This is a genomic window from Streptomyces sp. NPDC058086 (genome assembly GCF_042885015.1).
In the GTDB taxonomy this organism is placed as follows: Bacteria; Actinomycetota; Actinomycetes; order Streptomycetales; family Streptomycetaceae; genus Streptomyces.
In genome coordinates, this window is the sequence record NZ_JBHVST010000004.1 from 169,421 (window position 1) to 267,169 (window position 97,749).

Annotated in this window: 76 protein-coding genes, 1 tRNA gene and 7 pseudogenes (1 of these 84 running past the window's edge); 28 read left to right on the top strand and 56 right to left on the bottom strand. The window is 69.9% G+C overall.

The window, feature by feature from the left end:
• The 7 genes from ACFVWD_RS04840 to ACFVWD_RS04870 all read right to left on the bottom strand — a co-directional run.
• Nucleotides 1–1,480, bottom strand: the 5' portion of a protein-coding gene (locus ACFVWD_RS04840; RefSeq protein ID WP_389593973.1) for a tryptophan 7-halogenase. The gene continues 14 nt to the left of window position 1, outside the view; only the first 1,480 of its 1,494 coding nucleotides appear in the window; its start codon is at nucleotides 1,478–1,480; its stop codon lies off the left edge, out of view.
• Between the two features lie 463 nt (nucleotides 1,481–1,943).
• Nucleotides 1,944–2,927: a ParB/RepB/Spo0J family partition protein gene (locus ACFVWD_RS04845; RefSeq protein ID WP_389593974.1), complete on the bottom strand. Its 984-nt coding sequence runs from the start codon at nucleotides 2,925–2,927 to the stop codon at nucleotides 1,944–1,946.
• A 357-nt stretch (nucleotides 2,928–3,284) separates the two neighbouring features.
• A complete protein-coding gene (gene dpgD, locus ACFVWD_RS04850; RefSeq protein ID WP_389593975.1) occupies nucleotides 3,285–4,070 on the bottom strand; it encodes an enoyl-CoA-hydratase DpgD in 786 nt (261 codons plus the stop codon).
• Nucleotides 4,071–4,289: 219 nt separating this feature from the next.
• On the bottom strand, nucleotides 4,290–4,919 hold the full coding sequence (locus ACFVWD_RS04855) for a GNAT family N-acetyltransferase (protein WP_389593976.1): 630 nt from the start codon (nucleotides 4,917–4,919) through the stop codon (nucleotides 4,290–4,292).
• Between the two features lie 39 nt (nucleotides 4,920–4,958).
• Nucleotides 4,959–5,339: a beta-ketoacyl synthase N-terminal-like domain-containing protein gene (locus ACFVWD_RS04860; protein ID WP_389593977.1), complete on the bottom strand. Its 381-nt coding sequence runs from the start codon at nucleotides 5,337–5,339 to the stop codon at nucleotides 4,959–4,961.
• Between the two features lie 179 nt (nucleotides 5,340–5,518).
• Nucleotides 5,519–6,280, bottom strand: coding sequence for a transcriptional regulator (locus ACFVWD_RS04865; protein WP_389593978.1), 762 nt, complete (start codon nucleotides 6,278–6,280; stop codon nucleotides 5,519–5,521).
• 671 nt (nucleotides 6,281–6,951) lie between these two features.
• Nucleotides 6,952–7,281 carry a deoxyxylulose-5-phosphate synthase gene (locus ACFVWD_RS04870; RefSeq protein ID WP_389593979.1) on the bottom strand — a complete coding sequence of 110 codons (330 nt, stop codon included), beginning with the start codon at nucleotides 7,279–7,281 and terminating at the stop codon, nucleotides 6,952–6,954.
• Between the two features lie 446 nt (nucleotides 7,282–7,727).
• Here ACFVWD_RS04870 and ACFVWD_RS04875 point away from each other — a divergent pair.
• A pseudogene (locus ACFVWD_RS04875) lies at nucleotides 7,728–8,033 on the top strand (FtsX-like permease family protein); the annotation flags it as partial.
• Nucleotides 8,034–8,222: 189 nt separating this feature from the next.
• On the opposite strand, the gene ACFVWD_RS04880 reads toward ACFVWD_RS04875, so the two are convergent.
• The 5 genes from ACFVWD_RS04880 to ACFVWD_RS04900 form a co-directional block, all read right to left on the bottom strand.
• Nucleotides 8,223–8,783 carry a hypothetical protein gene (locus ACFVWD_RS04880; RefSeq protein ID WP_389593980.1) on the bottom strand — a complete coding sequence of 187 codons (561 nt, stop codon included), beginning with the start codon at nucleotides 8,781–8,783 and terminating at the stop codon, nucleotides 8,223–8,225.
• Nucleotides 8,784–8,915: 132 nt separating this feature from the next.
• Nucleotides 8,916–9,827, bottom strand: coding sequence for a M56 family metallopeptidase (locus ACFVWD_RS04885; protein WP_389593981.1), 912 nt, complete (start codon nucleotides 9,825–9,827; stop codon nucleotides 8,916–8,918).
• Entirely contained in the window at nucleotides 9,824–10,192 is a 369-nt protein-coding gene (locus ACFVWD_RS04890) for a BlaI/MecI/CopY family transcriptional regulator (protein ID WP_389593982.1), read from the bottom strand. Before ACFVWD_RS04890 ends, ACFVWD_RS04885 begins: the two co-directional genes overlap by 4 nt.
• Nucleotides 10,193–10,270: 78 nt before the next feature.
• Nucleotides 10,271–10,858 (bottom strand): class I SAM-dependent methyltransferase, encoded by a 588-nt coding sequence (locus ACFVWD_RS04895; protein ID WP_389593983.1) that lies wholly within the window; start codon nucleotides 10,856–10,858, stop codon nucleotides 10,271–10,273.
• A 248-nt stretch (nucleotides 10,859–11,106) separates the two neighbouring features.
• Nucleotides 11,107–11,958, bottom strand: a complete 852-nt coding sequence (locus ACFVWD_RS04900; protein WP_389593984.1) for a helix-turn-helix domain-containing protein — start codon at nucleotides 11,956–11,958, stop codon at nucleotides 11,107–11,109.
• Nucleotides 11,959–12,054: 96 nt separating this feature from the next.
• On the opposite strand from ACFVWD_RS04900, the gene ACFVWD_RS04905 reads away from it, so the two are divergent.
• A complete protein-coding gene (locus ACFVWD_RS04905) occupies nucleotides 12,055–13,503 on the top strand; it encodes an amidase (protein ID WP_389593985.1) in 1,449 nt (482 codons plus the stop codon).
• Between the two features lie 12 nt (nucleotides 13,504–13,515).
• On the opposite strand, the gene ACFVWD_RS04910 is transcribed toward ACFVWD_RS04905, so the two are convergent.
• The 5 genes from ACFVWD_RS04910 to ACFVWD_RS04930 all read right to left on the bottom strand — a co-directional run bounded on the left by ACFVWD_RS04910 (nucleotide 13,516) and on the right by ACFVWD_RS04930 (nucleotide 19,146).
• The gene (locus ACFVWD_RS04910; RefSeq protein WP_389593986.1) at nucleotides 13,516–14,529 is read right to left on the bottom strand and encodes a helix-turn-helix domain-containing protein; all 1,014 of its coding nucleotides are present in this window, start codon (nucleotides 14,527–14,529) and stop codon (nucleotides 13,516–13,518) included.
• A gap of 54 nt (nucleotides 14,530–14,583) precedes the next feature.
• Complete coding sequence (locus tag ACFVWD_RS04915) at nucleotides 14,584–15,228, bottom strand: class I SAM-dependent methyltransferase (RefSeq protein WP_389593987.1); 645 nt, start codon at nucleotides 15,226–15,228, stop codon at nucleotides 14,584–14,586.
• 180 nt (nucleotides 15,229–15,408) lie between these two features.
• Complete coding sequence (locus ACFVWD_RS04920) at nucleotides 15,409–16,647, bottom strand: MFS transporter (protein WP_389593988.1); 1,239 nt, start codon at nucleotides 16,645–16,647, stop codon at nucleotides 15,409–15,411.
• 153 nt (nucleotides 16,648–16,800) lie between these two features.
• The gene (locus tag ACFVWD_RS04925) at nucleotides 16,801–18,192 is read right to left on the bottom strand and encodes an amidohydrolase family protein (RefSeq protein ID WP_389593989.1); all 1,392 of its coding nucleotides are present in this window, start codon (nucleotides 18,190–18,192) and stop codon (nucleotides 16,801–16,803) included.
• Nucleotides 18,193–18,336: 144 nt separating this feature from the next.
• A complete protein-coding gene (locus tag ACFVWD_RS04930) occupies nucleotides 18,337–19,146 on the bottom strand; it encodes an Atu4866 domain-containing protein (RefSeq protein ID WP_389594049.1) in 810 nt (269 codons plus the stop codon).
• Nucleotides 19,147–19,450: 304 nt separating this feature from the next.
• Between ACFVWD_RS04930 and ACFVWD_RS04935 the strand changes: the two genes are divergently transcribed.
• The 3 genes and pseudogenes from ACFVWD_RS04935 to ACFVWD_RS04945 all read left to right on the top strand — a co-directional run.
• Nucleotides 19,451–19,735, top strand: a complete 285-nt coding sequence (locus tag ACFVWD_RS04935; RefSeq protein ID WP_389593990.1) for an Atu4866 domain-containing protein — start codon at nucleotides 19,451–19,453, stop codon at nucleotides 19,733–19,735.
• A 157-nt stretch (nucleotides 19,736–19,892) separates the two neighbouring features.
• Nucleotides 19,893–19,967, top strand: a pseudogene (locus ACFVWD_RS04940) (hypothetical protein); the annotation flags it as partial.
• A 37-nt stretch (nucleotides 19,968–20,004) separates the two neighbouring features.
• Nucleotides 20,005–20,402, top strand: a pseudogene (locus ACFVWD_RS04945) (SDR family oxidoreductase); the annotation flags it as partial.
• Nucleotides 20,403–20,472: 70 nt separating this feature from the next.
• On the opposite strand, the gene ACFVWD_RS04950 reads toward ACFVWD_RS04945, so the two are convergent.
• Both ACFVWD_RS04950 and ACFVWD_RS04955 read right to left on the bottom strand, forming a co-directional pair.
• Nucleotides 20,473–21,348 carry a helix-turn-helix transcriptional regulator gene (locus ACFVWD_RS04950; protein ID WP_389593991.1) on the bottom strand — a complete coding sequence of 292 codons (876 nt, stop codon included), beginning with the start codon at nucleotides 21,346–21,348 and terminating at the stop codon, nucleotides 20,473–20,475.
• Between the two features lie 161 nt (nucleotides 21,349–21,509).
• Nucleotides 21,510–22,355, bottom strand: a pseudogene (locus ACFVWD_RS04955) (helix-turn-helix transcriptional regulator); the annotation flags it as partial.
• A gap of 154 nt (nucleotides 22,356–22,509) precedes the next feature.
• On the opposite strand from ACFVWD_RS04955, the gene ACFVWD_RS04960 reads away from it, so the two are divergent.
• The 5 genes and pseudogenes from ACFVWD_RS04960 (at nucleotide 22,510) to ACFVWD_RS04980 (ending at nucleotide 27,436) form a co-directional block, all read left to right on the top strand.
• Nucleotides 22,510–22,719, top strand: a complete 210-nt coding sequence (locus ACFVWD_RS04960; protein WP_389593992.1) for a hypothetical protein — start codon at nucleotides 22,510–22,512, stop codon at nucleotides 22,717–22,719.
• Nucleotides 22,695–23,290 (top strand): annotated as a pseudogene (locus ACFVWD_RS04965) (SDR family NAD(P)-dependent oxidoreductase); the annotation flags it as partial. The gene ACFVWD_RS04960 and the pseudogene ACFVWD_RS04965, both read left to right, overlap by 25 nt.
• Before the next feature lie 976 nt (nucleotides 23,291–24,266).
• Nucleotides 24,267–25,145 (top strand): annotated as a pseudogene (locus ACFVWD_RS04970) (RNA repair domain-containing protein); the annotation flags it as partial.
• Between the two features lie 648 nt (nucleotides 25,146–25,793).
• Nucleotides 25,794–27,002, top strand: coding sequence for an Ig-like domain-containing protein (locus ACFVWD_RS04975; protein ID WP_389593993.1), 1,209 nt, complete (start codon nucleotides 25,794–25,796; stop codon nucleotides 27,000–27,002).
• 20 nt (nucleotides 27,003–27,022) lie between these two features.
• Entirely contained in the window at nucleotides 27,023–27,436 is a 414-nt protein-coding gene (locus ACFVWD_RS04980; protein ID WP_389593994.1) for a hypothetical protein, read from the top strand.
• Nucleotides 27,437–27,452: 16 nt separating this feature from the next.
• On the opposite strand, the gene ACFVWD_RS04985 is transcribed toward ACFVWD_RS04980, so the two are convergent.
• Together ACFVWD_RS04985 and ACFVWD_RS04990 are read right to left on the bottom strand one after the other, a co-directional pair.
• Nucleotides 27,453–27,537: transfer RNA gene (locus ACFVWD_RS04985), tRNA-Leu, on the bottom strand.
• 208 nt (nucleotides 27,538–27,745) lie between these two features.
• Nucleotides 27,746–28,207, bottom strand: coding sequence for a MarR family winged helix-turn-helix transcriptional regulator (locus ACFVWD_RS04990; protein WP_389593995.1), 462 nt, complete (start codon nucleotides 28,205–28,207; stop codon nucleotides 27,746–27,748).
• A gap of 61 nt (nucleotides 28,208–28,268) precedes the next feature.
• Here ACFVWD_RS04990 and ACFVWD_RS04995 point away from each other — a divergent pair, with 61 nt between their 5' ends.
• Nucleotides 28,269–29,204, top strand: a complete 936-nt coding sequence (locus ACFVWD_RS04995; protein WP_389593996.1) for an LLM class flavin-dependent oxidoreductase — start codon at nucleotides 28,269–28,271, stop codon at nucleotides 29,202–29,204.
• A 23-nt stretch (nucleotides 29,205–29,227) separates the two neighbouring features.
• On the opposite strand, the gene ACFVWD_RS05000 is transcribed toward ACFVWD_RS04995, so the two are convergent.
• From ACFVWD_RS05000 to sucC, 3 genes are all read right to left on the bottom strand, one after another.
• Nucleotides 29,228–30,781: an aldehyde dehydrogenase family protein gene (locus ACFVWD_RS05000; protein WP_389593997.1), complete on the bottom strand. Its 1,554-nt coding sequence runs from the start codon at nucleotides 30,779–30,781 to the stop codon at nucleotides 29,228–29,230.
• A 239-nt stretch (nucleotides 30,782–31,020) separates the two neighbouring features.
• Nucleotides 31,021–31,920 carry a succinate--CoA ligase subunit alpha gene (gene sucD / locus ACFVWD_RS05005; RefSeq protein WP_389593998.1) on the bottom strand — a complete coding sequence of 300 codons (900 nt, stop codon included), beginning with the start codon at nucleotides 31,918–31,920 and terminating at the stop codon, nucleotides 31,021–31,023.
• 14 nt (nucleotides 31,921–31,934) lie between these two features.
• Nucleotides 31,935–33,065, bottom strand: a complete 1,131-nt coding sequence (gene sucC / locus ACFVWD_RS05010; RefSeq protein ID WP_389593999.1) for an ADP-forming succinate--CoA ligase subunit beta — start codon at nucleotides 33,063–33,065, stop codon at nucleotides 31,935–31,937.
• Nucleotides 33,066–33,245: 180 nt separating this feature from the next.
• On the opposite strand from sucC, the gene ACFVWD_RS05015 reads away from it, so the two are divergent.
• The 5 genes from ACFVWD_RS05015 to ACFVWD_RS05035 all read left to right on the top strand — a co-directional run bounded on the left by ACFVWD_RS05015 (nucleotide 33,246) and on the right by ACFVWD_RS05035 (nucleotide 41,285).
• Nucleotides 33,246–34,931: a thiamine pyrophosphate-binding protein gene (locus tag ACFVWD_RS05015; RefSeq protein WP_389594000.1), complete on the top strand. Its 1,686-nt coding sequence runs from the start codon at nucleotides 33,246–33,248 to the stop codon at nucleotides 34,929–34,931.
• A gap of 10 nt (nucleotides 34,932–34,941) precedes the next feature.
• Nucleotides 34,942–36,219 carry a formyl-CoA transferase gene (frc, locus tag ACFVWD_RS05020; RefSeq protein WP_389594001.1) on the top strand — a complete coding sequence of 426 codons (1,278 nt, stop codon included), beginning with the start codon at nucleotides 34,942–34,944 and terminating at the stop codon, nucleotides 36,217–36,219.
• 3 nt (nucleotides 36,220–36,222) lie between these two features.
• Complete coding sequence (locus ACFVWD_RS05025) at nucleotides 36,223–38,367, top strand: acetate--CoA ligase family protein (RefSeq protein ID WP_389594002.1); 2,145 nt, start codon at nucleotides 36,223–36,225, stop codon at nucleotides 38,365–38,367.
• A gap of 124 nt (nucleotides 38,368–38,491) precedes the next feature.
• Complete coding sequence (locus ACFVWD_RS05030) at nucleotides 38,492–39,880, top strand: OFA family MFS transporter (RefSeq protein ID WP_389594003.1); 1,389 nt, start codon at nucleotides 38,492–38,494, stop codon at nucleotides 39,878–39,880.
• Nucleotide 39,881: 1 nt separating this feature from the next.
• Nucleotides 39,882–41,285: an OFA family MFS transporter gene (locus tag ACFVWD_RS05035; RefSeq protein ID WP_389594004.1), complete on the top strand. Its 1,404-nt coding sequence runs from the start codon at nucleotides 39,882–39,884 to the stop codon at nucleotides 41,283–41,285.
• Between the two features lie 120 nt (nucleotides 41,286–41,405).
• On the opposite strand, the gene ACFVWD_RS05040 is transcribed toward ACFVWD_RS05035, so the two are convergent.
• The 20 genes from ACFVWD_RS05040 to ACFVWD_RS05135 all read right to left on the bottom strand — a co-directional run bounded on the left by ACFVWD_RS05040 (nucleotide 41,406) and on the right by ACFVWD_RS05135 (nucleotide 65,110).
• On the bottom strand, nucleotides 41,406–42,572 hold the full coding sequence (locus ACFVWD_RS05040; RefSeq protein ID WP_389594005.1) for a sugar phosphate isomerase/epimerase family protein: 1,167 nt from the start codon (nucleotides 42,570–42,572) through the stop codon (nucleotides 41,406–41,408).
• A 176-nt stretch (nucleotides 42,573–42,748) separates the two neighbouring features.
• A complete protein-coding gene (locus ACFVWD_RS05045; protein WP_389594006.1) occupies nucleotides 42,749–44,149 on the bottom strand; it encodes an alkaline phosphatase family protein in 1,401 nt (466 codons plus the stop codon).
• Nucleotides 44,146–45,315 carry a metabolite traffic protein EboE gene (gene eboE, locus ACFVWD_RS05050; RefSeq protein ID WP_389594007.1) on the bottom strand — a complete coding sequence of 390 codons (1,170 nt, stop codon included), beginning with the start codon at nucleotides 45,313–45,315 and terminating at the stop codon, nucleotides 44,146–44,148. Before eboE ends, ACFVWD_RS05045 begins: the two co-directional genes overlap by 4 nt.
• Before the next feature lie 3 nt (nucleotides 45,316–45,318).
• Nucleotides 45,319–46,167, bottom strand: coding sequence for a TatD family hydrolase (locus tag ACFVWD_RS05055; RefSeq protein WP_389594008.1), 849 nt, complete (start codon nucleotides 46,165–46,167; stop codon nucleotides 45,319–45,321).
• A complete protein-coding gene (locus tag ACFVWD_RS05060; protein ID WP_389594009.1) occupies nucleotides 46,167–46,871 on the bottom strand; it encodes an EboA domain-containing protein in 705 nt (234 codons plus the stop codon). The genes ACFVWD_RS05055 and ACFVWD_RS05060 overlap by 1 nt, the downstream gene beginning before the upstream one ends.
• Nucleotides 46,868–47,818 carry a sugar phosphate isomerase/epimerase family protein gene (locus ACFVWD_RS05065; RefSeq protein ID WP_389594010.1) on the bottom strand — a complete coding sequence of 317 codons (951 nt, stop codon included), beginning with the start codon at nucleotides 47,816–47,818 and terminating at the stop codon, nucleotides 46,868–46,870. The genes ACFVWD_RS05060 and ACFVWD_RS05065 overlap by 4 nt, the downstream gene beginning before the upstream one ends.
• Nucleotides 47,815–48,786, bottom strand: coding sequence for an SCO3242 family prenyltransferase (locus ACFVWD_RS05070; RefSeq protein WP_389594011.1), 972 nt, complete (start codon nucleotides 48,784–48,786; stop codon nucleotides 47,815–47,817). The genes ACFVWD_RS05065 and ACFVWD_RS05070 overlap by 4 nt, the downstream gene beginning before the upstream one ends.
• A complete protein-coding gene (locus tag ACFVWD_RS05075) occupies nucleotides 48,783–49,916 on the bottom strand; it encodes an inositol-3-phosphate synthase (RefSeq protein ID WP_389594050.1) in 1,134 nt (377 codons plus the stop codon). The genes ACFVWD_RS05070 and ACFVWD_RS05075 overlap by 4 nt, the downstream gene beginning before the upstream one ends.
• A 117-nt stretch (nucleotides 49,917–50,033) precedes the next feature.
• Nucleotides 50,034–51,377, bottom strand: a complete 1,344-nt coding sequence (locus ACFVWD_RS05080) for a ThuA domain-containing protein (RefSeq protein WP_389594012.1) — start codon at nucleotides 51,375–51,377, stop codon at nucleotides 50,034–50,036.
• 15 nt (nucleotides 51,378–51,392) lie between these two features.
• Nucleotides 51,393–53,897, bottom strand: coding sequence for a PQQ-dependent sugar dehydrogenase (locus ACFVWD_RS05085; RefSeq protein ID WP_389594013.1), 2,505 nt, complete (start codon nucleotides 53,895–53,897; stop codon nucleotides 51,393–51,395).
• 80 nt (nucleotides 53,898–53,977) lie between these two features.
• Entirely contained in the window at nucleotides 53,978–54,982 is a 1,005-nt protein-coding gene (locus tag ACFVWD_RS05090) for a sugar phosphate isomerase/epimerase family protein (protein ID WP_360263690.1), read from the bottom strand.
• 13 nt (nucleotides 54,983–54,995) lie between these two features.
• The gene (locus ACFVWD_RS05095; protein ID WP_389594014.1) at nucleotides 54,996–56,315 is read right to left on the bottom strand and encodes a Gfo/Idh/MocA family protein; all 1,320 of its coding nucleotides are present in this window, start codon (nucleotides 56,313–56,315) and stop codon (nucleotides 54,996–54,998) included.
• Between the two features lie 52 nt (nucleotides 56,316–56,367).
• The gene (locus ACFVWD_RS05100) at nucleotides 56,368–57,426 is read right to left on the bottom strand and encodes a substrate-binding domain-containing protein (protein WP_389594015.1); all 1,059 of its coding nucleotides are present in this window, start codon (nucleotides 57,424–57,426) and stop codon (nucleotides 56,368–56,370) included.
• A gap of 42 nt (nucleotides 57,427–57,468) precedes the next feature.
• A complete protein-coding gene (locus tag ACFVWD_RS05105; protein WP_389594016.1) occupies nucleotides 57,469–58,491 on the bottom strand; it encodes an ABC transporter permease in 1,023 nt (340 codons plus the stop codon).
• On the bottom strand, nucleotides 58,488–60,005 hold the full coding sequence (locus ACFVWD_RS05110) for a sugar ABC transporter ATP-binding protein (RefSeq protein WP_389594017.1): 1,518 nt from the start codon (nucleotides 60,003–60,005) through the stop codon (nucleotides 58,488–58,490). Before ACFVWD_RS05110 ends, ACFVWD_RS05105 begins: the two co-directional genes overlap by 4 nt.
• Nucleotides 60,006–60,225: 220 nt before the next feature.
• Entirely contained in the window at nucleotides 60,226–61,407 is a 1,182-nt protein-coding gene (locus tag ACFVWD_RS05115; protein WP_101401898.1) for an ROK family transcriptional regulator, read from the bottom strand.
• Between the two features lie 261 nt (nucleotides 61,408–61,668).
• Complete coding sequence (locus tag ACFVWD_RS05120; RefSeq protein ID WP_095851607.1) at nucleotides 61,669–62,343, bottom strand: GntR family transcriptional regulator; 675 nt, start codon at nucleotides 62,341–62,343, stop codon at nucleotides 61,669–61,671.
• 162 nt (nucleotides 62,344–62,505) lie between these two features.
• Nucleotides 62,506–63,453, bottom strand: a complete 948-nt coding sequence (locus ACFVWD_RS05125; RefSeq protein ID WP_389594018.1) for a beta-ketoacyl-ACP synthase III — start codon at nucleotides 63,451–63,453, stop codon at nucleotides 62,506–62,508.
• A gap of 180 nt (nucleotides 63,454–63,633) precedes the next feature.
• Entirely contained in the window at nucleotides 63,634–63,807 is a 174-nt protein-coding gene (locus ACFVWD_RS05130; RefSeq protein ID WP_389594019.1) for a hypothetical protein, read from the bottom strand.
• Nucleotides 63,773–65,110 (bottom strand): OFA family MFS transporter, encoded by a 1,338-nt coding sequence (locus ACFVWD_RS05135; RefSeq protein ID WP_212726411.1) that lies wholly within the window; start codon nucleotides 65,108–65,110, stop codon nucleotides 63,773–63,775. Before ACFVWD_RS05135 ends, ACFVWD_RS05130 begins: the two co-directional genes overlap by 35 nt.
• Nucleotides 65,111–65,342: 232 nt before the next feature.
• Here ACFVWD_RS05135 and ACFVWD_RS05140 point away from each other — a divergent pair, with 232 nt between their 5' ends.
• Genes ACFVWD_RS05140 through fdhD form a run of 5 tightly spaced genes read left to right on the top strand, consistent with a single transcriptional unit; the run spans nucleotide 65,343 to nucleotide 71,789 of the window.
• Nucleotides 65,343–66,314: a 2-dehydropantoate 2-reductase gene (locus tag ACFVWD_RS05140; protein WP_384910206.1), complete on the top strand. Its 972-nt coding sequence runs from the start codon at nucleotides 65,343–65,345 to the stop codon at nucleotides 66,312–66,314.
• On the top strand, nucleotides 66,311–68,230 hold the full coding sequence (locus ACFVWD_RS05145; RefSeq protein ID WP_389594020.1) for a molybdopterin oxidoreductase family protein: 1,920 nt from the start codon (nucleotides 66,311–66,313) through the stop codon (nucleotides 68,228–68,230). The genes ACFVWD_RS05140 and ACFVWD_RS05145 overlap by 4 nt, the downstream gene beginning before the upstream one ends.
• Nucleotides 68,231–68,234: 4 nt before the next feature.
• Complete coding sequence (locus tag ACFVWD_RS05150; RefSeq protein WP_389594021.1) at nucleotides 68,235–70,067, top strand: NAD(P)H-dependent oxidoreductase subunit E; 1,833 nt, start codon at nucleotides 68,235–68,237, stop codon at nucleotides 70,065–70,067.
• Entirely contained in the window at nucleotides 70,064–70,924 is an 861-nt protein-coding gene (locus tag ACFVWD_RS05155) for a 2Fe-2S iron-sulfur cluster-binding protein (protein ID WP_389594022.1), read from the top strand. Before ACFVWD_RS05150 ends, ACFVWD_RS05155 begins: the two co-directional genes overlap by 4 nt.
• 7 nt (nucleotides 70,925–70,931) lie before the next feature.
• On the top strand, nucleotides 70,932–71,789 hold the full coding sequence (fdhD, locus tag ACFVWD_RS05160; RefSeq protein WP_389594023.1) for a formate dehydrogenase accessory sulfurtransferase FdhD: 858 nt from the start codon (nucleotides 70,932–70,934) through the stop codon (nucleotides 71,787–71,789).
• Between the two features lie 91 nt (nucleotides 71,790–71,880).
• Here the strand turns inward: fdhD and ACFVWD_RS05165 are convergent, their stop codons facing one another.
• Nucleotides 71,881–72,717 (bottom strand): LysR family transcriptional regulator, encoded by an 837-nt coding sequence (locus ACFVWD_RS05165; protein WP_389594024.1) that lies wholly within the window; start codon nucleotides 72,715–72,717, stop codon nucleotides 71,881–71,883.
• Nucleotides 72,718–72,866: 149 nt separating this feature from the next.
• On the opposite strand from ACFVWD_RS05165, the gene ACFVWD_RS05170 reads away from it, so the two are divergent.
• Complete coding sequence (locus ACFVWD_RS05170; protein WP_389594025.1) at nucleotides 72,867–73,586, top strand: SDR family oxidoreductase; 720 nt, start codon at nucleotides 72,867–72,869, stop codon at nucleotides 73,584–73,586.
• Nucleotides 73,587–73,617: 31 nt separating this feature from the next.
• On the opposite strand, the gene ACFVWD_RS05175 is transcribed toward ACFVWD_RS05170, so the two are convergent.
• Both ACFVWD_RS05175 and ACFVWD_RS05180 read right to left on the bottom strand, forming a co-directional pair.
• Entirely contained in the window at nucleotides 73,618–74,160 is a 543-nt protein-coding gene (locus tag ACFVWD_RS05175; protein ID WP_389594026.1) for an isochorismatase family protein, read from the bottom strand.
• Between the two features lie 19 nt (nucleotides 74,161–74,179).
• Nucleotides 74,180–74,620, bottom strand: a complete 441-nt coding sequence (locus tag ACFVWD_RS05180) for a MarR family winged helix-turn-helix transcriptional regulator (protein WP_389594027.1) — start codon at nucleotides 74,618–74,620, stop codon at nucleotides 74,180–74,182.
• A gap of 110 nt (nucleotides 74,621–74,730) precedes the next feature.
• Here ACFVWD_RS05180 and ACFVWD_RS05185 point away from each other — a divergent pair, with 110 nt between their 5' ends.
• The 3 genes from ACFVWD_RS05185 to ACFVWD_RS05195 all read left to right on the top strand — a co-directional run bounded on the left by ACFVWD_RS05185 (nucleotide 74,731) and on the right by ACFVWD_RS05195 (nucleotide 78,955).
• A complete protein-coding gene (locus tag ACFVWD_RS05185; RefSeq protein WP_389594028.1) occupies nucleotides 74,731–75,654 on the top strand; it encodes a zinc-binding alcohol dehydrogenase family protein in 924 nt (307 codons plus the stop codon).
• Nucleotides 75,655–75,813: 159 nt separating this feature from the next.
• Nucleotides 75,814–77,703: an exo-alpha-sialidase gene (locus ACFVWD_RS05190; protein WP_389594029.1), complete on the top strand. Its 1,890-nt coding sequence runs from the start codon at nucleotides 75,814–75,816 to the stop codon at nucleotides 77,701–77,703.
• A 10-nt stretch (nucleotides 77,704–77,713) separates the two neighbouring features.
• Complete coding sequence (locus ACFVWD_RS05195) at nucleotides 77,714–78,955, top strand: hypothetical protein (protein WP_389594030.1); 1,242 nt, start codon at nucleotides 77,714–77,716, stop codon at nucleotides 78,953–78,955.
• On the opposite strand, the gene ACFVWD_RS05200 is transcribed toward ACFVWD_RS05195, so the two are convergent.
• A complete protein-coding gene (locus tag ACFVWD_RS05200; protein ID WP_389594051.1) occupies nucleotides 78,888–79,901 on the bottom strand; it encodes a bile acid:sodium symporter family protein in 1,014 nt (337 codons plus the stop codon). The two genes, ACFVWD_RS05195 and ACFVWD_RS05200, sit on opposite strands and share 68 nt — an antisense overlap.
• Before the next feature lie 179 nt (nucleotides 79,902–80,080).
• On the opposite strand from ACFVWD_RS05200, the gene ACFVWD_RS05205 reads away from it, so the two are divergent.
• Nucleotides 80,081–80,974 carry a LysR substrate-binding domain-containing protein gene (locus ACFVWD_RS05205; protein ID WP_389594031.1) on the top strand — a complete coding sequence of 298 codons (894 nt, stop codon included), beginning with the start codon at nucleotides 80,081–80,083 and terminating at the stop codon, nucleotides 80,972–80,974.
• Here the strand turns inward: ACFVWD_RS05205 and ACFVWD_RS05210 are convergent.
• Nucleotides 80,949–81,929 (bottom strand): Lrp/AsnC family transcriptional regulator, encoded by a 981-nt coding sequence (locus ACFVWD_RS05210; protein ID WP_389594032.1) that lies wholly within the window; start codon nucleotides 81,927–81,929, stop codon nucleotides 80,949–80,951. The two genes, ACFVWD_RS05205 and ACFVWD_RS05210, sit on opposite strands and share 26 nt — an antisense overlap.
• A gap of 121 nt (nucleotides 81,930–82,050) precedes the next feature.
• Between ACFVWD_RS05210 and ACFVWD_RS05215 the strand changes: the two genes are divergently transcribed.
• Nucleotides 82,051–83,535: an MFS transporter gene (locus tag ACFVWD_RS05215; protein ID WP_389594033.1), complete on the top strand. Its 1,485-nt coding sequence runs from the start codon at nucleotides 82,051–82,053 to the stop codon at nucleotides 83,533–83,535.
• A 344-nt stretch (nucleotides 83,536–83,879) separates the two neighbouring features.
• Nucleotides 83,880–85,706 (top strand): AMP-dependent synthetase/ligase, encoded by a 1,827-nt coding sequence (locus ACFVWD_RS05220; protein ID WP_389594034.1) that lies wholly within the window; start codon nucleotides 83,880–83,882, stop codon nucleotides 85,704–85,706.
• A 25-nt stretch (nucleotides 85,707–85,731) separates the two neighbouring features.
• Here ACFVWD_RS05220 and ACFVWD_RS05225 read toward each other — a convergent pair whose 3' ends face one another.
• The 7 genes and pseudogenes from ACFVWD_RS05225 to pqqC form a co-directional block, all read right to left on the bottom strand.
• Complete coding sequence (locus tag ACFVWD_RS05225; RefSeq protein ID WP_389594035.1) at nucleotides 85,732–87,759, bottom strand: PQQ-dependent sugar dehydrogenase; 2,028 nt, start codon at nucleotides 87,757–87,759, stop codon at nucleotides 85,732–85,734.
• Nucleotides 87,760–87,771: 12 nt separating this feature from the next.
• The gene (locus ACFVWD_RS05230) at nucleotides 87,772–93,273 is read right to left on the bottom strand and encodes a glycosyl hydrolase family 28 protein (protein WP_389594036.1); all 5,502 of its coding nucleotides are present in this window, start codon (nucleotides 93,271–93,273) and stop codon (nucleotides 87,772–87,774) included.
• Nucleotides 93,274–93,284: 11 nt separating this feature from the next.
• Nucleotides 93,285–94,079, bottom strand: a complete 795-nt coding sequence (locus tag ACFVWD_RS05235) for a Tat pathway signal sequence domain protein (protein WP_389594037.1) — start codon at nucleotides 94,077–94,079, stop codon at nucleotides 93,285–93,287.
• 7 nt (nucleotides 94,080–94,086) lie between these two features.
• A complete protein-coding gene (locus tag ACFVWD_RS05240; RefSeq protein WP_389594038.1) occupies nucleotides 94,087–95,286 on the bottom strand; it encodes a glycoside hydrolase family 105 protein in 1,200 nt (399 codons plus the stop codon).
• Nucleotides 95,283–96,368 carry a pyrroloquinoline quinone biosynthesis protein PqqE gene (gene pqqE / locus ACFVWD_RS05245; protein WP_389594039.1) on the bottom strand — a complete coding sequence of 362 codons (1,086 nt, stop codon included), beginning with the start codon at nucleotides 96,366–96,368 and terminating at the stop codon, nucleotides 95,283–95,285. The genes ACFVWD_RS05240 and pqqE overlap by 4 nt, the downstream gene beginning before the upstream one ends.
• The gene (pqqD, locus tag ACFVWD_RS05250; RefSeq protein WP_389594040.1) at nucleotides 96,365–96,619 is read right to left on the bottom strand and encodes a pyrroloquinoline quinone biosynthesis peptide chaperone PqqD; all 255 of its coding nucleotides are present in this window, start codon (nucleotides 96,617–96,619) and stop codon (nucleotides 96,365–96,367) included. Before pqqD ends, pqqE begins: the two co-directional genes overlap by 4 nt.
• A gap of 308 nt (nucleotides 96,620–96,927) precedes the next feature.
• Nucleotides 96,928–97,638: pseudogene (gene pqqC, locus ACFVWD_RS05255) on the bottom strand (pyrroloquinoline-quinone synthase PqqC); the annotation flags it as partial.
• Nucleotides 97,639–97,749: the final 111 nt, after the last annotated feature.

Here is a 97,749-nt window from a genome sequence, read left to right on the forward strand (position 1 = left end):
GGGCCCAGCGCAGGCCGTCGGGAGAGCCGATCAGGCCGCCCGCGAAGAGCGGGGCCTCGCTCTCGTACTCGCTGCCGAAGGCCGCCTGGGCCTGTACCTCGACGCTCTGGTCCATGAGGTTGCCGATGACCTCGGACTTGTAGAGCGGGAGGGCGTCGTCGCCGCCGTTCGCGCTGACGATGTTGGCGCCGTTGTCCAGCGCTTCGGCGGCCTTCTGCAGTCTCTCCCGCGTCGCGTCGGCACTGACGAAGGCAGTCTCGCCGGAGGCGACGCCGCCGACCAGGTCGAGGAAGCACTCGAGCTCGGAGTCCGAGGTCCGATTGACCTTCTTCGCGGACCAGTAGTACGAGTCGATGTCGGTGTGGGTCTCGTAGAACGAGACCAGGAACTCGTAGAAGACGTGGTACTCGCGGCGGTAGCGCTTCTCGAACTCCTCGAAGCAGGTCTCCTCGTCGAACTCGCCGGCGAAGACGCTGTTGATCGAGCGGGCGGCGAGCAGCGCGCTGTAAGTGGCCAGGTGGACACCGGAGGAGAACACCGGGTCGATGAAACAGGCCGCGTCCCCGATCAGAACCATGCCGGGCTTCCAGAACCGGGTGTTCAGATACGAGTAGTCCTTGCGGACCCGGACCTCGCCGTACGTGCCCTCGGTGACCCTCTTGACGCCGTCCAGCATCTTGGAGATGCGAGGGGCCTTGGCGATCAGCTTCTCCAGCGCCTGGACCTGGTCGCCCTGGACCGCGGAGGCCCTGTCGCGGCTCACGACCGCGCCGACGCTGGTCAGGTTGTCGGCGAGTGGGATGTACCAGAACCAGCCGTCGCTGAAGGCCTCGCAGAAGATGTTGCCGCTGTTCGGTTCGGGAAGACGCTCGCCGCCCTCGAAGTAGCCGAAGAGGGCGATGTTGCGGAAGAAATCGGAGTAGACGCGCTCGCCGCCGACGTGGTTGTTGATCCGGCTGCGGTTGCCGGAGGCGTCGATGACGTAACGGGCGTGCGCGATGCGCTTGATGCCGTGCTCGTCGGTGTACTCCACGCCCGAGACCCGGTCACCGGTCTCCAGGACCTTGGTGACGGCGCACTCCTCGCGGACGTCCACGCCGAGCTTGGCCGCGTGCTTCAGCAGGATGTCGTCGAACTTCATCCGCTCGACCTGGTAGGCCTTGGAGGTCGGGCCGGCCAGCTTGGGCGAGAGGGCGAAGACGAAAGACCAGGGCTCCGGGCTGCTTCCCCAGCGGAAGGTGCCGCCGGCCTTGGGAGTGAAGCCCTGGGCGTCGATCTCGTCGGAGACACCGAGGAGCCCACAGACCCCGTGGACGGTGGCCGGTAGCAACGACTCGCCGATCTGGTAGCGGGGGAACTTCTCCTTCTCGAGCAACAGCACTCGGTGCCCCTGCTTGACGATCAGTCCGGCGGCCGAGGACCCGCCGGGGCCTCCGCCGACCACTACAACGTCGAAGGTCTCTTCAACGGACGTGCTCACGTCGTCCAACTCCCGTCGTCTGGGCATGCATCGATGCCCCCGGTTGCCGGGGTCACGGGACCGGGGTGCGGTGGGAAGAATGCGGCTTTCCTGGTTGGAGGCCGGATGCGGGCGCTCCCCGGAGTGTTGTGCGTGACGCGAGTTCCGGAGCTGCTCCGCCTGCCCTCTGGCTCGTTCCATCGTGTGGCGTGGCCGATCTATGGTCAAGACTTCTTGTCCATTTGCCGGTCAAGGCGCCTTGACCATTGCCTCGACCATGATCGACGGCTCGTGCGTGAGCCACAAGGGTGACGCGAAGACGCCCAAGAGGTGACCGCAGGTGGCTTGTTGAGCACCGCGCGGGCGAGTGCCGAGAAGCGACGGCCCAGGCGTCGGGATTGCCGGAAGGAGGCGCCCCGCAGCCACAGGGCGCCGGACGGGACGATGCCCTGTCGGCGCCCTGTGGCTGCGGCGTGGTTGCGGCCTACTGGTCGCTCTGCTTCACGCGTTTACGCAGCTGATGACTGAACTGCCCCCAGGTGGAAGCCATGTCCCGGGCGAGGTCGGCCATCGTGCCGGCGCAGTGCGGCGGGATGGAGTCTAAGAAGACCTCCAGCTCCTCCGCCTCCACCACGCGAGCCAGCAGCAGCCGCAGCAGGGCACGGCCGGACTCGGTGAACCGGAGAGAGGGATCGGCTGCCAGCGACTTGACGGCGAGCTTGGCCTGACGCGACGCCACAGAGGTTGACGTCGCCGCTGACGGGACGACCGGCCGGGCCTGACCCCGAGGCTCGGTGCCCGGCTCCCGCTCTCCACCCCCGCCGACCGACTCCTGCGGAGCGGCCTGCTCTTCCATCCGACGCCGCGCCTGGTAGGCAGTGCTCACGGACACGCCGGCGATGGCCGCGATCTCGCGCAGCGTGGCGTCCGGGCGCTGGGCGACCACGTCGGCCACCACCTGGCGCCGGCGGGCCGCGTCCATCGGGTGGGCGCGACCGTCGGCGCCGATGCGGGTGTTCGAGTGAGGAATTTCCTCACTCGAACGATGACGGATGGCGCCCACCGTCTTGGGCGACAGCCCGGTCACAGCGGCGACGGCCCGGTCCGAGAGCCGGGCATGAGTACCCATCAGCCGGGCGGCGGCATGCTTGCGCTCCTGCAGGCTGAGCGGCAGACCATGGGTCACGTTCAACCGGACCGACTGGAGGAAGAGCTCACTCTCGTCGCCGTCGAAGAACGTGACCTCGATGGTCTCTTCGCCGCGGGCGATAGCCGCGTTCAGGCGGTGCATCCCGTCGATCACGCGCAGCGTGGCTCGGTGCACGAGCACTGGCGGCAGGGCGGATTCCGCCTCCGCGAGCAGCCGCACATGGGCCTGATCGACTCCGTTGGCGCGGGGTGAGTCGGCGGGCAACAGCGCGCCGACCGGCAGCCGTACGGACTCGCCGCCCAGAGGGCGTTCGACCACTCGGGTCGACTGTCGTGTGGTGCCGACCGGCGCGCGCTTTCGCAAGTCGACTGCCTGATTCGGGACATACTGGTCCATCACTCTTCCCCCTATAAACCACGACAATCCGACCCGCCCCGATTTCCACGGCCCGTGTCAGCGGGGAATCCGCGATCAAGAGGAAGCGGCGAGTCATGATCCCGTCAGTGCATCACCGTGCCATGTTCCTCCCGATTACGCGTAGACCGCATCGCGGAATCGACTTCACAGAAACGGTTGATAGCCTCCGGCTTCACAGAAACGGTTGATAGCCTCCGGCACCCACCAGTGCACTCCCGTCCTGGCAGGAGTGCATGGTGCGCCAGGACCGTCAATCATTCAACTTGCCTGCCATCCCGGTTCACGCTTCTCGATGAAGGCCAGCGGACCCTCTATCGCGTCTTTGCTGTGCATCCGCCGCTCTTCCCAGACATAGCGCGTCACGAAGGCGGCGGGGAGCGGCATTGCGGCGGAGGCGGTGGCAGCCTCCTTGATCGCCCGCACCGAGAGCGGGGCACACCGCAGGATGTCGGCCACCCAGCCCTCCACACAGGCGTCCAGTTCCGCGGCCGGCACCGTTTCGTTGACCAGCCCCAGTTCATGGGCCCGCCGGGCGGTCATCGGGCGCCCGGTCAGCAGATGACCGAGAGCCGTCTTCCACGGCAGCTGCCGAGTGAGGCGGAACACTCCTCCAGCCCCTGCCATCAGGCCGAGCTTGGCCTCGGGCAGGGCGAAGACGGCATCGTCGGAGGCGATCAACAAGTCGCAGGCCAGGGCGAGTTCGAAACCACCACCCATGGCGTAGCCCTGCACCTTGGCCACCACCGGCTTGGACAGTTCGAATCGCTCGGTCAGCCGAGGCCAGCCGGGCCTGCCCCGACTGCCGAAGGTCGCCACGCCCGCGGTGCCCTCCCGCACCCTGGCTGCCAGTTCCTTGAGGTCCTGCCCCACCGAGAAGGCCCTGGTGCCCGCTCCGGACAGCACCGCCACCCACAGTTCGTCGTCGGACTCGAAGTCGTCCCAGACCTCGGCGAGTTCCTCGTGCATACGAAGATCCATCGCGTTGAGGACCTCCGGCCGGTTCATGGTGATTCGGGCGACATGACCGTCTTTCTCGTATATCACTTTGGATTTCTGCGGCATGACGTGACAAAGACCTCACAGTCGACGGGAAGGGAAAGCGGTCGGAAAGTTCCGTGTTTCAAGAATGCCGCCTACACGGTTGCAGCAGGAAAGAACCTGCCGCAACGCACACCGGACCCACAACGGTCCATAAATGATGCAGGTTTCAATATTCCCGCACTCAACAAATACTTCCGGAAGAGGCGGCTTTCCGGGTGCAGATCAAGAAGGCAGACGCACGAATGCCGCCAGCGAGGCGCACGAAGCCCAGCCGAGAAACGTGTAGAGCGCCCGGCCCTCCTCGGTCGCGCTGAGTACCACGGTGCGGGCGCCGGAGGCGAGGGCGGCCTCGGTCAGGGCATGCATCACCAGGGTTCCCAGGCCGCGGCGTTGATGTGCGGGGTAGGTGGCGACCCGGTCGACCACGGCCACCACCCCGTCGACCGCCACGTAGCCGGCGGCCGCGGTCTCACCCTCGGTGGTGCACACCCGGACGTGGGTGACAGCACCGTCGGTGGCGACGGCCGTCTCGTAGCCGTTCGGCACCCGGGCGGTGGACCGGCGCGGGGAGGCGGTCATCAGCAACTCGGTGTCCCGGAACTGCCATTCGGGCCCGAGCAGGGCCGAGGCACGCTCGGGGGCGAGGAAGGTCAGGATCCGGGAAGTCGGTTCAGCGGCCTGCTCGGCGACGGCGAGCAGGTCGTCGTCGCCGGTGCGCAGGAGAACGTACCGGGCTCGCTCCCGCGGCCGCCCCACATCGACGCGCATCCCCCACGGCAGCTCGACCGGCACCGGGCTGCGCCGGGCGACCGCCAGGCCCACCACCCAACTGCGCGTCAGTTCCGGCACCATCCACTTTCTCCCTCCCGAGGCTGTGATCGCTCAAGTACGCTACCGACAACGCACAGCGATCACCTCCTCGCCGACTTCGTCTCCGGCCTGAACACCCGGCCGGTGGGTTTCGTCCGCCGGGACGCGCAGCTCCCGCGTGAGCAGGGCCTGCACGGCGAGATGTACCGCCACGAGGGACGACAAGCAGGCGCTCTGCGCGGTGAGGCTGGGACCGGTCAACCCGAGTTTGTACGCGTCCCGTAGAGCGAGCATCGCGGGATCGTTGCCGAGTGTGACCTGGAGGTCGGCAGATACCTCAGCGCGCGGCACCTGGTCGAAGACACGGATCCACCGATTGTGCAGTTGTCCTCCGCTGTACAGCGCCTCCGCGCGGACCCTGTGCCCCAGTCCTTCCGCAGGACCGGCTTCTGGGCGCCTCATCCCGGGGCGGTGTGAAATCGAAGGCAGAACTCTCACCGGCCACAGCCTCGCCCACGGAGCCCGGCGGACGGCCGCATGATCGCGGGAGGCTTCACACCCTGGGCGGACGGGCCAGGAAACGCTGCGCGCAACCAGCGCACATGGGCTGTCGGGCGGCGGAAGCCGTGCGAGCGCCCTCGTCAGTCCTTGTCGTGCATGCGGGCGCGATCCTGCACCTGCCTGGCAAAGATCTCCCAGCTCCGGGCAACGCGTTGGGCGATTTCGGCCATTGTCTGGGAACAGTGCGGAGGCACCGTACCAACGAAATGTTCCAGGTCTTCCGCCGAGACCGAGCGGGCGATGAGCAGGCGGAGCAGAGAACGCCCGGATTCCGTGAAGCGGAGCGAGGGATCGGCCATCAGCACCTTGATCTCGGACTTAATGGTGTCGCCGGTGGCCGTGCGGCCGGGGGAAGCCGAGGCCGGGGTGCCGACGGCCTCTTCGCGCAGTCGACGCTTGGCCTCGTACGCGGTGCTCACGGCGACGCCGGCGAGCTTCGCGACCTCGCGCACCGAGGCGTCCGGGTGTTCCTCCAGAACCGCTACGACAATCTCGCGTCGCCTACCGGAATCGGCGGGGCGCGCGTGCCCGTCAATTCCCACCCGCATGTTCGGCTGAGGATTTTCCTCAGCCGAACATGCGCGGATGCTCCCCACCGTTTTGGGGGACAGCCCCGCCACCCGGGCCAGAGCCCGGTCGGACAAGTGGGGGTGCGTCCTCAGCAGCCGCCTCGCCGCGCCTTTGCGTTCCCGGAGAGACAGTGGCAACCCGTGTCGGACATTGACACGGACCGCGTGCATGAAGATGTCGGACTCAGCGCCGTCGAAGAACTCCACCGCGATGGTGTCATTGCCACGGAGGACGGCCGCCCGCAGCCGGTGCACACCGTCGACAAGGCGCATGGTGGCCCTGTGGACCAGGACAGGTGGTAATGCATCGCCCGCCTCAGCCAGAAGACGTACGCGCTCGTCGTCAGGTTCCCCGAAACGGGGAGAATCAGCACATCGGATCGAAACGATGGGGACGCGGACGACCTGGTCGGAAGATTCGACTACAGTTGCAGCTTGTCGGGTTTCCACGAAATCCCCTACTCCCATGCGGGTCACGCATGGTGGATAGACATCGAGGTAAGGAGAAATTCGGCGAATAGGGTGCTCAGCCGAAAAACGTGAGAGAGGGACTTGCCGAGTCAATGTTCCAGGAGATCCTGACGGACTCGCTGCAAGAACGGGTATACACACCCGAGAATTACGTACATCGGCTACCCCCCGTAAACATGAGCCGACCCGAAGACGGCTCCATCCTGCCGGTTCGAACAAGCAAGCCACAAGCTTACCTCTTGACCTTGACCTTCTCTTTAGCCGGAGGATCTGGTAATTACGCAGGACCTCTGCGGAAAGCAACCATGGCGACGTCCAGCCATCTCACAAAGCGAACGGTTCTTTCTCACTATGTGACCCCAGCCCCGTCGGTCTGGCCGGACTGGCCTCCTTCGCCCTCTCCTGACCTCAGCACCTTGCCTTCGTTCTCGGCGGAGACGAGCACGACCAGCCGTTCGTCGTGGGAATGTCGGTCACGGCACGTCGGGGCGTACCAGTGCCTTGGCGAAGGGCTCGCCAGTGCGTCGGGCGTACGTCATCCGCTCGCGGACTTCCCGCACAGTGCGCGGACGGTAACCGGCCCCGCCGCAGCAGCTCTTGTGGAAGCGCACGCCCGCATGCAGCAGGACAGAGAGTGTCCTCCAGGCCGCGGTGTCCCTACGCGGGGGCGGGGCGAAGGCCGACCCCGCGTGAATCAGCGGCTCGGCGCAACGAGGGCATATCCGCTGCCTGTTCCTGTCGTAAGGCTGCTTGTACGAGGCCCGACAGGGCAGGCATACGTAGGAGGTCTTCGTATGGGCCATATCACCAGGCTAGGCAACGCCTGCGAGGAACTCGACGGAATTTCGAAGCCGGGATGTCCTCGAAGGTCCGCGCGCGTCCGTCTCCCTCAACCGGCCAACGGGCCTCGGGCGATGTTCGGCCGCTCCGTACCGGACGCACAAGCAGCCGTCGTCTATTGGAGTGCGGTTCGGCGAGGACATCCCGCACACTCCTCGGGTGATCGTGTTGCAGCCCGTCCTTGATACGTACACTCCCGCCGGCTTTGCTCTCTCAGGTCACCGGTGCGGACGCAGCCGCCCGAGCTGCCCTCGACAACCAGCCGCTGCGCCCGGACCGCAACCTCGGCAGCCACCTCAGCCCGCCGCCCACCCTCCTCACCACCATCAACTCGATCACCGGGTTCACCAAGAGCCAGCACGCGCCCACGGCCCAGGAGAAGACACCGGTCAGCGCCGTCCGCATCCGGGTGGCCGGTGCGACGGGCGTCGACTCCGGCTCCTGGGCCGGGGTCAACGCGGTCGCCGCCCGAACCTGCGCGCCGAGGTCACCGTCGGCAGTTCCCCCCGGGCTTCAGACCGTAGCGCTGCCTTCGGGCCTGAGCATCCGATCCCGTCGCACCGAGATCGGCACGCTGCGCTGGGCGGGATGGAGCGCGGCGGAGGTCCTCCGGCTGATCCTCGGCGAGTTTGCGGTGGTCGGCGCCAGCGCCGGCGCGCTGGGCTCTCTCCTCCCGTACGGCTTGGGCGCCTTGCTCGGACTGTCCCACTTCGCGGCGAAGGCGGCCCTAATCCTGCCGGTCGCGAGGGTGGCGCCGACAGCGCGAGCCAAGGGCGCGGCAGCGGACCGCCGTACAGAAGGACCCGGCAGCGGATCGCTGCACGGGAGAACACGGCAGGCGTCCGACGGCTCGCCACGTGTCGGCAACCCCACGGCCGTGCGTCTGGGCTCAGCCCGACCTGGCTCAGCCCGTCATGGTGGACTTCGCCCCGGACGGGGTGACGGCGTACCACGACTTGTCCTTGGCCTGGCCGTTCGTCTGTCCGGCCTGGGTGTCGCCCGTGTATCGGTAGAGCGGCCAGCCGCCGAGGGTGAGCTGCTTCTTGCCGTCGCGGTGGACCGTGCCGAGAAGGCTCTTCTCAACGCCCGTGGTCTGTACGGAGTCCTGCGCTATGACGGGGATCCACGTCTTCGTGCACTCACCGGCGCACGTCCACTTGGACGGATTCGCCTGGTCCTTGTCGTAGCGGTAGAGGGTCATCCCCTTGTCGTCGGTCACCACGCTGCCCATGCCTCCCACCGTCTTGGCCATGAGCATGGTGGTCGCAGCCGTGTTCCCGCTGCCGGAGTCACCGTTGGCGGTCGGTGCGGGGGTCGCGGACTCCGAGGCGGCCGTGGCGACCGGAACGGCGTTGCCGGGGCTCGTACCGGTGGAGGTCTTTTCCGTTGAGCTGCCGCACGCCGCCAGGAGTAGCGCCGAGGCGAGCCCTGCGGCAGAGAGGAGGACGATGCGTTGCTGGATCACGGAGTTTCCCTTCGGCGGTCGTTCTGCTTACTCCCTTAGCACGTTGGGTAACTCCCGCCCGCTCAGCCATCGGCGGCACATGGCGACGCCTTGACCGACGGCGGAGGGCAACTCAGGAAGCCTAGTTGGCGGTCAGCCGACGCCTGGCGGGCAGACGACCAGGAGCGGAAGCAGCGGGACCGCCACGGCCATGACAGCCATGGCAGCCCACAGGGCGGGGTGCGGGGTCTTGCGGGGGCCGAGGACCCGCTTCAGGCGGATCAGGACGGTGTGGTCGGCCGCGCCGAACGCGCCCTTCGGCGTGCGGGCCGCCGCCATCTCGTACATCGCCGTGGCCAGCACCTCACCGGAGTGACCGCGCAGGGCCCGGTCGTCGGCGACCATCTCCAGAAGGAGCGCCGTCTGTTCCCGGGCGTGACGGGCGAGCGGCAGCGGACGGAAGACCGAGTGGAACGCCTCCGTCGCCGCCAGGACCAGGTGATGACGTCCTGAGATATGGGCCTGCTCGTGTTCCAGTACGGCGCCGAGCTGTTCCGGCGTGAGTTCACGGACGGCCGCCTCGCTGATCACGATCCGGGCGTGGCGGCCCGGCAGGCTGTAGGCGGCGGGGACGTCGTACGGCATGACCGTGGCACGCAGCCGTAGTGAGTGGCGGCCCACCAGGTCCACGGCTTCCCGGTGGCGCGCCCGTGCGCGGCGGGCTCGTACGACATGGAAGGACAAGCTCGCGGTGAGGGCGGTCCCGATGGCGGCCGGCAGGGCGATGGCGAGCCGGTCGGCGGAGCCGGGGTCGGGCTCGCCGGCGCCGACATCCATGCCGCAGGAGTGCAGCAGGCCCATGACTCCCGCGTGCAGATGTTCGGTCGACATGGCCAGGTGGTACGCGGCGAGCGCGGCGCCCATCGAGAACGAGACCGTCAGGGCATGCCAGACCGCCGCGGCCAGAGCGGGCGCCCGGTGCGGCCAGCGGGCCCGCAGGAGCAGGTGCGGAGCGACGAAACCCACGACCGCCGTGTAGCCGACCAGGACGGGAGCGGCGTTCACGGCTTCGCCCGTCGGCCCATGTTTCGCAAAGCCCTGCGCAGAGCGGCCACTTCTTCCTCCGACATGTTCTCCACGAAGTGGAGCAGCGCGGCCGAGCGGTCCTTGCTCTCCCCCAGGCCGTCCTCCATGAGCGCGGCGGCGTAGGCCTCACGGCTGCGGACCGGCGCGTACAGCCAGGCGCGCCCCTGCTTGCCCCGCAGCAGCCAGCCCTTCGTGTAGAGGATGTTGGTGACGGTCATCACCGTGGTGTATGCGATGGGGCGGGTCTTGTTGATGTCGTCGACGACCTCGCGCACTGTTGCCGGACGGTCCCACGTCCAGAGGCGATCCATGATCTCCGCCTCCAGATCCCCCAGCCGCCGCACGGCCCGACTCCCTCTCGCCGTCGAGTACGTAGGGCCATAGTAGACGGCTGACCTGTCGCATTTCCGTGGGCAACATGCTCAGCGGCGCTTGACGGCATGCAGAAATGTGATGCCGAGCCACGGGCCGCCGTACCAGTACCCCGGGCCGAGTCCGCGCAGTGTGCCCTGGCCGATGTGCTCGGCGTACTTCCTGGCCATGGGCCAGAAGTCGGCGACGAGCAACTGCCCGCCCGGGCGCAGCACCCGCATGGCCTCGTCCACCGCGCGGTATCGCCCCTCGGGCGACGGGATGTTGTGGATCGCCAGCGCGCTCGTCACGACGTCGAAGGAGCCGTCCGCAAACGGCAACGCGGTCATGTCGGCCGTACGTACTTCCACCCGGTCGGCGACCCCTGCCGCAGCGGCGTTGGCGAGCGTGGCTTCGGGCCGGTTTCCGCTCTGGTCCTTTCCGGACCACAGGTCCACGCCCACGGCGTGTCCCGTCGGCAGCCGCCGGGCCGCCTCGATCAGCACCGCGCCGCGACCGCAGCCCAGGTCCAGCAGCTGCTCGTCACCCTTCAAGTCGGCCCGGTCCAGCTCCTGCCTCCAGATGCGGAGCTTGCCGTGCAGTGTGGTGTGCAGGTAGATGCCGGTGCTGGCAAGCAGTACCGTCCCCGCAGTCACCATCGCGTTCCGTCCTGGCCGCCACCGGCCGGCGGCCACGCAGCAGGCCGCGCCGACGGCGCCGAGTGTCGCAGGGAACGCTGGAGCGTCAACGCCGTACCGCGGCCGCTGAAGGCGCGGCGGTGGGGAGTCATCCCGGTTCTTGGACATACGCGCAGTGTCACAAGCTCGGCTGCCGGGCGGCTTGTAGAAATGTTCCCCCATGGCCAACGCGCCACCGGCCTCGCGCCTGCCGGGTGCAGACCGTCGGGTCAGGACTTGGACAGGTACTCGGGGGCGGCCCACGCGACGTCGTCGACCGCAAGCCATGGCGCAGCCGCGACGGCCGTGGGCGTCACACCGGCGAAGGCCATGACATCCCGATGGAGGTGGGACTGGTCGACGTAGCCGATCTCCGCCGCCACCCGTGCGGCGCTGTGCCCCGCGGCCAGACGGTGGGCCGCGTGATCGAAACGGACAAGCTGAGCAGCGCGCTTGGGGTGGAGACCGATCTGGGCTCGGAACCGGGACCACAGTCGCTTACGGCTCCAGCCGACCTCGGCTGCCAGCCGCTCGACCCGGACCCCTCCCAGGTTCGTCACCATCTGCCGCCACACGAAGGCGACTTCGGGCTCGATCGCTCGGCCTGCCTCGTGTCGTCGAACGAGCGCCGCCTCCGCGATCGCGAACCGGTCGTCCCATGACCTGGCAGCGCGCAGTTGCTCTTGGGTTCGCGCAGCATCGCGGCCCCAGAGGTCATCGAGGGAGACCACCGTCCCGCCCAACTCCGAAGAGACGCCCAGCACGGCGTGCGCGATCACCGGCGACAGCCGCACCTGCAAGCACTCGATGTCACGGCCGCGCCCTCGAACGCCGCTGGGCACGAGTCCGACGACAACACTGCCGCTCTGCTGCCGGCCGTTGCTGTCGTCGACGGTGAACGGCTCGTCGCCGAGGCTGACGGCCACCGTGACAGCCGGGTACGGGATCACGCTCAGGTCGAAGAACTCCGTGGTACGAGCGCTGAATCCGGCCATGCTGACCCCTGGCAGCAGGCCGGGCCGGGACGGGGTGGCGATGTCCCACACCGCCGCAGCGTCATGAGCCGACTCGGCGGATCGCATGTCGTCAAGCTACGCGACATTCGTCCAAGACGGGATATCGGAGACGCGACGACACTGACGGCTTCTGCAAGCACCGCGGACCAGAAGGGACCGATCGTGACGCTCTCGCCGATTGACCCGTTCGACCCGTTCACGCCGGCCGTCGAACTCGCCGCAGCCATACGACGAAAGGAGGTGAGCCCGGTCGAGGTGGCCGACTGCTGTCTCGAGCGGATGGACGAGCTCGACCCCCGGCTGAACGCCTTCTGCCACCGGGCCGACGACGACGTCCGCAAAGCCGCGGCTGCCGCGGCCGATGCGGTGGCGCGGACCGCGTCGGCCGAAGACCTCCCGCCGTTCCTCGGCGTCCCGCTGCCGATCAAGGACCTGCTCGACGTGGCCGGATGGCCCACCACCCATGGGTCCGCCGGTGCCGGGCGGGCGCCGGCCACGGCATCGGACCCGGTCGTGCAACGGTTCGTGGACGCGGGGTTCATCCTGCTCGGCAAGACCACCACGTCCGAGTTCGGTGCCCTGCCCTTCACCGAGAACGAAGCCCTGGGCATCTCGCGCAGCCCGTGGGACCCGGATCGAACGCCGGGCGGATCGTCGAGCGGAGCGGGCGCTGCGGTCGCCGCCGGGATGGCGTCCATCGCCCATGCCGAAGACGGCGGCGGGTCGATCCGCATCCCCGCGTCGTGCAACGGTCTCGTCGGGCTCAAACCCACTCGCAGCCTGGTCACCAACGCGACCGTCAGCGTGGAAGGTCTCGGCACCAGCGGCGTGCTCACTCGCACGGTGGCCGACACCGCGGCCGCCCTCGATGTGCTGGCGCGCCATGATCCGGCCGCGTGGTGGTCACCCCCGACCCCGCACAGGTCCTTCGCCACCGCGATGCAGACGGACCTGCCGACCGGGCTGCGGATCGGTGTGCTCACGGACTCCCCGATCGACGGGATACACGTGCACCCGGCGTGTACTGAAGCCGTCACCGTCACTCTTCGGACGCTCGAATCGGCCGGTCACGACATCGTCGACACTCGCCTACCGCTCCCCCCGACCGACGAGTTGGTGGCGGCGTTCACGACCATCTGGAACGTCGGCGGTAGCGGGATCGTGCTCGCGGACCCGGACCGTGTCGAGCCCCACAATCGTGCCCTGCGTGACGCGGCACGATCGATCGACTCGTGGTCCTACGCGGAAGGGGTGCGGAAGACCCAGCAGTTGTCGCGGCGCATAGTGGAGGGCTTTGTCGCCGGCTTCGACCTCCTGGTCACGCCCACGATGGCGTGCCTCCCGCCGCTCGTCGGTGCCTGGCGGGCAGGCACTGACGCCGATCCCCTGATGGCACTGCGGAACAGCTATCCGATGGGCGTGTTCACGTCGGTGTTCAACGTGACAGGCCAACCGGCGATCTCCGTCCCCGTCCACCACGACGACGCCACCGGCTTGCCCGTCGGCGTCCAGATCGTCGCCGCACCGTGGCGGGAGGACCTCCTGCTCCAGGTGTCTCGCACCCTCGAACTGGCACACCCCTGGACCGATCGCCGCCCGCCCGTCAGCTGAGTGGGGAGGAAGTCAGTCCACAGGGGATCGGCTGAGCATCCGCTCCCGCTCGGAGAGTGCCTGGAGCCGGTATTCCTTGGGGGAGAGCCCGTAGGCGGTGCGGAAGGCGCGGGTGAATTCGGAGGCACGGGGGAAGCCCCAGCGGGCGGCGACCGCGTGGATCGGCGTGGTGCGCAGCGAGGAGTCGGCCAGGTCACGGCGGGCGCTCTCCAGCCGCCGGCGGCGGATCCAGGCCGCGACCGTCTCGCCCTGCGACTGCTCCTGAAAGATCCGGTACAGGTAGCTGCGCGAGATGTGGTGCGCGGCGGCGATCGCGGGCGGCGTCAGCTCCGGGTCGTGGAGGTTCTGCCGGATGAACGCCTGGATGCGTTGTGCTGTGGCCCGCTGGCGGGTCTCCTGCGGAAGGGCGGCCTCTGCGTCCAGTACTTGGGCGAACCAGGCCGACACCAGGTCGAGTACGACCGTACCCAGGCGTGGCGCGTCGGACGGCTGAAGGGTTTCGGCCTGCCGGTCAAGGCCGACGAGGAACTCGGTCAGCAGAGCGCCGGTACCCTCCTGCCCCGACAGCCCCCGGCCCAGCAACTCCCGCACGAGGTGCGGCGGCAGGGGCAGCAACGCCTTGGGGAAGTCCACGCCGACCCCCTTGACGGCACGGCGATCCCGGTCGTCCAGCGGCCGGAGGTCGTACGGCCGCGAGCCGTCGACCATGTGCAGGTCACGCGGGCCGAATGTGTCGGTCCGTCCGGCGTGTTCGAGAGCCAGTCCTCCATCGAGCAACAGCGTCAGGTGGTACAACTCGGGGTCGGACCGTCGCACCATTTTTCCGCTCCGCCGGTAGCGGGTCGGCAGGAACGACGACGGCCATACGGTCACCGGCCCCAGCTCCATCAGCCGGTACTCCGCCCAGTAGTCGGCGGTGTGGGCACTGATCAGGTCGCTCGATCGCGTCCGGCCGACCAGTTCCCGCCAGTACTCGAACCTGTCCTCCGCAGGCACGTCCTCGCTTCGGAACACGGTCCCGATCATTCCGTCTCATCTCCCCTGGCCCCAAGACCGTGGCCACCCATGTCCACACCTGAGCTACTTGGCTGCGCGCATCAGCAGATGACCATGACGGAACTGGCGTTCCTCCTCGCGCGGCGCACGCAGCATCCGGCCGACCTCGACGAACCCGGCTTCACCGGCCAGCCCCGCGAGGTCGTCGATCGGCCATCGGTACGCCGTCACCACTTTGTGGTCGAACGCTGTGACCGGCTCACCCTCCGACTCGAAGAACGCGAGCGAGAGGTAGCCGTCAGGCGCGAGTATCCGCCGGAACTCGGCGAAGTACGAGGGCACCTCCTGCGGTGGGGTGTGGATGACCGAGTAGTAGGACACGATGCCGTTCAGCGTGCCGTCGGCCAGGTCCAGGGCGTCCATGGAGCCGACCTCGAACCGCAGGTCCGGGTATGCCTCGCGGGCGAGATCGATCATCACCGGCGACAGGTCGACGCCGAAGACATCCAGCCCCAGGTCCCGCAGGTGCGCGGTGATGCGTCCCGGGCCGCATCCCAGCTCCGCGACGGGCCCGGCGCCGATGGTCCGTACGAGGTCGGCGAACGCGGCGAGCATCGCGCGATCCAGCGGAAGAACGTCGAGCTCATTACGGAAGAGTTCGGCGTAGCGGACTGCGACGGCGTCGTAAGCGTCCGCTGTCGCACCGAGATGCGAGGAGGGTTCGGTCACAGAGGAGGGTTCAGTCACAAGCGAGGACACTAGCTCGTCGCGCGGGGCCATCTCAGCGAGGGCAGACAGGAGTTGGTAGAAGTCCCTGTTCCATGCGGAGGGGTCACGGGGGGGGCGGCGATACCCAGCCGGCAGCCTTGCTGTGCGGGATCGGGGGTGGGCCGGCGGTCCGGCTCCGGGTCATTGGGTGCGGTGGTGACGGAGGGCCGGCAGGGCCAGGAGGACGCCGAGGACGAGCGTGGCGGCGACGACGCGCAGGATGCCGCCGAAGCCGAGGCCGGTCAGCGCGCCGGTGAGCTGCGGGCCCAGGCTGGCGCCGATGAACATGCTGCATCCGTAGAGGGCGACGGCCGCGCCGCGGGCGTGCGGGGCCGTGGCGTTGATGGTCTCGACGACGGCGGGTGCCGCTGCCGCGACGGCTGCCACGAACAGGAGCAGAGCGATGGCCAGCGGCACGGTGTGACCGCCGAGGAAGGAGCCGGCCGCGACGGTGAGGGCGGCCAGCGCGAAGGCGAGGACCGCGCGCGGGGGTGCCGCCAGGCGCTGGAGCGCACGGGCGAGCACGGGGATGGCGACCAGGGCGGGCAGCGCGCTGGCTCGCAGGGCGAGGATCGCGGAGGAGTTCCCGGCGATGCCGGTCGGCCCGGCGATGGCCACCGCCGTGTAGATGGCGACGAAGGAGGCCATCAGGGCCACGGTCGACAGGTAGAGGGCGACCATGCGCGGCCGGCGCAGTAGTCGCGGCATCGCCGCGAACGCCTGGCTCAGCCCGCCGCCGGTGCCGTGACGGAGGGTGGGCCGCAGGACTCGGCGCACCGGGATCAGGCTCAGGGCCATGAGGGCGGCGCCGAGCCAGAAGACCGCGCGCCAGCCGAGCCCCTCCGCGACGGCCTGGGCGCCGATCTGCAGGAGCACGGCGGCGGCGAACATGCCACTGGTGATGCAGGTCAGAGCCGTGCCGCGACGCTGTGGCGCGATGTGGTGGACGACGTAGGAGAGCGCGGAGGGCGCGAAGGTCGCTGCGGTGAGTCCCTGCAGGCTGCGCAGGGCGATGGCCGTGGGGAGGTTGGGGGCGGCGCTGACCGCCAGGGTGGCTGCCGTGGCGGCCACGAGCCCGGCCGTGATCACGGCGCGCGAACCGTAGCGGTCCGACAGCGGACCGGCCAGCAGAAACCCGGCGGCGTAGGCGAAGCCGAACGCCGTCGCCGTCCAGGTGACCTGCTCTGGTGTGGTGCCGAGCGCGGTGGCCATGGGATGCAGCAGGGCCAGGACGGTGTACATCTGGCCGACCATCAGGACGCCGAGTGCGGTCAGCAGCGCGATAGTCGGGGCGGCGGGCGCCCAGGAGGGCGGCTGGTCCGGGGTGCTGGACGCGGCTGTTGTGTGCCGGGGGGACGTGGTGGAAGTGGGGTGGGACATGGGAACTCCAGAAGGGGGCGTCTGGTCGCCGCCCCGCGTTTTTGCGCGCGGCACGATCGGCCGATGGCACCACCGGGATCGGGTGAGTGCCCCCGGCCGTGGGAGGAACGGCCGGGGACGATGGAGGGGAACGGTCGGATGGCGGGGAGATGCTCAGGCGGCCGGGGTGTTCAGCACGTACGCGCGCGAGGCGTGCACCTCGCTGCGCAGGGCGGGCAGGTTGACGTCGAGGACCTGTCCGTCCCATTTGCGGGGCTCGCCGTTGATGAGGACGGCGGTGATGTTGCGGGCGTCGGAGCCCAGCACGAGGGTGCCGATGGGGTCGTTGAGGGGCATGTTGTTGAGGTCCTCGGCCTGGACGACCAGCAGGTCGGCCTTCTTGCCCGGGGTGAGTGAACCGGTGACGCCGGCCAGGCCGTTGGTGCGGGCGCCCTGGAGGGTGGCGAAGTCGAGGACGTCGTGGGTGGTGATGCGGGAGGGCTGCTGGTCGGTGCCGTAGACGGCGTTGACCGCGCGCATCCGCTGGATGGCGTGCAGGGCCCGCATCTGCGTGAACATGTCGCTGGCGAGGGCGACTTCGACGTCGATGCTCAGGCCGGGGCGGATGCCGACGGACAGGGCCTCGTCGACGGCGGGGATCGCGGTCTCCAGGCCGATCTGTGCGTCGGACGTGGGGGCAAGGGCGACCGTGGTGCCGGTCTCACCCATCGCCTTCCATGCCTCGGAGGTCAGTCCGGTGGAGTGGATGAGGGTGACCTCGGGATTGAGAATGCCGTCCTTGGCCCAGCGCAGGACCGCTTCGGAGGAGGATGTGCCGAAGACGGCGTCCACGCTCACTCCGATGCCCAGGTCCTTTGCCACGCCGGCGAGTTCGGGACCGTAGGCGAGGGCCGGTCCGGCGATCTCGTCGGTGGCCAGGGTCGCCAGGCGCAGGGTGAGCAACTGGTCGTCGCTGCTGAAGTACTGGTCCTTGAGGCGGGTCAGGTCGCCGGGCCACTGCCGGTCCCACGCGCCGAAGTGCGGTCCCATGGAGGCGTGCACGCCGCGGATGCCGGTGTCGAGGAGGGCCTGGATGGCGGCGTCGGAGTGCTCGCGGGTGCGGGAGTTGTGGGAGAAGTCGAGCATGGTCGTGATGCCGCTGTCGATCGCGGTCAGCGCGGCCAGCCGGGTGCCGATGTACATGTCCTGGGGCCGGTAGACCGTGGCATAGCCGGCCAGGGTGGCCATGACGTAGCCGCCGAGGTCGTCGACGTCCGGCATGATCCGGCGCAGCTGGGCCTCCCAGGCGTGGCGGTGGGTGTCGACGAAGCCGGGGGCGAGGATCGTGCCCGTGGCGTCGACGACCACGGCGTCGCCCGCGCTCAGGCCGGGGCCGACCGCGGTGATCGTGTCGCCGTCGACAAGGAGGTCGCCGCGGTCGATGACACCGAGGCCGGGATCCATGGTGACGATGGTCGCGCCGGTGAACAGGATGCGCCGCCGGTCGGCGGGCCGACGCCGGAGCTCTTCGAGCACGGCGGCACTGGTGGTGACGTTGACGTTCATGAGGGGTCTTGTCTCCGAAAGGGTGAGAGGGCCGGGAGGTTAAGGGGGCCGGGAGGTGAAGGGGGCGGGGAGAGTGAGCGGCCGGAAGAGTGGGCCGTACGCCGGGGAAGGCGGAGAGGGCGCAGAGTGAGACCGGAGGGAGGGTCAGCCCAGCTTCATGACGTAACCCGCGTGGTGGAGTTCGTCGCCCTGGAACTCTCCGTAGGCCCAGAAGCCGAGGTCGTCCAGGTAGTCGATGCGGTCGCCGTCGATCCAGTACCGGCCCTGGTAGGCGTGCGGACGGCCGCCCCGGGTCTCGTCGTAGCGGCCGTCGGCGGTGAGCTCCTGGTGCAGGAAGTCGTTCTTGTCGATCCAGACGCCGACGCGCGGGCTGCCGGTCAGGTCGCCGGAGGCCGGGATGCCCGCCTCGGGGGCGGTGGCCCGGCCGGGGGCGTCGGTGCCGGCCCACAGGACGGGCCGACCGGCCGCGACGAGTGCGCCGACCTGCTCCGGCCGGGTCATGAGTGTGGCCACCGCGCTCGGCACATCGGCGGCGAACTCGTCGGGCACCACCAGGAAGTCGGGGGTGTTGCCCGGGGCCAGCGTCGCGACGTACTCCGAGCGGTGACCACGGCCGCCGGCCAGCGCGACGGTGTCCACGACCGCGGGGGCGATGGTCATGCCGGTGCAGTCGACGACGATCGCGTTGTCGTCCTGCGCCGCGGTGACGATGGCGGGGCCGACCCCTACGACCAGGGAGCCGACGAACAGCAGGTCGGCGCCGGTCATGGTCCCGATCAGCGGGTCCATCGTCAGGATACGGGCGTTGGTGAACAGGACGGGACGCCCCTCGTCGTTCGAGAGGATCTCGTCGAGGGCGTTGGGGTTCCAGCTCACGGTGTCGGTGCCGGTGCTGGTGTCGGTGTCGGTGCTGGTGTCGGTGTCGGTGCTGGTGTCGGTGTCGGTGTCGGTCATGCTCATTGCATGCTCCCCAGTGGAGTCGGCGGCTGTTCGGCAGCTACTGCGGCTGCCTGACCACCAGGTTCGTCTCGCGATGGCATCGGAACCAGGCCGCCGTGTCCCCAGGTGTCAGGCACCCACCATCCGTCCAGCCGCGTACGGCGGAGAGGACCTGGGGCGGTCTCGGGCGGCCCGCACCGCTGCCGCACCGCACGAAGAGCCCGGATGCTCGCGATACTGGGTGCGCGGCACCCAGGAAGCCCTCACCTGGGGAGACCGCGGCCTGGTTGTCACCGGCCGCCGGGCGGACCGTAGAGCCATGACCAGCAACGACACGCCCCGCGACCCGCACCCGTACGTCGGCATGTGGGTGACCGCGGACGGCTCCATCCGCCAGGAACTGCTGCCGAACGGCCGCTACGACGAGGCCCGCGGCAACCGTCAGAGCGCCTACACCGGCAGCTACGCCGTCACCGGCAACCACCTCGACTACGTCGACGACACCGGCTTCACCGCGACCGGCGACGTCCGCGACGGCGTTCTCTTCCACGAGCACCTGGTGCTCTACCGCGAGGGCGACGAACGCGCCCGGCGACGAGCCTGACCACGACCGAGATCCACAGTCCGGCCTCTGCACCCTCCGAACCTTGTTCCGCCCTTGACCGGCGGCCGACGCGGTTCGAGCAACGACTCGCCGCGTCGGCTGCTGCCCTGTGAAAGGCGTCTCGGCCATGACGATGTCCATGCCTACGTCCATGTCCATGTCCATCGGCCGGAAAGTCGTGCTGGTGACCGGCGCCAGCAGCGCCATCGGCGCGCCGACCGCCAAGCTGCTCGCCGAGCGAGGTCACCATGTCGTGCTCGGCGCCCGCACACATCCGCGGCGTACTGCACGGCATCGCGACCGCTCTGCCCCTCATGCAGACCCAGCACAGGGCAACTTCATCAATGTCGCCTCGATCGGCGCCCACCAGGTCTCCCCGACGGCAGCCGTCCACAACGCCACCAAGCACGCCGTGTGAGCCATCTCGGAAGGCCTGCGCCAGGAGGTCGGCGGCGACATCCGTGTCACCACCCTCTCCCCGGGCGTGACCGAGTCCCAACTCGCCGAGTCCATCTCCGACCCGGAGGGCCGCGAGCGGATGCGTGCCTACCGCAATGTCGCCATCCCGGCCTCGTCGGTCGCGGCGGCGATCGCGTTCGCCATGGACCAGCCTGCCGGTGTCGACGTCAGCGAGATCATCGTCCGTCCCGCGGCCGGCCAGACCTGAGCCGTTCGCTTACCTCGTCCTCGTCCTCGTCCTCTTCCTCGTCCCCGTCCCCGTGCGCGCCATGTCGAAGTCAGGTGTCGCTGAGAGCCCGGCTGGATACTTCCTGCCGAGTCCCTGCGGATTCCCCACGGTCGGCCCGGGAACGGAGTTCCACGAAGGCGGCCGCGGTGGAACTGGCGGGCTCGGCCTGGTAGACGACCAGTTGCTGATGCGGAGCACCGTTGACCGTGAATGCCGAGAACTGGATCTCCAGAGCACCGACCTCGGGATGTGCGAGGTTCTTCGCCTGCTGGGTCTTGCCCTTCACCTCGTGCCGTGCCCACAGTTCGGCGAATTCCGGGCTCTTCGAGCAGAGCGTGCCGACGACCTCGGTGATCCGCGGGGAATCGAGGTCGTATCCGTAGGCCGCGCGGATTTCGGCGACGCAGGAGTTCGCGGCCTTCTCCCAGTCCCGGTAGAAGCTGCGCCCGGCCGGGTCGAGGAAGACCATGCGGGCCAGGTTGTCGAACCGCTGGAATCCGCTGTGCAGGGCCGCGGCGAGCGCGTTGTGCGCCAGGACGTCCAGGGCAGGTCCCAGAACGAAGGCGGGGGTGTCGGGCCAGCTGTCGAGCAGCCGGAGGAGCTGGGGGCTGATCCTGTCGTGCCCGGCGGAAGTGCTACGGCGTTCCTGAGGTGCCCTGGTGAGTCTGCGCAGGTGGTCGAGTGCCTCGTCGTCGAGGTGGAGGGCGGCGGCGACCGCGTCGATCACCTGCGGCGAGGGGCTGGTCTCGCGGCCCTGTTCCAGGCGCATGTAGTAGTCGGAGCTCACACCCGCGAGCATGGCGACCTCCTCGCGGCGCAGCCCCGGTACCCGCCTGCGGCCGTGCTCCGGCAGACCCACGTCCTGCGGCTTGAGCGCTTCACGCCGTGCTCTGAGGAACTCTCCCAAGGGAGTGCCGTCGCTCATGAACCCCACCTCATCATGATCCGGGTCATGGCGTCATTCTCCTTCGCGTCCGCCCGGATGGGGAGTCGTGATCCTGGCCCTGGCACACCCAGGAAACACCTGGCCAGCTCGTACGCGGTCTCAGTCGGTGCCCATCGTGGTGTCCTGCGCGGGGCCGGGGCCGGGCCGGGGCCGGCGCTCAACGAGCCGAGCAGGGCGAGGGCGTCGGCGGACGTGCTGACCGGTTCGGCCTGGTGGACGATGAGCTGCTGGGTAGGGGCGCTGTTGACGGTGAACGCCTCGTAGTGCAGTTCCAGGTCGCCGACCTGGGCGTGGTGGGAGAGCTTGGCCTCGCGGGTCTTGCCGCGTACGTCGTGGCGGGCTCACAGAACGCGGAAGTCGGCGCTCTTCATGGACAGTTCACCGACGAGCTCCCGCAACCGCGGGTCTTCGGGGTCGATGCCGGCCGCCCGGCGCAGGGTGGCCACACTCGATTCGGCGGCGCGGTCCCAGTCACGGTGGAAGCGGTGCGCGGCGGGGTCCAGGAACGTCATGCGCAGCAGGTTGTCGGAGGGGGTGAAGTCGGCGTACAGGGCGTCTGCGAGCCGGTTGCGGGCCAGGACGTCCAGGGCGTGGCCGAGGACGAAGGCGGGTGTGTCGCTCCAGGTGTCGAGGAGTCGCCGCAGGTGCGGGGCGACGCGTTCGACGCGGGGCGCGCGGCGCGTACGGCGGGCGGTCGGGGTGGCCACCCGGTACAGGTGGGCCACCGCTTCGTCGTCCAGTCGCAGAGCTCGCGCGACGGCTTCGAGTACCTGCTGGGACGGGTGCCGTTCGCGGCCCTGTTCCAGGCGCATGTAGTAGTCGGCGCTCACCCCGGCGAGCGTTGCGACCTCTTCGCGGCGCAGACCGGGCACCCTGCGGCGGCCGGACGTGGGAAGTCTCGAGTCTTCCGGGCGCAGTTGGGCACGCCGTGCGCGGAGGAAACCTCCCAGCGCGTTCTCGGCGACGGGGTCCTTGTCTGTGCCCATATGCCGGGGGTCCATATGCCGGGGTCCATATGTCGAGGCTAGGGCTCCGCGGCGCCTTGTTGCGGGGGCGAAGGGGGCGCGCTTCACCTGGGAGTCCGGCACCCTGGACAATCGCGACCTGGTTGTTTCACCGGCGTCTCACCACGGTGGATGCATGACCTCCGTATCTGCCTCTCGCGCAGTGCACGGGCCCGTCACGGGCAGAGCGCATGCCACCATCCCCACGGTGTTGGTCCTGCTGGTGCTGTGCGCTTCGCACTTGGCCGTCTCCGGCGTCCCCGACCGTGACCAGGGGCTCGCGGGCGCGCTGCTCATCCCGCTCCGCACGCCCACGGCGCACAACACCCCGGCGCGGTCCCGCTGATCGGCGACATCGCCAAGGAGGAGACCGCCGTACAGGCCGTGGATGCCGCGATCAACGCATTCGGCGGCCTGGACATCCTGATCAACAACGCCGGCCGGACCCTCAACAGGCCCGTCACCGAGACCACCGCCGAGGACTGGGACACCATCATGGGCGTCAACGCCCGCGGTTCCTTCTTCTTCGCCCGCGAGGCGTTCCGCGTGATGAAGGAACATGGAGGCGGCGCGATCGTCAGCACCGGCTCCTGCACGAGCACCGTCGCGTTGCCGGAGGGAGCCGCCTCCAGCGCGTCCAAAGGCGCTCTGGCCCAGCTCACCAAGGTCCTCGCGGTGGAGGGCGGCCCGTTGGACATCCGCGCCAACATCGTTGCCGCCGTGTCATCGAGACCGACTTCCTGGACACCTTCCGCCCGGACAGCCGCAGCTACCTGGCCTCCTTCGGCGACGCGCAGCCCCTGGGCCGCGTCGCCCAGCCCGAGGAGATCGCCGAAGTCCTGTGCTTCCTGGCCTCACCGCGCTCCAGCTTCGTCACCGGCGCGGTCGTGGCCGCCGACGGAGGCTTCACCGCCATCCGACATCTGCACCATCTGATACCTGGCCTGCCGCAACGACAAAGCACCCACACCCGGCCAGAAGCCGGAGGTGGGTGCCAGTTCGCCCTGCTGCCCACGAAACGAGCCCATGGGCAATGATGTGTTATGTGTGTCCGAGGGGCGAGTTGACCACTGACGATACGGTCGTGGTCGCGCAAGGGAAGCTGCTTTGACGGAGTGTCAACGCATCCTGAAGAGTGGTGCTCTGACATTGCGTCACATCACTGCTGCCTTCATGGCCCGGGCGGCGTGAGGGGATGGGCGGATGGTCTACGCGATATTCGGGACCCGAGTGGACCTGCTCAGAGCGGTCTGCGACGCCTGCGGATGGACCGAGCGGAGCGGCGCGCGCACGGCCGCCGGCTTCGCGGCAGCCGTCCAGCCGGCAGAGAACCATCTCAGCTCGCATCACCGCGTCCGCTACGTCAAACGCACTGACGGCAGTGGGGCGGTCCCGATGGCGTCGCGCGTGGTCACGATCGGCTTCCGGAGCGTCGGTATGTGGAAGTCCGCCTGTGCCCAATGCGGCGCTGGTGCCTGGTCCGAGAGCGGCCAGCACGTCCACCTCGAGACCGTCCACCGCGTCACCCCAGGCACCCACGCCTTCGGTAAACGCTTTGGGCAGCGCCATGGTCGCTCCTGCGCGCTCCGGAGGCGAGCCCAAGCGGTCACTGGAGCGAGGAAGACCTGAACGCCCCGGGACCCGACCGCCTCATCGCACCGGGAAGGCCCGGGATCTGCCACAGGTGGATCACAACGCGAAGCCCCCGCCTGAGGGATGCCGACGCTGCAACAAAGATCAGCCGGTGGCCGTTCGTCTGTGCGGGCCTCGGCCTACGCCGGCTTCATCACGTACCGCACCCGTTGGGCCGCGTTGCGTGAGGATGGACGGTCTGGAACAGGGTGAGCGGCACCCTGGAGGAGTAGAGGGTGTAACGGCGGTCGAGGAGGCGTGATGCGAACCAGCGACGAGATCTATCACTGGATCCGCTGGGACCCACGATTCGACCCGGCCCGGTTCGTGCTGGTGATCAGTCAGCGCCGGGATGCCTGCAAACGCATCCCACTGCCTTACTTCGTGCCGGGAGGCGACATCCCGTGGCACCGGGTGGTGTTTATCGAGGCGGACGGCGAGGTGGTCTGGGACCGGGCCACGGGGGTGGACCGCATCGACGCGTCGGGCGCCGGTCGGTTGCGGGACCCGCAAGCGGACCTGAGCTTCGACACGAACTCCGACAGGGGCGAGCCCGCCGGCGGCCTCGACGTGTCCCCGACAGCCCGCACGGCGGTGGCCTGGATCCCGCCTGCGGAGCTGTGGCCGCCGATCCAGGACGTCCGCCGGGACTACGATCCGCAGATCCACCGCTGGCCGCCGCACGTCAATGTGCTCTTCGGCTTCGTGCCGGAGTCCGACTTCGAGCGGGCCGCCCCGCCGCTCGCCGCGGCGACGGCCGAGACTCCGGTCTTCACCGCACGGCTGGACGGGGTGCGCACCTTCCGGCACAGGACGTACTTCACCGTGTGGCTCGACCCGGCGGCAGCCGGCAAGGCGCCCTGGGCGGACCTGCACCACGTACTGCAGCAGCGGTTCCCGCGCTGTCGTGGGCCCGCCAAGAACTTCACCCCGCATCTGTCCTTGGGCCGGACCCGGGATCTGCGGCGAGTCAGCACCGACTGCGCCACCCGACTCGACGCCATGACGGCGACAGTCTGGGAACTCGTCCTGCTCTCTCGCAGGGGCCACGGTCCGATGCAGCCACGGGCCACGGTCGCCCTGCGCACGGGCGAGGTCCGCTGGCTGCCCGCACCCGGCCTCGAAGCACCGGGTCCAGAGGAGACGACATGGCTCTCCGAGATCACCGACAGGTGAGGCCGTGGCCGGGTGGGACGAAAAGCCGCCGGGGATTCAGGTCGTCCGGGCAAAGTGTCCGAGCCGCCGCTGACGAGTATGCCGTGCTCGCGTCTCCATCCCACCAGCCCGTGCTCGCCGAGCAGTTGGCGCCGGCGCCGATGGCCACCCCAGTCCCGGCGATCTCCCACCCCGCAGCCAGGAGATCTCCCTGACCTCGATCCCGCAGTCAGGACCCTGACCGCGGACACACCCCAGACAGAAAGGATCACCACCAGCCAGCCCGAAGCCTGCGCCACGACCTCGGTCCGGGGTCCGCTCCGGCGTCGAGGCGGCCTGGCAGCGGGTCAGGCGCCGGTCACGTCGAGGCCCCTCGCTTCCGTGTCGCTGTACGGCCTGCGCCGATCGGCGAGAGCAGATCGACTACGCGCCATCCGGCCGTCGAGCAGAGCCCCGGCGAGACTCTCGCAACAAGTGGCATTCGCCACAATTCACCCCCTTCGGGACGGATGAATGCATAAAAATAGTTCTTTAAAGCCGGTTGCACTCCTCCGGTAACCAGCTCCAGGGATTCAACGACCAGCGTCACGGGAGAAGCGTTTGATCACGGCACGTAAGCGAAGCACCGGGCTGATGGCTACGGCCGGCGTACTCGGCGGCGTACTCGCACTCACGGCCCTCGGCGGTACCAGCAACGCCGCCACCAGCGGCGACGCCGTCGGGAATCAGCCGAAATCGCAGACGCAGGAAAATCAGGCGGGCACCCAGGACGCTTCCGACGCCCGAATAAAGATCACGCCCGGGCAGGGTGCCTACGGCGTCGGAATCAACGGCCCTGCCAAAGTCACGGTCAGCAACGGCACGCTCACCAAGGTGACCATGACCGCCGTCGCGACCGGTGCCGAGATTCCGGGCACCCTGTCCGCGGACGGCACGTCCTGGAAGTCGAACGGCCGGCTGGAGCGGGCCGCCAGATACCAGGTCGCCGCAGAGGCCCAGGACGCCAAGGGCCGGTCCGTCACCGGGAACGCCACGATCACCACGGTCTCCCCGGCCAACGACTTCATCGGGCACCTCTCCCCCGAGGACGGCTCGACCGTCGGCGTGGGCATGCCGGTGACGGTCTCCTTCGGCAAGGCGATCAGCGACAAGGCCGCTGTGGAGTCGGAGATCCAGGTCAGCTCCAGCAGCGGGCAGCGGATCGTCGGCCACTGGTTCAACGACGACCGTCTGGATTTCCGCCCCGAGAACTACTGGAAGCCCGGCTCCACCGTCACCGTCAAGCTCACCCGCCACGGCATCCAGAAGACGGTCACGTTCAAGATCGGCCGGAGCCAGATCAGCACGGTCGACGCCAGGACGAAGCATATGACCGTCGTACGGGACGGCAAGACGATCAAGACCATCCCGATCTCGTCCGGCAGCCCCGAGCACCCGACGTACAACGGTCGGATGGTCATCTCCGAGAAGTTCAGGCAGATCCAGATGAACGGTGCGAGCGTCGGCCTCATGAAGGAGGACGGCAAGCCCGCGTACGACATCAACGACGTACCGCACGCCATGCGCCTGACCGACTCGGGCACGTTCATCCACGGCAACTACTGGGGTGCAGACTCAGTCTTCGGCAAGGTCAACACCAGCCACGGCTGCGTGGGCCTGAAGGACGTCAAGGGCGGCGGCGACGGCAAGCAGCCCGCCGCGTGGTTCTTCGACAACTCGATGATCGGTGACGTCGTGGTTGTCAAGAACTCCGCGGACAAGACCATGCTGGCCCCGGACAACGGCCTCAGCGACTGGAACATGCCGTGGAACGAGTGGGTCGCGGGCAGCACGTCCGGCTGACGCCACGTCACTCCACGCGCATGAACCCGAATCCCTTCCGCCAGGCGGCGGCCGACACCATGTCGGCCGCCGCCTGCGGCGTCAGAGCGCCTGAATGGCCCTCGACCCGGGGAGCCCTTTGGAGCAGTCACAGCGGGCCAGGGTGGACCCGGCTGTCGTCACAGTGGCTCAACGCAGCGCAGCAGGACAAAGTGGCGGCGCAGAAGAAACTCGACGCGCTCCCCACCCTCACCCGGAAGAAGGAATCCCCGCTCGACGCCCAGCAGATCCGAGAGATCACCGACAGTCTTGGAGACATTGCACAGCGCATCCACACAACCGACGCTGACAAGAAAGGCCCACTCTACGAAGCCCTGAGCATCACCATCGGTTACGAACGCGCAAAGAGGACCGCGACCGTAAGGTCGAGGCCCTCATCACCGTATCGTCAGTGATTGTTGTTTGTGATTGTGTCCGAGGGGGGACTTGAACCCCCACGCCCGATAAAGGGCACTAGCACCTCAAGCTAGCGCGTCTGCCATTCCGCCACCCGGACTAGGTGTCTGCCGCCTGGCCGGAGGTGTTCCCCGCGGCGACATGGACAACAATACCAAGGTTTCGGAGTGCCTTTCACCTGCATATCCAGGCTGTGGGAGCGGCTGCGCGAGGCCGAACGAGGGGGCATCAAGCCGCTTACCGCGGGTGATCAGACGGCCACCGAGGGTCCCCCGGACGGGGAGCCGAAGAGCCCCGGACCCGTACCGTCACTCCGCGATCCGACGCTCCTCCACCACCAGGATCTGCAGGGCCCGTACGAACGTGGCCGCCGCTTCCTCGTCCAGCGGGGCGAGGAAGCGGCGCTCCATATCCCGGCGCGCACGCTCGGCCCGGTCGAGGCAGTCCCGGCCCACGGGCGTCAGCTCCACGATGTTCTTGCGCCGGTCCTGCGGACTGCGGCGCCGCTCGACCAGCCCCTGATCCTCCAGGCCATCGATGAGCGCCACCATCGTGGTGCGGTCGACGCCGAGCCGTCCGGCCACCTCGACCTGGGACAACGGGTACTCGGCGGCGAGCACCGCCAGCACGGCGAGCTCATGGCCGTCGATCCCGAAGGGCGCCAGCGCCTCCACGGACGCCCGCGCCAGCCGCTGCTGGGCGTGCTTGAGCAGATAGCCGAGCCGGGACTCAAGGGGCACGGGAGGTACGGAAGAGCGCTCACCGGTCATGCCCAGAACTGTACCCAAAACTGATTGTCAGTACTGCTGATGATTTACTAAGCTGACCGATATGAGCGATCAACGTGTGCGCTTCGGTATCAAGACCACCCCCATGCATGTCTCCTACGACGACATCCGCCGCGTCTGGCAGGAGGCCGACGCCCTGCCCGAGATCGAGGACGCCTGGCTCTGGGACCATCTGCTTCCGCTCCGCGGCCCCAAGGACGGCCAGATCCATGAGAGTTGGACGCTGCTCAGCGCCCTTGCCGCCCAGACCGAGCGGCTGCGGCTCGGGCTCCTCGTCACCAGCAACCGCATCCGCCCGCCCGCCGTCCTCGGGAAGATCGCCTCGACCGTGGACGTGATCTCCGGCGGTCGGCTGGTCATGGGCATCGGTGTCGGCGGCACCCATCAGCCGCCCGGCGCGGGCGGGATCGCCGGCGAGAATCCGGCGATCGCCGAGTACGAGGCGTACGGGCTCTCCCTCGTCCCGCCGGGCGAGGGGGTCGCCCGGCTCGGCGAGACGGTCGAGATCCTGCGCCGGATGTGGACGCAGGACGACCCCTTCGACTTCGAGGGGCGTTACTACCGGCTGCGTGGCACGCGGAACGAGCCCAAGCCGGTGCAGCGGCCCGGGCCACCCCTGCTGATCGGCGGCTGGGGGACTCGACTGCTGCGGCTCGTCGCCGAGCAGGCCGACATCTGGAACGTCCCCGGACCGCCGCACAACGACGTCGAGTTCGTCGCCGAGCGCGGTCGGGTGCTGGACGCGCACTGTGCGGACATCGGACGGGATCCGCGTGAGATCACCCGTTCCGTACAGGTCGTCGTCTCGTACGACGATCCCGCCGCCACCCGTGCCACCGTCGCCGATCTCATCGGCATCGGGGTGAACCATGTCGTGCTCAGTCTGCCCCAGCCCTACCCGACGGGTGTCGCCCGCTGGCTGGTGGACGAGATCATCGAAGGAGTCCGCAGGAGTCCGAGAGAGCGGGCGGCGCCCTGAAGCGGGTACCGCCCACCCTCATCTCACGGAACGAGCTGATACTCGGGGAAGTTGCCCGGCAGCCGCTCCCCCGCCGGCCCCTGCGTGACGGCGCGCACGAGCAGCTCGCCGCCGACGAAGGCGCCGCGCCAGGACGCACCGAGGCCGCCGAAGAGCTCGTCGCGGTCGCCGCGGGAGCGGGGCTTTCCGCGGCCGACCTTGAACGCGCGGATCTGCGGGGCCAGTCGGGTGTACGTCGCCTCGTCGTCCGTGGACAGCGTGGCGACGAGCGCGCCGTTCGATGCGTTCATCGCGGCGAGCAGCTCCGCCTCGGTGTCGACCAGGACGATGGTGTCGACCGGGCCGAAGGGCTCCGCGTGGTGCAGCGGTGAGGACGGCGGCGGGTTCAGGAGCGTGACCGGTTGGACGTACGCCGCCGTGTCCTGGCCGGGCAGGAAGCGTGCGTCGGTCAGCCTGCCGCGGTGCAGCGGGACGGCGCCGCGGTCGATGGCCTCCGCCACCTGGTCGTGCAGTTCCTTCGCCTTGGCCGCGTTGATGACGGGCCCGAAGTCCAGCGCGGGGTAGGGGTCTTCGGGGTGCTCGACGGCCAGTGGGTGACCGACCCGCAGGGTGCGGACGGCGGGGAGGTAGGCGGCGAGGAACTCGTCGAACAGCGAGCGCTGGACGACGAAGCGCGGGTAGGCGGTGCAGCGCTGCTTGCCGTAGTCGAAGAGCTTGGGGATGACGGCCGTCAGTGCGTCCCAGTCCGTGTGGTTCCAGATGCCCCAGGTGTTGAGTCCCTCCTGTTCGAGTACATGCCGCTTGCCGAGGTCGGCGACGGCGGTGGCCACCGCGGCGCCCGTGTCACGGCCGCCGACGAAGGAGACGCAGCCGATCTCGGGCGCGCGGACCAGTGCCTCCGACAGCTCGCCTCCGCTGCCGCTGACGAGGGTGACGGGGATCCCTTCGCGTGCGGCGAGCGCGCCGGCCAGGGTGAGGCAGGCGACGCCGCCGTCGGTCGGGGTCTTGGCGATGACCGCGTTCCCTGCCAATGCCTGTACCAGCATTGCGTGAACGAGCACGCTCATCGGGTAGTTCCAGCTCGCGATGTTGGACACGGGCCCCTCGAGCGGAGCCCGGCCGTCCACCATGGGCTCGATGCCGTCGACGTACCAGCGCACGCCGTCGATCGCCCGGTCCACGTCGGCCTGCGCGAGCCGCCAGGGCTTGCCGATCTCCCAGACGAGGAGGAGGGCGAGCAGCTCGCGATGCTCGGTCAGGGCGTCGAGGGTGGCCGCGACGCGCGCCCGTCGTTCGGCGAGCGGGACGTGGCGCCAGGCCCGGTGCTGGTCGAGTGAGGCCCGTACGGCCTGGTGAGCGGTTGCGGCGTTCAGGCGGGGCGGGCCAGCGATGGGGCTTCCGTCGACCGGACTGGTGGCGGGCAGTGCCCGGCCGTCCGCCCGCCAGGAGGCGTCCCAGAGATTGAGGACGCGGTCCTCCTGGAACGCCTCGGGGGCGACGGCGAGGCAGCGCTGCCAGGCGTCGTCCCAGGACGTACCGGACTTCAGGACGAGGGGGGTGTTGAGGGTGGATGCCATTCGGATGTCTCCGCTCTCGGTGCACAGTCGGGGGCGGGAGGTGCCTGGCTCCTGCCGAGCTGCATGGTGCACGGGCCCGGACGAGGAGTGGTCGCATCCGTGCGGAGGAGGACGGTGGTCGCGTCCGCACGGAGGGAAGGGTTCGTACGCGATGGGTGGTCGCGTACGTACGGAGGAAGGTACTGAGGAGGCTCCGCTCGTGACAGTCACCTCACATCAACTATGAGTGACGTCTCATCTCACCCCTGTGTGGCGACACGCTCCGATGCCAACCGGGTCAGCACCAGCCGGGCCGTCTCGGTCGGTGTGCCGCCCACCCGTACTCCGGCCGCCTCGAGGGCCTCCTTCTTGGCCTGTGCGGTGCCCGACGAGCCGGAGACGATCGCGCCCGCGTGGCCCATCGTCTTGCCCTCGGGCGCGGTGAAACCGGCGATGTAGGCGACGACGGGCTTGGTGACGTGGTCGCGGACGTACGCGGCGGCCCGCTCCTCCGCGTCGCCGCCGATCTCGCCGATGAGGACGACGAGTTCGGTGTCGGGGTCGTCCTGGAAGGCGGCCAGGCAGTCGATGTGTGTGGTGCCGACGACGGGGTCGCCGCCGATGCCCACGCACGTCGAGAACCCGATGTCGCGGAGTTCGTGCATGAGTTGGTACGTCAGTGTGCCCGACTTGGACACCAGGCCGATGCGCCCCGGCTTGGTGATGTCGGCGGGGATGATGCCCGCGTTCGACTGCCCCGGAGTGATCAGGCCCGGGCAGTTGGGGCCGATGACGCGGGTGCCCTTCGTGGCGGCGTACGCATGGAAGGCGACGGAGTCGTGGACGGGGATGCCCTCGGTGATGACGACGGCGAGCCCGATGCCCGCGTCGGCGGCCTCGGCCACCGCGGCCTTGGCGAACGCGGGCGGTACGAACACGACGGTGACGTCGGCGCCGGTCGCCGCCATCCCCTCGCGCACCGAGCCGAAGACGGGCACCGCCCGGTCGTCGAAGTCGACGGTCCGGCCCGCCTTGCGCGGGTTGACCCCGCCGACGACGTCCGTGCCGGCGGCGAGCATCCGCCGGGTGTGCTTCATGCCCTCGCCACCGGTCATGCCCTGGACGAGAACCTTGCTCTCCTTGGTGAGGAAGATGGCCATGTCCTGTTCCTCCTTCAGCCGGCGGTGGCGAGTCGGGCCGCGCGGTGTGCGGCGTCGTCCATGGTGGTGGCCTGCTGGACCAGGGGGTGCGCGCGTCCGTCGAGGATGGCGCGGCCGCGGACGGCGTTGTTGCCGTCGAGGCGGACCACGAGGGGTTTGGTCAACCGCACGGTCTCCAGCGCCCGCACGATGCCGTCGGCGACCGCGTCGCAGGCCGTGATGCCGCCGAAGACGTTGACGAAGACGGATTTCACGGCCGGGTCGGAGAGGATCACGGAGAGGCCGTCGGCCATGATCTGGGCGGAGGCTCCGCCGCCGATGTCGAGGAAGTTGGCGGGGCGTGCGCCGCAGCCCGCGACCACGTCGAGCGTCGACATGACGAGGCCCGCGCCGTTGCCGATGATGCCGACCTCGCCGTCCAGTTTGACGTAGTTGAGGCCCTTGGCCGCGGCAGCCGCCTCGAGGGGGTCGTCGTGCCCTGCCTCCTGCTCACCCCAACGTGCCTGACGGAAGCGGGCGTTGTCGTCGAGGGTGACCTTGCCGTCCAAAGCGAGGATCTGCCCCCGGGCGGTGCGTACGAGGGGGTTCACCTCGACGAGCACGGCGTCCTCTCGGGTCAGCACCCCCCAGAGGCGTACGAGAACGTCGACGGACTCCGGGGGCAGCCCCGCGGCCTCGGCGATCTCGGTCGCCTTCGCCGAGGTGACACCCTCGGCCGGGTCGACGAGGACACGCGCCACCGCCTCCGGGCGGCTCGCGGCCACCTCCTCGATCTCCATGCCGCCCTCGGCCGACGCGATCGCGAGGAAGCGTCCGGCGGCGCGGTCGAGGACGTAACTGACGTAGAACTCGCTCTCGATGTCGACCGGTTGGGCCAGCATCACCTTGCCGACCGTGTGGCCCTTGATGTCCATGCCGAGAATCTGACGCACCGTGAGCTCGGCGGCGGCCGGGTCGGCGGCGAGTTTGACGCCACCCGCCTTGCCGCGTCCACCGGTCTTCACCTGGGCCTTTACGACGACTCGGCCGCCGAGCCGGCGGGCGATCGCGCGTGCTTCCTTGGGCGAGTCCGTGACCTCGGCCCTCGGCACCAAGATGCCGTGTTCCTCGAAGAGTTCCCTTGCCTGGTGCTCGTACAGGTCCATCACCGGCTCCTGACTGCTGTGTCTGTCCGGGGAGCGACCCCCAGACCCCGGGAAAATGCCGCACGCCCCCTGGACACCACCCACCGGATGCGGGATAACAAGCTTCATACAGTATTCGTCGACTGTATGCAATGTACCGCGAGAGCGTTCCAACCCCCTACGAAGGGACAGGACTTCGCCATGCCCGACGACATCAGCCAGGACTCCATCTCCGGTGGGCATCTGGTCGCCAAGGCACTCAAAGCAGAAGGTGTGGAGGTCATCTACACCCTGTGCGGCGGCCACATCATCGACATCTACGACGGCTGCGTCGACGAAGGCATAGAGGTCGTCGACGTCCGTCACGAACAGGTCGCCGCCCACGCCGCCGACGGCTACGCACGCATCACCGGCAAGCCCGGATGCGCCGTCGTCACGGCAGGTCCCGGTACGACCGACGCCGTGACGGGCGTCGCGAACGCCTTCCGCGCCGAGTCCCCGATGCTGCTCATCGGCGGCCAGGGGGCGCACACCCAGCACAAGATGGGGTCCCTGCAGGACCTGCCGCACGTCGACATGATGACGCCGATCACCAAGTTCGCGGCGACGGTGCCGGACACGGCGCGCGCCGCCGACATGGTGTCGATGGCGTTCCGGGAGTGCTTCCACGGCGCGCCCGGCCCCTCCTTCCTGGAGATCCCGCGCGATGTCCTGGACGCCAGGGTGCCGGTGGAGAAGGCCCGGATCCCGGCCGCCGGCCACTACCGGGCCTCGACCCGCTCGGCCGGTGACCCCGAGGCGATCGAGAAGCTCGCCGACCTCCTCGTCCACGCCGAGAAGCCCGCGATCCTGCTGGGCAGCCAGGTGTGGACGACGCGCGGTACCGCGTCCGCCATCGAGCTCGTCCGCACCCTCAACATCCCGGCGTACATGAACGGCGCCGGGCGCGGCACGCTGCCGCCCGGGGACCCGCACCACTTCCAGCTCTCGCGCCGGTACGCCTTCTCCAACGCCGATGTCATCGTCATCGTGGGTACGCCCTTCGACTTCCGCATGGGCTACGGCAAGCGGCTCTCCCCGGACGCGACCGTCGTGCAGATCGACCTCGACTACCGGACCGTCGGCAAGAACCGGGACATCGACCTCGGAATCGTCGGCGACGCGGGTCTGATCCTGAAGTCGGTCACCGAAGCGGCCTCAGGGCGTCTCAACGGCGGCGCGTCCAAGCGCAAGGAGTGGCTGGACGAGCTGCGGGCCGCCGAGCAGACGGCCATCGACAAGCGGCTGCCCAGCCTGAAGTCGGACGCCTCGCCGATCCACCCGTACCGCCTGGTCAGCGAGATCAACGACTTCCTGACCGAGGACTCGATCTACATCGGGGACGGCGGCGACATCGTCACCTTCTCCGGGCAGGTGGTCCAGCCCAAGTCCCCTGGGCACTGGATGGACCCGGGCCCGCTCGGGACGCTCGGCGTCGGCGTCCCGTTCGTGCTCGCGGCCAAGCAGGCACGGCCGGACAAGGAGGTCGTCGCCCTCTTCGGGGACGGCGCCTTCTCCCTCACCGGCTGGGACTTCGAGACCCTCGTCCGCTACAACCTCCCCTTCGTCGGCATCGTCGGCAACAACTCCTCCATGAACCAGATCCGTTACGGCCAGGCCCAGAAGTACGGCCTGGAACGCGAGCGGGTCGGCAACACCCTCGGTGACGTCCACTACGACAAGTTCGCGCAGATGCTGGGCGGTTACGGCGAGGAGGTCCGCGATCCCGCCGACATCGGCCCGGCGCTCCAGCGTGCCCGGGAGTCGGGCAAGCCGTCGCTGATCAACGTCTGGGTCGACCCGGACGCGTACGCCCCCGGAACCATGAACCAGACGATGTACAAGTGAGGTGCCCCCGATGACCCCGATCACCCCGATGACCCCGATGACCCCGATCGCAGGAACGTCGACCAAGGCTCTCGAAGGCGTCCGTGTCCTCGACATGACGCACGTCCAGTCGGGTCCGTCCGCCACGCAGCTGCTGGCCTGGCTGGGCGCGGACGTCGTCAAGCTGGAGGCGCCGACCGGTGACATCACCCGCAAGCAACTGCGCGACCTCCCCGACGTCGACTCCCTCTACTTCACGATGCTCAACTGCAACAAGCGGAGCATCACCCTCAACACCAAGACCGAGCGCGGCAAGGAGATCCTCACCGAACTGATCCGGCGCTCCGACGTCATGGTCGAGAACTTCGGACCGGGCGCGGTCGACCGCATGGGTTTCACCTGGGACCGCATCCAGGAGATCAATCCGCGGATCGTCTATGCCTCCATCAAGGGGTTCGGGGACGGTCCGTACACCAACTTCAAGGCGTACGAGGTCGTCGCGCAGGCCATGGGCGGGTCGATGTCGACCACCGGTTTCGAGGACGGGCCGCCGCTGGCGACGGGAGCCCAGATAGGCGACTCGGGCACGGGCGTGCACGCCGTGGCGGGGATTCTCGCGGCGCTGTACCAGCGGGAGAACACCGGGCGCGGGCAGCGGGTCAACGTGGCCATGCAGCATGCCGTGCTCAACCTCTGCCGGGTGAAGTTGCGCGATCAGCAGCGACTGACACATGGCCCGCTCGCTGAATATCCCAACGACGACTTCGGCGTCGAGGTTCCCCGCTCCGGCAACGCGTCCGGCGGCGGCCAGCCGGGCTGGGCGGTCAAGTGCGCGCCGGGCGGCCCCAACGACTACGTGTACGTCATCGTGCAGCCCGTCGGCTGGAAGCCGATCACCGAGCTCATCGGCCGGCCGGAGCTGGCGGACGACCCCGAGTGGGCGACCCCGGAGGCCCGGCTGCCACAGCTCACCAAGATGTTCCAGCTCATCGAGGAATGGTCGGCCACGCTCCCCAAGTGGGAGGTGCTGGAGAAGCTCAACGCCCACAACATCCCGTGCGGCCCCATCCTGTCCACCAAGGAGATCATCGAGGACGAGTCGCTGGTCGCCAACGAGATGGTCGTGACGGTGCCGCACCCCGAGCGGGGCGAGTTCGTGACCGTGGGCAGCCCACTGAAGCTCTCCGACTCCCCCGTGGACGTGACCAGTTCGCCGCTGCTCGGCGAGCACAACGAAGAGGTCTACATCGGCGAGCTCGGCCTCGGCGACGAGGAGCTGCACCTGCTCAAGTCGAACGGAGTGATCTGAGTGATGGCCGAAGACCGGGTGCTGAGGGTGCGCACACTCCTCGACGCCGTGCGGGCCGAGGGGCGGACCGCGCTCACCGCGCCCGAGGGAAAGGTGATCGCCGACGCGTACGCGATCGCCGTACCGGGCGAGGAACTGGCGACGGACGTCGACGAGGCGGTGGCATACGCGGCGCGCTTCGGCGGGCCCGTCGTGATGAAGATCGTCTCGCCGGACATCCTGCACAAGACCGACGCCGGCGGTGTGATCGTGGGCGTGGAGGGCGCGGCGGACGTACGTGCCGCCTTCCACAAGATCGTCGATAACGCGCGAGCCTACGACCCGCGGGCCCGCATCGAAGGCATCCAGGTCCAGGAACTGCTCCCCCAGGGACAGGAGGTCATCGTCGGCGCGGTGACCGACCCGACGTTCGGGAAGGTCGTCGCCTTCGGGCTCGGCGGGGTGCTGGTGGAGGTCCTGAAGGACGTCACCTTCCGGCTCGCCCCCGTGGACGCCGACGAGGCGCTGTCGATGCTGGACTCGATCAGGGCGGCCGAGATCCTGCGCGGGGTGCGTGGCGCGCCGCCGGTGGACCGGTGGGCGATCGCCGAGCAGATCCGCCGGGTCTCCGAACTCGTCGCGGACTTCCCCGAGATCGCCGAGGTGGACCTCAACCCGGTGATCGCCACTCCGGAGGGCGCGGTCGCCGCGGACATCCGCGTGATCCTCGCGGACTCGGTCCCCAAGGAGCGGCGCAAGTACACGCGCGAGGAGATCCTCACGTCCATGCGGCGGCTGATGGAGCCCTCGTCCGTGGCCGTGATCGGCGCCTCCAACGAGCAGGGCAAGATCGGCAATTCGGTCATGTGCAACCTCGTCGACGGGGGCTTCTCCGGCGAGATCCACCCGGTGAACCCCAAGGCCGATGACATTCAGGGCCGCAAGGCGTACAAGAGTGTCACCGACGTTCCCGGTGAGGTGGATGTGGCGGTCTTCGCGATCCCCGCCAAGTTCGTGGCCTCGGCCCTGGAGGAGGTGGGACGCAAGGGGATCCCCAACGCCGTACTGATCCCCTCCGGGTTCGCGGAGACCGGCGAGCACGAGCTCCAGGACGAGATCGTGGCCATCGCCGAGCGGCACGGCATCCGGCTGCTCGGGCCGAACATCTACGGTTACTACTCGACGTGGCAGGACCTGTGTGCCACGTTCTGCACACCGTACGACGTGAAGGGCGGCGTCGCGCTCACCTCGCAGTCCGGTGGCATAGGAATGGCCATCCTGGGCTTCGCGCGCACTACGAAGACGGGTGTTTCCGCGATCGTCGGGCTCGGCAACAAGTCGGACCTCGACGAGGACGACCTGCTCACCTGGTTCGGTGAGGACCCGCACACCGAGTGCATCGCGATGCATCTGGAGGACCTGAAGGACGGCCGCGCCTTCGTGGCGGCGGCGCGCGCGACGGTCCCCAAGAAGCCGGTCGTCGTCCTGAAGGCGGGGCGTACGGCCGCCGGGGCGAAGGCCGCCGGCTCGCACACGGGCGCGCTCGCGGGCGACGACGCCGTGTACGAGGACATCCTGAAGCAGGCCGGCGTGATCCGGGCTCCCGGGCTGAACGAAATGCTGGAGTACGCGCGCGCGTTGCCAGTGCTTCCCACCCCCAAGGGCGACAACGTCGTCATCATCACGGGCGCGGGCGGCAGTGGTGTGCTCCTGTCCGACGCGGTGACGGACAACGAACTGTCCCTGATGGAGATCCCGCCGGACCTGGACGCGTCCTTCAGGGCCTTCATCCCGCCCTTCGGGGCCGCGGGCAACCCGGTGGACATCACCGGGGGCGAGCCGCCGTCGACGTACGAGGCGACGATCCGGCTGGGCCTGGAGGACCCGCGCATCCACGCCCTCGTCCTCGGCTACTGGCACACCATCGTGACCCCGCCCATGGTCTTCGCCGAGCTCACCGCGCGCGTGGTGGCCGAATTCCGTGAGCGCGGCATCGAGAAGCCCGTGGTGGCGTCGCTCGCGGGTGACGTCGAGGTCGAGGAGGCCTGCCAGTACCTGTACGAGCGGGGGGTCGTGGCGTACCCGTACACGACGGAGAAGCCGGTGGCCGTGCTCGGCGCGAAGTATCGCTGGGCGCGGGCTGCGGGCCTGTTGGGGGGCGGTTCATGAGGTGAACCAGGGCGGGGACGGCCGACGGTGCGCGTCGGCCGCCCCCAGGACCCGTGCGCACACGAAAGGCATTTGGACAGGGGGCGCTGGCCAGAGCTTTCGACGCAAGGGGTGCTGAACCGACATGACAACCACCGACCTATCGACATCCGTCCCCTACAGGGAGGTGACGGATCGCAACGGCCGCCTGTACCGCATCGGTGAGACCGATCGGGACATCATGGGGCGACCACGCTGGACCATGGTGCTCTTCCCCTGGATGGGGATGCTGGGCATCAGCTCCTCGGAGTACGCGTTCACCTCCGCCGAGGACACCCTGCACGACGCCCATCTCTGGGGCAGTGGGCACATCTTCTGGCTGATGGGCGTCTGGATATTCTTCCAGGCCGCCGTCGCCTTCCCGGCCGGGCAACTGCGTGAGAGCGGACGGCTGCCCGCGCGGTACGCCATGATGCTCGGCGCGCTGGGCACGGTCCTGGGGTACCTCTCCCTGGCGTTCGCGCCGCACGTGACCGTCGCGTACATCGGCTTCGGCATGTTCAGCGGCATCGGCGCCGGCCTGGTGTACGCGACCTGCGTGAACATGGTCGGCAAGTGGTATCCGGAGCGCAAGGGCGGCAAGACGGGCCTGGTCAACGGCGGTTTCGCCTACGGCTCGGTGCCCTTCGTCTTCCTGTTCACCTCGTACATGGACCTCGGCAACTACCAGGGCGTCCTGGTGACGGTGGGCCTGGTCTGCTGTGCCGTGGTCGCCTTCGGGGGCTGGTTCTTCAAGGACCCGCCCAAGGGCTGGTGGCCCCCGCACGTGGACCCGCTGAAGGTGTCCGACGACCCGAGGATCCGCCGGGCGCTGGAGAAGAACCCGCCCGCCGTGAAGCAGTACACCCCCAAGGAGGCCGCCCGTACGCCCGTTCTCTGGATGATGTGGTTCTGTCTGCTGTGCACCGCCGGGATCAACATCTTCGGCATCGCCTTCCAGGTGCCGTTCGGCAAGGACATGGGATTCGCGGGCGGGATCGTGGCCACCGCGATGTCCCTGAAGGCGATCGTCAACGGCACGGGTCGCGGCGTGATCGGCTGGATCTCCGACCGCTTCGGACGCCGCAACACTCTGATCATCGTCTGTCTGGTGCTGGGCTCCGCCCAGTTCGGGGTGCTGGTCTCCGGCCAGATGGGCAGCATGCCGTTCTTCCTGTTCTGCTCCATGGTCTCCGGATTCGGCGGCGGGGCGATCTTCCCGCTGTTCGCGGCCATGACGGCGGACTACTTCGGCGAGAACAACAACGCGTCCAACTACGGAATGGTCTACAGCTCGAAGCTGATCTCGGGCCTCGTGGGCTCGGGCATGGGCGCGGTCGTGGTCGGCGCGTGGGACTACCACGGGGCCTTCGTGCTCGCGGGCTCCATCGGCCTCGCCTCCGCCGTGCTGGCGCTGTTCCTCAAATCACCGGACCGGCCGAAGGCCCGGAGCATCGTCCCCAACCCGCAACCGCTCGGCGAGGAGATGGCGTGACATGACGACAGAACCCGTCGCCACCCAGGGCGCGTCGGCCACCGCCGGCGCCTCGAACCGCTCGTACCGCGAAGTCACCGACGCCCGGGGCCGTGTCTACCGGATCGGTGAGACAGACCGCGACATCCTCGGCCACTCCCGCAAGTTCATGGTGTATCTGCCGTGGATCGCCATGATGGCCATCAGCGTCTTCGAATACGCGTACGGCTCGGCCGAGGACACCCTGTCCCACGCCCACGGCTGGACGCAGAGCAACACCTTCTGGATATTGAGCGTCTGGGTTTTCTTCCAAGCCGGCATAGCCTTCCCGGCGGGCTGGCTGCGGGAGCGGGGCACCCTCACGGCCCGCAGGGCCATGTACACCGGCGCGGTCATGTGTGTGATCGGCTTCCTGGCCCTCTCGCACCTGAGCAACGTGCTGCTGGCCATCCTGGGCTTCGGCGTCATCGGCGGCCTCGGCTCCGGCCTGGTCTACGCGACCTGCATCAACATGGTCGGCAAGTGGTTCCCCGAGCGCCGGGGCGCGCGGACCGGGTTCGTCAACGGCGGATTCGCGTACGGCTCCCTGCCGTTCATCTTCATCTTCAACTACGCGTTCGACACCGGGAACTACCACCGTGTCCTGGACCTCATCGGCTGCTACGTGATGATCGTCGTGCTGTCCTGCGCGTTCTTCTTCAAGGACCCGCCGAAGAACTGGTGGCCCGCGGACATCGACCCGCTGACGTACGGCGGCAACAGCAAGACCTCCGCCGCCCTCGCGAAGAACCCTCCCGCGGTGAAGCAGTACACGCCCAAGGAGGCCATCAGGACGGGTGTGCTGCCCCTGATGTGGATCACGCTGGTCATGACGGCGGGCGTGTCGATCTTCGGGATCTCCTTCCAGGTCGACTTCGCCAAGGAGGTGGGCTTCGGTCCGCTGGTGGCGGCGTCCTCGATGGGCATCATGGCCGTCATCAACGGGATCGGCCGGGCGGTGGTGGGCTGGCTGTCCGACACCTGGGGCCGCAAGCTGACCCTGGTGTTCGTCATCGTCGTGCTGGGGCTCGCGCAGTTCGGCGTGATCTGGGCCGGTGACATCAAGAGCGAGTGGCTGTTCCTGTTCTTCGCCTTCCTCTCCGGGTTCGGCGGCGGCGCGTTCTACCCGATGTTCGCGGCCCTGACCCCGGACTACTTCGGCGAGAACTACAACGCCACCAACTATGGCCTGGTGTACAGCGGCAAGCTGGTCAGCGGTCTGTTCGGCGGCGGTCTCGGCTCGATGGTGGTCGCGGCCTGGGGCTATAACGGCGCGTACGCGCTGGCCGGCGGTATCTCGATGCTGGCGGCGGCGATCGCGTTGCTGCTGAAGCAGCCGGGGCGCGACAGCGAGGTGCGCACTCCTCACCCGCAGCCCGCGGGCTGAGAGGTCTCCTGGTCAACGGATCGAAAGGTTTCCTCCCGGCACAGAGCACGGAGCACCGATCGGGCGGCCCTCCCCACGTGGCGCGTTGTGGGGAGGGCCGCCCGGTGCACTGCCGCGAAGCTAGTGACGCCGCTTGCGGAGGGCCGCCAGGTTGTCGTAGCCGATCTTCGCGTGCGTGAGTGACTGCCCGGGGTCCGTGGCACTCGGGGCGTTGTCCTGCTCGACCATCGGGTTGTGGTAGTTCCGGTCACCGACGCGCGAGAAGAACGTGGTGTAGTCGATGACGCCGGTGCCGAACGGCACCATGTCGTAGCCCATGCCGTTCGTCGTGTTGACGACGCCGTCCTTGGCGTGGAAGAGCGGGTAGCGCTTGTTGTTGCGGACGACGAGCCCGGCGGGATCGAACACCTTCTCCCGGGTGGAGCCGTCGTGGGCCGTGTACGTGTGGAACTTGTACTGGGCCACGTGCGCCCAGAAGATGTCCATCTCCAGCCAGACCACCTTCGGGTCGGTGATCTTCAGGAAGTACTCCAGCTTGCGGATGCCGGAGCTGCGGGTCGGGTTGCCCTGGGCGTCCAGCGGGCCCCCGTCGAGCAGGAAGCCGTACGCCGCGTCGTGGTTGTGGGTGTACAGCTTGATGCCCTCGCGGCGGGCGATCTCCCCGAGCGCGTTCCACTTGTCGGCGGCCACGTCCCAGTCGGCGCGGTAGGCACTGCCGGTGGGGTCGCCACCGGTGCCCATGTGCGCCATGCCGAGGATGTTGGCGATCTCCAGGTGCTTCTTGAAGGTGTCCAGGTCGGCCGTGGTGAGGGGCCAGGACGGGGGTATGAAGCCGTGGTTGCCCTGCGCCCGCAGCCCGTACGCGTCGAGCCAGGAACGCAGCAGCTTGGCGCCCTGTACGGACTCCAGGCTCGCGCCGCCGGGAGCGTTGGCGTGCTGGCCGTATCCGGCGAACTCCACCTGCCGGTAGCCGAAGCGCGAGAGCTGCTTGAAGACCTCGCGGAAACCGGAGGGCAGGTCGCTGGCGAGCGGGTCGCGGCCCGTGGCGTCCCGGACGGTGTAGAGGATGATGCCGCGCTTGTTCGCGGGGACGAGGACGTCACCGCCGTGGTCGTGGCCGTGGCCTCTGTCCCGGTCCTGGGCGAGGGCTGGTGAGGCGCCGAGGACGGGTGCGGCGATCGCCGCGGTCGCGACGGCGGTGCAGGTGCTGAGGAAGCGGCGGCGGTTGATGCCGAGAGTGCGGCGCAGGGCGTCGCCGGCGGCGGATTCGTCGTTGAACGCGGTCACGGTTTCTCTCTTTCGGATCGGTGTGCGGCGGTGTCGGGTGCCGGGCGGTCTGCTGCTCGTGCGCAGGTCAGAGGCGTGCGAAGCGCTCGCCGGACGCGTTGTCAGTGGCGCGTGCTTCACTTTCCGTAGTTGCTTGTGACGGGTCGTGACGGGTTGTCGCGGCTCCTACGGCCTCGTCATGCGAGGCCGGCCAGATCGAGCAGCAGGGATTTCACTTCGGTGGCCGCGATGCGGCCGGGAGCGGTGTGGGGGGTGGAGCAGATGAGGAGCGGACCTTCGTCGTCGCTCGTGGGAAGGCGGCCGTGGCTGCCGCGAATAGGTGAGGGGTCCAGCGGCACGACCGCCATGCGGTAGCGCAGGCCGAGCTTCTTGCGTGCCAGTGCCGTGGCCGCCTTCACCTTGACGTAGGGGTCGAGGGGATCCATGAAGAGTTCGACCGGGTCGTAGCCGGGTTTGCGGTGGATCTCGACGAGCTGCGCGAAGTCGGGCGCGCGGGCGTCGTCGAGCCAGTAGTAGTACGTGAACCAGGCGTCCGGCTCCGCGACGGCGACGAGTTCGCCGGAGCGCGGATGGTCGAGGTGATGGGTCTTCTTGCCCTCGTCGTCGAGGAGCCGTTCGACGCCGGGCAGGTCGGCGAGGGCTGCCTTGGTGGCCTCCAGGTCCTCGGGGCGGCGCACGTAGACATGGGCGATCTGGTGGTCGGCGACCGCGAAGGCTCGGGAGGCCATCGGGTCGAGGTACTCCATGCCGTCCTGCGTGTGCACTTCGAGGAGTCCGGCGCGGCGCAGGGCGCGGTTGATGTCGACGGGGCGGTCCGCGCGGGTGATGCCGTACTCGGAGAGCGCGACGACGGTGCGGCCTTCCGCCTTCGCGTCGTCGAGGAGGGGAGCCATGGCCGCGTCGAGGTCCGCGGCCGCCTGGAGGGAGCGCGGGTCGTCGGGGCCGAAGCGCTGGAGGTCGTAGTCGAGGTGAGGGAGGTAGCAGAGGGTCAGGTCCGGCCGACGGGTGCGGTTGATGTGGCGGGTCGCGTCGATGATCCAGCGGCTGGAGACGAGGTCTGCGCCGGGGCCCCAGAAGTGGAACAGGGGGAACGTGCCGAATTTCCGGGTGAGTTCGTCGTGCAGGGCCGGGGGCCGGGTGTAGCAGTCGGGTTCCTTGCGGCCGTCGGCGTAGTAGACGGGACGGGGAGTGACGGTGATGTCGGTGTCGGCGCCCATGGCATACCACCAGCAGATATTGGCGACCGTGTAGCCGGGATGCGCGCGCCGGGCGGCGTCCCACAGCTTGTCGCCGGACACCAGGCCGTTGTGCTGCCGCCACAGCAGTACGTCGCCCAGCTCGCGGAAGTACCAGCCGTTGCCGACGATGCCGTGCTCGGAAGGGTGGGTGCCGGTGAGGAAGGTGGACTGGGCGGCGCAGGTGACGGCGGGCAGGACGGTGCCGAGCGGGGCGCGGAAGCCGGACTGGCCGAGGGCCTTGAGGTGGGGCATGTGGTCGAGGAGACGGGGGGTGAGGCCGACGACGTCAAGGACGAGGAGAGGAGTGGGGCCGGCCGGCTCCTGTGGTGGTGGGGTCACGGCAGCTCCTTGAGGCCGAGGTCCGTCAACAGGTCCCGGGCAAGGGTGAGTTCGGCGGCGATGCCGTCGGTGAGCTGGGCGCGGGCACGGGGGCGCAGCTCCGGCGGGAGGGCCTGCCAGGTGTAGGTCTCGACCTCCAGGTGGTGGGTGAGGGGGTGCGGGCCGCCGACGAGGTGGGTCAGTGCGGCCCGCAGGACGGGGAGTGTGGAGGTGAGGGGTGCGGCGGGGGCCGCGTGCAGCGGGACGTGGAAGTGGGCGCGCCACGGGGAGGCGTCGGGCAGGGCGTCACCGGCGAGGGCCTCGCCGAGGTCGTCGGTGCCGCGCAGGCCCGCGGCGGTGAGGGTGCGGGTCTGGTGCAGGAAGCGGGGTTCGTCGAAGGCGGCGAGGGCCGCGCGGACTTCGGGGAGATGGGGGTGTTCGGCGTGCAGGGCGGCTGAGAGCTGGGATTTGACGATCGGGACGCGCGCCTGTGTGAGCGCGTCCAGGGCGGTGTGCGGGTCTTCGAAGGAGGTGGCGAGATGGCAGGTGTCGACGCAGATGCCGATGCGGTCGTGACCGATCGCGGTGAGTGGGGCGAGGGCGTCGCGGGTGGTCTCGACGGTGCAGCCGGGTTCCGGTTCCAGGCCGATGCGCAGGGAGCGGCCGGTGAGTTCATGGAGGGCGTCGAGGCGTTCGGCGAGCGTGGCCAGCGCGGTGTGCGCCGCCGTCGCCCGCTCCTGGTCGTATGCGGTGCGCCAGGCGAGGGGCAGGGTGGAGATGCTGCCTTCGGTGACGTCGTCGGGCAGGAGCTGGGCGAGGACTCTGGCCAGGTCGGTGGTGTGGGCGAGACGTTCGGGGTCGGCCCAGTCCGGCTGGTAGACGCGGTACTTGACCTCTTCGGCGCCGAAGCCTTCATAGGGGAAGCCGTTGAGGGTGACGACTTCGAGGCCGCGGCGTTCGAGTTCGGTGCGCAGGCCGCGCAGCGCAGAGGGGTCGGTGACGAGGGCGTGGGCGGCGTCCCTGGCCAGCCACAGGCCGATGCCGAGGCGGTCGCGGCCGAGGCGGCGGCGGACGGGTTCGCAGTGGTCGCGGAGTTGGGCGAGGACGCCGTCGAGGGTTTCGGCCGGGTGGACGTTGGTGCAGTAGGCGAGGTGGACGGTGGAGCCGTCGGGGTGGCGGAAGCGCATCGCTCACTCCCCGCCGCGCAGGATGGAGTTGCCTTCGTGGGTGACGTCGAGGGTGGTGACGTCGAGGTTCAGCCGTCCGCTGAGGCCGTAGAAGGCGACGGGGTTGCGCCACAGCACCCGGTCGACGTCGTCGTCGGTGAAACCGGCGGCCAGCAGGGCGTCGGCGACGCGGCGGGTCTTGAGGGGGTCGCTTCTTCCCCAGTCCGCGGCCGAGTTGACCAGCACCCGCTCCGGCCCGTACTCCGCCAGGACGGCGACCATGCGTTCCTCGTCCATCTTGGTGTCGGGATAGACGGAGAAGCCCAGCCAGCAGCCGCTGTCCTTGGCCTCCTTGACGGTGTTCTCGTTGAGGTGGTCGACCAGGACGCGGTCCGGGGACAACGCGGACTCCCGGACGACGTCGAGGGTGCGGCGCAGGCCGGCCTGCTTGTCGCGGTGCGGAGTGTGGACGAGCACGGGGAGCCCGTGGTCGGCGGCGAGCTGCAGCTGGGCGGCGAGGGCGGTGTCCTCGGCGGGGGTCATCGAGTCGTAGCCGATCTCGCCCACGGCCACGACCTGGTCCTTGACGAGATAGCGGGGCAGCTCGTCGAGGACGGGGACGCAGCGGGGGTCGTTCGCCTCCTTGGGGTTGAGGGCGAGCGCGCAGTGGTGGGCGATGCCGTACTGGGCGGCGCGGAAGGGTTCCCAGCCGAGGAGGGAGTCGAAGTAGTCGAGGAAGGAGGCGACCGAGGTGCGGGGCTGGCCGAGCCAGAAGGAGGGCTCGACGAGGGCGCGGACACCGGCGGTGTGCATGGCCTCGTAGTCGTCGGTGGTCCTTGACGTCATGTGGATGTGGGGGTCGAAGATGCGCATCAGGACTCCTTGCCGGATGTGCGGGAGGCGCCGCACGGGCCTGCTGGGGCGGCGGTGGGCTCGGTCAGGGCCAGCACGCGGTGCAGGTCCTCGGGGACGGGACGGTCCGCGGCGGTGCGTTCGCGCGCGTAGTCGCCGAGCATCCGGGCGAGTTCGGCGTCCGCGTGGGCGCGCGGCGCCAGGTCGGCCACGACGTCCACGGGTACGCCGGTGAACAAGCACTTGAGGACGGCGTGCCGCCAGGTGTGGGCGTCCAGGTGGCGGGCGGCGTACGGGCCGAGGGCGGCGGCGACGAGCCGGGTGTCGTTGGTGCGCAGGGCGTCCTCGACGAGGGGCAGCGCGTCGGGGCCGGGCACGAGGTGGGGCAGGGCGCGCAGGACGGCCCGGCGTTCGGCGGCCGTGCCCTGCCGGTAGACGCGGGCGAGTGCGTCCGGGTCGGCGCGGGCGGCGTGCAGGAGGAGCACCCGGACGGCGTCGGCGTACTCGGGGCCGCAGCGGCGGCCCGCCTCTGCGATGCGCAACTCCCATACGGAGATGGGGCCGTGGGTGCCGGGGTGGTCGGCGGCCTCGTCGAGGGCCTGGTCCAGCCAGACGCGGGCGGCCGGGGCGAGGGAGGTGTTCAGGCGGGTGTGCAGGGCGGCGAGGGCGGGTTCGGCCGGGTGGCTCGCCGTGCTGCCGTGGGGTGCGTGCGGGTGGTGGTTCACGGGGTGCTCCCTTCGGCGCCTGCGGGGATCGCCCGGGCCGCGCGGTGGAGGAACGGAAGGGACTGTGCGGCGAAGTGGGGGCCCGCATGGGAGTGGCGGGGCAGTTCGACGACGGTCAGCGCCTGGTAGCCGGTGGCGGCCAGGGCTTCGAGTACGGGCGGGAAGTCGATCTCCCCGTCCCCGAACGGGAGGTGTTCGTGGTGGCCGCGGCGCATGTCCTCGATCTGGACGTGCCGCAGCCAGGGGGCGGCGGCACGGACGCAGTCGACGGGAGACAGGGGTTCCAGGCACTGGCAGTGGCCGATGTCGAGGGTGAGGCCTAGGGCGGGCGGGTCGCCGAGGAGGCGGCGCAGGTGGTGGAAGTCGGCGAGGGTGGCGAGGAGATGGCCGGGTTCGGGTTCGACGGCGAGTGGGATGCCGGCGTGGGTGGCCGCGTCCAGTACGGGGGTGAGTGCCTCGGCGAGGCGCTTCCAGGCGGTGTCCTCGGCTGTGTCGGCTGGGTTGGCCGAGCTGGCCGGGTCGGCCGGGAGTACGCCGCTGAAGCAGTGGACGGCGTGGGCGCCGAGGTCGGCGGCGATCCGGACGGCGCGGATGAGCAGGTCGACGCGGCGGGCCCGGTCGGCCGGGTCCGGGTCGAGGAGCGAGGGGCCGTGCTTGCGGCGCGGGTCGAGGACATAGCGGGCGCCGGTTTCGACGGTGACGCCGAGTCCGAGGGTGTCCAGCCTGCGAGCGACCTTCCGGGTGCGGGCGGCGACGTCCGGGGCCAGGGGGTCCAGGTGCATGTGGTCGAGGGTCAGGCCGACGCCGTCGTAGCCGAGGTCCGCGAGGAGGGCGAGGGCGTCGCCGAGGCGGAGGTCGGCGAGACCGTTGGTGCCGTAGCCGAAGCGGAGGGGGTGGGCGTTCGTGGCGCGGGGCCGGGGGTTCGTGCGGCGGGGGGCCGGGGTCATGTGACGCTCACCTTCCTCGCGAATCTGCGGGCCGCCGGGGCGAGGGCGGCTGTGAGAAGGGCGGAGGCGAGGGCGCCTGAGCGGGCCGCGAGGGCGGCCTGTAGGGGGATCATCGCGCGGATTCCGCCGCCGACCGCTCGTTGGGTGAGCGGGGGTGAGGGGTTGAGGGTGGCGTGGAGGAGGGGGCGGCCCGAGGTGGTGACGAAGGCGGCGGCGAGGGCGGTGCGCAGGGCGTCCGCGGCGGGGGGCCGGGAGGGGGCCTCGCCCGAGGCCCCCGGGGTCCTCGTCAACCGCCAGGCGAGCGTGCCCGTCGTGATGAGCGCGGCGAGCGGTGCGAGCGGCGAACCGCCCCGGGTCTCATCGCGGGACACCGTGGTCACCGCGAGGGTGTGGGTGGCCAGGGTCAGGGCGGCGGGCAGGGCGGGACGGACGCTGCCGCCGGTGGCCGTCGCGCCGAGGAGCAGGTCCAGGCCGCGCGCGGTGGCCATCGCCGTCGGCCCGGCGGGGGTTCGCTTGAGCGCGAGGTCGTACGCCCAGACGCTGGCCGCGAGGGGGGCCGCGACGGCGAGGGCGGGGCGTCCGGCGCTTGCTGCCAGGGCCAGGCCCGTCGCCGTGAGGGCGCCTGCGGCGGCGAGGGCCGCGGCCGGTCGGATGCGTCCGGAGGGCAGCGGGCGGTGTGGGCGTTCGAGGGCGTCCTCGGTCTGGTCGGCCCAGTCGTTGAGGGCCATGCCCGCCTCGTACAGGCAGATGGAGGAGGCGATGGCCAGCAGGGTGCGGAGGTTGGGGCGGGTGCCGGTCGTGGCGGCACCCGCGAGGGCGTCGCCCGGGACGGTGAACAGGGCGGGCAGGCGGAGGAGTTCGGCCCAAGCCCCTGCCCCTGCCCCTGCCCCTGCCGTCGAACTCGCTCGTGGGCTCCGCGGCGGGCTCGTCGTGGTCGGGCGGTCCGGCCTGGGCGAGCGCGGCTTCATCGGGTCTCCCCGGGGAGTGCGCGCAGCCGCCCCGCGAGCCCCGCCAGGGCCGCGTACTGCTCGCCGAGCGCCGCGGGCCCATCGCCCACCGGGTCCTTGAAGTAGAAGCCGAGTTCGCTCAGGGGGCCGGAGAGTTCGGCCTCGTGCGCGCGGGACACCAGGCGTGCGAGGTCGAGGACCAGGGGAGCCGCCAGTGCGGAGTCACAGCCCTGCCAGGTGGTCTGGAGGATCATCCGGGTGCCGAGGAAGCCGTCGAAGGCGATGTGGTCCCAGGCGGTCTTCCAGTCGCCGAGAGCCGGTACGTCGTCGATGTGCACCTCGCCCTGCGGGGCCCCGCCCAGGGTGTCCGCGAGGACCCGTTCCTTGCCGGCGTTCTTGGCCGCGGCGGCGGCCGGGTCGGCGAGGGAGGCGCCGTCACCGCCGCCGAGCAGGTTGGTGCCGGACCAGGCGCGGACCGCCAGCGCGCGCTGCGCGAACATCGGGCCGAGCACCGACCGCAGCAGGGTCTGGCCCGTCTTGCCGTCGCGGCCGGCGTACGGGAGGCCACCGGCGCGTGCCGTCGAGGCCAGCGCCGGGTGGTGCAGGCCGGTGGACGGGGTGAAGTTCACGTAGGGGCAGCCGGCCGCCAGCGCTGCCGCCGCGTACAGCGAACTCGGAGGCAGGGCGGAGCCCACGGGTGCGGGTTCGGTGGAGGCCACGTTCAGCACGACCGCACGGGTCAGGCCCCGTCGCCGTACGAAGTCGCGCAGGTCGGCCGCGAAGGCGTCCACGAGTTCGGAGTCGTCCCGTGTGTCGCCGGGGGCGGGGCCGCCGGGGCGGATCTCCGCGTCGGCGGCCTCCAGTTCGGCCGCGACCGCCGAGGGGAGGCCGGGTGGCAGCACACCACCGGCGGCCAGGGCCTCGGCCCGTTTCGGCAGTGGGCAGTCGACGGTGTCATGGCCGCCGAAGACGAGGGAGGACAGGGTGGGCAGGCCGCACTCGGCGAAGAGGGACGTCTCGGTGACCATGCCCGTCGGGGGGTGCAGGCCGGCGGTGAGGGCCGCGCAGCCCGCGATGACGGTGGTGGCGACGGAGCCGCGGGCTCCGATCAGCCACACCCCCACCCGAGGTTCGGAAAGGGACGCGGGCATGGGGGACATGGGCAGCCTCCTTGTCGTACGTCAGCCACACAGGAGATGAGGAGAGGAGAGAGAAGCGAGGTGGGTGAGACGGCGGGCGGGGGTCCGGCGTCCCCCGCCCGCCGCCGGTCAGTCGCCCTTGGTGGGCAGTTCCTTGATCCGGACGTCGCGGAAGGACACCTGGTCGTCGGCTCCGTGGTTCTGGAGGCCGATGTGTCCGTCGCGCAGGCTTCGTACCGGATCGGTGTTGGTGAAATCGTTGATCTTCACGCCGTTGAGCCAGACGCGGAGGTGCTCGCCCTCCACGCGGATCTCGTACGTGTTCCACTCCCCCGGCGGGTTCAGCGCGCGGTCGCGCTTCTTCAGGTCGGCGGACTGGAAGCTGTACACGGCCCCGGTGGTGCGGTCGGGGGCGTCGGTCGCATCGATCTGGATCTCGTAGCCGTTGTCGACGGCCGACCAGGGGTCGTCGGACTCCGGAAACCCGACGAACACTCCGGAGTTGTCGTCCCCGGCCACCCGCCAGTCCAGCTTCAGCGAGTACGAGCCGAACTCTGAACCGGCGTACCAGAGCATCCCCAGGCCGTCGTGCGACGTCAGCGTGCCGTCGTCGCTCAGCGAGAACGAACCCGGGCCCGCCTGTTTCCACGCCGTCAGCGACCCGGCCGTGCCGTCGAAGAGCGGCCGGTAGCCGTTCTCCGGGCGGCAGTCGGCCTGGGCGGCGCCGATGGCGTACCGGATGCCGCCCAGCAGGTGCTGCCGGAAGGCGGGTTCGGCGTACGACTCCTTGGTGTGGCCGCCCCCGGTGTAGAAGGCGCGGCCGCCCCGGTACTCCTGGCACCAGGCGATCGGATGGTCGCCGCTCATCGTGCCGCCGGTGTACGAGGACTCGTCGAGCGAGGCGAGGACGTGGGCCCGGTCGCGCGGATTCGAGCGGTAGTTGTACCACTCGTCCGTGCGCTCCCAGGATCTCGGGAGCCCCGAGGTCGCCGGGTGGGAGCGGTCCTCGACGGTGACCGTCGCGGGCTGGATCGCGGGGTGCGACTGGAAGTACGCGCCCGCGAGGCCGCCGTAGAAGGCCCAGTCGTACTCGGTGTCGGCGGCCGCGTGGATGCCCACATAGCCGCCGCCCCGCTTGATGTACCGCTCGAAGGCGGCCTGTTGGGTGGTGTCGAGGACGTCACCGGTCGTCGAGAGGAACACGACGGCGTCGTACCGCGCCAGGTTGCGTGCGGTGAAGGCGCCTGCGTCCTCCGTGGCGTCGACCGCGAAGCCGCCCGTGGTCCCGAGCTCCCGTACGGCCGCGATCCCCTCGGGGATCGAGTCGTGCCGGAAGCCCGCGGTCTTCGAGAAGACCAGGACCCGGCTCCTGTCGGCACCGTCCGCGCCCTTCGACGCCGCCGGTCCCGACACGCAGCCGAGGAGCAGGCCGGCAGCGGCACCCACGGTCAGCATGCGTACCGATGTGCGCATGACCGTCACCCCCCGTCAGCTCGTCGTGAAGGTGAAGTCGTCCACGTCGTAGAGCGCTCCGGTGCCGCTTCCCTTGAAGACGAGGTAGAGCGTGGTGGTGCCGCGCGGGGCGTGCGCGAGATCGGCGCTCACGTCCTGGAAGGTGTCCCAGCCGCCCGTCACCGATACGGTCGCCCGGCCCAGCGTGCGGCCGGTCGGGGAGCCCGCGCGGATCTCGAGGGTGCCGCCCGTGCCGGCGGAGGACACGCGTGCCGTGATCTTCTTGGCGTCGCTCAGGGAGTAGGGCGTGAAGGAGATCCAGTCGCCGTTGTCGATGTCGCCGACGGTCTTGCCGCCGTGCGCGGTGGTCTTCGACTGGACGGTGATGCCGGAGGCCTTGCCGTAGTGCTCGGCCTGGCGGTGCTTGGGCTGGAGCACGTTCTGATCGTGGGTGGTCAGCGGGGCCTGGCCGCCGCCTCCGCCGTCGGTGTACTCGGCGTCGAGGACTCCGAAGATGTTGGCGTCCTGGTCGTGGCCGCCGTCGGCACTGGTCTGGAGGGTGCCGGAGCAGCCGTTCGCCGAGGTGAGCGGGTGGCCGTGGCTGTCGTGGCCGAGGATGAAGGTGACCTTCACCTTGGCGCAGTCGATCGCGCGGCCGTCCTCGGGGTCGGTGACCTTCACCTTGAACGGCACGGGGTCACCGAAGCTGAACAGCTGGCCGTCACGCGGTTGTTCGATCACGACCTTGGGTGCGGTGTTGCCGACCACGATCTGCACGCTCGCGCTGCCGGTGCGGCCGGTCGCGTCCTTCGCGGTCACCGTCGCCGTGTAGGTGCCGTTCGCCTTGTACTTGTGGGACGGGTTCGCCGCCGTCGACGTGCCGCCGTCGCCGAAGTCCCAGCTGTAGGTGAGGGCGTCGCCGTCAGCGTCGGACGAACCGGCCGAGGAGAAGCTCACCTTGAGAGCGGCCTGTCCCGAGGTGCGGTCGGCCGCGGCCTGCGCGACGGGCGAGTGGCCGTCGGTAGCGTTCTCGATGCGGTAGAGGCCCGAGTTCTCGTCGCCGCCGAACCAGGCGGTGCCGTAGTCGAGGACGTACAGGGCGCCGTCCGGTCCGAAGGCCATGTCCATCACCTGCGTGCCGGTCCACGGGACGGAGTTGATGGACTGCACCGTGCCGGCGGAATCGCTCGCGATCCGCTTGATCCAGCGGCGGCCAAACTCTCCGGCGAAGAAGTTCCCGTCGTACGCCTGCGGAAACTTCACGGGCGAGTCGAGCGAGGCGTCGTAGTGGTAGACCGGGCCGCCCATCGGGGACTCCGAACCGCTGCCGAACTCCGGGACGGAAGCGCCGTCGTAGGGGATCCAGGCGGGCTGGGCCGGGGGCAGGTCCGTCAGTCCCGTGTTGTGCGGGGAGGTGTTCTTCGGAGCGTTGCAGTCGAAGGCGGCGCCGGAGGTCTTCGTCGCGAAGTCGTAGTCCACGTAGGCGTCGTTCTTGCCCGTGCAGTACGGCCAGCCGAAGTTGCCGGGGCCGGTGACGCGGGCGAACTCGACCTGGCCGCCGGGGCCGCGCGCCGGGTCGGCCGCGCCCGCGTCGGGGCCGTAGTCACCGACGTAGACGATGCCCGTCGCCTTGTCGACGCTGAAGCGGAACGGGTTGCGGAAACCCATCGCGTAGATCTCGGGCCGCGTCTTGTCCGTGCCGGGCGGGAACAGGTTGCCGTCGGGGATGGAGTACGAGCCGTCGGCGTTGACCTTGATGCGCAGGATCTTGCCGCGCAGGTCGTTGGTGTTGCCGGCCGAGCGCTGGGCGTCGAAGACCGGGTTGCGGTCGGGACGCTCGTCGATGGGCGTGAAGCCGTCGGACTGGAAGGGGTTGGAGTCGTCCCCGGTCGACAGGTACAGGTTGCCCGCCGCGTCGAAGTCGATGTCGCCGCCGACGTGGCAGCAGATGCCGCGGGTGGCCTGGACGTCGAGGATCTTCTTCTCACTGGCGGTGTCGAGGGTGCCGTCCGTCTTGAGGACGAAGCGGGAGAGACGGTTGACGCCGTCGAAGGGTGCGAAGTCGGCCGCCGTGCCCGTCTCGGGGGCGTCGCCCGCCGGGGTGTTCAGGGGCGGCGCGTAGTAGAGGTAGATGAAGCGGTTGTCGGCGAAGCCCGGGTCTATGCCGACGCCCTGCAGGCCTTCCTCGTCGTGCGTGTAGACGTCGAGCTTGCCCGCGAGCCTGGTGTTTCCGGCCGCGTCGGTGAGGCGGAGTTCGCCGTCGCGCGAGGTGTGCAGGACCGAGCGGTCGGGGAGCACGGCGAGCGACATGGGCTCGCCGACCTCGGGCTCGCCCTTGGCGAGGGTGACCTGCTGGAAGTCCTCCGCCGCTGCCGTGTTCCCCGGGTCGGCGACGGCTGCGCCGGCCGGGGGTGCGGTGAGGGTGAGCGAGGCGGCCGCGAGCAGCGCGCCGCTCAGCAGGGCGAGCGCTCGGCGGAATGCGGGGCGTCGTCTGTGGGTCTCGGTTCTGTCGGTGCGGGTGGCGCGGTCTTTCCCGTGCACGAATGCCTCCAGAAAGGGGCTGGTTGTACGAGCGGGTGCTTGCGCCGGGGTGCGCCGTCACCCCGGAGACACAGGAGAAGTCAGTCGTTGCCGCCGAACGCCGCGTCGAAGGATGCGGACGGCGGCTCGAAGTCGTACGCCTTGAGACGGGTCAGGGCCTCGGGTGCGCCCTGGAGCCGGTCCATGCCGGCGTCCTCCCACTCGACCGAGATGGGGCCCGTGTAGTCGATGGAGCGGAGCATGCGGAAGACGTCCTCCCAGGGGACGTCGCCGTGCCCGGCCGACACGAAGTCCCAGCCGCGCCGGGGATCGCCCCAGGGCAGGTGCGAGCCGAGACGGCCATTGCGGCCGTCGAGCCGCTTGCGGGCTTCCTTGCAGTCGACGTGGTAGATGCGGTCGCGGAAGTCGTAGAGGAAGCCGACCGGGTCCAGGTCCTGCCACACGAAGTGCGAGGGGTCGAAGTTCAGCCCGAACGCCGGACGGTGGTCGACTGCCTTGAGCGCGAGCTGTGTTGTCCAGTAGTCGTAGGCGATCTCGCTCGGGTGGACCTCGTGCGCGAACCGCACGCCCTGCGCGTCGAAGACGTCCAGGATGGGGTTCCAGCGCGTCGCGAAGTCCTCGTAGCCGCGCGCGATCATCGACTCGGGGGCGGGCGGGAACATCGCGACCAGGTGCCAGATCGCCGAGCCGGTGAAGCCGACGACGGTGTCGACGCCGAAGGCCGCCGCGGCGCGCGCGGTGTCGGCGATCTCGGCGGCGGCCCGCTGTCGCACGCCCTCGGGTTCGCCGTCACCCCAGATCCGGGCGGGCAGGATCGCCTGGTGCCGCTCGTCGATGATGGCGTCGCAGACGGCCTGGCCGACCAGATGGTTGGAGATCGCCCAGCACTTGAGGCCGTACTTGTCGAGAAGCGCGTGCCGGGAGTCGATGTACGAGGGGTCCGCGAGCGCCTTGTCGACCTCGAAGTGGTCGCCCCAGCAGGCGAGTTCGAGGCCGTCGTAGCCGAAGTCACGGGCGAGGCGGCAGACCTCTTCGAGGGGCAGGTCGGCCCACTGGCCGGTGAAGAGTGTGAAGGTGCGCGGCATGTCCGGGGCCTCCTCAGACCGCGATGGGTGTGTAGACGGAGTTCTTCTCGGCGCTCTCCTCCACCGCCGCGAGGACACGCTGTACGCGCAGCCCGTCGGCGAAGGACGGTTCGGGTCGCCGGCCCGCGCCGATGGCCCGCACCAGGTCGCGGGCCTGGTGGGTGAAGGTGTGCTCGTAGCCGAGGCCGTGGCCCGGCGGCCACCAGGCGTCCAGATAGGGGTGGTCGGGCTCGGTGACGAGGATCCGGCGGAAGCCCGCGTGCGTGCCGGGCTCGGTGTGGTCGTGGTACGAGAGTTCGTTGAGCCGTTCCAGGTCGAAGGCGAGCGAGCCGCGCTCGCCGTTGAGTTCGATGCGCAGGGAGTTCTTGCGCCCGGTCGCGAAGCGGGACGCCTCGAAGGAGGCGAGGGCGCCGGAGGCGAAGCGGCCGGTGAACAGGGCGGCGTCGTCGACGGTGACCGTGCCGACGCCCCCCGCTCGCGGGCTCGTCTCCGATACGGCGGACAGTCCGCTCGACACTCCGCCGGGCAGCGGGCGCTCCCTTACGAACGTCTCGGTGAGCGCCGAGACCCCGACGACCGGCTCGCCCGCCAGGTACTGGGCGAGGTCGACGATGTGGGCCCCGAGGTCGCCGAGCGCGCCCGATCCCGCGAGCTCCTTGCGCAGTCGCCAGGTGAGCGGGAACTCCGGGTCCACCAGCCAGTCCTGAAGGTACGTCACCCGCACATGTCGCAGGGCTCCCAGCCGCCCCTCGGCGACCATCTTGCGGGCGAGTGAAGTCGCTGGCACCCGACGGTAGTTGAAGCCGACCATGGACATCTGGCCGCGGGCGAAGGCTGCCTCGGCGGCCTCCGTCATCGCCTCCGCCTCCTCGACCGTGTTCGCGAGGGGCTTCTCGCACAGTACGTGTTTGCCGGCGGCCAGGGCGGCGAGGGCGATCTCGGCATGGCTGTCGCCGGGGGTGCAGATGTCGACGAGGTCGACGTCGTCCCGGGCGATCAGGGCCCGCCAGTCGGTCTCGGCCGCCGCCCAGCCGTGCCGGTCGGCCATGGTCCGCACCGCGCTCGCGTCCCGGCCGCAGACGGCGGCGAGGACCGGGCTGCGCGGCAGGTCGAAGACGCGGCCCACGGTGCGCCAGCCCTGGGAGTGGGCGGCGCCCATGAAGGCGTAACCGACCATGCCCACGCCGAGCGTCGGCTTACCCGCGTTCGCCCCGGTCGCCTCTGCCCCGGCCGCCTCTGCCCCGGGCCCGGAAGCGAGCCCCGCTTCGGCTCCGGGCCCGGCAACGAACCCCGCCTCCACCCCGGCTGCCTCGCCCTGGTGCGGCTGTCCCATACGGATGTCCTCCTCGTCGTCGTGACGCTGTGGGGGGTGTGAGCGGGGCGGATCACCTGAAGCCGGTGGCCATGTACTGGCCGACGTTGTCCTTGTCGACGACGGCCGAGTAGAGCGTGAGCGAGACCGGGATCTCGAACTCGGCGAGCCCTCCGATCCCCTTGCCCTGGCCGAGCGCGCGAGCGAGGTCGATCGCGGAGGCGGCCATGGTCGGCGGGTAGAGGACGGTGGCCTTCAGGACGCTGTTGTCGGCCTGGATGGCCTGGAAGGCGGAGAGCGCGCCCGCGCCGCCGACCATCAGGAAGTCCTCGCGCCCGGCCTGTTTGATGGCGCGCAGGGCGCCCACGCCCTGGTCGTCGTCGTGGTTCCACAGGGCGTCGAACTTCGGCTGGGCCTGGAGGAGTTGGGCCATCTTGGCCTGACCGGACTCGACGGTGAAGTCGGCGGCCTGACGGGCGACCTTCTTGATGTTGGGGTAGTTCTTCAGGGCCGCGTCGAAGCCCTGGGTGCGCTGCTTGGTGAGTTCCAGATTGTCGAGCCCGGCGAGTTCGATGACCTTGGCGTCCTGCTTGTCCTTCAGCTTCTCGCCGATGTAGTGGCCGGCGCTGAGGCCCATGCCGTAGTTGTCGCCGCCGATCCAACAGCGGTACGCCTGCGGGGTGTTGAAGATCCGGTCGAGGTTGACGACCGGAATGCCCGCATGCATCGCCTTCAGGCCGACCTGGGTGAGCGCCTTGCCGTCGGCGGGCAGCACCACGAGGACGTCGACCTTCTTGTTGATCAGCGTCTCGATCTGGCCGATCTGCGCGGCCGTGTCGTTGGAGCCCTCGGTGATCTCCAGCGTCACGTCCGAGTACTTCTTGGCACGGCTCTTGGCGTTGTCGTTGATCGCGTTGAGCCAGCCGTGGTCGGCCTGCGGGCCCGCGAACCCGATGGTGATGTGCTTGCCGGGCTTGTCGTCGGCGGCCGGTTGGCTGTTCGCGGCCGTCTTCTCTTCCTTGGTGTCGTTGCTGGTGCACCCGACCAGGAGGGCGCCGGCCGAGGCGGCGGCGGTCCCGAAGAGGAGTCCTCTGCGGCTCGTGAAGCTGGTGGAGCTCGTGGATTCTGGCATGGCGGTGGGCCCTTCCCGTGTCAGGTGCTGCTTGCTCCCGTGTCAGGTGCTGCTTGCTGCCGTACGCCGCTGGACCAGGACCGCGGCGACGATGATCGCGCCCTTGGCGATCTGCTGGACGTCGCTCTGCAGGTTGTTCAGCGCGAAGATGTTGGTGATCGTCGTGAAGATCAGGACACCGAGCACCGAGCCGGTGATGGTGCCGCGGCCTCCGCTGAGCAGGGTCCCGCCGATGATCGCGGCGGCGATGGCGTCGAGTTCGTACAGGTTGCCGTTGGTGTTCTGGCCGGAGCCGGACAGGATGATCAGCAGGAAGGCGGCGATGCCGCAGCACAGTCCGGAGAGCAGGTAGAGGTACAGCCGCTGGCGCCGTACGTCGATGCCGGCGAGCCGGGCCGCCTCAGCGTTGCCGCCGACGGCGACCGTGCGGCGGCCGAAGGTGGTGCGGTTGAGAATCAGCCAGCCGATGATCGTGACGACGGCGAAGACCAGTACCAGCGGCGGGACGCCGAGGATGTACGAGTCGCGTTCGCCGAGCTTCAGGATCCCGTCGATGGTGACGATCTGGGTCTTGCCGTCGGTGATCTGGAGGGCGAGGCCGCGGGCCGAGGCGAGCATGGCGAGCGTCGCGATGAACGGGACCATCCCGCCGTACGCGATGAGCAGGCCATTGACCAGGCCGCAGCCCACGCCGACGAGTACCGCGGTGAAGAGGATGCCCGCGAAGCCGTACTCCTGGGTGGCGACCGTCGTGGCCCACACCGAGGACAGCGCGACGATCGCGCCGACCGACAGGTCGATGCCGCCGGAGGTGATGACGAAGGTCATACCGACGGTGACGACGCCGATCACCGAGGCCTGGGTGAGGACGAGTTGGAGGTTGCGGGTGTCGAGGAACTCGTCGGGCTTGGTGATGCCGCCGATGACGATCAGGGCGACTAGCACGCCGAGCAGCGAGAGGGTGCGGACGTCGGCGCGGGCCGCGAGGGTCCGCCACGCGGGGAGTTCGCCCATCGGCGGCACCTTGTCGGTGCTGCCCCGGGGCGGGGACACGGGCTGCGTCATGACGCCGGGCTTCCTTCCAGGACGAGGTCGAGTACGCGGTGTTCGTCGAGCTCCCGGGCGGGCGCCGTGTGCACGACGCGGCCCTCCCTGAGCACCAGCACGCGGTCGGCGAGTCCCAGCACCTCGGGCACCTCGCTCGACACGAGCAGTACGGCGAGGCCTTCGTCGGCGAGGCGGCGGATGACCGCGTACAGCTCGGCGCGGGCACCGACGTCGACACCGCGGGTGGGTTCGTCGAGGAGCAGGACGCGGCAGCCGCGCAGCAGCCAGCGGGCCAGGACGGCCTTCTGCTGGTTGCCGCCGGACAGCGTCCGGATCGGGACGGACGGGTTGTCGGGACGCAGCGACAGCTCACGTGTCGCAGCGCGGGCGGCGCCTCGCTCGGCGCTCCGGTCGATCCAACCCCCGTGCGAGAAGCGGGACATGGAGGAAACCGACACATTGCGGGTGACGGACTCCAGCATCAGCAGGCCCTGCGCCTTGCGCTCCTCGGGGGCGAGTCCGAGTCCGGCGCGGACGGCGGCACGTACGCTTCCGGGCCGCAACACCTTTCCGTCGACGCTGACTTGCCCGGCGGTCGACTTGCGGGCCCCGTAGATCGTCTCCAGGATCTCGGAGCGCCCGGAGCCGACGAGCCCGGCCAGGCCGACGATCTCACCGGGGCGCAGTTCGAGGTCGAGGGGCTCGAACTCGCCCGTCCGTGCGAGTCCTTGGACTCTGAGCACCGGCTCGGACGTGGGCGGTCTCGTGGGCCGTTGCGGGAAGACGTACTCGACGTTGCGGCCCGTCATCAGCGCCACCACCTCGCGGGTCGGGGTGGACTTCGCGGGCAGTCCGCCCGCCACCGCGCGGCCGTCCTTCAGTACGGTCACCCGGTCGCCGATGCGGCGGATCTCCTCCAGCCGGTGCGAGATGTAGACGACGGCGACGCCGTCCGCGGTGAGGTCGCCGACGATACGGAAGAGGTTGTCGACCTCGTCGGGGTCGAGGGCGGCGGACGGCTCGTCCATGACGATGAGGCGTACGTCGTGGGAGAGCGCCCGCGCCATGGAGACGATCTGCTGCTGGGCGGCCGACAGCTCACCGACGAGGCGCGCCGGGTCGATCTCCGGATGGCCGAGTCGGCGTAGCAGCTGCGCCGTTGACGCCTTGGCCGCCTTTCCCCGTACGACAAAACCGGCGGCGGTGGGTTCATGGCCGAGGTGGACGTTCTCGGCCACCGACAGGCCCTCCACCAGGTCCAGTTCCTGGTAGATGGTGGCGATGCCGAGGCGCATGGCGGCGATCGGGGAGCGGAGCGTGACGGGTTCGCCGCGCCAGCCGATGGTGCCGCCGTCGGGCTGGTGGGCGCCGGCCAGGACCTTGATGAGGGTGGACTTTCCGGCCCCGTTCTGGCCGAGCAGACAGTGGACCTCGCCGGCCTGGACGTCGAGGTCGACGCCGTCGAGGGCCCGGACTCCGGGGAACGACTTGGTGATGCCGGACATGGTGAGCAGCGGTGGTTCTGGTGCCATGACGGTTCCCCTTGGCGGGCGTGCGGGCCGGTTTCAGGGCGGTGCGTCCGCGGAGCGGGCGTTTTCGGGCAGGGCAGAGCAGGGCGCTGTACAGGTGGGGTGGCTTTGTTGGGTTGACTTTGGTGGGGTGGCTTTGGTGGGGTGACTTTGGCGAAGTGACTTTGGTGAGATGACTTTTGGTTCGGCTCTGGCAGGAGCGCTTCGTGCGGCTCTGGCGGGGTTACGCGGGCGAGAACAAGTGGTCGCTGATGAGCCGGGCCGCGCCGATGACCCCGGCGGTCGGTCCCAACTCCCCCAGCACGATGGGCAGGTTGCCGGTCGCCAGCGGCAGTGACTGGCGGTACACCTGGGTGCGGATCGCGGCGAGCAGCGTGTGGCCGAGGCCGGTGACGCCGCCGCCGATCACCACCAGGCCCGGGTTGAAGAACGAGACGAGGCCGGCGATGACCTGCCCCGTGCGGTTGCCGCCCTCGCGGATCAGCGCGAGGGCGGTGGCGTCGCCCGCGGCGGCCGCGGCGGCGACGTCGACGGCGCTCAGCGTGCCCGCCGCCTCCAGCCGTGCGGCAAGCTCCGCCGAAAGCCCCTGCTGGGCGGCCTCCGTGGCGTCCCGGGCGAGCGCGGCCCCGCTGAAGTGGGCCTCCAGGCAGCCCCGGTTGCCGCAGGCGCACGGACGCCCGTCGGGTACGGCCTGGATGTGCCCGATGTCGCCGGCGCTGCCCGTCGTACCGCGGTAGACCTCACCGCCGACGACGATGCCGCAGCCGATACCCGTGCCGATCTTGACACAGAGGAAGTCGCCCACGGAGCGTGCCACGCCCGCGTGCTGTTCCCCCATGGCCATCAGGTTCACGTCGTTGTCGACCATGACGGGGCAGCCCAGGTCCTGGCTGAGCGCCTCGCGGACCGGGAAGCCGTCCCAGCCGGGCATGATCGGCGGTGCGACCGGAACGCCCTCGGGGAAGCGGACCGGACCCGGGACGCCGATCCCGGCGCCGTCGAATCCCTCCGCGAGCCCCGATGACCTCAACTTGGCTGCCATGGCCAGGACTTGCTCGAAGACGGCGACCGGTCCCTCGCGGACGTCCATGGGCTGGTTGATGTGACCCAGGACCTCCAGCTCGGCGTTGGTGACGGCCACGTCGATCGAGGTGGCCCCGATGTCGATGCCGAGGAAGCGCAGCGCAGGGGCGAGCCGGATGTTGTGGGAGCGGCGGCCGCCGCGGGATGCGGCGAGGCCGTCGGCGACCACGAGTCCGGTCTCCAGGAGCCGTTCCACCTCGACGGCCAGCTTCGACCGGGAGAGGTCGACCTGATCGCCCAGCTGGGCACGGGAGTTGGGGCCGCCGTCGCGCAGCAGGCGCAGCAGTCGCGCCTGGTGCGCGTTCGCGGGTCGTGCCGTCATGCGTCTCACAAGCCCCTCCCCGCCTCAATCGGCCAGTGTCCAACGGGTTTTGGCCACATCACCGTGGCTTGCTTTCGATGGGAACGTAGCAGCGGCTGCCGGGAGTGGGAAGAAGTTGCGCAGAGATTGCCGTCAACTTTCTCCACTGAGTGGACAAAGAGAGACCCGGACGCGGCCGGTCCGGGTCACAGGGGGAGCTCTCGCATGAGGTGGGATACGTCCCAGATGGGCTGCTTCTCGGTGGGCTGCCTTCTCGGTGGGCTACTTCTCGCGCTCGTGGTACGTCTTGCGCGTGTGTTCCGTGTGGGCGCGCATGACCTGGGTGGCGCGGGGTTCGTCACGGGCGGCGATGGCCGCGATGAGGTCGCGGTGTTCGATCCAGGACTGGTGGCCGCGCTGCCGGGCGACCGGGGTGTAGTACCAGCGGACCCGGCGGTCGACCTGGGCGGCCAGCTCGGCGAGGACCGTGTTGCCCGCGAGTTCCATGACCTTCGCGTGGAAACGGGCGTTCATCGCGACCGCGCCGTCCACGTCGTCGGCGGCGACCGCGCGCTCGCCCTCGGCGCACAGTTCCTCGAGTGCGGTGATGCCGGCGGTGCCCGCGTTGGCGGCGGCGAGCCGGGCGGCCTCGGCCTCCAGCAGCGTACGGACCGTGAGGAGCTGGTCGGCCTCCTCCTCGGTCGGCTCGTGCACGAAGGCGCCCTGGGCGGGCCGAAGATCGACCCACCCCTCCGTGTTCAGCCGCTGGAGCGCCTCGCGGACCGGCTGCCGGGAGACGCCGAGATGCCCGGCGAGTTCGCTCTCGACCAGATGCTGGCCCGGCTGGAGGGCGCGGGTCGTGATGAGTTCGAGCAGCGCCTCGTAGACGCGGTCGCGCAGCGGGCCGGGCCGCTCGAGCTTGGGCACCGCCCCCGGCGGCAGTCCTGTCGACAACATCGCGGTCCCCTCCTGCCGAGCCATCCCGTCACCGCCACCGTCACCGTCACCGGAAAGCAGGTGTCAACAGACAGTATCGATTGTCTTTCGTCTACAGTCTACGGCGCACCATGGCCAGGCCCGGGGAGAGTCGGACGCGTCACACCCGGGTGTCCGCGCACGTCAGGGGCAGCGGACGACCTGTCCCGCGTACGAGAGGTTGCCGCCGAAGCCGAAGAGGAGCACCGGGTCGCCGGTGCTGATCTCGCCGCGTTCGACGAGCTTGGAGAAGGCGAGCGGGATGCTGGCGGCGGAGGTGTTCCCGGAGTCGACGACGTCGCGCGCGACGACTGCGTTCACGGCGCCGATCTTCGCGGCGAGGGGTTCGATGATGCGCAGGTTCGCCTGGTGCAGAACGACCGCGGCGAGCTCCTCGGGCGCGAGCCCGGCCCTCTCGCAGGCCTGCCGGGCGATCGCCGGGAGCCGTGTCGTCGCCCAGCGGTAGACGCTCTGCCCCTCCTGCGCGAACCGCGGGGGCGTGCCCTCGATACGTACGGCGTGCCCCATCTCGGGCACCGATCCCCACAGCACCGGCCCGATCCCGGGCTCGGCGCCGGGGGCGGCGGCCTCGACCACCGCGGCCCCCGCCCCGTCCCCGACCAGGACACAGGTCGTACGGTCGCTCCAGTCCGTGACCTCGGACATCTTGTCCGCGCCGATGACGAGGGCGCGGGTCGCCGCCCCCGCGCGCACGGCGTGGTCGGCGGTGGCGAGCGCGTGCGTGAAGCCCGCGCAGACCACGTTGACGTCCATCGCGGCCGGGGAGGGCACGCCGAGGCGGGCGGCGACCCGGGCGGCCATGTTCGGGGAGCGGTCGATCGCCGTGGAGGTCGCGACCAGCACCAGGTCGATGTCGCCCGAGGTCAGACCCGCCGTCGCGAGTGCCTTGGCCGCGGCGTGCGCGGCCAGCTCGTCGACGGGCTCGTCGGGACCGGCGATGTGGCGCGTGCGGATGCCCACCCGGCTCGTGATCCACTCGTCACTGGTGTCGACCAGGCCCGCCAGGTCCTCGTTGGTGAGTACCTTGGCGGGCTGGTAGTGGCCGACGGCCGCGATGCGTGAGCCGTTCATTGGGGGGTCTCCCTCGGTGCCTTGGGTAGGGGGATCCTCCAGTCTGATCAGTGACTCGCGGGTACGACGGCAGGTGTTGCCACAGGAAAGCGGCGTCAGGCTTGTCGGCTTCTGTCAGACCTTCGGACGTCCTCCCAACGTCCGCACGCACGCCCGGCGTCGCAGTCCGTACGCCGGGCGTCACCCCGTGAACAGCTGCTTGGCCTTCAGGACGAGCTCGTACAGGCCGTAACAGAGGGGCGCGCCCACCCACAGCCAGGCGAAGGCGATCAGTGGAATGGAGGTCCCCCCGCTCGAGCGAAGCCGGGAGTGGGGGAGGTCAGGCGGACTGCTGGGGCTGGACGGAGTCGTCATCGGCGGCCTCCCTCGGGGCGGGGATGTGGTGGCGGGCATGGACGGGTCGCACCAGCTCATTGGCGACGAACCCGACGACCAGCAGCCCGATCATGATCAGGAACGAGGTGTCGTAGAGCTGGGCACCGTGCTTGCCCGCCTCCTTCTGGCGGTCCGCGATCCAGTTGACGATCAGCGGCCCGAGGACGCCGGCCGTGGACCAGGCGGTGAGCAGCCGGCCGTGGATGGCGCCGACCTGGTAGGTGCCGAAGAGGTCCTTCAGATAGGCGGGAATCGTCGCGAAGCCGCCGCCGTAGAAGGAGAGGATCACCAGGGCGCAGACGATGAACAGGGGCTTGGAGGAGTCCCCGAACTGCGAGATCAGCAGATACATGATCGCGCCCACGCCGAGGTAGACGCGGTAGATGTTCTTGCGGCCGATCAGGTCGGACGTGGAGGACCAGCCGATCCGGCCCGCCATGTTCGCGGCCGAGAGCAGCGCCACGAAGCCCGCGGCGGCGGAGACCGACACCGGGGTCGAGGTGTCCGCGAAGAAGTCCGTGATCATCGGGGCGGCCTTCTCCAGGATGCCGATGCCCGCGGTCACGTTCATGCAGAGCACGACCCACAGGCACCAGAACTGCGGGGTGCGCACGGCGCTGTTCGCGGACACCTGCACCCCGTCGAGCGGCGCGGGTCCGGCCTTGACCGGCGGTTTGTCGCCGCGCGGCACCCGCACCAGCAGGACGCCGAGCGTCATGAAGACGGCGTACGACAGCCCGTGCACGAGGAAGGCGAGCGCGATGCCGGAGGAGTCGGAACCGAAGGACTTCAGCATCTGCGCGGACCACGGCGAGGCGATGAGCGCACCGCCGCCGAAGCCCATGATCGCGATGCCGGTGGCCATGCCGGGTCGGTCCGGGAACCACTTGATCAGGGTCGACACGGGCGAGATGTAGCCGATGCCGAGGCCGATGCCGCCGACGAAGCCGTAGCCGAACACGATCAGCCAGTACTGCTCGGTGGCGGCGCCGAGCGAAGCGATCAGGAAGCCGGTGGAGAAGCAGACCAGGGCGACGGTCATCGCCCAGCGCGGTCCGTTGCGCTCGACGAGGGTGCCGCCGAACGCGGCGGACAGTCCGAGCATGACGATGCCGAGTTGGAAGGGCAGCGCGCTCTGGGTCCCGCTGAGGCCGAGCGCGGATTCGAGCGGCGGCTTGAAGACGCTCCAGGCGTACGCCTGGCCGATGGAGAGGTGGACGGACAGTGCGGCGGGCGGGACGAGCCAGCGGCTCCAGCCGGGTGGCGCGACGGGGGGACTCATGATCCCGGACGATAGGAAGCGGTTGCCCGGTTGTGAAGCCGTTCGACGCCAACTCGTCGACGGTATGCGGTGAGCGGTATCCATCGCGCGACGAACGGTCGACGGGTCCTGGCGGTTGCCCGTCGAGGTGCTGCGCGAAGCCTTGCCGCCCCAAGTTCCATACTGTAGACAATATTTCGTCGACAGAGTTCGGCAGTTCCTCGGTACCCTCGACCGAACGGAGCGAGCCACAGTGAAAGTCGCCGTTCTCGGCGCCGGTGCGATCGGCGCCTACGTCGGCGCCGCGCTGCACCGCGCCGGCGCCGATGTGCACCTCATCGCCCGTGGACCGCATCTTGCGGCCATGAGGCAGCACGGAGTCCAAGTCCTCAGTCCGCGCGGCGACTTCACCGCGCGCACCCATGCCACCGACGACCCGGCCGAGGTCGGCCCGGTCGACTACGTCCTGCTCGGCCTGAAGGCCAACTCGTACGCGGCGTGCGGGCCGCTGATCGAGCCTCTGCTGCACGACACCACGGCGGTGATCGCCGCCCAGAACGGCATCCCCTGGTGGTACTTCCACCGGCACGGCGGCCCGCACGACGGCCACCGCGTGGAGAGCGTGGACCCGGGCGGCGCGGTCAGTGCGGTGCTCGCGCCCGAACGGGCCATCGGGTGTGTCGTGTACGCCGCGACCGAGCTGGAAGGACCCGGCGTCGTACGGCACTTGGAAGGCACCCGGTTCTCCATCGGCGAGCCCGACCGTTCCCTGTCCGAGCGGTGCACGGCGTTCAGCGAGGCCATGACGGCCGGCGGCCTCAAGTGCCCGGTCGAACGGGATCTGCGCAACGACATCTGGCTCAAGCTGCTCGGCAACATCTCCTTCAACCCGATCAGCGCGCTGGCCCGCGCGACGATGCGGCAGATGTGCCTGCACGGCGGCACCCGAAAGGTCATCGAGATCATGATGACCGAGACGCTCGCGGTCGCCGAGGCGCTCGGCTGCGAGGTGGGCGTCTCCATCGAACGGCGGCTGGCCGGCGCCGAACGCGTCGGCGACCACCGCACCTCCACTCTCCAGGACCTGGAGCGCGGCAAGCCGCTCGAACTGGACGTACTGCTGGCGGCGGTCGTCGAGCTGGCGGACATCACCGGCGTCGAGGTGCCCACTCTGCGCACCGTCCACGCCATCTCGGACCTGCTCGCGCTGAGGAGTGCCGCATGAGGAAACGTGAATCGAAGATCTACGCCCGGCTCACGCACCCCCTGGTCCGTGACTCACGCGACGAGCCCTTCCGGCGGGCCACCTGGGACGAGGCCCTGACCCGCGCGGCGGCGGGACTGGGTGCCGCCCGCGGCGCCTTCGGCCTGTTCTCCTGCGCCCGCGCGACCAACGAGATGAACTACGTGGCCCAGAAGTTCGCCCGGGTCGTGATGGGCACGAACAACGTCGACTCCTGCAACCGCACCTGTCACGCCCCGAGCGTCGCGGGCCTGAGCGCCGCCTTCGGTTCCGGCGGCGGCACCTCCTCGTACGCGGAGGTCGAGGAGACCGACCTCATCGTGATGTGGGGCTCCAACGCCCGCTTCGCACACCCGATCTTCTTCCAGCACGTGCTGAAGGGGATCAGGAACGGGGCCCGGATGTACGCGGTCGATCCGCGCCGTACGTCGACGGCCGAGTGGGCGGAGAGCTGGCTCGGTCTGAACGTCGGCACCGACATCCCGATGGCGCACGCGATCGGCCGCGAGATCATCCACGCGGGCCTCGCCAACCACGCCTTCATCGAGCGGGCGACCAGCGGCTTCGAGGAGTACAAGGCGCTCGTCGAGCCCTGGACGCTGTCGCTCGCCGAGAAGGTGACGGGCGTACCGGCGGCGGCGATAAGGGAGTTGGCGCACGCGTACGCACGGGCCGAGCGCGCCCAGCTGTGCTGGACCCTCGGTATCACCGAGCACCACAACGGCACCGACAACGTCCGCGCGCTGATCAACCTGACCCTGCTGACCGGGCACGTAGGCCGCCACGGCTCCGGGCTCCAGCCCCTGCGCGGGCAGAACAACGTGCAGGGCGGCGGAGACATGGGCGCCATCCCCAACCGCCTCCCCGGATTCCAGGACATCCTCGACCCCGAGGCGCGGCTGAAGTTCGAGGCCGCCTGGGGCACCGTCATCCAGCCGCACTACGGGCTGAACCTGACAGAGATGTTCGAGGCCATGGAGGAGGGCACGCTCAAGGCCGTCTACTGCATCGGCGAGAACCCGGCGCAGTCGGAGGCGGACAGCGAACAGGCGGTACGGCGGCTGGGTGCCCTCGACTTCCTCGTCGTGCAGGACATCTTCCTCACGAAGACGGCCCAGTTGGCGGACGTCGTACTGCCCGCGACCGCCGGCTGGGCGGAGACGGAGGGCACCACCACCAACAGCGAGCGGCGCGTGCAGCGTGTACGCGCCGCGGTGACTCCGCCCGGTGAGGCCCGCGAGGACATCGACATCCTCTGCGACCTCGCCGCGCGCCTCGGGCACGAATGGAAGTACGAGGACGCCGAGGCCGTCTGGAACGAGCTGCGGTCGGTGTCGCCGGACCACTACGGGATGACGTACGAACGTCTGGCGGAGCACCAGGGCATCCAGTGGCCCTGCCCCGACACCGGGCGGCTCGAACCCACCTACCTGCACGGCCGGTTGTGGGCGTCCGACCCCGCCGAGCGCGGGCGGCCCGCACCCTTCGGGCTGGTCCAGCACGACCCGCCCGTCGACCTGACGGACGAGCGGTACCCGATCCGGCTCACCACCGGGCGGCGGCTCGACTCGTACAACACCGGTGTGCAGAGCGGCGGCTTCGCCTCGCCGCTGCGGCGCGGCGAGTACGTCGAGCTCTGCCCGGAGGACGCCGAGCACTACGGGGTCGTGGTGGGCGAGGAGGTCCAGATCTCCTCGCGCCGGGGATCCGTCGTGGCCCCCGTGTGGATCGACACCGCGCTGCGGCCCGGCCTTGCGTTCATGACCATGCACTTTCCCGACGAGGTGGACACCAACCAGCTGACGATCGAGGCGAACTGCCCGATCGCGGGGACGGCGGAGTTCAAGGCGTCGGCCATCCGGATCGAGAAGCTGCCGGTCGCGATTCAAGTGAGGTGATGTGGTGGATCTCCACTTCGGTGACAGCAAGCCGACGGACGAGGAGCGGGCGGCGATCGACGCGCTGCTCGGTCCTCCGGAGTCCTCGTGGGAGGGCGCCGCGCGCGATGAGATGAGGGCCGCCGACCTCAGGTGGGCGCGCGGCGGCCGGGAGGCGCGCGAACGCCGCGACCTGCTGTTGCCGGGGCTGCACGCCGTCAACGACCGGATCGGCTGGATCAGCGAGGGCGCGCTCGACTACCTGTGCCGCAGGCTGACCGTGCCGCCGGCGGAGGCGTACGGGGTCGCGACCTTCTACGCGATGTTCTCGGTGAAGCCGCGCCCCGCGACCGTGCTGCACGTGTGCACGGACCTCGCGTGCGCGGCGGCGGGCGCGGCGGAGCTGTGTGCCGGGGTCGAGGCCCGCCTCGGGCCCGGCAGCGGCGTCGGCGTCGAGCGCAGCCCCTGCCTGGGGTTGTGCGAGCGCGCTCCGGCGGCCCTCGCGGTGAGGGCGGGCGATCCGGTGCGTACGGCCGTGTCGGCGCCCACCACCGTCGCGTGGGCGGCGGAGGCGGCGAGCGCCCCCGACTCGGCGCCCGAGGAGCCGCCCGCGGCCTTCGCGGTGCCCCAGGCGGGCGATCCCTCGCTGGTGCTGCTGAGCCGTGTCGGTGTGGTCGACCCCGCCTCGCTCGACGACTACCGGGCGCACGGCGGGTACGCGGCGCTGCGGCGGGCCTTCGTACTCGGGCCGGCCGGGGTCATCCGCGAGGTCACCGACGCGGGTCTGGTCGGGCGCGGCGGCGCCGCCTTCCCCACCGGCCGCAAATGGCAGGCCACGGCGTCCCAGCCCGACCATCCGCACTACCTGGTGTGCAATGCGGACGAGTCCGAGCCGGGCACCTTCAAGGACCGGGTCGTCATGGAGGGCGACCCGTACGCCCTCGTCGAGGCGATGACGGTGGCGGCGTACGCCGTCGGCGCGCACAAGGGTTACCTCTATCTGCGCGGCGAGTACCCGCGCGCCCTGCACCGCATGAAGCACGCCATCGGGCAGGCACGCGCGCGTGGCCTGCTCGGCGAGGACGTCCTCGGCCAGGGATACGCCTTCGACATCGAGATCCGGCGGGGCGCGGGCGCGTACATCTGCGGCGAGGAGACCGCCCTGTTCAACTCGATCGAGGGGTACAGGGGAGAGCCGCGTTCCAAACCGCCCTTCCCTGTAGAGAAGGGTTTGTTCGGCAAACCCACTGCCGAGAACAACGTCGAGACCCTGGTGAACGTCCTGCCGATCCTGACGAGGGGGGCCGAGGCGTACGCGGCGATCGGCACCCCGGGCTCCACCGGTCCGAAGCTGTACTGCGTGTCGGGCAGCGTGGACCGGCCCGGGATCTACGAACTGCCGTTCGGATCGACCCTGGGCGAGCTGCTGGCACTGGCGGGCGTACGTGAGCGGCTGCGCGCGGTGCTGCTCGGCGGCGCGGCAGGCGGCTTCGTACGGCCCGACGAGCTGGACATCCCGCTCACCTTCGAGGGGACCCGGGCGGCGGGCACGACTCTCGGCTCGGGCGTGGTCATGGCCTTCGACGACACGGTCCCGCTCCCCCGCCTCCTGCTGCGCATCGCCGAGTTCTTCCGCGACGAGTCGTGCGGGCAGTGCGTGCCGTGCCGGGTCGGGACCGTGCGGCAGGAGGAGGCGCTGCACCGGATCGCCGAGCGGACCGGAGCGGCGGCGGCCGACGACGTCGCCCTGCTCAGGGAGGTCGGCCGCGCGATGCGGGACGCCTCGATCTGCGGTCTCGGGCAGACCGCGTGGAACGCCGTGGAATCCGCGATCGACCGCTTGGGGGCCTACGAATGACCGCGATACCGCTGGGAGTGCCGCGTCGGCTCGTCGAGTTCACCCTCGACGGGCAGGAGGTCAGGGTTCCCGAGGGCTCGACGATCCTCGACGCCTGCCGGGCGGCGGGCAAGGACGTCCCCACCCTCTGTCAGGGCGACACGCTCAGCCCCAAGAACGCCTGCCGGGTCTGTGTCGTCGAGCTCGAGGGCGCCCGGACCCTCGTCCCGGCCTGCTCCCGCAAGGCCGAGGCGGGCATGGCGGTACGGACGGGCACCGAGCGCGCCCGCCACAGCCGCAAGATCGTCATCGAGCTGCTCGCCTCCTCGGTCGACTTGTCGACCACCCCGGAAGTGGCCGGGTGGATCAAGGAGTACGAGGCGAAACCGGACCGCTTCGGCCCCGACGCGGCGCGCCTCCACGAGGAACCGAAGATCGACAACGGCCTCTACGTCCGCGACTACGACAAGTGCATCCTCTGCTACAAGTGCGTCGACGCGTGTGGCGACCAGTGGCAGAACACCTTCGCGATCTCGGTCGCGGGGCGCGGTTTCGACGCCCGGATCGCCGTCGAGCACGACGCCCCGCTGACCGACTCGGCGTGCGTGTACTGCGGCAACTGCATCGAGGTGTGCCCGACCGGAGCGCTGTCCTTCAAGTCGGAGTTCGACATGCGCGCGGCGGGTACATGGGACGAGTCGGCGCAGACCGAGACGACGACGGTGTGCGCGTACTGCGGTGTGGGCTGCAACCTCACCCTGCACGTGCAGGACAATGAGATCGTGAAGGTCACCTCCCCGCACGACAACCCGGTGACCCACGGCAATCTCTGCATCAAGGGCCGCTTCGGCTACCAGCACGTACAGAACCGGGACTGATCAGGACATGGGACGAGTCACGGAACGACGCAAGGTGATCCGCATCCGGGACGGGGCCGTCTCCACTCGCCCCGACACGCTCGTCGCCGAGGAGCCACTGGAGATCCGCCTCAACGGGAAACCGCTTGCGATCACCATGCGGACCCCGGGCGACGACTTCGCGCTCGCGGCGGGCTTCCTCGTCAGCGAGGGGGTCTTCGGCCGGGCCGACGAGGTGCAGAACATCGTCTACTGCGCGGGCGCCACCGCCGACGGCTCCAACACCTACAACGTCGTGGACGTCCGGACGGCACCCGGAGTCGTGCTGCCCGACATCACCCTGGAGCGCAACGTCTACACGACCTCGTCCTGCGGCCTGTGCGGCAAGGCGAGCCTGGACGCGGTGCGTACGACGGCCCGCTGGGCCATCGACGACGGCGCCGACGCTCCCCCGGTCCGGCTGGAGCCCGCTCTCCTCGCCGGCCTCCCCGACCGGCTGCGCGAGGCCCAGCGGGTCTTCGACCGGACCGGGGGTCTGCACGCTGCGGCCCTGTTCACGGAGGACGGGGAGATGCTCGACGTACGGGAGGACGTGGGCCGGCACAACGCGGTCGACAAGCTGGTCGGGCGCGCCCTGCAACGCGGCGACCTCCCGCTCTCCCGCACGATCCTGCTGGTGTCGGGCCGGGCCTCCTTCGAGCTGGCGCAGAAGGCGGTCATGGCGGGCATCCCCGTACTGGCGGCGGTCTCGGCACCGTCCTCGCTGGCGGTGGACCTGGCCGTCGAGACCGGGCTGACTTTGGTGGGCTTCCTGCGCGGCCCCTCCATGAACGTGTACGCGGGCGAGCACCGCATCGCCCTGCGGGCCGCGGCCGCCCAGGGCTGACCGGCTCCCCGCGGCACGGCGGCGGGGCCCCGACCGGCGGGGAGCGCCCCCTGCGCCGTAGGGGCCCCGCCTCAGCCCACCGCGACCGGGCTCACGGCTCCTCCGTCCGTGCCGGGTCGGCGAGAGGCGCGAGCGGGGCGAAGGCGGTGATCAGGGGCGAGCGCCGGCTCGCCTCCCAGGCGAGCAGTACCTCGTCCCGCTCCGCGTCCGGCACCGGTACGTAGGTGATGTCCGGACGCGAGTACTGCTCGGCGACGGACTCCGGTACGAGCGTGATGCCGGCCCCGCTCGCCACGGACTCGAACTTCTCCTCGATGGTGCGGATCGGCAGCTCGCCGGGACCGGGGTCGGCGTACCTCAGGCGTGGTTCGTCCGCCAGGTCGGCCAGGGCGAGCTCCGGTTTGCCCGCGAGCCGGTGGTCGGCGGGGAGCATCGCCACGCGCGCCTCGCTGAACAGCGGCAGCAGCGTGAGGCCCTGCTCGCGGATGGGGCGGCGTACGTAGGCGAGGTCGACGGTTCCGTCGAGGATCAGCCGCTCCTGGTCGTCCCATTCGACGCGGCGGGCGAGCGCCTCGACGTCCGGGTGGGCGGCCCCGAAGGCGCGCAGGGCGCGGGTCACGACGACGCCGGCCCGGAAGCCGACGACCAGCCGGCGCGGTCCGCGGGCCGCCCGGCGCACCCGACGCCGGGTGGCATCGGCGGTGGAGAGCAACAGCCCCGCGTCGTCAAGGAGTTGTTGTCCCGCGTCCGTCAACCGCACCCCGTGGCTGTCGCGTTCGAAGAGCACGGCGTCCAGGTCCTTCTCCAGGGACCTGATCTGACGGCTCAGCGCGGGCTGGGCGATGTGCAGCCGCTCCGCCGCGCGACCGAAGTGCAGCAGCTCGGCGACCGCCACGAAGTAGCGGACCTTCCGCAGGTCGAGGTCCATGGCCGCCCCTTCCGTCGTCGCGGTGGCGATGCCTTCAGGGTATCGCCGACGCCGAAACAGGTCTTGGACGACGGGCTCCCCGCGGCAGCAGGCTGGAACACGTCAAGCAAGCACGGAAGAGGAAAACGGAAGAGGGAAGGGGACCGGACATGAGTCTGCGAGGAGAGCGGGTCGTGGTCATCGGCGGCACGGCGGGCATCGGGCTCGCGGTGGCGCAGGCCGCCGCACGGGAGGGGGCGGACGTGGTGGTCGCCTCGCGTCGGCAGGCGGCCGTGGACAGCGCGCTGCGGCGGCTGCCGGGAGGGGCCGAGGGGCATGTGCTCGACGTGACGGACGAGAACGAGGTGCGCGGCTTCTTCGCACGGATCGGGGACTTCGACCACCTGGTGTTCACCGCCGGGGAGTCGCTGCTGCTGGAGGAGCTGGCGAGCGCGGACATCGACCGGGCCCGGCGCTTCCTGGACACCCGGTTCTGGGGCGCGTACGCCGCGGTCAAGTACGGTGCCCCGTCGATCAGGAAGGGTGGTTCCGTCGTGCTCACCACGGGCACCGCGGGCCGGCGTCCGATGCCGGGCACGACCGTGGCGGCCGGCCTGTGCGGGGCGATGGAGTCCCTCACCCGCGCACTGGCACTGGAGCTGGCGCCGATCCGGGTCAACGTGGTCTCCCCCGGTGTCGTCCGCACCGGACTGTGGCGCGAGCTGCCGGAGGCCGACCGCGAGGGCCTGTTCGCGTCCGCCGCGCAGTCGCTGCCGGTCGGGCGAGCCGGGGAGCCCGAGGACGTGGCGGAGGCCTACCTCTACCTGATGCGCGGCCGGTTCAGCACCGGTTCGACCGTCGTCGTGGACGGCGGCACGGTGCTGGTGTGACCGCGCGGAATCCCCTGCCCCGCTCCGCGCCTCAGCCCGCGCTGAAGTGCACCTGCGCGACGGTCACGACCGTGCCCAGGCGTGGGAAGTCGAGGCGGACCGACGCCTGGTGTTCGGGCGCGGTGAGGGCGGCCATCGCGTCCTCGGCGAACACGAGGTCGTAGCCGAGGTCGCCGGCGGCGCGGGCGGTGGACTCGACGCCGAGGTTGGTGGCGATCCCGCCGAACACCAGCGTGGAGATGCCGCGCTCCCGCAGCCGCTCGTCGAGACCGCTGCCCTGGAACCCGCCGATGGTTTGCTTCACGACCTCGAGGTCACCCTCCACCGCGAGCCCGGCGACGAGTCCGCTGCCGGGCGGCTGCTCGGGCAGCCCGGGCCGTTCGCCCCGGACGAGCACGACGAGCGCGCCCGCCTTGCGGAAGGTGGCCGCCAACTCCTCGGCGGCGGCGAGGACTTCGGTGCCCTTGCGGGGTTCCACGGGCAGGCCGACGATGCGCTCCATCAGATCCACGAGCACGAGGGCGGTGCGCGCGGGGTCGAGGGCGAGTCGGGGTTCGGTTTCGGGTGCGGTCATGACGGAACGTTAGCCCTCATCAGCCGTCCGTACCGGAAATCCGGATCAACAAGCCCATGAACTGCTCCCGCTCGGCCGCCGAGAGCGGCGAGAGAAGCGCGTCGTTGGCCTCGCGCGCCGCCTGCTCGCAGCGCGCGAGGAGGCGTGCGCCCTCCTCGGTGATGGACACCGCGTTCTTGCGACGGTCCCTGGGGTCGGGTTCACGCAGGACCAGGCCCGCGTCCTGGAGGTCGTTGAGGACACCGACCAGGTCCTTGGGGTCGAGCTGGATGCTGCGGCCCAGTTCGGCCTGGGCGACGGGACCGAGATCGGAGACGGCGGAAAGCACCACGTGATGCCACATCTTCAGGCCCTCGGCGGCCAGCGCCTCGGCGACGAGGGCACGGCCGCGGGCGGCGGCGCGGCCCAGGAGCCAGCTGGGGAGGGCACGGATGGCGGACAAGGGGGCGGAGGCGGGCATGGGACCAGTCTAGCGAATAACCGTTGGGCTTCCCAATGAATCTCGGATACCGTTGGGGCTCCCAACGAATTGAGGGCTCGCCCCCTCACCCCCTCACCCCTGGAGGTGCGATGCGTCGCGTCCGATACGAGCACACCGGCGGCCCCCTGTTCCTGGAGGACGTCCCCGTACCCGCCGCCGGACCCGGCGAACTGCTGGTGCGCGCCGAGGCGATCGGCGTCACCCTTCCCGTCGTCCGCAAGGTCACCGAGGCCGCGGAGCCGGTCCCGCTCGGCGGTGAGATCGCCGGCGAGGTCGTCGCCGTCGGCGCGGGCGTCACCCGCTTCGCGGCGGGCGACCGCGTCACCGGACTCTGCTTCGGGCACGGGTACGCCGACCACGCCCTGCTGAACGAGACCATGGCCACCCCCGTCCCGGCGGGCGCGAGCGCGGTCGACGCCGTCGCCCTCGTCCGCAGCGGGCTGGTCGCGCTCGGAGCCCTGGAGGCGGCACGCCCCGCACCCGGCGAGGCGGCGCTGATCACCGGCGCGGCGAGCGGGGTCGGCCATCTCGCCGTCCAACTCGCCCGGCTGCGGGGCGCGTCACGTGTCGTCGGGGCCGTGTCCGCGCTCGCTTTCGGCAAGGCGGAGTTCGTGCGGGGGCTCGGCGCGGACGAGGTGATCGCGTACGACTCCGAGGACTGGGGCGAGCCCGTCGACTATGTCCTCGACGCGGTCGGCGGCGATCTGCTCGCCCCGGCCGTCACGGCCCTCGCCCCGGGCGGACGGCTCGTCGCGTACAGCTCGGGCGGCGGGAGCGTGCGGGCGTACGACCTGCTGGTGGGCGCCAAGTCCGTGATCGGCTTCCAGATGGCCCGGATCGCCCGGAACGAGCCGGGGCGGTACGAGCGGTGGCGCGGGGAACTGTGGCGACTGTTCGCGGAGTCAGCCCTGCGGCCCGCCGTGCACGGGGAGTTCGCCCTGGAGGACGCGGCGAAGGCGCACGCGGCGATCGAGTCGCGGCGCAACCTGGGGAAGGTGGTGCTGCGCCCCTGACATGCGCGTTCAGATTTGGCGTGAACACGACCGGCACTCGCTTCTTGTGGGGCCGTTGAAGGCCCAAGTAGCGTCTGTGCACACACATTGGACGTCGGATGTCCGATGTCCGATGTCCCATGTCTAGATCAGCCAGGCGCATGAAGGGCAGGTCGCACCATGTCGGCACGTCTCCGCGCACGTCTGAGATCCACCCTGACCGCCGTCCTCACGGCCGCCGCACTGTGCGTGCTCGCGCTGCCGAACCCCGCGAGGGCCGACGCACCGGACGCGGCGGACGCGCCCGGTGCGTTGTTCGAGCAACAGGTGCTCTTCAGGGCCTCCCAGGATCCCGGCTACGCCTGCTTCCGCATTCCGGCCGTCGTGCGCAGCACCCACGGCACCCTGCTGGCGTTCGCCGAGGGGCGCGTGCACGACTGCGGCGACGCGGGTGACATCGACATCGTCGTCAAGCGGTCGACCGACGGCGGCCGCACCTGGGGGCCGCTCCAGGTCGTCAACGAGGGAGCGGGCGACACCCACGGCAACCCCGCCCCGATCGTGGACCGCGAGACCGGCCGCATCGTGCTGGCGGAGACGTACAACACGGGCCGCACGGACGGGCGCGGTTGCGATGTCCCCTGCGACCGCACCCCGCATCTCCAGTACAGCGACGACGACGGCCTCAGCTGGTCCGCACCGCGCGACCTGAGCTCCGAGATCCTCCCGCCGGACTGGAACTCCTGGTACGCCACCGGTCCCGTGCACGGCATCCAGCTGACCCGTGGCAGGCACGCCGGGCGGCTCGTCTTCGGCGTCAACACCGAGACCTGGAACGGCAGTCGGGTCACCGCCAACAACGCCGCCCTCATCACCAGCGACGACGACGGCGACCACTGGCGGATCGGCGCGAGCGACTCCTGGCCGATCGCGGACGACGGCACCTTCCGCCAGAAGCCGTCCGAGCTGACGCTCACGGAACGCGCCGACGGGGCCGTCCTCGTCAGCGGGCGCGAGCAGGACGGCACCGACCTCGGCCACCGCACCCAGACCGTCAGCCGCGACGGCGGCGACAGCTTCACGGCCCCCTTCCGCGGCCTCCCCGGCCTCTACGCGCCCCAGGTCCAGGGCTCCGTACTCCGCCTCGGCGACCGCATCCTGCTGGCCTGCCCCGGCGACCCCGACCGCCGCAGGACCATGATGATCCGCTCCTCGTACGACGGCGGGCGCACCTGGGACAGCGTGGACCGCGGCACGGTCGTGACCACCGACTGGTCGGGCTACTCCGACCTGGTCCGGATCGGCGACGGAGCCGTGGGGCTGCTGTACGAGGGCGGCGCGGTCGACGCGCGCGACGAGATCCGCTTCGCCCGCTTCACCGAGGGCTGGCTCACCCCGCGCCGCGGCCCCGACCCGACGACCGCCGACCTCGCCCGGCACGCCGAGCCGGCCTCGGTCCTCGGCGGCGTCCAGGAGACGGCGGGCGTGCGCGGTGGCGCGCTGGAGTTCGACGGCGCCGACGACGCCGTACGACTGCCGTATCAGGACCGACTCCCGCTCGGGACGAAGGACTTCACCGCGTCGCTGTGGTTCCGCTACACGGCCACCGACGGGGAGCAGCCGCTGCTGTGGATGGGCGGGATCGGGACGACCCAGCCGCAGGTGTGGATGCGCGCCGAGCCCGCGTCCCACAGGATCACCGCGCTGATCACCACCAGGAACGGAGCCGCGGCCCCGACCTCCGCCTCCGTGCGCACCGCGAGCGCCTACAACGACGGCCAGTGGCACCATCTCGCGCTGCGCAGGAGCGGAGGGCTGCTCACACTCTCCGTCGACGGTACGGCGGTCGGCGCCCCGGACGTGCCCGGATCGGTCAGCCGCAACTCGCCGTTCGGGGTCCATGTCGGGCAACGGATGGACAGCCGGGCGTACTTCACTGGAGCTATCGACGAAGTACGCGTCTACGACCGGGCGTTGAGCGACGACGAACTGTCCGCGCCGCCCTCCCGGGAAGTGACCCGGGACACCGTCCTGTATCTACCCATGGACCAAGTGCGCGGCGGACACTAACGTCCCGTCCGTGCCCGACGACGCACGAGCACGACGACGGACCGGGGCCGGCCTCGGTGTCCTGCTCGCCCTGGTCTGCGCGGCCGTGCTGCTCACCGCCCTCCCCGACCACGACCGGGAGGGCGGCGGCGCGTGCACGGCCCGTACGCTGCGGTCCTGGAGCGCGGACGCGCGGCTCACGGGCGAGTTCGCGCGGTACGGCGACGACGCGAGCCGTGTCGACGACTGGACCGGAGGCGACGGCACGCACTCGGTGCGGCTGCCGGACGGGCGGGTGCTGTGGCTGTTCTCGGACACGTATCTGGGCCAGGTGCACGGGCCGCCGAACCCGGTCGGCGAGTCGTACGCGTGGCGCGACACGAGCGCGCCCCTGGTGCGGAACTCGGCCGTGGTGATGTCGAAGGACGGGCGGCTGGAGACGACGCTGCCGACGCCGGTGTTCCCGGACCCGGGGCCGGGGCGGTGGCGGTGGCCGGTCGCGGCCCGTGTCGAACCCCGCTCCCCCGGCTCGTCGGAGCAGGTCGTCCGCGTCCTGTTGTGGACCCGTACCGCCGGCCAGGCCCCGTGGATCTACGGCGTGCCCACGTCCACCGAGGTCGCCACGCTCTCGCTGCCCGACCTGCGGCTCGAAGGCATCACCACGGTCCTGGACCAGAGTTTCGTGGCGGATCCCTCCCGGCGGGTGCTGTTCGGCACCTCGACGGTCGACGCGGGCGCGTGGACATATGTCTTCGGCGGCGACGACGGGCAGGCCGCCTCGCGGCCCGCCTCGCAGGCGTATGTGGCGCGGGTGCCGCGCGGCCGGCTCGGGCAGCCGGCGGCCTGGGAGTACTGGGACGGCAGCGGATGGGCGGTACGGGTACGGCCGGGGCCGGTGCTCGGCGACGGGCGGCGGACGGGGGTCGGCAGCGCGTTCACGGTGGTGCGCGACGGCGGGACGTACGTCCTGCTCACGATGGCGGCGGGCACCGCGGGCCTGACGACGATCACCTCGTACTGGGCGTGCGCGCCGACCGGCCCCTGGCACGGGCCCACCCGGAGCTTCAGTCCGTCCCTGCCGCAGGGGCAGGTGGCCGCGTACAACCCGCAGGTGCACGCGGCGCTGAGCGACGGCGACCGGCTCGTCCTGAGCTATGACGTGAACTGGCTGGACACGACGGGCGGTGTCTCGGCGCAGGCGAACCTCAGTCGGAACGTGGCGCTGTACCGACCGCGATTCGTGACGCTGCGACTGGGGGAACCGGGGTCGTAGCCGCCTCGGGGTCGTGGGCGCGGCGCTTGGCGATCACCGCGCACACCATCAGCTGCATCTGGTGGAAGAGCATCAGTGGCAGCACCGCGAGCGAGGCGTGCGCGCCGAACAGCACGCTGGCCATGGGAAGCCCCGAGGCGAGGGACTTCTTCGACCCGGCGAACTGGATCGCGATGCGGTCCTCGCGGTGGAAGCCCAGTGCCCTGCCGCCGTACCAGGTGAGGGTCAGCATCACCGCGAGCAGCACGGCCTCGACCGCGAGCAGTCCCGCCAGTCGCACCGCGCTCACCTGGTGCCATATGCCCTGCACCATGCCCTCGCTGAACGCCGTGTAGACGACGAGCAGGATCGAGCCGCGGTCGACGTACCCGAGGACCTTCTTGTGGCGCGTGATGAACCCTCCGATCCAGCGGCGCAGCACCTGCCCGGCGAGGAACGGCACCAGCAGCTGCAGCACGATCTTGACCAGCGAGTCCGCGGAGAAACCGCCGCCGCTGTTGCCCAGCAGTGCCGCGGCGAGCAGCGGGGTGACGACGATGCCCACGAGGGAGGAGAAGGAGCCGGCGCAGATCGCGGCGGGCACGTTGCCGCGGGCCATGGAGGTGAAGGCGATCGACGACTGGATGGTCGAGGGGACGAGCGTGAGGAAGAGCAGACCGGTGTAGAGGTTGTGTGTCAGGAGCACCGGTTCGAGGCCGCGGGCGGCCAGACCGAGCAGCGGGAAGACGACGAAGGTGCAGGCCAGGACGGTGACGTGGAGTCGCCAGTGCTTGAGCCCTTCGACCGCCTCACGGGTGGAGAGCCGGGCCCCGTAGAGGAAGAAGAGGAAGGCGATGGCAGCCGTGGACGCGCCCGACGCGACGTCGGCGCCCGTACCCCGCGCCGGGAGCAGCGCCGCGAGGCCCACTGTCCCGAGCAACAGCAGGATGTACGGGTCGATCGGCATCCAACTCGGCCACTGCAGGCGTTTCACGGTGCTCCACTGCTCAGACGTCGTACGGGGTCGGCCCCGGGCACGGGGGTCCCGGGGCGGGTCGTGCCCTCTCCATCGTCCTCTTCCGGCCCGCGATCGGGAATCCGTCATACCGTTCTGACTGTCATCACGATCCGCGATAACGTGGAGCTGTGTACGACCCCTCCCAACTGCGTACCTTCCTGGCGGTGGCCCAGACCCTGAGCTTCACGCAGGCCGCCCGGCGGCTCGGGCTGCGCCAGTCCACCGTCAGCCAGCACGTACGCCGCCTGGAGGACGCCGTGGGACGGCAACTGTTCTCGCGGGACACGCACTCCGTGGAGCTCACCGAGGACGGCGAGGCGATGCTCGGCTTCGCGCGCCGCATCCTGGCGGTGCACGAGCAGGCGACCGCCTTCTTCACGGGCACCCGTCTGCGCGGCCGGCTGCGTTTCGGCGCCTCCGAGGACTTCGTACTGACCCGGCTCCCGGAGATCCTGGAGGGCTTCCGGTACGACCATCCGGAGGTGGATCTGGAGCTGACGGTCGAGCTGTCCGGCACGCTGCACGAACAGCTCGCGGCGGGCAAGCTGGACCTGGTGCTGGCGAAGCGGCGGCCCGAGGACCCGCGCGGCGAGCTGGTCTGGCACGACCGCCTGGTGTGGATCGGCGCGGAACGCCTGCGGCTCGACCCCGACCGTCCGGTCCCCCTGATCGTCTACCCGCCCCCGGGCATCACCCGCGCCCTCGCCTTCGAAGCCCTGGAGCGCCAGGGCCGTGCGTGGCGCATCGCCTGCACCAGCGGCAGTCTGAACGCCCTCGTCGCGGCGGCCCGCGCGGGCCTCGGCGTGATGGCCCACTCGCGCGGACTGATCCCTCCCGGCCTCGTCCGCGTCCCGGACCGCGCGGGCCTGCCGGAACTGGGCGAGGTCGACTTCGTCCTGGTGCACGGGCAGCGGCGTACGTCCGCGCAGGGTGCGGCTGACGCCCTCGCGACCGCGATCCTGGGCGGCGGGGACCGGCTGCTCCGGGGCGGCGGGGCTAGCGCGTCGGTCTCGCGTACGTGAGTTGCTTGATGCGGCGCAGGAACGGGGTCGTCTCGACGTGCTGGACGCCTTCGAGGGTGCCGAGGCGGCCGCTGAGGTAGGCGTAGAGGCCCGCCGTGTCACGGGCGACGGCGGTGACGACGATGTTGGAGGGGCCGGCCGTCGCCGCGGCGAAGGCGATCTCGTCGTGGGTGGCGAGGGCCTCGCCGACGGAGTGCAGGGCCGCCGGGGCCGTGGTGATCCACAGGACGGCGGCGCAGGCGTAGCCGAGGGTCTCGGAGTGGTACTCGACGTCGACGTACACGGCGCCGGAGGCGAGCAGGGCGGCGAGGCGGCGCTTGACGACGGACTCGGAACGGCCGGTGGCGCGCTGGAGTTCGGGATAGGTGGCGCGTCCGTCGCGTTCGAGCGCGGCGACCAGCGGTTCGTCCTCGGGGTCGATCCGGACGGGGCCCGAGGGGTCGGAGAGCCGCGGCCGCAGCGCGGCGATCTGTTCGTCCGTCAGCGCGTCGAACCTGCTGGTCCAGCCCGTCGGTCCGCCGAAGAAGCGGTTCAGGATCTGGTGGGCGCGGATCTCCATGATGTTCGGGGTGCGCGGCAGCTTGCCGAGCAGCAGGTCGTCGTGGTCCCCGGGGCTGCGCGGCCGGGTCATGCAGACCACCTCGGTGCCGCCCGAGGCCAGTCCGATCCACGCGGTGTCCGGCCGCTTGGCCAGCGCCTCCGCGATCGTCTCCGCGCTGTCGGGCGCGCAGCGCAGCCGCAGCATCCACTGGCTCTGGCCGAGCCGTTCGGCGTCGCGCACCGCGACCACCCGCAGTCCGCCCTCGGCGGAGAGCCTGCGGAAGCGGCGCGCGATGGTCTGGTCGGAGACGCCCAGCACCGCCGCGATCCGGCTGAAGGGCGCGCGGGCGTCCAGTTCCAGCGCGGCCAGCAGTTGCAGATCGAGCCTGTCGAAGGTGTGGGATTCCATCTCCATGGGGGCCGTCCTTGTCGGATTCCGGCGATCCGATGCCCGAGGCCACCGCGATCACCCCTCAGGAGCTCATCGTACGGAGGCATACGCATCCACGGCACGGGGTTCTGGAGGAGTTGAGGACATGCGTACATGGGGGCCGCTCACGGCGGTGTGCCTGGGGACGTTCATGTTGTTGCTGGACGTGACGATCGCGGTCGTCGCGCTGCCGGACATGGCGCGGGCGCTGCACGCGTCGCTGAGTGATCTGCAGTGGGTGATCGACGGGTACGCGCTCGCGCTCGCCGCGCTGCTGCTGGGAGTGGGGGCCGCCGCCGACATTCTGGGACGGCGCCGGGTGCACGTGGCGGGCGTGGTGCTGTTCGCGGTGGCGTCGCTGCTGTGCGGGCTCGCGTCCGGGCCCGGGATGCTGGTGGCCGCGCGTGGGCTGCAGGGGGTGGGCGCGGCGGCGATGTTCGCGACGACCCTGCCGCTGCTCGGCTCGGTCTACCAGGGGCGGCAGCGGTCGACGGCGCTCGGGGTGTGGGGCGCGGTCAGCGGCGGCGCGGCGGCGGTCGGGCCGGTGCTCGGCGGGCTGCTCACCGAGGGGCCGGGCTGGCGGTGGATCTTCTTCGTGAACCTGCCGGTGAGCGTGGCCTCGGTGTGGCTGACGCTGCGGGTGGTGCCGGAGTCGCGCGGACCGCGCGGGATGCGCATCGACTGGGCGGGCACCGTCGCCTTCGCCTGCTTCGCCGGGGCGACCACGTACGGGGTGGTGCGGGCCGGGGCGGACGGCTGGACGTCGGGGGCGGTGACGGGCTCGTTCGGGACGGCGGCGCTGGCGCTGGTCGCGTTCGTCCTCGTCGAGCGGCGGGTCGCCCATCCGCTCCTGGACCTGTCGCTGCTGCGCAAGCCCGCGTTCGTGGGTGTGATGGCGGGCGCGCTCGCCTTCAACGGGGTGGCATTCGGTGTGATCCCGTACCTGTCCATCTGGATGCAGACCGTGCTGGGCATGAGCCCGGTGCGCGGTGGGCTCACCCTGCTCCCGCTGACCGGCGCGACGATGGTGGTCGCGATCCTCGCCGGGAAGCTGCTGCACGGGGTCCCGGCGCGGCTGACGATAGGAGGCGGGCTGCTCCTGGTCGGCTCGGGCGCGTTCTGCCAGGCCGTGCTGGACGCGGGCACGAGTTGGACGGTGCTGGTACCCGGCCTCGTCCTGGTCGGCATCGGCACGGGCTTCGTGTCCCCCGCCATCGCGGGCGCCGCGCTCGCCGCCGTACCGCCGGAGCGGGCGGGCATGGCGGGCGGCGCGGTGAACACGGTCCGCCAGCTGGGGTACGCGCTCGGGGTCGCCGTCTTCGGCACGGTGCTGACCTCCCGCATGCAGGACACGCTCTCGCACGACGCGGCCCACACCCTGGCCGGCGGCGGCGCCGGGGCACTGCGCGGCCCCCTCGCCGAGCACACCCTGCGGGCCGCGTTCGCCTCGGGGCTCGACTCGGCGGCGGTGGCGGCGGGCGTGACGGGGATGGTCGCCGGTGCGCTGGTACTGGTGTTGGTGCGGACGCCGCGCGCTGTGACGGACACGGCCGAGGCACCGGCGAAGCGGGCGACGGCGTCCCGCGCATGACACCGGTGAGGGCCCGGTCATGACACCGGCGGAGCCGGTTCCGGCGCCACCGGGACCGGCTCCGGCGGTAGCCGCACGGCGCGGAATCAGAACATCCGTGTCCGGTATTCGGCGCCCCGTGCCCCGTAGGAGGCTCGTACAGATTCCGTGGAGATTACGGGATCGAAACCTACGGAACCGTAAGGGATTCTGTCCGGCCCTTCCCCATGTGCGGGCATTTTCTCGGCTGACCTGTGCGTATGCCGCACACACCCCCGGCCGCCCCCCGCTCCGGCACCCCTCCCGCCCGACGGCGAGGTGGGGTAGCTTTCACGGCGCTGTGCGAAGCGCCACTAGGAGCGGGATTGCGCGAGTTCACCAACCCTCCGTTGGCGTCGGCGCCGCCGGTGGGCGGCCTGGCCGACGTCGTGTTCGACCATGCCCAGGAGGACCCGCTGCGGGCCGCGTTCGGCCGTAAGGACGAGAACGAACAGTGGCGCGATGTGACGGCCGCCGAGTTCCGTGACGAGGTCCTCGCACTTGCCAAGGGACTGCTCGCCCAGGGAATCCGATTCGGCGACCGGGTCGCGATCATGTCCCGTACCCGCTACGAATGGACACTCTTCGACTACGCGTTGTGGACGATCGGCGCCCACGTCGTCCCCATGTACTCGACGTCCTCGGCCGAGCAGGTCTTCTGGATGCTGCACGACGCGCAGGTGTCGGCCGCGGTGGTCGAGCACGAGGACCACGCGATGACCATCGCCACGGTGATCGACCGGCTTCCCCAGCTGCACAAGCTCTGGCAACTGGACTCGGGCGCGGTGCAGGAGCTCTACGAGGCGGGCGCGGGCATCGACGACGAGGTGGTGCACCGGCACCGGCGCGCCGTCACCCCCGAGTCGATCGCGACGATCATCTACACCTCGGGCACCACGGGCCGCCCCAAGGGCTGCGTCATCTCGCACGCCAACTTCATGGCCGAGGCGAGCACGGTCATCGGGCTCATGGAACCGATCTTCACCTCCAAGCGCGACAACCAGGCGTCCACACTGCTGTTCCTGCCACTCGCGCATGTCTTCGGGCGAATGGTCCAGGTCGCGGGAGTCCTCGGGAAGGTCAAGCTGGGCCATCAGCCGCAGATGCATGCCGCCGTGCTGCTGCCCGACCTGGCAGCGTTCCAGCCGACGTTCATCCTGGCGGTGCCGTACATCTTCGAGAAGGTCTTCAACGCGGCCCGCCGCAAGGCCGAGAAGGACGGAAAGTCCGGAGCCTTCGAGAAGGCCGTGGAGGTCGCGGTCCGCTACGCGGACGCGATCGAGGCGAAGGCGTGGGGGATCGGCGCCGGGCCGTCGGCGAGCCTGCGGATGCAGCACCAGTTCTTCGACAAGGTCGTCTACACCAAGATGCGCGCCGCCATGGGCGGCCGGGTCAGACACGCGGTGTCTGGCGGCTCCGCGATGGACCGTCGGCTCGGGCTGTTCTTCGCCGGCGCGGGCATCCAGATCTACGAGGGATACGGGCTCACCGAGACCACCGCCGCCGCGGTGGTCACCCCGCCCGAGCGGACCCGGTACGGGACGGTCGGCCAGGCCATTCCGGGCACGACCGTGCACATCGCGGACGACGGCGAGATCTGGCTGCACGGCGACAACATCTTCCAGGGCTATCTGAACGACCCCAAGGCCACCGACGCCGCACTGCACGACGGCTGGCTCGCCACCGGCGACCTCGGCACCCTCGATGAGGACGGCTTTCTCACCATCACCGGGCGCAAGAAGGAGATCCTGGTGACCTCCGGCGGCAAGAGCGTCTCGCCGGGCGTCCTGGAGGAGCGTGTCCGCGACCATCCGCTGGTCGCCCAGTGCATCGTGGTCGGCAACGACCGGCCGTACATCGCGGCACTCGTCACCCTCGACTCCGAGGCCGTCGAACACTGGCTCCAGATGCGGGGCAAGACGCGGCTGTCCCCGTCCGACCTGGTGCGCGACCCGGACCTGGAGACCGAGGTGCGGCGGGCGGTGGTCGCCGCGAACACCCTGGTCTCGCAGGCCGAGTCGATCCGTACGTTCCGGATACTGGCGAACCAGTTCACCGAGGAGCACGGGCTGCTGACGCCTTCGCTGAAGTTGAAGCGGAAGGCGATCGAGAACGCGTATGCGACGGAGGTGGAGGCGTTGTACCGGTCATGAGCCCGGTACAACACCTCCGGTCCGGCTAGTTGATGCTCACCTTGAAGATCTTGTCCGAGCCGTCCGCCGCTCCTCCGTTGTTGTCGCAGTTGGTGGTGGAGAGCCACAGCTGGTCCGCGCCGGGCACCTTGGTGACCGTGCGCAGGCGGCCGTAGGTGCCGACGTAGTACGCCGTCGGCGTGCCGACGTTCTCCGTGTCGCCGGTGATGGGGACGCGCCACAGGCGTTCGCCGCGCAGGGACGCCATGTAGACGACGTTGCGGACGATCGCGATGCCGCTGGGTGACGCCTCGGAGACGTTCCAGGTCGCCTTCGGGTTGGTCATCCCGGAGACGCTGCACGTGCCCTCGCAGGTCGGCCAGCCGTAGTTGGCGCCCGGTTTGATGAGGTTGAGTTCGTCCTTGGAGCTGTTGCCGAACTCGGCCTCCCACAGGCGGCCGTTGCGGTCGAAGGCGAGGCCCTGCGGGTTGCGGTGCCCATAGCTGTAGACGTAGTTGCCGAACGGGTTGCCGGGGGCGGCCTTGCCGTCCGTCGTCATCCGCAGGATCTTGCCGTTCAGCGACGTCTTGTCCTGGGCCAGTTCGGGTGTCTGAGCCTCACCGGTGGAGACGTACAGATAGCCGTCGGGGCCGAAGGCGAGGCGTCCGCCGTTGTGGTAGCGGTTCTTCTTGATGCCCTGGAGGAGGATCGTGTAGTTGGTGAGGGAGCTGCCGTCGTAGGTCATGCGCACGACGCGGTTGCCTTCGGAGGCCGTGTGCATGAAGTACACGTAGTGGTTGGTCGCCCACTTCGGGTCGACGGCCACACCCAGCAGTCCGCCCTCGCCGTTCGTGGTGACGGCGTTCGGCACGGTTCCGACCTGGGTCCTCGTGCCGTCCTTGGTGACCTTCCAGACCCGGAAGTCGTCCCGCTCGGTGACCAGCGCCGTCTGTCCGTCGGGCATCCAGTACGTGCCCCACGGGATCGTCCAGCCGCTGGAGACAGTCCCGATGGATGAGGGGACCCCGCCGTCGGTGGCACAGGCCTTGGTCGTGAACGTGACCGTGTTGCTCTGCGGCGACACGTTGCCGGCCGCGTCCCGCGCCACCACGTTCAGCGTGTAGGGGCTGTTGCAGGCGAGTCCGGTGAGCGTGGTCGACGTGCCGGTGACGCTCTTGTAGACCGTCGTGTCGCTGCGCACGTCGTAGCCGACGACCGCCTTGTCGTCGGTCGAGGCGCCCCAACTCAGGTCGGCGCTGGTGGCCGTGACGTTCGAGGAGGTGAGGGTGCCGGGTTCGCCGGGCGGGGTGGTGTCGGAGCTTGGCCGAGTCGTGCAGTCGACGACAGGGCTGGCCTGGGAGGCGTTGCCGGCCGCGTCGCGGGCGATGACGGTGAGGTTGTAGGTGGTGTTCGGACTCAGGCCGGTGAGCACCTTGGAGGTCGCGTCGCCGGCCGCCTCGCCGAGCTTGTTGCCGTGCTCGTAGAGGTCGTACGCGGCCACGCCGACGTTGTCCGTGGAGGCGCCCCAGGAGAGGGTGAGGGCGTCCTCGCCGATGGCCGAGCAGCTCGGCTGGCCGGGTCGCGACGGGGCCTGGGTGTCCGCCGACGCACCGACGCCGACGCGGTCGAGGTTGGGGCCGCCGTTCGCCGTGGTGGCGGTCGCGCGGATCTTGTTGGAACCCGCGTCGAGCTGGACGTTCACACTCTTCGTCGCCCAGGTGTTCCAGTCGGTGGTGGCCGGGAAGGAGACCCCGGAGGCGACGACCGTGCCGTTGACGGAGAGGTCCATCGGGCGGTCGGTGCTCGTGCCGTTGGCGTAGCGCAGGGCCAGCGAGGAGGCGCCGGCCGTGGCCGCGCTCACCGTGAACTCCACGTACGAGCCGGTGATGTTGGTGTAGTCGACGAAGCCGGTGCCCGTGTAGCCGGTGTGGTTGGTGGCGACGGCGCCCTGCGAGATGGTGGCGTCCTCGGCCTGGTAGTCGGTGGCCGCCCGCGCCGTCGTGCCGGTCAGTGCGACGAGCGGCACGGCCAGGACGAGCGAGAGGCACCAGGGCAGCGCTCTGTTGAGTTTCATGGGTTCGTCCCCTCAGCCCGTGTACTGGGCGAAGACCTTGAGGTAGTCGTACGGCTGCTGCGACACGCCGCTGCAGGAGTCACCGTCGGAGCCGGAGCCGCAGGCCCGGTCGCGGTTCACCGACCAGTAGGTGAGACGCCCGATGTGGTGCTGCTGGGCGTAGGCGAGCATGGTCTTGAAGTCGGCGACGCGGACGAGTTCGCCGGAGTCGTCGGTCTTGCCGTTCATGGACGACAGGCCGATGTGCGCGTACGCCGTCGCGTCGCTGTATCCATAAGCCGACTTGACTCGCGCTTTGAGGCCCTCCATGGCCTGGGTGGTGAGCGTGCCCATGTTCGTGGTGCCGCCGCCGAAGTCGAACGGCATGATGCACCAGATGTCGTTCGCCAGGCCCGAGGCGGCACCCCGCTTGATCATGTCAACGCCGGTGGAGTCCGGGCCGCTGGTCGTCGTACCGAACGTGATGATCGTCTTGAGGCCGGAGTTGCCGGCCTTCACGATCTTCAGCGCGTCGATCACGCGTTGCCGGACGGTGGCGTTGCTCCACTCGGTGTTCTCGATGTCGATGTCGATGACCTTGAGGCCGTAGGCGTTGATGACCTTCTGGTAGGCACCCGCGAGCGCCGAGGCGCTGGAACACTTCTCGCCGAGTTTGGCGCCGCTCCAGCCGCCGATGGAGACGACGACGTCACCGCCGGCCGAGCGGATCGCGTTGATCTTCGACTGGTCGTTGCCGCCGGTCAGCGGGCGCGAGCCGTCCCACTTCGGGTTGCAGGAGCCGTCGGAGAGGACGAACGCGAGCGTGAACCACTTCACCCCGGTCGCCGACATGACCGACGTCGGGTTCTGCGGGCTGCCCCAGCCGAGGTACTCGTAGGGCGCCACCGCCATGCCGGGTGAGGCCGCCGCGGCCTTCAGGGCGGTGCTCACCGGCTTCACCCGGATCAGGCGTGTCTCCCCCGGGCGCAGGGTCGCGCTGTACGAGTCGGCGATCGTGCCCTTGTGGGAGCCCGACCACAGGTCCGTGACGTCACCGGAGCCGGTGAAGCCGACCTGGGACCAGTTCACGCTGACCGTGGAGTTGCCGGACGTACCGGTGTTGAAGAGCGCGACGACGTACTGCCCGTCGCTCTCCTTCTTGCTCCAGACCTGCTTGACCCCGCTGCTCACGATCCGCTTCGCGGCGACGCCGTCCTGGTCGACGCCGATGAGCCGGTCGTTGGTCAGCATCGGTTTGTCGACGGAGTCGAGGTTCGTCAGGTCCGTGCCGAGGAGCAGGGGCGCGCCCGCCATCGCCCACAGGGTGAAGTGTGAGCGGCGCTGGTCCGCGGTGAGGCCCGCCTGGTCGCCGTTGCCGATCTCCAGCGAGTCGAGGTCGTTCCAGCCGCCCGGTCCCGCATACGCCTGCCAGTTGGCGGCCGAGGTGAAGCGGGCGGAGACGTGGGACCAGTCGGTCAGCGGATAGCCGCTGCCGTTGGCGCCCGAGCCGCAGTAGCACTCGACGTCGCCCTGGGTGCGCCAGCTGTTCGCCAGGGACTTCCAGGTGGAGGCATTGGCGATCGGCAGGTTGTTGGAGAGGGCGAAGGTGATGGGCCGGCCGGTGGCCCGCAGTGCCTTGTCCCAGGCCTGGACGTCGGGGATGTCGGCACTGCCCACGCCGTCGATCTTCAGGTAGTCGACTCCCCAGGAGGCGAACTGCCTGGCCCATGAGTTCACGAACTCCTGGGCGCCCGGCTTCCCGTAGTCGATGTAGTACATGTTCTTGCAGTTGTAGTTCTTCTCGGTCTTCGTGGTGTCCGCGATGTCGGCCGCGTGGTACGAGGTCCCCTCGATCGGTGTGTTCTTGGTGACGGCGTTCTTGGCGATGCCCGGCGTGACGTAGAAGCCGAACTTCAGTCCCTTGGAGTGGATGTAGTCGGCCAGCGCCTTGATCCCGGAGGGGAATTTGGCGGTGTCGACGCTCCAGCGTCCGTAGGAGTCGACGACGAATCCGTTCGCGTCGCACTTCTGCCAGAAGTCGTCGAGGTTGATGTGGACGAAGCCGTGGTCCTTGAATCCGCTCGCGACGAGCGCGTCTGCCTGGGCCTTGATCTTCGCCTCGGTCGGCCAGCGGCGCACGAAACTCCAGCTGCTCCAGCCCATGGCGGGGCGGAGGGACTGACCGTTGTCCGAGAAGGTACCGAACGAGGGCGGGGACGTGGACCTGGACGTGGCCGCCGGGGTGGCGTACGACGTGCCGATCCAGGCCTCGTCGATCCGCAGCCGCTTGTAGCGGGTGGTGTCGGTGGACGCGGCCCAGGTGGTGTCGACTTCGAGGCGTACGTAACGGGCGTTGGCGGCGGTCAGGTCGATCCCCTGGATGCCGCGCCGACTGGCGAGCTGACCGGTCTTGACCGCGCTGCCCCAGGTGGACCCGTCGTTGCTGAGGAACACCTTGTAGTCCTTGATACGTGCGGACTGCTCGGTGTCGGAGCGCGCGTAGGCGACGGAGTCCTCGCGCTGGTTGAGGCCGATGTACTGGACCTTCTTCGCGCTGCCGAGGTCGAAGGTGAGGTTGACGGGCAGCGTCTTGTTGCTGTCCCAGTAGGTGAGGTAGTCGCCGTCGCCCGCGGCCGCCGCGCCGTGACCGCTCGCCGAGGCGCTCGCGGACATCGTGACGCCGGACGCGATGCCCTGGCGGCCACCCGTGGTGACCTTGAAGACGGTGTCGTACGGGTCCCAGTTCGCCAGGCCGGTCAGGGTGAGCACGCCGCCCGACTGGGACCACGAAACGGCCGCCCCTGTACGGAGGTTGGTGACGGAGGCGATGCGGTAGCCGTTGTCGCGGATGCGCAGGGTGCTGGTGCTGGGCGGGGTCAGTACGTGGATGTAGTGGAGGTCGGGGTCGGTCTTGCTGACCGTGGTGACGCCGTGGGCCCCGTCGTTCCAGAAGCCGGGCTTGAGGCCGCCGTACATGTAGCCGCCGCCCTCGGTGCCGTGCAGCGACTGCCAGATGGGGCCGAGGTAGGAGTTGGCGAAGTTGTTGAAGGCCTCCTGATTCGACGGGAACTTACCGTTGACCTGCGCGGTCTCGGCCATCAGCGCCTTCACGGACGAGCCCGCGTTGGTGATCAGCCGGCCGAGGGTGAGCATCTTGTCGACGGACGGGTTGGAGCCGTCGTACCACCACGCTCCGCTCGACGGCAGCTTGAAGTCGGCCTCGGTGAGGCGGGGCCCAGCCGTGTAGACGGCCTGGGGGTAGTCGTAGGACGGGGTCATGCCCGTCTTCTGCTCATTGCTGATCATGTCCATGATCGGCGTGTCTTCGTTGTTGTTGCTGAGCGTGTAGTTCGGGCGCTTCTGCTGGATCTGCGCGTAGAGGTCGTGGCTCTCCCAGTACGCGTTGTCGTTGTCGATCCAGAAGCCGCCGAGGTCCGGGTAGCGGTCCATGACCTCGAAGAAGTTGTCGTAGCTGAAGCGGCCGAAGCCGTCGCGGGTGGTGAGGTCGACGTCGGTGCCCTTGTAGGCGGAGTACGCGGCCGAGTCGAGCCATTCGTGACCGCCCTCGTCGTGCCACTGGGGGTCGTCGGTCATATAGAGGATGACCTTGAGCCCCTTGGCCTTGGCTGCCGTGATCAGCTCACCGAGGAAGTCCCGCTTGGTGGAGCAACTGCCAGGGATCTTCGAGGGCCAGGGGCGGGCGTAGCCGAGGCGGCTGTGGAAGGTGGCGAGGACGAGGTATTGGGTGTGCAGTTTCTGGGCCTCGTTCACCCAGTAGTCGGGGGTCCAGCCGCCGTTGGTGACGTCGTTCTCCCAGCCGGTGCAACTGGTGTGGGCGGGGGCGGTGCGTTCGCCCCAGTGCAGGAAGAGTCCGCCGACGGAGCCTCGCAGGAAGGCCTGGCGTGGGTTTTCGAGGTCGAGCGGTTTCACACCTGTGTGGGGCTGCTGCACGGCTCTGGTCGTCACCGCCGTGCTCTTGGCTGCCGTACCGCAGTTCTCACCGGAGCCGCTGTTGGAGACCCTCAGCGTGCCGCCCGAGGTGTTGTGGCTGTCTGTCAGGCAGTAGCCGGTGACGTTCTGGAAGCCCATGTCGTGGGGTGAGTTGCTCCCCCGCTGGGCCGTGAACCGGGTGAACCTGATCCCGTTCGCGGCGTTCGCGATGAAGGCCGGGCGTCCGTCGTCGGCCGCGTACTTCACCGAGCTGTCCGTGAAGGTGACGTTGTCGGCGTTGTGGAGGTACCAGCCGTACGCGGGCCGCGTGCCGATGGCCTTCGGGTTGTAGTCGCCCGGGTCGTTGCTCGGCACGGCGGTGGACATGGTGCCGTTGCCGCCGGGAACGGTGATGTTGACGTTGGTGAAGGTGACCCCGTTGATCCGGTGGCCGCTCTCGCCCCACAGCGTCGGACTGAAGGACGGACTCACCCCGGTCGCCGTGATGTTGTCGTACGTGACGTTGCTGATCGAGCCGACGCCGGGACTGTTGCCGCAGCGCTTTCGGGTGCCGATCTTCTGCATGATCGGCGAGTGGACGCCGGTCATGGTGATGTCTCGGTAGTGGACGTCGGAGATCTTCGCGCCGTCCATGGAGACCATGCCGAGCCCGGACTTGTCGGAGCCCTCGATGCGGATCTTGGCGAACTGGTAGTCGGAGAAGTCGCCGCAGGTCTCGGAGCCGAACATCAGGGCGTTGCAGCACACTGCCGACAGATAGGAATCGCTCACCCGCACATGGCCGTTGGGGAGCTTGGCGCCGAGCGCGTAGTCGCTCTTGAAGACGAGGGCGTCGTCGTTGGCCTTGATGTTGGCGTTCGTGACCGTGACGTTGGTCGTGCTGATGATGTTCCAGCCGTCGCGGTCGCTCGCGGTGTCGATGGTCAGGTGGTCCGAGGTGACGTTCGTACAGCCGTTGATGAGGGCCGCGAAGTGGCCGCCCCTGCGGAGGGTGAGTCCGTCGCCGAGGCGCAGGCCGTCGCAGCGGGTCAGCGAGAGGATCTTGTCGGCCTCGCCGGACTTGGGGTTGCCGGTGATGAGGTTGCCGAGGCCGTCGATGACGCCCTCGCCCACGAAGCCGATGTTCTTCAGCTTGTCGCCGTAGATCATCGCGTTGTGGAAGTGGCTGTGCCCGTAGTCCTGGTAGGCGTCGTTGGGGTTGGTCTCGGGCGGGTCGTAGGTGTCCGCGCTGGAGCCCTGGATCGTCGCGCCCTTGTCGACCTGGAGCGTGACATCACTCTTCATGTGGATGGTGTTCTTGGACTTGTACTGGCCGGCCGGGAAGCGGACCGTGCCGCCGCCGGCCGCGTTCGCCGCGGTGACGGCCTTGTTGATGGCGGGGGTGTCGTTGGTGGAGCCGTCGCCCTTGGCTCCGTAGTCGTGGACGTCGAAGACGGCGGCGTGGGGCGCTTTGGCGGATGTGGACGTGGGTGCGGTGGCGGTTCGGGGAGCCGCGAGGGCCCCGGGGTGGGTCAGGCCGAGCACGACGGCGAAGGCGAAGAAGACGCTCGCCGCCCAACTCCGCTTTCTCATAGGGGGTTTCATGGAACGGCTCCTCACACCAGTTGGTAGCCGCGCAGGTTGGTCAGCAGCAGGTAGCAGTCCTGCAGGGACCCGGAGGTGTCGCCGAGGGACCGGTAGATGCCCCACTTGGGACGCACCCGGTCGGCGAGGAAGGTGTCGACGCCGGACTTGGACGCGTCGATGACGGTGGTGGAGCCGTTCTTGAGGATCCAGCGGATGGTGCCCGCGGAGCCGTTGCCGACCTTGATCTGGAAGTCGACGTCGATCCATTTGTTCTGCAGCGGCTCCAGATCGGTGCGGCCAACGAGGATGTCGTCGATCGCGAGCTTCAGCTCGATGGTCTGCACCCCGTTCACCCGCCGCAGCGACTGCACGACAATGGGCGAGGTGCCGGTGCCGGGCTGCTTCATCTGCATGATGTGGGTGAAGGTGGTGGTCGCCTTCAGCGAGCTCGGGATGTACATCGAGTACGTGACCCGCCAGGTCTGGCCCACGGTCCACTTGAGGTAGTCACTGCCGCTGCCGTTACGCAGGCCCGTGACTTCTTGGCGCTGGCGGTCCGTCGAGGTGTCGCGGTCGACCGTGTGCATGTTGAAGCGCCAGTTGTCGCCGGTGGCGAAGATGTGCGGCTGCCCCGCGGGGTGCGAGTCGGCGCGGTCGTCCTCGATCGTCTCGAAGGCGCCGAGCTTGTCGCTGCTCGCCGATGGGGACCACTTCAGCTGCCAGGAGGCGGCGTGGGCGGCGGTGGCCGTCGCCGGGATGCCGACCGCGGCTCCGGCGGCGCCGCCGAGCGCCGCGCCGAGCAGGGTTCTTCTGGTGGTGCTCATGACTGACTCACCTCGTCCTGAGTGGGTGGGCTGTGAGCTGTTCGTTCATGATCAGAAAGGCGCCGAGGCCGTGGAAGTCGTTCGTGGCCAGGTCGCGGGCGATGTAGTACGCGTAGTCGCCGACGTTGGTGCCGATGGAGATGTCGGTGAGATTGGTGCGGCCGTCGGAGCCGACCGAGACCCTGGCGAGGACGCCCTGGTATCCGCGCCCGGCGACGGACGCGTAGTGCGGGTCGAGGTAGCCCTGCTGGGCGCCGCGCGAGAGGGCGTAGGTGAACATGCTGGAGCAGGACGTCTCGGTCCAGTTGTCGCTGCGGGCGCCCTTGTCGATCACCTGGAACCAGCGGCCGGTGGCCGGGTCCTGGTACTTCTCCAGACCTGCGGCCAACCTCCGGAAAATGCCGACCAGTTGGGCTCGTCGCGGATGGTTGACCGGGATCGCGTCGAGTACGTTGACGATCGCCATCGCGTACCAGCCGACCGCCCGGCACCAGTGCTCCGGGGCGAGACCGGTCGCGGGGTCTGCCCAGCTCGCCGTCTTCGACTCGTCGTAGGCGTGCTTCAACAGGCCGTTCGTCACCTGGAGATGGCTGCCGTAGACGTAGAGCTGCTTGGCGGCCTCGTCGTTCGCGTAGGCCGCGTCCCCGAACTCCTTGCCGTACTCGACGAGGAACGGGTTCACCATGTAGACGCCGTCCGACCAGAGTTGGTGGGCCCGGCTGCTGGTGTCGGCGTGCCAGAAGCCTCCGTCGGAGGTGCGTGGGTAGGTGTTCAGACGGTTCCGGATCTTCAGGGCCGCCTTGCGGTAGCGGTCCTGGCCCGTCTCGTGGTGCAGGATCGTCAGCAGCCGGCCCGCCTGCATGCTGTCGAGGCTGTTGAAGCTCTGGCCGATCGAACCGTCGCTCGACACGAAGCGGTCGACATAGCTCTTGATGTAGGCGAGATAGCGGGCGTCGTGCGTGCGCTTGTAGGTGAGGTACTGGCCGTAGAGGTACAGCCCGACCGGGTACGACCAGCCGCCGATCGTGCCCGGGGTGTAGCGGGCCATGGTCGAGTCGATCAGTGCGACGGACCAGTCCTGGGCGGCGACGGGCCTTCCAGCAGGTGCTGGGGGCAGAGGTGCTGGGGGTGCGGTGGCGGCCACCGTGGTCAGGCCGGCGGTGGTGAGCACGCCCGCCATCAGCGCTGCCCGCAGTCGTCGTCTCATGTTCCTCCCTCTCGGTAGGCGTAGGCGGAGTTCCTGAGCGGTGCCTCGTCGACGAGCGCGCGGACGAGGTGGTGGTCGGGTGCGTGGCGGCAGGCCGGGTCGGTGCGGGAGGCGTCGCCGGTGAGCGCGTACGCCTGACAGCGGCAGCCGCCGAAGTCGGTCGTGCGCAGGGCACAGCCGCGACAGGGGTCCGGCATCCAGGCCTCGCCCCGGTAGGCGTTGAAGGCATTCGACTCGCGCCAGATCCAGTCGAGCCGGTGTGCGCGCACGTTCGGCGCGTCGAGTGCGGGGAGTGTCGCGGCGGAGGGGCACGGGAGCGCGGTGCCGTCCGGGGCGACGGTCAGGGAGACTGCTCCCCAGCCACCCATGCAGGGTTTCGCGGTGGCGTCGAGAAGGTCGGGCGCTACCCAGACCAGTTCGAGGCGGCCGGTGAGTTGTTCGCGCCGACGGCGCACCGTGACGCGGGCCCGTTCGGCCTGGTCCCGGGTCGGCAGCAGGGCGGTGCGATTGCGGGCGGCCCAGCCGTAGTACTGCGTGTGGGCGAGCTCGATCCGGTCGGCGCCCCAGGCGAGGGCGAGCGTGATCAGGTCGTCGACGGCGTCGATGTTGGCCCGGTGCAGTACGACGTTCAGGCCGAGTGGCAGCCCTGACGCCCGCACCAGCCTTGCGGCGCGCTCCTTGGCGGTGAACGCGCGGGCCCCCGCGATGAGTTCGGCGGCTCCGGGATCGGTGTGCTGTACGGAGAGCTGGACGCTGCGCAGTCCCGCGTCCAGCAGCTCCGCGAGCCTTCGCTCGTGCAGGCCCACACCGCTGGTGACGAGCTGGGTGTAGAGGCCCGCGGTGTCGGCGGCGGCGACGATCCGGGCGAGATCGCGCCTGAGGAGGGGTTCACCCCCGGACAGGTGGGTCTGGACAACGCCCAGGTCAGCGGCTTGACGAAATACGTCGGCCCATTGTTCGGCGGTCAGCTCTCTTGACCGACTGATCAGTTCGACGGGGTTGGAGCAATACGCGCAGCGCAGCGGGCAGCCGTGGGTGAGTTCGGCCAGCAGCGCCCAGGGGGGATCGACGGTCGCGCTCATCGCAGCCAGCCCTCCTCGCGCAACGCCGAGAGGAATCGGGGCACTTCGTCGGCGACCGGCGCGCCGGGGAACCTTTCGGCGAGCGCGGCGACGATCTCGGGCACCTCACGGTTGCCGTCGCAGAGCCGGACGACACTCCCGGCGTGGCCGCGCAGGACGACGACGCGTTCGGGCATGAGGAGCAAGTCGGTCCGGCGGACAGGATCATGACGGAGCATCACGGGGCGGGCGAGAGCGGGGCGCCAGGTCACGGCGGGCCCCCTGCGGGGCCGGGTACCACCGGGGTGTCCGTGTGCACGGGCGGACCGGGATGCCGGACCTGCGCAGGCGCCGGACCGGGATGCCGGACCTGCGCAGGCGAGCCCGGCGCCTGTGCGGACAAGGCATCCCCCGGCAACCCGCCGGAGGCACCCGGCAGGTGAACCGGACCTCTCCCCGACGCATCCGGATGGCCGCGACCCGGCGCGCGCGGCAGGCTGCCCTCCGGTGCGGCGGCCGGGTCGCCCCGGGGTCCACCCCCCGACACCCCGTCCGACGTGCCCGTCGGCGCGGAGTCGCTCGCGCGGTCCACCGCGTCCAGGAGCGCCCACAGCACCTCGCACTTGAACGTCAGCGCCGCCACGGCCCGTTCCTGCTGCTCACGGGTGCGGGCCCAGCCCTGGACCAGGGCGAGCGCCTCCTCGCTGTCACGGCCGCCCTGCCCGATGCGGGTACGGAAGTACGCGAGCCCCCCGGCCTCGATCCAGGGGTAATACCGCTCGAACGCGGCGATCCGCGCGCGCATCAGCCCCGGTGCGGACAGTTCCGTGAGGGAGGCGGCGACCGCGTCCAGCGCGGGGCGCAGGCGGCAGAAATTGACGTAGCCCTCGACCGCGAGCCGGACGCCGGGCAGCACCCGGGCGGCGTCGCACAGCGCCGGGCGTCCGAGACCGGCGGCCTCGCCCAGCCGCAGCCAGCGTTCGATGCCGCCCCGCCCGGCGGCCGTGCCGTCGTGGTCCTGGATCCTGCGGACCCACATCCGCCGCAGTGCGGGATCGTCGAACTTGGCCAGGATCAGGGCGTCCTTGACGGGGATGTGGCGTTGATAGTGGAAGCGGTTGGTGATCCAGCGGCGCAGCTCGGCCGGGGTCAACTCGCCCTGGTGCATACGGACGTTGAAGGGATGACGGTCGTGGTAGCGGTCCTCGGCGACGGCGCGCAGCCGCTCGGTGAACTCGGCGGTTCCCCAAGGGGCCGCGGCACCGTCGTCGCGCGCCGGTGTCGCGGTCACGGTCCGACAGCCGCGGGGCTAGGTCCTGTCGTCACATTCCCGTCGTCCGCCCGGAGGGCGGGCCCTGCGGCGTCATGGGGGTCCCCCCTGCTCGAGCGGAGTCGAGAGCTT

Bases quoted from the DNA above. Each gene is read 5' to 3' on its own strand.
- ACFVWD_RS04930 (WP_389594049.1), bottom strand. From the start codon at position 19,146: ATGACCGACACCGACACCGACACCAGCACCGACACCGACACCAGCACC.
- ACFVWD_RS05240 (WP_389594038.1), bottom strand. From the start codon at position 95,286: ATGAGACGACGACTGCGGGCAGCGCTGATGGCGGGCGTGCTCACCACC.
- ACFVWD_RS05225 (WP_389594035.1), bottom strand. From the start codon at position 87,759: ATGAAACTCAACAGAGCGCTGCCCTGGTGCCTCTCGCTCGTCCTGGCC.
- eboE (WP_389594007.1), bottom strand. From the start codon at position 45,315: ATGCGCTTCCGCCACCCCGACGGCTCCACCGTCCACCTCGCCTACTGC.
- ACFVWD_RS05215 (WP_389594033.1), top strand. From the start codon at position 82,051: ATGCGTACATGGGGGCCGCTCACGGCGGTGTGCCTGGGGACGTTCATG.
- ACFVWD_RS05110 (WP_389594017.1), bottom strand. From the start codon at position 60,005: ATGGCACCAGAACCACCGCTGCTCACCATGTCCGGCATCACCAAGTCG.
- sucD (WP_389593998.1), bottom strand. From the start codon at position 31,920: ATGGCCATCTTCCTCACCAAGGAGAGCAAGGTTCTCGTCCAGGGCATG.
- ACFVWD_RS05100 (WP_389594015.1), bottom strand. From the start codon at position 57,426: ATGCCAGAATCCACGAGCTCCACCAGCTTCACGAGCCGCAGAGGACTC.
- sucC (WP_389593999.1), bottom strand. From the start codon at position 33,065: ATGGACCTGTACGAGCACCAGGCAAGGGAACTCTTCGAGGAACACGGC.
- ACFVWD_RS05185 (WP_389594028.1), top strand. From the start codon at position 74,731: ATGCGTCGCGTCCGATACGAGCACACCGGCGGCCCCCTGTTCCTGGAG.
- ACFVWD_RS05180 (WP_389594027.1), bottom strand. From the start codon at position 74,620: ATGCCCGCCTCCGCCCCCTTGTCCGCCATCCGTGCCCTCCCCAGCTGG.
- ACFVWD_RS04960 (WP_389593992.1), top strand. From the start codon at position 22,510: ATGACCTCCGTATCTGCCTCTCGCGCAGTGCACGGGCCCGTCACGGGC.
- ACFVWD_RS04900 (WP_389593984.1), bottom strand. From the start codon at position 11,958: ATGCGATCCGCCGAGTCGGCTCATGACGCTGCGGCGGTGTGGGACATC.
- ACFVWD_RS04870 (WP_389593979.1), bottom strand. From the start codon at position 7,281: ATGGCCCATACGAAGACCTCCTACGTATGCCTGCCCTGTCGGGCCTCG.
- pqqE (WP_389594039.1), bottom strand. From the start codon at position 96,368: ATGAGCGCGACCGTCGATCCCCCCTGGGCGCTGCTGGCCGAACTCACC.
- ACFVWD_RS04925 (WP_389593989.1), bottom strand. From the start codon at position 18,192: ATGAACGTCAACGTCACCACCAGTGCCGCCGTGCTCGAAGAGCTCCGG.
- fdhD (WP_389594023.1), top strand. From the start codon at position 70,932: ATGGGACGAGTCACGGAACGACGCAAGGTGATCCGCATCCGGGACGGG.
- ACFVWD_RS05105 (WP_389594016.1), bottom strand. From the start codon at position 58,491: ATGACGCAGCCCGTGTCCCCGCCCCGGGGCAGCACCGACAAGGTGCCG.
- ACFVWD_RS04995 (WP_389593996.1), top strand. From the start codon at position 28,269: ATGAGCGATCAACGTGTGCGCTTCGGTATCAAGACCACCCCCATGCAT.
- ACFVWD_RS05155 (WP_389594022.1), top strand. From the start codon at position 70,064: ATGACCGCGATACCGCTGGGAGTGCCGCGTCGGCTCGTCGAGTTCACC.
- ACFVWD_RS05165 (WP_389594024.1), bottom strand. From the start codon at position 72,717: ATGGACCTCGACCTGCGGAAGGTCCGCTACTTCGTGGCGGTCGCCGAG.
- ACFVWD_RS05235 (WP_389594037.1), bottom strand. From the start codon at position 94,079: ATGAGCACCACCAGAAGAACCCTGCTCGGCGCGGCGCTCGGCGGCGCC.
- frc (WP_389594001.1), top strand. From the start codon at position 34,942: ATGACCCCGATCACCCCGATGACCCCGATGACCCCGATCGCAGGAACG.
- ACFVWD_RS04920 (WP_389593988.1), bottom strand. From the start codon at position 16,647: ATGTCCCACCCCACTTCCACCACGTCCCCCCGGCACACAACAGCCGCG.
- ACFVWD_RS05175 (WP_389594026.1), bottom strand. From the start codon at position 74,160: ATGACCGCACCCGAAACCGAACCCCGACTCGCCCTCGACCCCGCGCGC.
- ACFVWD_RS05130 (WP_389594019.1), bottom strand. From the start codon at position 63,807: ATGACGACTCCGTCCAGCCCCAGCAGTCCGCCTGACCTCCCCCACTCC.
- ACFVWD_RS05135 (WP_212726411.1), bottom strand. From the start codon at position 65,110: ATGAGTCCCCCCGTCGCGCCACCCGGCTGGAGCCGCTGGCTCGTCCCG.
- ACFVWD_RS05015 (WP_389594000.1), top strand. From the start codon at position 33,246: ATGCCCGACGACATCAGCCAGGACTCCATCTCCGGTGGGCATCTGGTC.
- ACFVWD_RS05190 (WP_389594029.1), top strand. From the start codon at position 75,814: ATGTCGGCACGTCTCCGCGCACGTCTGAGATCCACCCTGACCGCCGTC.
- ACFVWD_RS05000 (WP_389593997.1), bottom strand. From the start codon at position 30,781: ATGGCATCCACCCTCAACACCCCCCTCGTCCTGAAGTCCGGTACGTCC.
- ACFVWD_RS05070 (WP_389594011.1), bottom strand. From the start codon at position 48,786: ATGAAGCCGCGCTCGCCCAGGCCGGACCGCCCGACCACGACGAGCCCG.
- ACFVWD_RS05200 (WP_389594051.1), bottom strand. From the start codon at position 79,901: ATGCCGATCGACCCGTACATCCTGCTGTTGCTCGGGACAGTGGGCCTC.
- ACFVWD_RS05030 (WP_389594003.1), top strand. From the start codon at position 38,492: ATGACAACCACCGACCTATCGACATCCGTCCCCTACAGGGAGGTGACG.
- ACFVWD_RS05115 (WP_101401898.1), bottom strand. From the start codon at position 61,407: ATGACGGCACGACCCGCGAACGCGCACCAGGCGCGACTGCTGCGCCTG.
- ACFVWD_RS05120 (WP_095851607.1), bottom strand. From the start codon at position 62,343: ATGTTGTCGACAGGACTGCCGCCGGGGGCGGTGCCCAAGCTCGAGCGG.
- ACFVWD_RS05210 (WP_389594032.1), bottom strand. From the start codon at position 81,929: ATGGAGATGGAATCCCACACCTTCGACAGGCTCGATCTGCAACTGCTG.
- ACFVWD_RS05125 (WP_389594018.1), bottom strand. From the start codon at position 63,453: ATGAACGGCTCACGCATCGCGGCCGTCGGCCACTACCAGCCCGCCAAG.
- ACFVWD_RS05055 (WP_389594008.1), bottom strand. From the start codon at position 46,167: ATGCGCATCTTCGACCCCCACATCCACATGACGTCAAGGACCACCGAC.
- ACFVWD_RS05170 (WP_389594025.1), top strand. From the start codon at position 72,867: ATGAGTCTGCGAGGAGAGCGGGTCGTGGTCATCGGCGGCACGGCGGGC.
- ACFVWD_RS04980 (WP_389593994.1), top strand. From the start codon at position 27,023: ATGAACCCGAATCCCTTCCGCCAGGCGGCGGCCGACACCATGTCGGCC.
- ACFVWD_RS05145 (WP_389594020.1), top strand. From the start codon at position 66,311: ATGAGGAAACGTGAATCGAAGATCTACGCCCGGCTCACGCACCCCCTG.
- ACFVWD_RS05090 (WP_360263690.1), bottom strand. From the start codon at position 54,982: ATGCCGCGCACCTTCACACTCTTCACCGGCCAGTGGGCCGACCTGCCC.
- ACFVWD_RS04860 (WP_389593977.1), bottom strand. From the start codon at position 5,339: ATGAGGCGCCCAGAAGCCGGTCCTGCGGAAGGACTGGGGCACAGGGTC.
- ACFVWD_RS05035 (WP_389594004.1), top strand. From the start codon at position 39,882: ATGACGACAGAACCCGTCGCCACCCAGGGCGCGTCGGCCACCGCCGGC.
- ACFVWD_RS04935 (WP_389593990.1), top strand. From the start codon at position 19,451: ATGACCAGCAACGACACGCCCCGCGACCCGCACCCGTACGTCGGCATG.
- ACFVWD_RS04865 (WP_389593978.1), bottom strand. From the start codon at position 6,280: ATGCGCCTTGTCGACGGTGTGCACCGGCTGCGGGCGGCCGTCCTCCGT.
- ACFVWD_RS04910 (WP_389593986.1), bottom strand. From the start codon at position 14,529: ATGATCGGGACCGTGTTCCGAAGCGAGGACGTGCCTGCGGAGGACAGG.
- ACFVWD_RS04975 (WP_389593993.1), top strand. From the start codon at position 25,794: ATGGCTACGGCCGGCGTACTCGGCGGCGTACTCGCACTCACGGCCCTC.
- ACFVWD_RS04990 (WP_389593995.1), bottom strand. From the start codon at position 28,207: ATGACCGGTGAGCGCTCTTCCGTACCTCCCGTGCCCCTTGAGTCCCGG.
- ACFVWD_RS05095 (WP_389594014.1), bottom strand. From the start codon at position 56,315: ATGGGACAGCCGCACCAGGGCGAGGCAGCCGGGGTGGAGGCGGGGTTC.
- ACFVWD_RS05230 (WP_389594036.1), bottom strand. From the start codon at position 93,273: ATGAAACCCCCTATGAGAAAGCGGAGTTGGGCGGCGAGCGTCTTCTTC.
- ACFVWD_RS04950 (WP_389593991.1), bottom strand. From the start codon at position 21,348: ATGAGCGACGGCACTCCCTTGGGAGAGTTCCTCAGAGCACGGCGTGAA.
- ACFVWD_RS05025 (WP_389594002.1), top strand. From the start codon at position 36,223: ATGGCCGAAGACCGGGTGCTGAGGGTGCGCACACTCCTCGACGCCGTG.
- ACFVWD_RS04855 (WP_389593976.1), bottom strand. From the start codon at position 4,919: ATGGTGCCGGAACTGACGCGCAGTTGGGTGGTGGGCCTGGCGGTCGCC.
- ACFVWD_RS05075 (WP_389594050.1), bottom strand. From the start codon at position 49,916: ATGCCCGCGTCCCTTTCCGAACCTCGGGTGGGGGTGTGGCTGATCGGA.
- ACFVWD_RS05065 (WP_389594010.1), bottom strand. From the start codon at position 47,818: ATGACCCCGGCCCCCCGCCGCACGAACCCCCGGCCCCGCGCCACGAAC.
- ACFVWD_RS04895 (WP_389593983.1), bottom strand. From the start codon at position 10,858: ATGGTGACTGCGGGGACGGTACTGCTTGCCAGCACCGGCATCTACCTG.
- ACFVWD_RS05080 (WP_389594012.1), bottom strand. From the start codon at position 51,377: ATGCGCACATCGGTACGCATGCTGACCGTGGGTGCCGCTGCCGGCCTG.